The organism is Alphaproteobacteria bacterium (assembly GCA_017308135.1).
Lineage (GTDB): Bacteria > Pseudomonadota > Alphaproteobacteria > CACIAM-22H2 > CACIAM-22H2 > Tagaea.
In genome coordinates, this window is sequence record JAFKFM010000010.1 from 56,399 (window position 1) to 170,649 (window position 114,251).

Here is a 114,251-nt window from a genome sequence, read left to right on the forward strand (position 1 = left end):
CAATGTTGCGACGGCGGCGGTCTCGCTAACGATCCTGCCGCAACTCGTCGCGGTCTCGGCATTTCTCGTCGATGTCGTAACTTCGGCGAACGCGCCGGCAGCGACGCTGGCCGTGTTTCATACCGTCTTCAACGTTCTCGGCGTTGTCTTGATGCTGCCCGTAGGCGGCCTGCTCGTCCGCTGGCTCGCGCGGATGTTCGCGAGCGGCGATGAGGCCGTTGCACGGCCTAAATTCTTGGACGCCGGCCTCGAGGCCGTGCCGGCGCTCGCGGCGGGCGGTTTGATCCGCGAAAGCGAACGGCATTTGGCCGCTGCGGCTGCAGCCGTTCTTGCCACCGGCGATGCGCATCGACGCGAAAGCGAAGGCGGCAAGTTGAAGGGGCCCGCGGCGGTTCGAAGCCTTGGCGTCGCAATCCGGACGTTTCTGATTCGCCTCGGCAAGTCGCCGCTTCCCGCCGATATGGCCCGCGCGCTGCCGCATGTTTTACGCGCCAGTCAGCACACCGACGCGCTCGCCGGGATCGCGTTGCCAGCGATGCCGCCGTCGATCGCCGCCGGTTCTCCGCTCGCCGGCGGCGTCGAGCTTATCGAGAAGGCGACGCGCGGCTGCCTCGCTTTGACCGTCGAGAGCGGCGGCGATACGGCGCGGATACGGGCCGCGACCGGCGAGGTGGAGGGCGCTTACGAAGCGTTGAAAACGACGCTTCTGTCGGCGACGGCCGCCGGCGTTATGGATGTCCAAGAATTCGACCAGATGCTTGATCGCGCGCGGTCGTACCGGGAGGCGGCGCGGTTGGCGTGGAAGGCGCACAACCGGCTGGCCGCCGCTCGCGCGGCGATGGGCGTAGCCGGGGACAGGCGCGTGTAATTCCGTGCGCTTCCGGCGCCCATCGCCCGGCGACCGTTCAAGCGCGCACGACGATCGTATCCTGCGCGAGAAGCGCGGTCAGCGTTTCCGCGACGCTTCCGAACACGAGGCTATCGATACCGATCCGCCCATGCGTTCCAAGAACGACGAGATCCGGCGACATGCGTGGAAGCTCTTCAAGCAGAATCCCGGCTGCTCGACCTTGCGCGACACGGATGGAACGGAGCCCGTGCCCATAGGCCGCGGCCCGTCCGGTATCGGCAACGCATTCGGCGGTTAATTGCTCGAGCCGACGCCGGAGCGCCGCCTCATCGGCAGCATCTCCGCCTTCGTCGATATGGACGACTTCGATCGCCGCGTCGGGAAATGCCTTCAGCGCGAAGGTCAGCGCCTTGCGCGACGACCCTTCCAAATCGACGGCGGCCACGATCTTCGCGTAAGGGCGCCGCGCGCGCGCCTTGACGACGAGAATCGGGCAATTCGCTCTCCGGATAATGTTATCGATGACGGTACCGCGAATCATACCCATCAAAGTCATGTCGCGCGGGCTGCCGACGACGACAATCTCGGCGCCCATCGTGCCTGCGGCACGGACGACTGTGTCGTCGATCGCGCCCTGAAGAACTTCGCCCGTCACGACGATCCGTCCGGCCGGAGTATTTTCTATGATTTCGGTGGTCAGCCGCGTCATGGCCTCCCAGAGCCGGCCGATCGCGACCCCATCGGCGGGCGCCGAGGGTTCGGCAACATGTACGAAATGGACGGCGGCGCCTTGCGCGGCAAGCATTAGCGCTCGATCCGCAGCCCGATCCATGCAAACGCCGAGATCGACGGCGACGAGAATACGCTGGAGCCTGTACGGCTCTGCGCCGCGCTCGCCGATTTCCGTGTTCTTCATTCTTCAGTCTCCCGTTCCGGCGGCGGCAATACGAGGACGTCGATCGACGCCGAAGCGAGTACCCGTTCCGCGACGCTTCCCAGTACGGCCCGCGCCAATGTCGTGCGGCTTTGCGTGGATACGACAAGGAGATCGGCTCGACGCGCGACGGCTTCCTCTAGAATTTCCACGGCGGGCGCCGCCGCTTCGTGGCGGACGAGGCACTCGGCGCTGGCGGCGCCGATCTCAGTCGCGAAAACAACTAGATCGCGCCGTGCGTCGGCGCGCAGCCCATCAAGATAGTCTTCGCGGTCGCGTTCCGCGACGAACGACGACATCGCCAGCCGCAAGGCCGGTGCATCGAACACGTTCAGTATGGATCGCCGGCCACTGAAATAGTAATCCAGCCGGACGAGCCGTTTGAGTGCTTTGCGCGAGCCCTCGGAGAGATCGGTCGTCAGCATGACATGGCCGTAATCCCCGAAGGGCGGGCCGTTCGCCATCAGGACCGGGCACGTGGCCGCGCGTATCGTGCGTTCGGCCGTCGTGCCGGTGAACGCATCGCGTAGAATTTGACGCCGATGCGGACCGATGACGAGCATGTCGGGGGCCGGATCGTCCACCGACTTCAAAATCCCCGCGAACGGATCGGCGAGTTCGATGCGAATCGTCGAGGCGACGCCATCGACGCTTTTCAACGACCCGGCGAGTTCCGTCAGCAGCAGCCACGCCTCGTGCTTCTCTTGCTCGACAATGCGGCGGGGACGATCGTCGTCGATCACGTGGACTAGATCGATCACGGCGCCGCTACGCCGCGAGAGAAGTACGGCGCGCCGCAACGCTCGATCGGAGCGTTCCGAGAAATCCGTCGCTAGTGCCAGTCGCTTCATGCGTTGATCACCCGCTTCAGTGAAGTGCGTATTCGATCACAAGTTACAAGTGCCGTACTTGATGCAGGTCAATGAATGCGACGCTTGTTCGTCTACGTTGACGGTCAACGCCAATTCGCAGTGAGGTGGCGGTTAAAGAGTTTCCCGTCTTCGTGATGTAGAAAAATATCGATATGACAAGCTCAAATCGGTCATTTGACATCCGTATCGAAAGCCCTTGCAGCCAGAAAACAGGGCATTTTCGCCAACTAAACCTCGGGACGGCGTTTGCGGCGCAACTACGCAAACACCATCCGAGATATGGGTATGTCTCGGGTTTTCACGGATGATAAATTTCGCAGAAGTTGCATTGTTGCTGGCGGTGGCGGCTGCGGTCGGTTTGGCCGGCAGCATTTTGCGCCAGCCGTTGATCGTCGGATTCATCGCAGCCGGGCTGCTTGCCGGACCGTCGGCATTGAATATCGTCGCCGCAACGGGCTATATCGAGTTGATGTCCGAGCTTGGCATCGCCGTCCTGTTGTTTTTGGTGGGCATCAAGCTCGATGTGGCGCTGATCCGCTCTTTAGGTTACGTCGCCGTCGTCACGGGGCTCGGCCAAGTCGCTTTCACGTCTTTCTTCGGCTATCTCATCGGTCTTGGCCTCGGCCTTGATCATGTGACGAGCTTGTATGTCGCGGTCGCGCTGACATTCTCGTCAACGATCATCGTCGTCAAACTCCTCTCCGACAAGCGCGAGATCGATTCCCTTCACGGGCAAATCGCGCTGGGCTTCTTGATTGTTCAGGATCTGTGCGTAGTAGCGGCGATGGTCGCGTTGTCAGCGATCGGGATCGGCGCCAACGCCGAAGATGTTGCGGAGCCGGGATCTTGGTTCGCCATCTTGGCGGCGGGGACGGGCCTCGCCGCCGCTGTCTTCCTGTTCGTAAAGTTCTTCGCGACGCCGCTGACAATGTGGCTGGCGCGTTCGCCCGAGTTGTTGACGATCAGCGCAATAGCTATCGCGGCGATTTTTGCGGCGGCGGGCGAAGCGGCAATGCTCGGCAAGGAAATCGGGGGGCTGTTGGCGGGAATCGCTTTGGCCTCGACGCCGTACCGCGAAACAATCTCCGCGCGGTTGGCGCCGCTGCGCGACTTCCTTCTGTTGTTCTTTTTCGTCGCGTTGGGCGCGAAGCTCGATTTGTCGACACTTGGCGCGCACGCAACCGCCGCAGCGGTGTTTTCGGCTTTCGTACTGGTCGGCAATCCACTGATCGTCCTCGCGATACTCGGGGCTATGGGTTACGCGAAGCGGACGGGCTTTTTGGCCGGTCTGACGGTCGCGCAGATCAGCGAATTTTCGCTGATATTCACGGCGATGGGAGTATCGCTCGGGCATGTGGGCCCGGACGCTCTGGGGCTGGTTACGATGGTGGGGCTCGTTACGATCGCGGCATCGACCTATATGATCGTTCACTCCCATCGACTCTACGCGCTGTTCGAACCTGCGCTCGGCGTGTTCGAGCGCGGCGGCGCGCATCGCGAAGAGTCGTTCGCTGGGCGCCGCATGTCGGGCGAATTCACGGTAGTCGTTTTCGGGCTCGGACGCTTCGGTACGGCAATCGGGACACGGCTTCGGCAACGCGGAATTCGCGTGCTCGGGATCGACTTCAATCCGCAAGCAGTAAAGCGTTGGCGCGAGCTCGGGTTGGACGCCGAATTCGGCGATGCCTCGGACCCCGAATTCGTCTCCGAGATTCCGTTCGGCCGGGCCCAATGGATCTTGTCCACCGTGCCGATCCACCCGGCTGGCCTCAGCCATGAAGACGCGCGGCGCACATTGATTCAGTTGACGCGGTCGGCGGGGTATCGCGGTCGGATCGCGGCGGCGTCGCATGGAGACTACGATCGCCGCCTGTTGCAGGAAGCGGGGGTCGATCTGGTGCTGGAGCCTTTCCAAGACGCCGCCGATCGCGCGGTCGAGTTGCTGTGCGGCGCAGAACCCGTCGAACGTATCGATGTTTCGCCGATCGCCGCCGAAGGCGGCAAGGCCGGGTAACGATGAAGAATTCCCAGAGTGGAGGCGCGCTGATATGAAACTCACCGATCCCCATGCGCGCGACGTCGAAACCTGCTTCGCGGCGTTCGCATCCGGCCCCGGCGGTCTGACGGCGGATGAAGCGGCAAGGCGGTTGGCCGAACATGGCCCCAACCGGCTGCCGCCGGCATCTTCGCGCGGGCCTCTTCTGCGCTTTCTGATCCAGTTTCACAACGTTCTGATCTACGTGCTGCTGGCGGCGGCGGCGGTGACGGCTGCTATGCAGCACTGGATCGATACCGGCGTCATCCTTGCGGTGGTCTTGGCCAATGCGATGATCGGATTCATCCAAGAGGGTAAGGCCGAAGCGGCGATGGCCGCGATCCGGGACATGTTGGCGCCCCATGCGGCCGTGCTGCGCGATGGGCGGCGCATGACGATCGACGGTGCCGAACTCGTGCCGGGCGACATCGTCATTCTCGATGCCGGCGACAAGGTACCGGCGGATCTTCGCATCGTCGAGGCGCGCGGCTTGGCGGCGCAAGAGGCGGTTCTGACGGGCGAGTCCGTGCCCGTCGAAAAGTCTGTGGACGTCGCACGGCCGGATGCAGCGCTCGGCGATCGGCGATCGATGCTTTGGTCGGGCACACTGATCACGAGCGGTACGGCGCGCGGCTTGGCGGTGGCGACCGGGCGCGACACGGAAATCGGCCGTATCGGCGGTTTGTTGGAAGGCGTCGAACAATTGACCACGCCGCTCGTCGCGCAGATGGACCACTTCGCGCGATGGCTGTCGTTTTTGATCCTTCTCGCGGCTGCTCTGCTGCTGGTCTATGGGTACTTCGTCGGGCATCACGACTTCTCCGAGTTGTTCATGGCTGTCGTTGGCCTCTCGGTCGCGGCAATCCCGGAGGGGCTCCCGGCCGTGATGACCATCACGCTGGCGATCGGCGTGCAGGCGATGGCGCGCCGGCATGCCATCGTGAGACGGCTTCCCGCCATCGAGGCGATCGGCTCGGTCTCGGTCATCTGCACCGACAAGACCGGGACGCTGACCCGCAACGAGATGACCGTCGCCGCCGCCGAGACGGCGGATGGTTCATTCGCCGTAACGGGCGAGGGATACGCGCCGTCGGGAACGATCGCTCCGGCCGGCGATCTGACGCGGCTGGCGCGCGCCGCGGCGCTTTGCAACGACGCCGAGCTTCATAGCGACGGCGCGCACTGGACCGTCGAAGGCGATCCAATGGAAGGTGCGCTGCTGGCTTTCGCGGCGAAAGCGGGTGTCGTCCGCGACGGACGCCGATTGGACGCCGTTCCGTTCGATAGCCGTCACCGGTTCATGGCCGTTCTGACGGAGACCGCCGGCGAGCGTGTAACCTGTGTGAAGGGCGCTCCCGAGCGGGTCCTTGGAATGTGTGCTGGTATCGACGCTGGGCGATGGCAAGATCGGGCCGACGCGATGGCGCGTCGTGGATTGCGGGTCCTCGCTTTCGCCGAGCGTGCCGAGGCGGGCGCGAATATCGATCACCTCGCGCTGGAAGGCGGCTCGACGTTCATCGGGCTCGTCGGATTGATAGACCCGCCGCGCCCCGAGGCGATCGCTGCGGTCGCCGAATGCCGTGCCGCCGGCATCCGTGTCAAGATGATCACCGGCGATCATGCCGGTACGGCGGCGGCGATCGCCGCGCAGATCGGTTTGGAAAACCCGTCCCGCGTGTTAACGGGCGCCGATTTGGACAAGCTCGACGATGCGCAATTGGCGCTCGAGGTTGCGAGCGCGGACGTTTTCGCGCGCACCAGTCCCGAACATAAACTGCGCCTGGTGACGGCGTTGCAGGCGCGCGGCCTGTCGGTGGCGATGACGGGCGACGGCGTGAACGACGCTCCGGCGCTGAAACGGGCCGACGCGGGAATCGCGATGGGGCTCAAAGGATCGGAAGCCGCCAAGGAAGCCGCCGATCTAGTGCTCGCCGACGACAACTTCGCGTCCATCGCGGCGGCGGTGCGCGAAGGCCGCACGGTGTGGGACAATCTCAAAAAGGTGATCAGCTGGACGCTGCCGACCAACGCCGGCGAAGCCATGGTTATTGTGCTCGCCTTGTTGCTTGGCTTGGCCCTGCCCGTGACGGCGGTGCAGATCCTGTGGATCAACTTGATCACGGCGGTCACTCTCGGACTAGCGCTGGCGTTCGAGCCAACGGAACCCGGCACGATGGCGCGTCCGCCGCGCGCGCGGGATGCGCCGATTCTAAGCGGTGAGCTGGTCTGGCATGTCGTTCTGGTCGCGGGCCTGTTTCTGGCGGCGGTGTTCGGCGTGTTCAGATACGCGATCGATCGCGGTTATCCGATCGAACTCGCGCAGACGATGGCGATGAACACACTGGTCGTCCTCGAAATCTACCATCTCTTCTTCATCCGCAACATTCACGGCGCGTCGCTGACCTGGGCGGCGGCGAAGGGAACGAAGGTCGTTTGGACGGTCGTCGTCGCGATCACGGCGGCGCAGTTCGCGGTGACCTATCTGGCGCCGTTGCAGGCCGTGTTCGGCACGCGGGCGGTCCCCGCGGGAGACGGCATTCTGATCGTCGCGATCGGCGCCGCGTTCTTCGTGGCGGTGGAGATCGAGAAGCAGATCCGGCTTGGGCTCGGCGCGCGGTTCGTCGGCAGGATTCCATGATTGGCCGGAAGTGGCAGACGGGCTGGTTTTCCGGCGTGGTGGTGTGGTTTCCGCGACAATTCATCGCTCATGTTGGACTTGCTGTCGCTAGCGCAGTCGCCAAATTTAGAACGAACGATTCGGGGAGGATAGAATGACGATCGACAAAACGACCGCCAAGGACATCATGACGACGCGCGTTGCATCGATCGCGCCGGACATGTCGGTGCGATTGGCCGCCAAGCTCATGTTGAAACGCAAAGTCAGCGCGCTGCTGGTGCTCGATTCGAAGCGCCGGCCGATCGGGGTGCTGAGCGAGGGCGACCTCGTGCACCGGATCGAACTCGACACGCGAAAGAAGGGCTCCTGGTGGCTCAATCTTCTGACCCCCGATCGCGATCTCGCGCGCGACTATGCGCGCGCGCATGGGCGTAAGGTCGCGGATGCGATGAGCCGCCAGGTCGTGACCATCACGCCGGACACGAAGCTGCCGGCGATCGTCGCGTTGCTCGACAAGCATCGCATCAAGCGCGTGCCCGTCGTCGGGGAAAGCGGCCGCGTGGTCGGCGTCGTCAGCCGAGCGGACGTGCTGAGCGCCTTCGCCAAGGCCGCGCTGGCGGCGGAAGGCGGCGTGGCACTCGGCGATGCCGAATGTTCTGCCGAGATCCGCAAGCGCCTGCGCAAGGAAAGCTGGAGCGACAGCGCCTTGGTTAACATCTCGGTGGATTCCGGGGTCGCGCGCGTATGGGGGGTGGTCGCTTCGCGCGCGCAACACGATGCGGTGCGGGCCCTTTGCGAGGAAGTTCCCGGCGTTCGGCACGTCGATCTCGACGCGTTGCAGGTCGCCCGAAGCGCGATCGCGCTGAAGCACAGCTTGCGTATCCCGATCTGACGGGAGCTTAGATGGGCCGAATATCTCGCTTTGTGGATTCCAGATTAGGCGTATTTTCCACAATAGGCCTCAAAATGCTTCGATATCGTGGAAAACATTGTTGATATTTAATGATTTTACACGGTCTGGGGGACTGGGGGTCGTGGGTTCGAATCCCGCCGCTCCGACCATCACGTGAGAGACGAAGAAGCCCGCCCTGGGAAACCAGCGGCGGGCTTCGGCATTCTGCATCACAAGTCTTGCGCTGGCCGCTTGCCTGAAAGGGCGAGCCATGGGCGCCGAAGCACCTTTCCCAATATGCGGGTCAAGGAACCACCAAAGACAGCAATGGGGCGTATTGTTGCGCGCCGAAGATATCGCCGTCCCCTGGAGACCCCGACGGTCTTTCCCGCAACATTGTGAACTTAATCGCGAATGCCGGATCGAACGCGACGAAGTCGGTGATCCGGGCTTCGTCGATCCCAAACAGTGCCGCGACGCTTGGCCGGGTCAGCACGTTCGATTGGAGGACGCGCCGATAGTTATCGCGATCGGTGAAAATGATATCGAACGTGATCTTGTCCGTCCCCGCGTTCTTGGAGCGGATCGTCTTGGCGAGGCTGGAAAGGGTCGTGGACGACATTGTTGATCTCCGCTTTCAGGGGCCGACCGTCGCGATGTGACAGGGAAAAAGCTCCAGCGGATCGTCGACGGCAACCGTGTGGTTGAGAGTCCAGCGATAAGCGGCGCTGGCCCGCAACACCTCGTCGAGCGCGAAGGCCACGGAACCGGCGGTTCCCTTCACATCGGGCAGCCGGGCATAGAACATCTGGCGCGTGCCCGTCATGCAGACTTCCTCGGCCATCTCGGCCGTCGGCGCGATACCCTGGACCATGACGGCGAGCTCGTGGGCGGGCTTGTCGCGGTCCGGATCCATCGTGCCCATCACGCCGTCACGCCCATATACCGTGTAGTGCAGCTCATGGTTCGCATTGCCGAAGCGTTCGCGCGCTTGCTGGCGGGCCCATTCGATGACTTTGTCGACATTGGCGATCGTGTAAGGGTCGCGAATTCCGACGATCCCCACATATCGTTCGCCGATCTTCCCCGCGCCCTCGAGCTTGACGCGCACGCGCGCCGCCGGCTCGAACTGTGGCCCGGTTACGCGCGTCGTCTTGGGGCCAACCTGTTCGTAGTGGCAAGCACTCATGTCCAAACGGCCGCCCGCGACATACTCGTAGAACGGGTTGGATCGCTCGTACATCGCGTGCCCGGCGACCGATGCCACCGTGCAGCGCTGCTCCGGATGCATCGCGGTGACGCGTACCGCGTCGTCGGTGATCTCGCCCAGAACCGTTTCCTTGCCGCCATAGGGTTCGGCGCAGAACGAGGCGCATTCCAGCACTTTGCCGAGATAGTAGGATAGCGCCTCCGGATATCCGGCCCGGATCGCAGGCGCCGCGAAGATCGCGCAATCGCTCGAGCGTCCGCCGATGATCACATCGGCGCCCATGTCGAGCAGTTTGATGAACGGATGGACCCCGGCCATCGCCACCACGCGCTCCGTCGCGTCGAGTTCCGCTTCCGTCAGATTCTCGCGCGCATCCAGGCCGGTGACCGGATCGTCCGAGCGCATTTTTCCGCGCAGCCACTCCTTATCCACCTCGGAATAGAAGTATCCGAGTTTGAAAGGCGCGAGTTGGTGCTTGCGCGCCAGCTCCCGGATGATCCGGACATACATATCCACGCGGCTGTTCGTGCCCGTGTCGCCCGCCGATCCGATGATCATCGGGACGCCCTTGCGCCGCGCGGCGAGCAACATCAATTCGAGATCGTGGGTCTGCCAGGCGAGCGGGCTGGTCGAGGTGTCCGAACCGAGCGGTCCCGGCCCCACATCGTCGCTGCCCGAGTCGGCGGCGATGATATCCGGATCCGCTTCCACGCCGATCGCGAAGCTCGCGGTCTTCGAGGGTGCGAAACCGAGATGTCCATTCGGGCATATGACCTTCATCGAGCGTGACACGACTGCCTCCTCAAGCTTTATCGATGTTCCCGGCATCGGTGAGGCCGAGCCGCTTCATTTGGTGGCGTAGAGCGTGGCGGGTCAGGCGCAGCGAAGCCGCCGCCCGCGCGACATTGCCGCCCGCGTTCTCCAGCGCCTGCCGGACAAGTTCGCGCTGAAATTGCTGGCTGGCGGCGTGGAAATTGACGGGTGCGTCGGCGCGCAAACCGGGCATCGCGATGCCTTCGGCCTCCGGCGTCGAAAGCCCCGTCCGCGGCGTCCTGACGTCACGCAGAACGCGGGCTGGAATGTGGCTCAGTTCGATCCGATCGGCCTCTTCGAGGGCCACGATCCGCTCGAGAAGGTTCTCGAGTTCGCGCACATTGCCGGGCCACCGATAGGCGGTGAAAAGCGCCTCCACCTCAGCCGAGATCGCCATGGGTGAGCGCTCGTAACGGACACATAGTTCCGCAAGGAAGTGCCGGGCCAGATAGACGATGTCGGCCCCACGCTCGCGCAGCGGCGGCAGGTTGATCGCGATCACCTGCAGCCGGTAGTAGAGATCCTCGCGGAACCGCCCTTCGCGCACTTCGGCGAACAAGATCCGGTTCGTGGCGGCTATGAAGCGCACATCGACCGTGATGGGCGCGACCGACCCGATCCGGCGGAATCGCTGCGTATCCATCAAGGTAAGGAGTTTCGCCTGCAGGACCGGACTCAACTCGCGAATTTCGTCGAGGAACAGCGTGCCGCCATCGGCCGCCTCGACGAGCCCGATCTTCTTCGTCGTCGCACCTGTGAAGGCGCCGCGCTCGAAGCCGAACAGCTCGGACTCAACTAGTTCCGCAGGCATCGCGGCGCAATTGATGTCGACGAAGGGCGCACCCGCCCGATTCGACTCTTCGTGAATCGCCCGGGCGACCAGGCCTTTGCCCGTCCCCGTTTCGCCATAGATCAGAATGGTCCGGGCAGGGCTCCGAGCCGCCTTCCCGATGAGACGCCGCGCATCTTCGATGGCTGGATGCCGGCCGAGGATCTGTCGGAGCGCAGGAATACTCGGCTTCATACGCGTGCCTCGCGCGTCAACGTACGAAGATCCGCGACTTCTCTTGGCGATTGGCAGGGCGCGCCTCGGGAGAACAGAATTGCTAGGTCGATCGTCCGGTAAACGACGGTCGATACGGTATGGGATCCGTCTTCCCCGCCGTGACGGCAAAGTCCCTCACGCCGCTCGTCGCCATGATCGGCCATCGCGCGCATGATCGTTTCGGGCTCATCCGGGGCGCCCCCGGCGCCGAGCATCGCGCCCAGCGTTTCGCGCCGTCCAAGAGTCGATCTGAGCGCGGCGGGCGAAAGACGGGAGCGAACGGTGTCCGGATTCTCGCACCAGAAATGATTGCTGCGGAAGGCGGGCGCATGCCGCGAGATTCGCGCGCCGTCATGGAGCAGTTCGACCACCGCCACGTCGCCGCTTGCATCGGCTAGGATCAGACTGCCGCCGCCAGCATGGCGTAAGGCTGCGATCGTTGCGCAGACTTCCTCCACGTTACTGCAGGAATTCAAAAGCCGCGTCATGAGGAAATAGCGAAGCCAGCCGATGCCGTGCGTTGGCGCTTGGATCGACGTGTCGGCCAGCGCAAGTCCGGCCGCATTCATCCCGGATGAATAAGCGCCCGGCGCTCCCAGTGTTCCCACGCAGAAGAAGGGGCCTCCGGCAGACTTTGGATCGACATGGAGGAACGTTTCCTGCCCGTCGCGGTGCGGACCGGAGAGGTCCCGGTTCTTGGCCAGCACCGCGCCGCCGGCGGGGGACGGCCGCGCCCACGCCGAACACCCGTCGGTCTCGTGGATCCCCGAAAGGTTTGACAGGTGAAACAGCGCGAACACCTGGTCTTCGTCGATGCGGAAGCCTTCGCAAATGCCCCGCATCTCCGCAAGCTCTGGCGCGGCGTGCTCTTCGGCGAACGCCCGTTGTTGCGCGAGGTAGCGTCGCGCCGATACGGTCTCGAGCACCGAGCGGGCGGCGGAATGGCGTTGCGCCACGGTCGAAGCCACGGCCGCTGCATCGACACCGTGCAAGCGCGACTGGGCAAGCCCCCGCGTATAGGCATCGCCGGTCAAGACGCGTGGATGCAGAGGTTTCGTCATGGTGTCTGTCCGTGCAGATGGCAGGCGACGTTATGTCCGGGCCCCATGTTCGTGATCGACGGCGCCTGCGTCGCGCAGATCGGCATCGCGTTCGGACACCGCGTATGGAATCGGCAGCCGGACGGCGGGGAAAGCGGTGAGGGAAGGTCGCCCGTCAGCCGCAGCCGCTCGGTGGTATCGCCCCTCTTCAGACGGGGTGCGGCGGCGATCAATGCCCGCGTGTAGGGGTGTGCGGGCGATCCGAGGATGGCGTCGCGCGGACCGATTTCGACGATCTCGCCGAGATACATCACCGCGATCCTGTCGGCGAGGCGTCCCACAACCGCGAGGTCGTGACTGATGAACAGATAGGTGAGGCCGAACTCCTGCCGGAATCCGAGGAGAAGCTCGAGAATCTGCGCCTGGACCGACACGTCGAGCGCCGATACCGGCTCGTCGCACACGACGAATTCAGGCTTGAGGATCAACGCGCGGGCGATCCCGATGCGCTGCCGCTGACCGCCGGAGAATTGGTGCGGATAACGGCGCAGATGGTCGGGCGAGAGCCCGACCTTCGGCAGAAATGACGCTGCTCGTTGTTCCGCCTCGCGCGACTTCGCGCCCTCGTGCAGCCGGATGGGCAAGCCCACAATCTCGCCGACCGAGCGACGCGGGTTGAGCGAAGCGTAGGGGTCCTGGAAAATGATCTGCATGCGGCGCCGATACGGCCGGAATACCTCGTCCGGCATCCGCGAGATCGAAACGCCGTCAAACGTCACTTCTCCCGCGTCGGCCCTATGCAGGTTGAGTACGGTGCGCCCGAGCGTCGACTTGCCGCAACCGGACTCCCCGATCAAACCCAGAGTCTCGCCGCGTGCGATGGAGAAGCTGACTCCGCTCAAGGCACGAACCAATACCGGCGGACGGCGTGCGATCCGCTCCAGCAAGGGGGTGGCGAGCGGGAAGGCTTTCGTCACCGACGCCGCGGTCAACAGTGGGGCATTCGCGACCTCAGACATTGCCGATCTCCAATGCCCGCAGGCACCGCGACTGGCGGTCGTCGTTCGGCCGCGCGAGAGCGACGGGAACGCGACAGGTTTCCAGCGCCATGTCGCAGCGATCGAGGAATCGGCAATGTGCCGGCAGGCTCGTCGCTGCCGGAACCTGCCCCGGAATTGGACGGATGGGTTGGTCCAGCGTGTCGAGGCTGGGCATCGACCGCAGTAATCCTCGGGTGTACGGATGCATCGGCCGGTCGATCACCGCCGCCGTCCGTCCTTGTTCCACGACCTGTCCGGCATACATCACCATCACGCGGTCGGCCTGCTCGGCGACCACGCCGAGATCGTGGGTGATGAGGATGACGCTCATTCCCAGTTCGGCGCGAAGATCCCGGATCAGATCCAGCACCTGGGCCTGGATCGTCACGTCGAGCGCGGTTGTCGGCTCGTCGGCGATCAATAGGCGCGGACGGCAGGCGAGCGCCGTGGCGATCATGATGCGTTGGCGCATACCCCCAGAGAACTGGTGGGGGTAATCGTCGAGCCGCGCCGCGGCGGCCGGAATGCCGACAAGCCGCAGCATGTCGATCGCCTTGCTGCGCGCCTCATCCGTCGAGCGTGCGCGCCCGTGGGCGAGCATCACCTCTGTGATCTGCGTGGCGACGGTAAAGCCGGGATTCAGCGCGGTCAGCGCATCCTGCATCGTGATCGCGATGTCTCGTCCGCGGATCGCACGTCGCTGTCCTTCGTCGAGCGACAGAAGGTCGACGCCGTCGAACCGGAGCATTCGCGCCACGACGCGGCCCGGCGGCCGGACGAGACCAAGCACGCTGAGAAAGGTGACGCTCTTCCCCGATCCCGATTCGCCGACAACACCGAGGCATTCGCCGGCGTGGACCGTCAGCGACACGTCGTCGACTGCTTCGACGAGACCGGCGCGGGTCGGGAAGGTCGTCCGCAGACCCTCGACGACGAGCAGCGGGCTCCGGTCGGGCGTCCCGTTCATTCCTGGATCCTTGGATCGAAGGAGTCGCGCAGCGCTTGGCTGACCACATTGATCGCCATGACCAGCAGCAGGATCGCGATGCCGGGAAATGTCGATACCCACCACGCGTCGATCAGAAACTCGCGCCCGTCTGCCACCATCGATCCCCAGGAGGCCGTCGGCGGCTGCACGCCAAGTCCCAAAAAGGAAAGACTGGCTTCCAGAATGATCACGTGAGCGACGCGCACCGTGGCGACGACGACGACGGGCGACACGATGTTGGGCAGGATCTCACGCAGCATGATGTGCGCGCGCGACGCGCCGAGCGACTTCGCGGCTTCGACATATTCGATCTCGCGTGCCGCCAGCGTCTCGCCGCGAACGATGCGGCATGGAACGACCCATTCCTTGTAGACGAGCGCCAGCACGATGTTCTGCAAGCCCGGGCCCATCATCGCCATCAGGCCGATGGCGAAGATGAGATAGGGGAAGCCCAGCAGGATATTGACGACGCCCGAAATAAGGGTATCGACCCAGCCGCGCAGGTAGCCGGCGGCCAAACCGGCGACAATTCCGGTTATCGTCGCGATCAGTACCACGATCGCGCCGACGAGAATCGATACGCGTGCACCGTAGATCAACCGCGATAGGATATCCCGCCCCAGCGCGTCGCACCCCAGGGGAAATGCCCATTCTCCCCCCAGCCACGCCGGCGGCTGGAGACGACGAAACAAATCGGCTTCACCGGGATCATGCGGCGCGATCCACGGCGCGAACGCCGCGGCGAACACGAACAGCAGCGTGATGCCGGCGGCCCACAGCGCAAGATGATTCTCGCGGAAGCGGGCGACTCCGAGTTGCAGCGGAGATTCCGCGTCGCGGGCGAGGACGGCGCCAGCGCTCACAACCGGACCCTCGGGTTGAGCTTGGTGTAGAGCAGATCCGCGAGGAAGTTCAGCATCACATAGGTCACCGCATAGAGCAGCACGGCGGCCTGAACGAGCGGATAGTTGCGGCTGAAGATGGCCTCGACGACGAGCCGCCCCAAGCCGGGCCACCCGAAAACCGTTTCGACGATCATGTTGCCGCCGAGTAGCGATCCGGTCTCAAGCGCCGCGACCGTCACTGTCGGGATCAACGCGTTTTTCAGAGCGTGCCGGCCGATGACCCGCGCGCGGCTCAGTCCCTTCGCCTCGGCGAACAAGACGTAATCCGACCGGAGCACCTCGATCATCGAGGAGCGGGTCACGCGCATGAGCACGGCGGCCATCGGCAGCGCGAGCGTCACGGCGGGAAGCGCGATATGTCGTAGCGCCTGCCAAAAGCTATCGAATCGCCCCGCTAACAGCGCGTCGGGCAGAAGCATCCCGGTTATCGCGGGTACCTCGCTCGCGTAACCGATGCGGCCCGCCACGGGGAACCATCCCAGCTTCACCGAGAATAGAAGGATCAGCAGAATTCCGAACCAGAATCCCGGCATCGAGACACCGAAGAGCGAGGACACGGTCGCCAGCCGGTCGAGCCAGGAGTTCTTCCGGACCGCCGCAAGAACACCGAGCGGGATCGCGATGACGAGCGACAAGACGAGGGCCGCGAGGGTCAACTCGATCGTCGCCGGAAGCCTTTCTCCGATCACCTCAATCACCGGCCGGCGATGAAAGAACGACAGTCCGAACTCGCCGCGTGCCGCATTTCCGATGAACAGCACGAACCGCTCGTGGAGTGGACGGTCCAGTCCCATGTCGTGGCGCAGCGCGGCTTCCTGTTCGGGCGAGGAGCGCGAGTCACCAAGCATGATCTGCACCGGGTCGCCGGGCGTGAGCGTGATCATCAGGAAGACGATCACGCTCACACCGAGCAGAACCGGAACGAGGCCGATCAGTCGCTCGACCAGTCGCGCCATTCGCATCGAAGTGAACCCGCCTTTCGAAGCGCCGCGTTAGTCGACGCTCGCGTCATGCAGGTTGATGCGCGAATCGGCCGAAGGCGACCAGCCCTTCAGGCGCTTCGAAACGCCGTAGAGATCCTGCGGCAGCCACAGGAAAATCCACGGCGCCTGCGCGTTCACGATCACTTGCGCCTCCTTGTACATATCCGCCCGCTTGGCGGGGTCGGCTTCCGTTTCGGCCGCGTCGAGCAACGTATCCACCCTCGCGTTCGAGAAGCCGGCATAGTTTCCGCGCCCTTTGGTGCGCAGCGTCGGGACCATGATGTCCGAGGGGTCGAGCGCCCCGTTGCCCCACGAGGTCAGATAGGCGTCACGCTCCGCGCGTTTGTCGGCGGTAGCCCACATCGGCGAGATTACGGCGCCTTCCCACACCTGAACTTTGGCCCTGATATTCGAGCGGCCCATAAGTGCTGCGATCGCTTCGGCCGTCGATTTGAACGCGCCGGTCGTGTCGATGGTGAACTCGATGCCGTTCGGATAGCCCGCTTCGGCAAGCAGCTTCTTCGCCTGTTCGGGATCGTATTTGTACTCGGGCAACGCGCTGTTGAAAGCGAACGCGTCGGGGCTCATGACGCCGTTGAGCGCGGTCGCCTTGCCCTCGAGAATCCGGTCGATGATGAGCTTGCGGTCGACCGCGTGATTGAGCGCCTTGCGAACGCGCGGGTCGTCGAACGGCTTGCGCGCCATGTTCAGCGCCACAAAGAACGTGCGGGTGCCGTTCACGGCCATGACTTTTGCACGGTCGCTCGCCTCGACCTGCCGGATCGACGAAGCCGGCAACTCGTTGATGATGTCGACTTCGCCGGCCAGCAGCGCCGCGACGCGCGACGCGTTCTCCGGGATGATTTTGAAGATGACGCGATCCGGCTTCGCGGGGCCGACGGGCGGAATCGCCGACGAACCGCCATAGTAGTTCGGATCGCGCGCCATGATGATGGAATCACCGCGGCGCCATTCCACCAGCTTGTACGGGCCGGGGCAGTCGACGCTCGTCGCCAGCGCGGCATCGCCGACCTTCTTCGCGTGTGCCTCGGAGACCATCTCCTGGAACGGCAGCATGGCCGGCAGGATCGCCCACGGCGCCGACAGCTTCAGGCGCAGGGTCCGCGCATCGACGATTTCGGTATCCGACAATGGCCCAAGCAGGCTTTGGCGCGGGCTGGTCTGGCCGCCCATGGCGTTCGGCTTGGTGAGCCGATCCAGGTTGAACTTCACGTCCGATGCCGTGAAGGGCGCGCCGGAGTGGGATTTCACACCCTCGCGGATTTTGAACTCCCAAGTCTTTTCGTCGATCTGCCGGTAGGACTCGGCAATTTCTGGAACGACCTTCATCGCCGCGTCGCGGGTCAGCAGACCGTCGCACATATTGCGAATGATGGTCTCCGTTTCCCTGTTGCGATGATTGGCCGGATCCAGCGTCTGCGCGTCCTGGCTGAAACCGACGCGAATTTCTCCGCCGGCATGGGCTCCGCCAGCGGCCGCGATCGTTGCGATACCAATGCCGCCGAGGAGCATCATCATCGGCTTCAGCGCAGTGGCATGCTTTGTCTTGTGATGTGCGACAGCCATCTTTGTGCCTCCCTGTTTGACGAATGTGTTGCCGACCCTGTGTCTCGGCCTCGACAATCGCAAGCGCTGTGCCATCGCTGTGTTGGGGAATAAACGTTGAATTCCAAATAATTGATCAATCTTGATCGCAACATTCTTCTTCTTTTGCGTGATATTCACGCGGATTTGCGTGAGATTAGCGCAATAGATGAGAGCCGTCGCCCAGCTTATCGGACCTCGATGTTGCTATCCCACAGCGCGCAGTTGCCAGAGCCGCGTTGGGGCAGAACGATCGGCAATAGTGCCTTCTGTCAGCGCCAATAGGACAGTCTGAGTATTTTGCGAGATGGCAGGTTTTGGGCTCATCGTAGCCTTTGAAAGGAACGAGGATGAGACCCGTGAGGTGAACGCCGCCGAACGGCATGGCCGTGCGTTCCGCCGAAGTTCAAGATGGACTCGTCGGAAGAGAATATCCGAACAGAGATCTCGGTTTCGCGCGGCAAGCATCAAATTGCGAAGCTGCGCCGGCAGTCAAGCAATGCGCCGGAGAAGTTTCCCAGGCGACGAAAAAAAGGAATGCTGAGCTAGGCGTAAACTTCGCGAAGGTCTCGGAGGACAGAATCCGGCGGGCGCTAGTGTCGCCCGCCGGTTCCGAGTTTTATGCGCCGTCTTCAGCCGCCGAAACCGAAGCCGGGCGGCATGTCGGTCAGTTCGATGCCGAAGGGCTTCAGGCTGTCCAGGATCCAGGTCTGGTTGTTGCCGATGCGGCGATTGTATTCGGCCCAAGCCGACACGAAGCTTTTGAAAACTTCGTCGCCCTTATAGTTTACCGCGATCACCGAGGGCGTCGAAAGCTCGTCCGTGGTGACCTGCCTCGACGGCTACAAGCTCGCGCGCCAGGGCAGGGCGGGGGCTGCCTTGGCGATCGCGGCTCTTGCTTCGCTGTTTGCGGGAGTTGTCGCCACGCTGTTCATTGCCTTGTTCGCCCCGCCGCTTGCCCAACTCGCTTTGCTGTTCGGACCGGCGGAATATTTCTCGCTGATGGTATTGGGCCTCATCGCCGCGATCGTGTTGGCCCAAGGCTCGATCCCCAAGTCGCTGGCGATGATCGTGCTCGGCCTGCTGCTTTCGGCCGTCGGCACCGATCTCAATTCCGGCGTGCCACGCAGGACGTTCGGTCTCACGGAGCTGATCGACGGCATCAATTTCGTTCCGTTGGCGATGGGTATTTTCGCGGTTGGCGAAATCATCTGCAATCTCGAGAAGCCGGAACAGCGCAGCGTGTTCTCCAGCAGAATTTCCGGATTGTGGCTGACGCGCGAGGATTTCCGCCGCTGCTGGCCCGCGACCTTGCGCGGCACCGCGCTGGGCTCTGCCTTGGGCTTATTGCCGGGCGGCGGCACAATGCTTAGCTTCTTCGCCGCCTACGCGGTTGAAAAACGCCTGTCGCGCACGCCCGAGCAGTTCGGCGAAGGCGCCGTCGAAGGTGTGGCCGCACCCGAAGCGGCGAACAACGCCGGTGCGCAGACCTCGTTCATTCCGTTGCTGACGCTGGGCATTCCCTCGAATGCCGTCATCGCGCTCATGGCGGGTGCGATGATGATCCAGGGCATCCAGCCCGGTCCGCAGATCATGGCCAAGAACCCCGAACTGTTATGGGGCGTGGTCGCATCGATGCTGATCGGCAACGTGATGCTGGTCATCATCAATCTGCCGCTGATCCGCATCTGGGTGACACTGTTGCGTATTCCATACCACTATCTCTATCCCGCGATCCTGGTGTTCTGCTGCATCGGCGTCTACACGGTGAATCGCGCGGTCTTCGACGTGGTGTTGTTGCTGGTGTTCGGAGTGTTCGGCTATCTGTTTCAGAAGCTGAAGTTCGAACCTGCGCCGCTGTTGCTCGCTTTCGTGCTCGGGCCGCTGATGGAGGAAAGCCTGCGCCGCGCCATGGTGATCTCACGCGGCGATCCGACCGTTTTCGTCAGCCGCCCCATCAGCGCCAAGCTGTTGGCGGTCGCGGCGGTGCTCCTGGTTTTGGTGCTGCTGCCGCTTTCCGCCGCACGCGCGCGACCGCGTTTCAGGAGAACGTGTGAAAGGAAGGGGGTCGCGTTAAGGCTCGTTCCAACATTGCTGATCAACGGTTCCGATGAAATAGAGCCCCGGTTTTCAATCGGGCCTCTTTGTCGGGTAGGAAAGTTCGCATAGATTCGCTCGTGGCCGCCTATTTCCCGCGCATCGCGGCGAGTTGCGGACCTAGCCGCGGATAGACGCGCAGCGCGTTCTTGAAGAAGATCTTGTCCTGATCGTCCTTACTCAACGTCGTGATCTGGTCGAGATAGCGCTTGGTGTCGTCGAAATTATGGCCGGTTTCGGGATCGATGCCTTTGACCGCGCCCACCATCTCCGACGCGAACAGAATATTGTCGATCGGGATCACCTTGGTCAGCAATTCGATACCCGGCAGATGGTAGACGCAGGTATCGAAGAACACGTTCTTCAGCAGGTGTTCTGACAGCGGCGGGCGATTCAGATTCTGCGCTAGGCCGCGATAGCGTCCCCAATGATAGGGGGCGGCCCCACCGCCATGCGGGATGACGAATTTCAAGGTCGGAAAATCCTTGAACAGATCGCCCGTTAAAAACTGCATGAACGCGGTTGTGTTGCCGTTGATGTAGTGCACGCCGGTCGTATGGAAACACGGATTGCACGACGCGCTGACATGCACCATCGCGGGCACGTCGAGTTCGACCATCTTCTCGTAGAGCGGATACCACCAGCGATCGGTCAGCGGCAGCTCCTTCCAATAACCGCCGGAAGGGTCGGGATTGAGATTGAGCCCGACGAAGCCAAGCTCTTTCACGCACCGCTCGAGCTCGGGGATCAGCGTCTTGGGCGATACGCCGGAGACTTGCGGCAATTGCGCGACGCCGACGAAACTGCCGGGATAAAGCGTGCAGACGCGATGGATCAGGTCGTTGCAGAACCGCGCCCAGACGCTCGATACTTCGAAATCGCCGATATGGTGGCCCATGCCGAGCGCCCGCGGCGAGAATAGCGTTACGTCGGTGCCGCGTTCGCGCTGCTGCTTCAACTGCGCGCCTTCGATTCCGGGCCGGATCGCCGCGTCGGGAATATCGGGAACCGCCGGCGGCCGGTTGTTTTTGGGATCGGCGGCATAGGCGATCTGCAGATCGCGGAAAACCTGCAACGCCGTGGGCGCGGTCGTGTAGTGGCCGTGGCAATCGATAATCATGTCGTGCATCCTTGTTGCCCGGTGAAGCCGTTCAGAAGACCCCTTCGTAGGATCCGCCGTCGAGTTGGAAATTCTGGCCGGTCATGAAGCCGGTATAGGTGCTGCAAAGGAACGCGCAGGTGGCGCCGAATTCCTCGGTCCGGCCGAAGCGGCGCGCGGGCAGACTGTCGGCGATGCGCTGGCGCGCTTCTTCCATCGTGATGCCCTCGGCCTTCATGATGCGCTCGGCCATGAAACGCTGCCGATCGGTATCGATACGCTCGGGCAGCATGTTGTTGATCGTCACGTTGTCGACGATCGCTTCGCGCGATACGGCCTTGCACAATCCGGTCAACGCCGTACGCGCCGCGGTCGACAGGCCCATGTCGGGAAAGCGCGGCGATTTCACCATCGCCGACGTGATGTTGACGATGCGCCCGAACTTTCGCGCCCGCATGCCCGGCAGTACCGCGCGGATCATGAAGATCGGTGCCAGCATATTGGCTTCGAGTGCGCCCATCCATTCGGCGCGGCCCCAATCCTGGAACTTGCCCGGCGGCGGTCCGGCATTGTTGTTGATCAAAATGTCGGGTTCCGGGCACGCCGCGACCAGTGCCGCGCGCCCCTCGTCTGTCCGGATATCGGCGCGCACGGCGACGACCGCGCCGCCGCTCAGGGCGCGGATTTCGGCGGCGGTTCCTTCCAAACGGTCGGGGTCGAGGCCGTTGACGACGACGGCGCAGCCCTCCGCCGCCAATGCCGTCGCGCAGGCTTTGCCGAGACCGCGCGACGACGCGCAGACGATCGCGCGCCGGCCTTTGAGTCCGAGATCCATCAATTTTCTCCCATCGTGACGTTCGCCGCCGTGCCGCGCACGGTTCCTTCGGGGCAGTCGCCCGGCATTAGCGTGTAGTTGCCGCGCATGACCTGGACGGGGCGGCGCAAACCCTCCGCCGCCAAGCGCAAGCGCAGATCGCGCGCCGCTTCGCGCTTGTCTTGCGGCAGCCAGGATCGCTCGTGGCCCCATAGGCTGGGACCTTCGTGGCGTTCGCTCGCCGTCCATGTCGCGGGATCGATCAGCCGGCCGCCCCAGCCATGTTCGATCAGAAAGCCCGATGGCGTGCGCGTGTAGTACGAGGTCATGTAGTCGCCGCAATGGCGGCCCAGCGTGACCGCCAGACGATCCGGGTCGAGCAAGGCGAGATCGTAGCCTTGGCCCACATCGTCGAAACCGAAATGCTCCAGCATCAAGTGATGCACGCCGTTCGCGCCGTTGACGAAAGCGAGGCTGTGATGGCGCGCGTTGACGTGCAGGAAATAGGCGGGAAAGGGTTTGTTGTAGAAATCGCTTACCCCGAAGCCGAGCACGTCGCGATAGAAGGCGGCCATGCCGGCGGGATCGGTCGTCGTCATCACGACATGGCCAAGACCAAGGGCGCCGGTCCGGAAGCCCGATTGCGCGCGCCCCGGCGCGAAAGCCAGATCCGCCAGACGCGCGCCGTAGCCGATCTCCAGCCGGTTGCCCAGCGGATCCTTCAATACGATCATATCGGCGACGTCGCGCCTTGCGGCGAGGGCGCGATCGCCGCGTGCGACCGCGATGCCCGACGCTTCGGCGCGCGCGGCCAAGGCGTCGAGCGATGCGGCGTCGGCGACCTCCCAGCCGTAGACGGAGATTCCGTCGCCGCCGTCCGCTTCGACGAACAGGCGTTGGCGGCGCTCGTCCGCGCGGAACGACAACACGCCCCCGGCGCGGTCGCCGGCCTGTAGGCCGACCATACGCGTTCCGTAATCGGCCCAGTCGTCGAGGTTCTTCGCGCGAAGACCGAGATAGGAAAGTGCCGTAACGCGCATATGTGGTTCCCCCCGCTCAGGCCGTTCGCGCGGCGCGCGGTTGCGCCGCTTCGATCGCTTCGAAATGGTGGCAGGCGACTTGATGGCCGTCGCCCGCCAAGCGCAGCCCCGGGCGTTCGGCGGCGCATCGCGCATCGGCGAACCGGCACCGCGTGCGGAAATGGCAGCCGCTCGGCGGATTATGCGGATCGGGTAATTCGCCGCTGCCCAGGCGCTGGCTGCCGAAAGGTTCGCGCATCGACGCGACCGTCACGAGGCGTCGCGTATAGGGATGCAAAGGACGGCCGAGCACGGAATCGGCGGAGCCGATTTCGACCATGCGGCCGAAATACATGACGCCGACGGATGTGCTGATGTGATTCACGATCGCCAGATCGTGACCGATGAACAGATAGGTGAGGCCGAGCCGCGCCTGCATCTCGACCAGAAGATTGAGGATCTGCGCGCGGATCGACACGTCGAGCGCCGAAACGGGCTCGTCCAGCACCAGCAGGCGCGGATTGACCGAAATGGCGCGTGCGATGGCGACGCGTTGGCGCTGCCCGCCGCTGAATTGGTGCGGGTAACGCGCGCCCGCTTCGCGGGCGAGGCCGACGGATTCGAGCAGACGCGGCACGGCGGCATCGATCGCGGCTTGCGTCTCGCCTTGGGCGCGCATCGGCTCGCCCACGATGTCGCGCACGCGCAAGCGCGGGCTCAGCGCGCCGTAGGGGTCCTGCAAGACCGCTTGAACCATGCGGCGATTGGCGGCGCGTTCGCGCGCATCGTGCGCCGCGATATCGCGGCCGGCGATTTCGATGGTGCCGCCGCTGGGCTTCTCCAGCTTCAACATCATATTGGCGACGGTCGTCTTGCCGCTCCCGGATTCCCCGACCAGCCCGAATGTCGTGCCGGCGGGAATATCGAACGATACGTCGTCGACGGCGACGACCGGCCGCGTGGCGCCGAACAAGCCGAGGCCGCGCGCCTGGAACTGTTTGGTCAGGCCGCGCACGCGCACGAGCGGCATGGCGATTGTCGTCTCGCCGCTCATGGCCGTGGCACCAGATCCCAGCAAAACGCGCGGTGGTCGCCGGCGATCCGCGTTTCGCGCGGGATCTCGGTCCGGCAACGCGCCTGGACGCGGGCGCAGCGCGGCGCGAAGGCGCAGTTCTCGCCGGCGTCGGCGAGGCTCGGCACCTGTCCCGGAATCGTACGCAAGGCGCCGCGCTTGCCATCGATGCGTGGAATCGATTCCAGAAGCGCTCGCGTATAGGGATGTCGCGGCGATTCGAAGATGGTTTCGACCGGCCCTTCTTCGACGATGCGCCCCAGATACATGATGACGATCCGGTCGCAGAGGCGGCGGATGACGCCCAGATCGTGCGTGACGACCACGATCGCCGTGCCGTGGCGGTCGCGGATCTCGTTGAACAGGACCAGGATCTCCTCTTGGATCGTCGCGTCGAGCGCGGTCGTGGGCTCGTCGGCCAGCAGCAGTTTCGGCGCGGCGGCGCTCGCCATACCGATCAGCACGCGCTGGCGCATGCCGCCGCTGAGCTCGTGCGGGTATTGATGGACGCGCCGTTCGGGGGCCGTCAGGTGAACAGCACGCAGAACATCGACCACGCGCCGGCCGCGCTCCGCCGCCGATACGCCCGCACGGGTGGTCAGCACCTCGCCGAGCTGATCGCCGATCGTGAACAGCGGATCGAGCGAGGTCATCGGATTTTGCAGAATCATCGAGATTTCGCGGCCGCGCAGGCGGCGCAGCTCGGCCGCACCCATCGCGTTCAACGAGCGACCGGCGAACACGATGTCGCCCGCGACCCGCGCTTCGTCGGGCAAGGCGCGGATCATCGCCGAGCACAGCGTGCTTTTCCCGCTGCCTGACTCACCGGCGATCCCGATGATCTCGCCGGGGCGGATGGCGAGGTCGACATGCGCCACCGCCGGCAGCGGCCGTTCCGGCGTGCCGTAGGAAACGCAAAGGTCGCGCAGTTCGAGAAGATCGCTCGTCGTCATAATTGTCCGCGCGGATCGAGACGGCGCTTGGCCCAACGGCCCAGCGTGTTGAAGGCGAGAACCGTCACCACGATGGCGAGACCGGGCAGGGTCGTGAGCCACCAGGCGAAGCCTAGGAAAGTGCGGCCGTCGGCGAGCATCAAACCCCACGAGACGTCGGGCGGCTGGATGCCGACACCCAGGAACGACAGCGACGATTCGAGGATGATCGCGCGGCCGACATCGAGGATCGCGAGTACGGCGACGGAATTGAGCGCGTTGGGCAGTACGTGGCGCAACATGATGATCGGCGGCGACACGCCCGCGATGCGCGCCAGGGTGACGTAGTCGCTTTGCTTGATGCCGATCACTTCGCTGCGCACCAGCCGGGCGTAGCGTGGCCAGTTGGTGATGATGATGACCAGGACGATATTCGCGAAGCCCGAACCCAGTGCGGCCACGACGGCCAGCGCCATCAGCACGAAAGGCACGGCCAGGAAGGCGTCGACCAAACGCATCGCGATCGATTCGACGATCCCGCCGACGTAGCCCGCGATCAGCCCGACCATGACGCCGATCGCGCCGCCGATCAGCGTCGCGGCGGCGGCGGTGAATAGGGACACGCGCGCGCCCGCGATCAAGCGGCTCAGCGTGTCGCGCCCCAATTGATCGGTGCCGAACAGATGGCCGAGACTGCCGCCATTCTGCCACGCGGGCGGCAAAAGACTGTCGGCCAGCGACACGGCATCCTTCGCGTAGGGCGCGAAATATTCGCCGACCGTCGCGGCGGCAATCATGAACGCGCAAATCGCGAGGGCGATCGGCGGAACGCCGCCCGCGCGCCGGGCTTTGGCCGTCCAGCCGAAGAATCCGGTCGGGGTACTCGCGCTCATTTGCGCAGCCTCGGATCGAGGATGAGATAGACGAGATCGACGAGCAGATTGATCATCATGAACAGGAATGCGGTCAGGACGACGATGGCCTGCACGACCGGATAGTCGCGATTCAGAATCGCTTCGACCACGCGCTGGCCGATACCGGGCCACGCGAAAATGCGTTCGGTGACGATGGCGCCGCTCAAGATCAGCCCGAACTGCAGGCCCAAATAGGTGACGATCGGCAGCGACGCGTTGCGCAAAGCGTGTTTGAGCACGATACGCGGTGCCGAAAGCCCCAACACGCGCTCCATGCGGATGAAGTCGCTTTTCAAAGCTTCCTCCACGTTCGCCAGCGTCAATCCGGCGATCGCCGCACCGGTCGGGATCGACAAGGTCAGGGCCGGCAGCACGTAATGCCGCGGCGCGCCGTAGCCCGAGGTCGGCAGCAAGCCGAATTCCAGCGCCAGCAGCGACACCAGCATCAGCCCGACCCAGAAGGCGGGCATCGCTTGGCCGAGACTCGCCAACCCGTTGACGAACTCCTTCACCGTTTCGTTTCGGCTGGCGGCCGCCGCGAGGCCCAGCGGCAAGCCGACGGCGATCGACAGCGCCATCGCGACGGCGGTGAGTTTGAGCGTCGGCCCCACCGCTTGCAGCGCGATATCGATGGCGGGCTCCTTGAAACGGAAGGATTCGCCGAACTGACCGTTCGCGACATCGGCGATGAAGATCGCGTATTGCTCGAAAACGCTGCGGTCGAGCGCATAGTACTCGCGGAAAGCCTGACGCATCTCCTCGGTCGCTTCGGGCGCGAGCAGCAGCGGGGTCGGGTCGCCGGTCAGCCGTGCCAGACAAAAGACGATCATGGTGACGAGCAGCAGCGTCACCAGCGTCTCCCCCAATCGTCGAACAACGAAATAAAGCATTTCGGACTTTCCGATTCTCCGCTGTCAGCCCGGAGCCGCTTCGCGCGCGCGCGCGGACATGTACCGGCGCGTGACGTCGAAGGCGTGTTGCGCCCAGACTTCCGGGACGACGGGAGCGTCCTGCGGGGGCATGAGTTCGACGCTGAGCGGCAACCCGGCGGGCAAGGCGTCGAGTATCGCGGCGAGCGGCAGATTGCCTTCGCCCGGTAAAGCGCGCGTACCGGGTCCCATTTCCGCGCGGCCGATCTTCGCGGGATCGGCTTCGCCCGGCGCCACGATTCCGTCGGTCCATTGGGCGTAAGGCAGAAGCTTGCGATCGACCTTGGCGAGGGCGGCGGGAGTCCCGCCTGAGCGGGTCAAATGCAACGGATCGATACAGATGATCGCGTTGGATCGGCCGCTTTCCTCGATCAGCCGCAACGCCAGTTCCAGAGTCGACAGGGTGCGCGCGGGCATGAATTCCAGCGCCGCAACCATGCCATTGTCGGCCGCGCGATCGCAGAACGCCATGAAATTGCGCCGCATGCGCGTCCAGTCGGGATCGTTGCCTTGGACGATCGCATAACGCGCACCGAACGTGGCGCCGACCGCCAAGGCTTTGCCCATATCGGCGAGGTCAGTCGTGGGCAGCATGTAGAAGCTGAGAAGATCGAGCACGCGCATCTTCGAACGCGCCAGGATCGCCTTCATCGCGTCGATCAGCGCGTCGTCGTCGACGACCGGGAAATAGGGCAGATTTGGCGAGCGATAGAGGCGCAAGCCGACGCCGTCATAGCCCGCCTTTTCGGCCGCCATCAGGAACTCCAGCGGCGGCGTGTGCATCAATGTCGTGGGCGCGAGATAGAGCTCGTTCATTCGCGCGCCTTCGCCGCGTAGTAGCCGGACAGGAAGCCGCGCACATTTGCGACGGTCACGCGCGCCCAATCGCCTGGCGCGTAGACGCGATCGGTCTGGTTCGGCAATTCAATGCTGAGCGGAATGCCGGCGGGCAGCGCATCGAGAATCTCCGTCATCGGAATGACACCTTCGCCGATCAAGCGGCGCTGATTCGGCCCCATGTGGCCCAGCAAGGCGGGGTCCGGCTCGCCGGGCCCGAGCAGTCCGTCGGAGACCTGCGCGTAAGGCAGAAGTTTGGGATCGATGGCGCGCAGATCGTCCGGCTTTTCGCCCGCGCGGATGAAGTTCAACGGATCGACGCAGACCGCGACATTGTCGCGTCCCGATTGCCGGGCCAGCTGAACGCTCTGCTTGATGCTCGCCAAAGGCCGGTGGACGGCCGGTTCTAGCGTGGCGACCAAACGATAGCGCGCGGCGAGGTCGCAGAACTTCGCGAAATTATCGACCAAGCGCGGCCAATTGGCGTCGGCGCCCATCGTCAAAACGTGACTCGCGCCCAGTTCGGCGCCAAGCGCCAAATAGGGTTCGAAATCCTCGACCTTCGTGTCGGGCTGCAGATAGCAGCTCAGCATGTCGACGACTTGCAGACCCGATCCGGCAAGACGGCGCTTCATCTCCGCGATCAGCGGCGCATCGCCGAGGACGGGATGGAACGGAAGGCCGGGCGATTTGACCAGCCGCAAACCCACGGCGTCGTAGCCGCCCGCGATCGCGGCATCGATATAGTCGAGCGGCTTGGTATCGGGCAGGGTCGTCGGCGCCAGGGCTATCTTGTTCATTGCGGTCATGCGGTGCACCTGTCCAGCGCGTCCAATTCGTCCTGCGTCAGCTTGATGCGCGCGGCGGCGACGTTCGCCGCGACTTGCTCGACCTTGCTCGCACCCGCGATGACGCAGGCGACGACGGGCCGCGACAGCAGCCAACCGATCGCCAATTCCAGCAAGCGCCGTCCACTTTGATGCGCGAGCGCGCGCAACGCTTCGATGCGGAATTCGCTGGCGGGGCGCATGAACTTGAACTTCATGCGCAGCGTTTGCGCGACGGCAAGACGCGTATCGGGCGGCGGCGGCATGCCGGCATCGAAGCGACCAGTCAACAAACCGCCGGCGAGCGGCATATAGGGCAGCAAGCCCATATCGGCCGCGCGGATCGCGGGGATCAGATCGGCTTCGGCATCGCGCGCCAGAAGCGAATACTCGTCCTGGCAGGCGACGAAGCCGGGCAGATCCGCCGTGCGCGCGGCACCGGCCGCTTCGGCGATTTGCGCCGCGGGCAGATTGGAGCATCCCGCGAAACGTATCTTGCCTTGGCGGGTGAGATCGTCGAGCGCGCGCAAAGTCTCGTCGAGCGGCACGTCGGGATCGGGATGGTGGAGCTGATAGAGATCGATCCAGTCGGTGTTGAGACGTTTGAGACTCGCCTCGACCGCCGCCATCACGTAGGCGCGCGAAGCGCCTTTCAGCTTTCCCGCATCGTCCATCTGCGAGCCGAACTTGGTCGCCAGGACGACATGTTTGCGCCTTGCGCCCAACGCGGTGCCGAGCACCTGTTCGGCCCGGCGCGCGCCGTAATTGTCGGCAACGTCGAACAAAGTGACGCCCAAATCGACGGCACCATGGACCAGCCGTTCGGCGTCGGCGCCGTCGACCCGGGTGCCGAAATTGCTGCAACCCAGGCCGACCGCCGATACCGAAGGTCCGCGACGCCCGATCGGGCGCATCGCGGAGCCGTCAGCCATTCTCGATGTCGCGCAAGATCGTGAACGGATAATAGGGCGGCACCGAGAAACGCACCGACTTTTTGGTCGCGTAGAGCGTGTCGTTCGACCAAAGCGGCAGCACGAAGGCTTCGTCGTGCTGGCGGCGCAGAATCGAATTCATGAAGTCGTCGCGCGCCTTCATGTCGGTGAAACCGTCGATCTTGGCCAGCATCGCGTCGTTTTCGTCGTCCTTGACCCATGACGGAATGGCGCCGCCCTTCGTGTTCACCTGCAGCTTGTAGGCGACGTCGCGCGACGGATCGGGCGAGGTGGCGAAGATCATGCCGACATTGGGATCCTTGGGATGGCGCGCGTTGAGGATCGCGTTCCACGCGCCGAATTCCAGGATCTGCAGATCGACCTGCACGCCGATGCGCTTGAGATATTCGGCGATCGCTTCGCAAGTCTCCTTGCTCGCGGCCACGCGGCCGGGGGCTTGTCCGACGAAGCGGAACGGTTTGCTGAAATCGAACTTCGCTTCCTCCAACAATTTCCGCGCGCGCGCGGGATCGTATTTGTAGGAAGTCACGCCGGCCATCGAGCAGGCGGGCTGCGCGTCGGTGCACCACAATTCCTGGCCGCCGGCATAGCCCATCATGATCGATTTCAGCATCGCTTCCTTGTCGATGGCATGGCTGATCGCCTGCCGAACGAGGCGCTTGGACGCTTCCGGGTGGTTGTAGTTGAACTTGATCACGACGTTGAGGAAGGCCGGTACGCGCGCGACGTTGATCGGCCCGTTGCCCATACGCGCGGCGATGACCGGCGAGACGGGCGTGGCGACGTCGGCCTCGCCGGCCATGACTTGGGCGAGGCGGCCTTGTTCCTCGGGCACGACGCGCACCACGATTTCCTGCGATTTGGGTTTGCGGCCCCAGTAATCGGCGAAAGCGCGGATGCGGAAGAACTCGCCCGGCTTGCGTTCGACGAACTGGAAGGGGCCGGTGCCGACCGGGTTGCGCGCGAAGGCCTCGTCGCCGACGGATTCGATGTACTTCTTCGGCTTCACGTGCCAGTAGAGGCCGAGCTTTTGCAGCGTCTGGGAATCGACGCGCTTCAGCTTCACGACGAAGCTGCGTTGGTCGATCGGTTCGATGCCGTCGAGATTTTCGCCCAGCAGCATCGCGCGTTGCGCGCGCGTCGCCGGATCCAGCGTGCGCTTCAGGCTGAAGACGATATCGTCGGTCGTAACCGGGTCGCCGTTATGGAATTTGACGCCCGCGCGCAGCGTAAAGCGATAAGACAGGCCGTCCGCGCTCGGCTCGATCTTTTCGGCCAAACCCGGCTCCAGATCGCCCTTGTCGCCGGGAACCAGCAGGCCTTCGAACATGTTGCCGTAGGCCCAGTAGTCGTTCCAGCTCGCGTACTTGTCGGGGTCCATCGACACGATATCGGTGCCGATCGCGACCACCAGCGGTTTGCCGTCGGCGGCGTTGGCGTGGCGCAAATCCCAAAAATTCGGCGTCGCCGCGAGGATCGGGGCTGCACCGGCGGCCTGCAGAAGGCGGCGGCGCGAAACGACGTTTTGAACGATCTTGGGCATCGGGTCCCTCCCATGTCGGGGCGATCGAGGGCAAAAATCGCCGTCGCCGCGCCCGTTTTTGCGGTTTTCCCGTTTCGGGTAGCGGAATTACATCATCCGATCCCACCGGAGTCAACAAAATGATCGATTATTTTGTTTAAAACATAAAATGCTCGATTATTTTGATGCTGTCCGGCACGGCCCTGTACTAATGTATAGAAGGCGGAGAAGAGGCCTTTGATGCGCAACGAACCTCAAACGAACGGGCCGAGCGCCGATCCGGAAGCCCGCGAAACGATGGCGTCGGTGATCGCCGACCGGTTGCGGCGTGAGATCATCGCCTGCGCCTTCGCGCCCGAAGAGCGGTTGCGCGTGCGCCAATTGGCGGAGCGTTTCGGCGTGGCGCTGAGCCCGGTGCGCGAGGCGCTGAACCGTCTGTCGAGCGAAGGTCTGGTGCGGCAAAGCGATCTGCGCGGCTTCTCGGTGATGCCGGTCAGCGAACAGGATCTGGACGAGTTGTCGCGCACGCGCTGCTGGCTGAACGAGCGCGCGCTGCGCGAGTCGATCGCGCATGGCGACGCCGCGTGGGAGGAAGGCGTGTTGATCGCCTATCACCGTTTGTCGCGCATCGATCGCGGCCCGTCGGAGCAAATCAACGAGCCGTGGGAAGCCGCGCATCGGGCCTTCCATCGCAGCCTGATCGAAGCGTGCGGATCGCGCTGGATGATCGCGTTCTGCGAACAGCTCTTCGATCAGGCCGATCGCTATCGCCGGATCGGGCGTGGCGCGCGCGACGCGCAGGAGCGCGTCCATCCCGACGAACACCGCGCGATCATGGAAGCGGCGGTGGCGCGCGACGCCGAACGTGCGGTGCGCTTGGGCAACGAGCACATCATGCGCACGACCGAATTGTGCCGCAGCGAATTGCCGCGGCTGGTGCCCGTCCGGCGCCGCCGCGCGGCGGGCTAGTCGCGAAGTGACGGTGCCGGCCGTTGGATTTTTTCCGCCGCACCCGAAATCTCCCTTGGGGTTCAATCGGGATATGAGGTCCCGAGACGCCAAACTTTGGGAAAATTAACGTCATTTGACGGTTCTTCGTCAGCGGAACTGGCGTCGAGACGCTATTGAGAAGCTGAGGGAGTGAGACTCCCGCAGACCGATAACGTGCCTAGTCGCTCGTGCCTTGCGAATATGAGAGTGGTGTCCGGCTATTTATCGCCAGCTATAGAGAATCAGATGGTTTTGTTTTCCACAAAAAGCCTCAAAATGCATCGATATTATGGAAAATATAATTGATATAAAAAGATTTTTCACGGTCTGGGGGACTGGGGGTCGTGGGTTCGAATCCCGCCGCTCCGACCATTACTCGAGAGAGACGAAGAAGCCCGCCCTGGGAAACCAGCGGCGGGCTTCGGCGTTTGAAGGGCTTGTATCGTGCCTTGAAGAGACGCAGAGCGCTTTAGTTCCGTTCTTGCGGCACTGCCGCTGCGGCCTTGTCGAGGGTCGCGTCGATGCCGCTGTCGTAAAGCGAAACGAGCCATCGTTGCGTCGCCGCGTTCAAGGCGGCATTGCGCCCAAGATCGCCGAACAGCGGCTCGATCGAAAGCAGCGGTCGCGGATCGGCGCCGCCCTCGATTGCTTTTTTGCGCAGCAGGGCAGCATGGGGATGCGTGACGGTCAGTGGGTTTCCGCGTCCGTCGATGCCGCGCACGCGGCGTAGCCATGCCGCAAGCGCCAGCGACAGGAAGGTGATGTCGCCGCCGGACCGCAAGCGGTCGCGGATCGGGTCGAGCAAATAGTTGATCGGCGCGTCGGTGTTGACGCGTTGAACCGTGTCGCGGATCGCGGGATTGGCGAAACGCGCGATCAGCCGCGCCTTATATGTGCCGAGGTCGACGCCCGGAACCGCCGGCAAAGTTGGGCCGGTCTCGTGGTCCATGAGGGCGGTCATCACGGCGCGGATGCGTGGATCGGCGAGCGATTCGTCGATCGTGATATAGCCCGCGAGCTGACCGAGCCCGGAGACTGCCAGATGACTGGCGTTCAGCAGGCGCAGTTTCATGAACTCGTAGGGTGTGACATCGACAACGAACTGCGCGCCAACATCATCCCAAGCGGGCCGACCTTGCGGGAAGCGATCCTCGATCACCCACTGACTGAAATTCTCGGATACGACGGGCCAACGATCGGCGATGCCGTGGCGTGCGGCCAGCGCGTCGATATCCGCTTGCGACGTGACGGGCGTGATCCGATCGACCATCGTCGACGGGAAGGCGACTTCGCGCTCGATCCAGGCGGCGAGCGCATTGTCCCGCAACGCCGCCAAGGCGAGGACGGCCGCGCGTAGGACTTCGCCGTTATGCTGGATATTGTCGCAGCTCAACAGCGTTGGCGGCGCCATACCGGTGATTTTGCGCCGGCGGAGCATTTCGACGATCGCGCCGATGGCGCTGCGCGGCGTCTCGGGCGCTTCGAGATCGGCGCGGATCAGCGGATGTCCGGGATCGAGACGCTTGGTCGCGGCGTTCAGGCAATAGCCATGCTCTGTGATCGTCAGACTGACGATACGGATCGCCGGATCGTCGAGCCGCGCCAGAAGCGGCCCACTCATTTCCGTCGCATCGATGAGGCCTGCGAGCGCGGCGATGATGCGCACGTGTTCGTCGCTGCCTTCGCGCTCGATCAGCGTATAGAGATTGTCCTGCGGTACCAGGCTGTCGCGCATGCGTCGATCGCCCGGCATCAGCAGGCAGCCGAGGATCCCCCAGTCGAGCGCCGCCGGGTCGCGTTCCATCAACTCGTGCGTGTAGCGCGCCATATGCGCGCGATGAAATCCGCCGAGCCCGAAATGCGCGATGCCGGCCACGACGCTGGCGGGCGCGAAGCGCGGGATTTCGATGGCGGCGCCGAGCGATGCCAGGGTGCCGCGATTCAGCGCGATCGGTTTCATGGTGTGAACGCCCTAAGTTCCGCCGATCTTGGCGGATCGGCGCCGAGACGCGAGCAGGTTATCGCGGATGCGGCTACGGCGAAGGCCAAAGCGTCGAACAAAAGTGCATCGTCGAGTGTCGCGACCGCGCGGCGCGACATCGCATCGAAGCGATCCAGACATGCGATCAACGCGGCGTGGAAACTATCGCCGGCGCCGACAGTATCGACCAGTTCGACGTTGCGCCCGTCGACGATCATCGGGTCCCGGCCCGGGCGCCAAGCGACCGCACCCTTGGGGCCGTGGGTGACGACGCATAGAGTGACGCCGGCCGCGAACCAAGCGGCCGTAAGATCTCGATGCGCGATGCCTGGGAAGGCGCAGTCGAGATCCTCGTCGCTGGCCTTGACGATTCCCGCACATGGCACGAACGCCGCAAATTGACGCCGCCATCGGTCGATATCGCGCGTTACCGTCTGCCGCAGATTGGGATCGATCGAGATCAAGCGCTGGCCCACCTCGCGCTGCGCGAGGGCAAGATGTGCTGCGGCGACGGGCTCGACCGCTAGGGTATAGGAGCCCATGACGATGGCGCGAGTATCGTTGTGCAGTGTGGCGGGAAGATCGGCGATCCCGACGCTACGATCGGCTTTTCCTTCGCCGTGAAATGCGTAGGCGGGGCGGCCCGCCGCATCCGTGCCGACGACGCTGATCGTGGTCAGGCGATCGGTGGCGACGGCGTGACGTATGTCGACCTCCTCGGCAAGAAGCCGCGCGCGGATCGCCGCGCCGAATGAATCGGAAGACAGACCGCCAAAGAACGACGTCGGCACGTCGAGCCGCGCAAGGCCGATCGCGACGTTGAAGGGCGAGCCGCCGAGTACCGGCTTTGCGCGCATTTCGCCTTCCGCGACATCGACGAACAGATCGACGATTGCTTCGCCGCAGACGAGGACGCTCATCCTTTGACCGCACCCGCCGTCAAGCCGGCGACCAGGAAACGCTGCAAGGCCAAGACCACGATCAGGATGGGCACGAGCTGGACGGTCGCGGCGGCGAACAAGATGCCGTAATTGGTGCCGGTGACCGAGTCCATCAGCTCGCTGAGAATGAGCGGGGTCGTCTTCGCGTTCTGGATCGTGAAGATGAACGCATAGACATATTCGTTCCAGGCGAAGACGAACACGAACACCGCGCAGGCGACCATCCCTTGCTTGGCAAGCGGTGCCACGACATAGCGCAAAATCTGACCTTCGCTGGCGCCGTCGACCGTGGCGGACTCGTCCAGTTCCTTGGGAATTTGATCGATGAATTCCTTCATGATCAGCACGTTCAGCGGGACCCAAAATGTCGCGTAGAGCAGGATCAGGATCAAATGGCTGTCGGCGAGGCCGAGCTGATTGACCCAAGGGAATAGCGGGATCGTGATGACGAGGGGCGGTAGCAAGCGAACCGCGACGAGATAAAACGCCGACGCCGACAGGGCCGTGGAACGAAAGCGCGAATAGACATAACCCGCGCATGCGGCCGCAAAGACCGACAGCAAGGTCGCAAGAACCGCGATGAACAAGCTGTTGGCGACGAAGCCGAAGAAATCGGGGTACTTGCTCAGCAGATCGGCATAGTTGCGCAAAGTCGGCGTGAAGAACGCGCTGGGCGGGAAGGCGAAGATGTCGCGCTGGAACTTGAAGGAATTCAGCACGACATAGGCGACCGGAAAGATCGACCAAACGACGATTAGGCAAATCAGGATCGCCTTGCCGCCGATTTTGAGGAACTTAGTCATTGGCGAACGAAGCCCGGTACATGGTCCGCAGATAGAACGACGCCAGCACCAGCGAGGCGATGACCATCAGCCAGCCGGTCGCCGCGGCGGCGCCGAAATCCGAAAATCGGAATCCGACGCGATAGAGGTAGGTGCCCAGCACTTCGGTCATCCGGACGGGACCACCTGCGGTCACGAGCCACACTTCGCTGAACATGCGGAAGGCAAAGACGTAGCGGAATAGGATCGCCAGCACCGCCGCCGGCATGATCAAGGGCAGGGTGACCTTCCAGAACGATTGCAAGGCGGTGGCGCCATCGATGCGCGCGGCTTCGTAAAGCTCGCGCGGCACCGAAATCACCGCCGCGTAGAGGATGACGAAGGTGAACGGTAGATGGTGCCAGATGCTGATCGCGCAGATTAGCATCAAGGCGTCGGATACGTTGCGCGACCAGTTGAAACTGCCGCCGAAGGCGCGAAAGACGTTGGCGAGCAGGCCGATATTGGGATCGGCCAGGAAGCGCCAAGACAGCACGCCAACGACCTCGCTGATGCCGTAGGGCACGAGGATCACGGCGAAAAGGATCATCCGCCACCGGCCAAGGCTTGCGACCAGCAAGGCCATACCGAGTGCTAGGACGAGTTCGACATAGACGACGATATTGACGATCAGAAACGTGTTCTTGGTCGCCGTCCAAAAATGGCGATCCGTCAGGACGTTCTCGTAATTCGCGAAGCCGACGAATTGGGGATCGAGGCCGTAATTGGAGGTCGTGAAGCTGAGCCACAGGACGTAGACCGCCGGGCTAGCGAGCATCAGCGTCGTCAGCGATTGCGCGGGAGTCAGCAGCAGAAAATGGAAGAAGGATAAGCGGCGCATGGCTCTGCCGATCGGTCGCGTCGTTCGACGCCGGGAAGGAGAGGGCCCGGCGGTGTTTCGCCGGACCCCGGTAGATTACTGCTTTTTGGGCAGCAACGGTTCGATACGGCGCTGAATATTGGCCGCCGCCTTTTCCGCCGTCTGCTGGCCGAGCAGGAACGAGTCGGCCTCTTCGCTCAAAATCGCTTGGGCGCGCGTGGTCTCGTCGAATCCCGGCAGCGCGAGGCTCGCCGACGCGACCGAGCGGGCCTGCTCGGCGGCGGAGGGAAGAACCGCTTGCACGCGCGGGTCCTGATAGGCCGCGGGCCGCGTGGCGCCGTTGCCGTTGAGGGTTTCGCGGATCGTCGCTTCGGGCGCCGAGAGCGTGCGGATGAGGTCCCACGCGCGGTCCTTCTGCTTCGAGTTCTTCGGGATCACGAGATACCAGACCTCGGTCTGGGTACGCAGAACGCCGTTCGCGCCCATCGGCACCGACGTCACCTTGAAGGAGCCCGGATAGCGCGACAGCTTCGCGTCGTTCAGCCCGATTTCGCGGTTGAAGGGGCTCAAGCTCATCACCGCGCGGCCGTTCTGCATGTCGGAGATCAGCGAGTCCAGCGGCGTGCTGAGGTAATTGTCGATCAGACCGCCGTTATCGTAGAGGTCCTTGAGCGTCTTCAGCGCCGTGATGAATTCGGGCGTGTTGGCGTTGAGCTTGTAGTCGAGATCGAGCAATTGTTTGCCGCTCGCCAGCATCAAGCTCAGCAGGAATTCCGGGGAATCGCCGACCTGCGACAAGCCATAGACCTTCTGGCCGTTCTTGTCGGTGCGATGAAGCTTCTTCGCCATATCGACGAGTTCGGCATAGGTCTTTGGCGGACCGTTGAAGCCCGCTTCTTTGAGCAGCGTCTCGTTGTAGACCAGCGCCGTCGTGCTGTGGCGGAAGGGAATGCCGTAGAGCTTGCCGTTATAGGTCATGCCTTCCAGCATACCCTTGCTCAGCCCGGCGAAGTCCTGGATCGGCTTGGCGGCTTGGAAGGCGTCGAGCGGCTCAAGCTGCTCGAAGACCTTGGGCGAAGCGTAGCGGTTGAGGAAGAAGGCCGCGTCGATATTGCCCGATGGCAGCGTCATTTCGCGGCGGATGCGATCATGCAGCGGCGTCACGTCGGCCGTGATCCAGTTGATGGTGCCGTTGGCGGCCTGCCATTCGGCGGTGATGTCGCCGCCGGTCGTGCCGGGCGTGGCGCCGGTCGATACGATCTGATGGACCCTGTGCCCCAGCACGTTGATCGGCGTGTTCTGTGCGATGCCGGGCGCCGAGACGGCGATTACGGCTGCGGCCGTGACGGCAGCGATGACGAATTTCATTCCTCTTCCTCCCTTGGATTTTGCCTTTGGTGATCGGTTCGTGTCCGGGCCTACAGTCGAACCGGTTCGCGTCCCGCCGGATAGACATTGAACAATATCGCTAATGTATTTCTGCATGACCTGTTTTGGGCGTCAACATGCATTTATTTATTTATTGATTTTATTTACTTTATTGAAATTATTTTACCGTTGTTAGGCTGATAGCGGATGCAAAATAAGCCGATTTATAGATAACGATAATGTATCGTCGGAATGCGGTTGCGCGTTGTGTTGGTCGGGCGTGTGGCCGCCGTTAGATTCGGAATTGCGCTACCAGTCGAGGAGTCGGGAAGATGACGAATGCAGCGACCGGCCGTCGGCCGACCACACTTCAGGATGTCGCTGACGTCGTCGGGCTTACGCCGAACACCGTCTCGCGCGCGCTCAACGATCGGCCGGGCGTCAATCCGGCGACGCGGGCGTTGATCAAGGCCGAAGCGGAGCGGCTCGGCTACGTCCCCAATGTCCATGCGCGCTCGCTCGTGCTTGGCTCGCGCAAGACGATCGGTGTCATCGTCTCGAACATCTCGAATCCGTTTTTCTCCGATCTCATCAGCGAGGTCGAGCTGCGTGCGCGCGAGGCGGGTTACACGGTCGCGCTGCTCTTGTCCTACGAATCCGCGGAACGGGAGCGCGAGGCGATCGATCGCGCACTCCAAGCCGGGTTGGACGGATTGATCGCCGCCCCTGTGCAGGAACGTTCGAACGCCTGGGCGCCGGTCATCAAGGCGGGCATCCCGCTGGTGCTGGTAAGCCGCGAGTTGCCGGAACTGGGCGTCGATTTCTATTCGACCGACAACGAAGCGGGTATTCGTCTGACGACCGACGCCGTCTTGTCGCTGGGTGCCAAGGATGTCGTCCTGATCGACGAGGACATGCCGTTCTCCACCATTCGGCTGCGCTTGGATGGGTTCCGGAAGTCCCTCGAGCGCCATGGCCTGCCATTCGATCCAAGGCAGAATTTGGCGCTCGTGCCGCCGCCGCGATCGTTTCGCGTTTCCCAATCGTGGCACGCGGACGACGCCTATCGCGTGGCGAGCGATTTCCTCGATCGCGGCCGCCGGCCCGACGCGTTCGTCGTCGGCGACGATTATTACGCGCTCGGCCTTTATCGCGCGCTGCGCGATCGCGGCATTCGCGTGCCCGACGACGTGCTGGTGATGGGGTGGGGCAATCACCCGTTCACGCGCTTCATGGAGCCGCCGCTTTCCACGTTGCTGCTTCCGTTCCAGGAAGTCGCGAGCCGCGCGACGCGCCGGCTGCTCGACCGAATCCAAGGGCTGGCCGAGGGCCCGGTCGTCACCGAGCGTATCGTTCCCGAACTCGTCATCCGCGCATCGACGACGCGTTGATCGCTGGCGTGCTGCTCCTTCGCTGAAAGTAATGAAAGATCATTATCGTTATTTTTAATGTCTTGTGCTCGAGCTGTGATCATGTGGGCAAATTTTGAATATAATCCAATAAAATCAGCAAAATATAAACGTAATTGACGCCTCATGTTGTGACATGACACGATACATTATCGTTATTGTAATGAGGCCGTGAAAAGCATGACTTCTGAATATTCGGCGACAATCCGAGAGCCTGCCAAGTATTTGCGCGTGGCCGGCTATTACGACGTCGTTGTTTGCGGCGGCGGCCCCGCTGGCCTCATCGCGGCCGTCGCGGCGGCGCGCAACGGCGCCAAGACATTGTTGATCGAGCGCTACGGATTCGTCGGCGGCATGTCGACGAGCGCTTTGGTCACGCCGATCAGCGAATTCCGCCATTTCGGCAAACAGCATATCGGCGGAATTCCATTCGAACTGCTGAAGAAGGCGGCCGATCTCGACGGCGCCAACGTGGCGTTGGAAAGCGGCAACTTCCCGGTGAACGACGAGATCCTCAAACTCGCCGCGCAGCGCCTGCTGCTCGAAAGCGGCGTGACGCTGCTCTATCACTCCTGGTTCTCGGATTGCGTGATGGCGGATGGCCGCGTCACGCATGTCGTCGTGCAAAACAAATCCGGCCGCGTGGCCTATGCCGCGCGCGTATTCGTCGACTGCACCGGCGACGCCGATCTCGTGCGCGCGGCCGGCTTCCCGACCGTGAAGGGCGATGTGCTGCAGCCGGCGACGTTGTGGTTCCAACTCGGCGGTGTGGATACCGACGCACTCGACTATTTGTTCCGCGACGCGGTCGACGGAATGCTTCCCGTTTCGGCGATCATCCGCAACCGGCTGCTCGAGCTCAACGCGCGCAAAGAAATCCCGATCTTCGGCGGCCCTTGGATCAACAAGTTCTTCCGCAACGGCATGGTGAGCATCAACTTGCTCCGCGAGGCTACGGACGCCAGCGATCCGGAATGGTTCACGCGGACCGAATGCAGTCTGCGCGAAAACCTCCATCTGATGATCGACGTATTGCGCCGTGAATTTCCGGAATTCCGGAATTGCTGGCTGGCGAAATCGGGAATTCAGACCGGCGTGCGGGAGTCCTATCACATCGTCGGTCTCTACCAGCTTCAGAAGGACGACATTCTCGTCCCCAAGGCGTTCCCTGACACGATCGCGAAGGGGGCCCATGTTATCGACATCCATTCCAGCAGCAGCAACGAACAAGATGGTCTCGTCGTGCCGCGTCAGGAATACAACGTGCCGCTCCGCTGCTTGGTGCCGCAAGGCAGCATCAATCTCGTGACGGCGGGCCGCTGCCTCAGCGCCGACGGGCCCGGCTTTGGTTCGGTCCGCGTGATGGCGACCTGCATGGCGATGGGACAGGGCGCGGGAACGGCGGCGGCGCTCGCGGTCAGTCACGGCTACAGCATGTCGGCGATGAACTTCCAGCATCTGCGCGACACGCTGATCGCGCAAGGCGCCGTCGTCGATTTCGACAACGTCGTCAATCCGCAAGCGCCGATCGAGATTGTCGACTATCCGGCGGTCGGGAAAGCGCAGGCGGCCGCATTGGAAACCACGTAACGGGCCGAGGCGCCCCGACTTGTTTCGCGTGGTCCAGATTTCCGATACCCATATCGGGCGCGACCGTGCGCGTTTCGCACGTAATTGGGCGTCGTTGCGCGAGTGGATCGATGCGCAACAGCCGGATGCGGTTCATCATTGTGGCGACCTCACGTTGGACGGTGCGGACAATGAGGCCGATTTCGAGCTTTGCGCGCAGCTTGCCGGTACGTTGACGGCGCCGTTTCGGGCCGTTCCCGGCAATCACGATATCGGCATGCCGTGCAACGCTCGACAGATCGTCGACGATGTGCGGCTCGCGCGTTGGCGCCGTTATCTCGGCGCCGATCGATGGTTTCTCGACGCCGAGGACTGGCGTCTGATGGGCTTGAATACGATGCTTCTGGGCAGCGGTCGGGCCGAGGAAGAAGATCAGTATTCCTGGCTCGAAGCACGCATGGCGGAGGCGGGGCCGCGCAGGATCGCCTGGTTCTGCCACCAGCCGCTTTTCATCCATGGCTTCGACGATGGCGACAACGGCTATTGGTCGGTGGTCCCGGAACCCCGTTCCCGCCTTGAGGCTTTGTCGAAGCGCTTCGATATCGGCTTGGTTTGTAGCGGGCATTTGCATCGTGAACGCCATGCGACGATCGGCGACACGCAATATGTTTGGTGCCCGTCGACGTCGTTCACGGTCGGGGACGCGCAGTCGCATTTACCGGGGACGGCGGTTCTCGGCGCCGCCATCCTCGAATTCGATGGGCGCGCATTGCGGGTCCAGCAGGTCCGGCTGCCGAAGTTGCCGCATGTCTGGATCGAAGACGTGGCGGCCGAAATCTATCCGCGCTGATCAGATGCCATCCGAAAGGATTTGATCGGCGATCTTCTCGCCGATCATAATCGTCGACACGTTCGTGTTGGCGCGCGGCACGGTCGGCATGATGGAGGCGTCGGCGACGCGCAAGTTCGCGATTCCGCGCACGCGGCCGGCGGGATCGACGACCGCCAGGCGGTCGTCGGCGGCACCCATGCGGCACGTACCGCAGGCGTGCCAGTTGCCGAGCACCGTTCGCGCGATCCAATCGTCGAGCATCGCGTCGTCCGTCGCCATCGCGTGGATGTCGTCGCCTTGCGGAAACGCGAGGCGCATGAGCGAACGGCGCGCGATCGCGCTGGCGTCGAGCGCGCCGGCGCCAAGCGTCAGGATCGCGTCGCCGATCGGTCCGGCGGATCGCAATGTGCGCAGGAAATCGGTATAGGCGCCGGCGAAGACCTGATGGCTGACGCGCCGGACGTGATCGCTCGTCAGCATCCGGTGGACGAAGCGCACGCCGTCGCGCATACGCTGCCGATCGCGCCCGTCGCCGAGCAGATTGAACGCGACGAACGGTTCGTCTTGCGCATCGGCGCTGCGCAGTTTCACGTAGCCTCGCGAGAAGGCCTTGTCGGGCCCGACGCGTACGACCGCGAACTGATCGCCGATGGCGCTGGGATCGAAGCGGTTCGCAACCGAGAGCTTCATGTCTTGTGCCGGGCAGTCGGCAAGATGCGAACTGAAGCGCGCATAGATCAAAAACGGATTTCGATGCCGCGGATTCATCCGGCCTTCGGGCTTCAAGTGAATGCCGATCCCGACAAGCGGATGATCCTGCAGATTGCCGCCGACACCCGGCAGATCGGCCACGGGCGCGATGCCAAGCGCTTTGAGTTCCTCGGCCGAGCCAACGCCGGAGCGCAGCAGCAGGGCGGGGGAATGGATGGCGCCGGCGGAAACGATGATCTCCCGCGCTTCGATCCGGCGCGGCGCGCCAGCGATTTGCGCGTGAACGGCGACGGCGCGGTGCCCGTCGAATTCGATGCGTGCCACGGCCGCATCGGCGACGACGGTCAAATTGGGCCGCAAGCGCGCGGCGTTGTCGAGATACGCGACCGCCGTCGTCACGCGCCGCCCATAGATGTTGTTGCGCGGGAACGGAAAGCAACCGTCGCCGGGCTCCGCATTGGCGTCGTCGTGATAGGCGACGCCGGCATCGGCTAGCGCGTCGCGGAATGCCAAGGCGAAGCCGCCCCAATCCTTTGGAAAGGTTCTGCGGATCGGAAACGGCCCTTCGCTGCCATGCAGCGGGCCGGTGAAATCCATGTCGCGTTCGAGCTTGCGGAAATAGGGAAGGCATTCGCGCCAGTTCCAACCATCGGCCCCCATCTGCGCCCATTCGTCGTAATCCGCAGGAATGCCACGCAACGCGATCTGACCGTTGACGCTCGATCCGCCGCCCATGACGCGCGCTTGCTCGTAACGCATCGGCTGCATCTCGGCGGCGATCTCGGCCATGGAGCGATTGCCGATCGGGCCTCGGAATACGGTGAGATCGGTCCAATACCGGCTCGGATCGAAGTAATCGGGGAGGTACTGCGCGCTGGAGATTGTTTCCGGCACCGATTCGGGCGGCGTATCGGGGCCGGCCTCGAGCAGGCAGACGCGATATCGCCCGTTTGCGGAAAGTCGATTGGCGACGACGCATCCGGCCGATCCGCCGCCAACGACCAGAAAATCGTATCGATCAGAGTTGTTCACCGGCCTATCCCGCTAACGCATTGATTTTCCGTCGAACGATTTATATCTCCAAATAAAAAATTACAACGTTGACATTTTGTGCGGGCGCGATAATTTAAGCCTCGGTTCCAAGCCATCGCGGAGCGCGCGCATGACGAACACGCTGGACGATCTTCCGCCGGACGATGCGGCGCTTTCCGGCCGATTGGCGAGCGCCGTCTACGAGCAGATCGAGCGTCTGATCCGCCGCGGCGAGTTTCCCAAAGACGTGAAGCTGCCGCCAGAATCGGAACTCGCGCGCCGCTTCGGCGTTTCGCGGCCCGTGGTGCGCGAAGCGTTGGCGCGTTTGCGCGACGAAGGAATTATCCGCTCGCAGAAGGGGGCGGGGTCCTTTGTCATCCGGGGCATGACGCCGAGCGCCACGGCGCTGCCCACGATCCGCACCGTCGCGGATCTGCTGCGCTATTACGAATATCGCATCGATGTGGAGGCGGCGACCGCGGGTTTGGCGGCGGAGCGACGTGGCGCGGACGACGTGGCGGAGATGGCGAAGGTTCTGGCGGGCGCGGAGGAGATGCTCCGCCAAGGCCAGTATCTGCTGCTGTCGGACGCGAACTTCGCGTTCCATCGCTCTGTCGCGCAGCTGACGCGCAATCCGTTCTATGTCCGCACGCTGGAGATCATGCCGAATTTCATCGGCCGGAATCCCTTCGATCTCGTGACGTCGGACCGGAGCAATAACGAAGCCCATCTTTGGCGTATCCATCGCGAGCATGTCGCGATCTTCACCGCGATCGAGGCGGGTGATCCCGCGCGCGCGCGGGTCGAAATGCAGCGGCACATTCTTGCCGCGCGCGACGAGGTTCTAAATCGTCAGGCGCTCATGCAGAAGCTGCAGATCGATCTGCCGAAGATGTGACGGCGCCGGCCACGTCGGGCCGATCGACGAAAACAAAACGCAAAAACGGGAGGATAGAATGCTGACGAGGCGTAACGCTCTTATCGGGGCGGCGGGGGCTGCGAGCATCGCAAGTTTTCGCGTCAAAGCGACGGAAAAAATCTCGATCGTATCGCACGCCGTCCATCGAAACGCTGCGACGACCGGGCTTGGCGGCGACGTGACCGCGCCGTGGTGCGCCGCGAACAACGCGACGCTGGAATGGCTGACATTCGGCGTCGAAGCGACCAACGAACGCGCGTTGCGCGAGGCGAGTCTCGGCGAGAGCAGCATCAGCCTTGCCTTCGTGCTCAACGGTCTCATCTCGCCGCAATCCGCGCGGTTGTTCGAGGATCTGGGCGAATGGCAGGCGCGTGATCCGATCGCCGCATTCGACGAGATTCCCAAAGCGTTGCTCGCGACCCATCTCTATGACGGCGTGTTGCGCGCAATGCCGTTCCGGCACGCGACGCACGGGCTGCATTACAACGCCGATATCTTCGCCGAACGCGGAATTGCCGGGCCGCCCAAGACGATAGAGGAAGCGATCTCGAGCGCCGAAAAGCTGAGCTTCGAGCGCGGCGATGGCACGCGGGTCAACGGCCTTGCCCTCATCATGGAGGATATCGGCTGTCTGATGGATTGGATTCGCGGCTTCGGCGGTGACTTCATCACCGCGGACATGAAGGTCGTGATCGACCAGCCCGCCGCGGTGCGCGCCGTGACGTTGCTGCGCGATTTCATGCGCAAGAACGTGCTGCCGCGCAACACGATGAACTTCAAGAACGAGGACGTTATCAGCGCCATGCAGCAGGGGCGAGCCGCGATGACGAACGGGCCGTTCGGGCGTTTTCAGACCTTCAACGATCCGAAGGCGAGTAAGTATCCGGGCCGTATTCTGCCCGTATCATTGCCGAAGGGCTTCGACGGCAATCCGATGCCGGCGAAAACGTCGATGTGGGCGATGGCGATCCCGCGCAACGCCAAGAACAAGGCGCTCGCCTGGAGCTTGCTCAAGCATCTCAGCGCGCCGGAAAGCACGATCCTCGCGACGTTGAACGGCAACGGTCCGGTCCGGCCGTCGGCCTATGACGACGCGCGCGTACAGAAGCTGCTGCCCTACGCGTCGGCCGAACGCGAAGCGCTGGCGTCGGCACGCTTGATCACGCCGAGCTTCCCCAACGCGCAACGCGCGATGGACGCGTTGATGGAGGAAGTCGGCCTTGCTCTGCTCGGCCGCAAGGAGCCTCAAGCGGCATTGACCGACACGAAGAACCGCGTCGTTCCGCTGCTGGCGGGATGACGCGTAAAGCGGCGGGCGCCGTGTGCGTCCGCCGCCTTTTCGCCTTAAGTGAGGTTCGTCAATTTCGCGGCGATGCTCGCGAAACAGGCGGCGGTCAACGCCTCGAATCCTTCAATCGATGCGCCGCCGATATGGGGCGTGGCCAGTACGCCCGGTTGATGGGCGATCGCCGCTTCGGGTAGCGGTTCCACCGTGAAGTTGTCGAAACTCGCAGCCGCAAGACGACCGTCGCGTACCGCGTCGCGCGCGGCACGCTCATCCACCACATCCGCGCGCGCGATCGACACGAGGACGGCGCCGCGTTTCATGCGGGCGATCTGTGCCGCATCGACGGCACCGCGCGTCCTGGCATTGGACGGGAGCGACACGCAAACGATATCCGCGCTTGCCATGACATCGTCGATCGACAGAGGGCCGCGTATCGCGTCGGAAACGCCGTCGGGTCTGCGCAGATCGTGGAAGGTGACTCGGACGTCGAACGGGGCCAGCAAGTTCGTGAGGTCGCGGCCGATTGCACCGAACCCGAGCAGCCCGATGGTCTTGCCCGTCAATCGGCGATGCGGCAATCCCGGACGCGCCGTCAACCAGGTGCCGCGTGACCAGGCGACGGCGATATCCGGCAGATGGCGCAGCGCCGAAAGTATGGCAAGTAAAAGGAATTCGGAGACGCTACGCGTATTGGCGCCGGGCAACTCCGCGGTCGCGACGCCGCGCCGCTCGACGGCGACAACATCGATATTGTCGCGCCCCGTTCCCCAACGTTGGATCAGGCGCAGGCGAGGGGCCGCGTCGAGCAGCGCCTCGGGCACCGGCTGCGTGCCGACGACGAGTGCTTCGAGCGCGCCAAGACGTTCGGGCGTCTTAAAATCCGGATCCAAGAATTCGATTTCGAGATCGGACGGGCAGGCGGCGGCAATATGCCGCCGCCCTTCCGCCGGCAGATCGAGGGCGAACCCGATCCTGTGCTTCACGCGTGAAGGCTCCAGCGCGCGCGTCAGATCTTCGCGCCTTGCGCGGTCAACGCGGCTTGCAGATCGCCGATCGGCACTTTGCGCGCCTGAATCTTGCGGTCCGCAGCAATCGCGGCGGCGACGCCCGCCGCTTGCCCGGTGACGATGCACCCGGCCTGCTGGCGCACGGAGCCGCACGCCACGCGATCAGCGGAGACACAACGGCCGGCGACAAGGAGCCCGTCGACCGATTCCGGCACCAAGATGCGGTAGGGGATTTGGTAGAGACGCCCGCCCCGGATCGCCGACATGCGGGTCGTGTTGCTGCCGTCGATGCTATGTACGTCGACGGTGGCGCCGCAATAGCCGATGCTATCGGCGAAGCTGCGCGCGTCCAGCACGTCCTCGCCCGTTAGCATGTATTCGCCGACGATGCGCCGCGTTTCGCGCACGCCGACATTATCGGCGATCTGCAGCACGAAGGAGTTTTCGTAGCCGGGCACGTATTTCTTGTAGAACTCACCGATCTTCAGCGTGAAGTCGCGCATCGATCCGATCGCTTCGCTCAGCGTTTTGTTGTCGGTCGCGTCAACCTTGTAGGCCATGTCGACGTTATGCATGGTCGTGTCGCTGACGACTCGGCCATTGCGGAAGATCGGGCGCAGGATATTGTTATGCGCACGGGGATTGAGCGTGGTTGATCCGAAGGCGGTCGGATAGTCGCCCGCCTGCGCCGCGGCTTCGCGCAAGCGCGGAAAGCCCGGAATCGTCAGCGGTTTGCCTTCGGCGAACAGCATTTTCAGTTTGCGCATATAGCCTTCGGAGAATTCCTCTCGGCCGCTGCAGGCGTAGTCGACGGTTTTGGCAAGGTCCACGCCGCCCATCAGGAAGTAGAGCGTGATCGGCTGCACGTAGGTCGGGTCGCCGTTCTCGCCTTGCTCGTAGCGTGCACCCGCCAGCCAAGCGACATGACCGTCGCCGGTCGCGTCGATGACGACGTCGGCCGCGATCTCGTTGCCGTAATTCGCCTTGATGCCGGTCACGCGATTGCCGTCGCGCATGATGGCCGTCACCTTTGTGTGGTACTCGATCGACACGCCCGCCTCGCGGCACATCTTGTCGATGACGACCTTCATGATCTCCGGGTCGAACGCGACGCGGATCGTGGCTTTACCTTTTTCGCCATAGGCGCCGCCGGCGGCGACGAGACGATCAATCATCTCCTGCGCGATGCCTTGCACGACCTGATCGCCGGAGTAGGAAGTCTCCATCTCGACCAGGGTCTCCTGATCGCGCCAGGGCTGATGGCGCAGCGAAACGATCCCGGGAACGAGTCCGCCCGTCATGGTGCCACCCAGATAGCTCGATTGTTCGAGCAAGGTCGCATGCGCACCCGCGCGTGCGGCCGCGATCGCGGCGGCAAATCCGCTGGTTCCCCCGCCGACCACCACAACTTCAGACATCGTCTCGATCTCCCATGAAAGCAAATGGCCGGTCGAATGCCGGCCGCATGAACTTACAAGGCTATAATTCAAAATTACAACGTTGACAACATAGATTCGAAGATTTACACAAGCGCATCTGCCGCGCACGCAGAGGGGAGCGACGTGAGACGAACAAATCAAAGATGCCGTTTTCCGCCAAGCGTGTCGTTTCAATGATCGCCGCGACGGATCGAAAGGCGAGTTATCGCTCGGATAATCGGCACGGCGCCTATGTGCTGTTGCTGTTGCCCGCCGTGCTGCTGTTGCTCGGCTTTCTTGCCGTGCCGGCAGTCTATATTTTTTGGCTGAGTTTCCAGAAATCGACCTTCGGCGTCGATCCGGAATTCGTGGGCTTGGCGAATTATTGGGGACTGATCGCGGATCGCGCGTTCTGGCGCGCGTCGTGGAACACGATCGTCGTCGTTAATGCCATCGTCTATGCCGAGCTTGCGCTGGGGCTGGGCGTCGCTGTGCTCGTGCGCGGTATCCGCAGCGGACGCAAGATCGTGATCGCCGCGATCCTGTTGCCTTACATCATCACCGAGAGCAGCGGGATCGTGATGTGGCGATTCATGATGGAGCCGGAGTTCGGCTTGCTCACACGGCTTATCGATCGCTCCGGATTGCCGCCGCTGCCCTGGGATTTCGAGCCGTGGGCCGCGCTCACATTGTCGGGCACCATTGCGATCTGGCACCACATGCCGTTCACGTTTCTGATTCTCTATGCGGCGCTGCTGGCTGTGCCGAAAGATACGCTGGAGGCCGCGTCGATCGACGGTGCCGGGCGCTGGCAGAGCTTCTGGCGCGTCGAGGTGCCGATCATCATGCCGGCGATCCTCGTCGCAATCCTGTTTCGGTACATATTCGCCATCCGCTTGTTCGGCGAGGTTTGGCTGCTGACGCGCGGCGGTCCGGCGCGATTGACCGAAGTGCTCGCGATCTATCTGTATCGCGAGACGTTCCAGTATCGGAATTTCGGCTCCGCATCGGCCGCCGGCGTATGCATGTTGCTGTTGTCGCTGGCGGTCGCCACCCCCTATCTGATCCGCATGGCGCGCGAGGTGCGGCGCGATGCATAAGCACAGTTGTATTTCGGCGTTGGCGCGTTTTGTGGCGCTGGTTGCCGTGCTCGCATGGAGCGTCGGGCCAATCGCCGTCGTGGCGCTGTCGTCGTTCAAGGAACCGAAGGATATCTTCGAGATTCCCTTCCGGCTGTTCTTCGTACCGACCTTCGACAATTACCGGATGCTCGCTCGATTCAATCCGGAGTTCTTCACCGGATTGGTGAACAGCCTTATCGTCACTGTGTTCGCCGTGCTGGCGACGTTGCTCGCATCGTTTGGCGCGGGCTACGTTTTCGCGCGGGCGAAGGCGGCGGGCTACAAAGCCTCGGCTTTATTCATGATTGTCGTGCGCATGCTGCCGCCGATCGTCGTCACCGTGCCGCTTTTCCCGGTCTTCAACCGTCTAGCGCTCAACGATACGCATCTGGTTCTGGTGCTTCTCTACGCGGCGTTTTATGTCAGCCTCGGTGCCTGGATGATGCGCTCGTTCGTCGCGCAGATCCCCATCGAGCTCGAGGAGGCGGCGGCGATCGACGGCGCAACATTGTGGCAGACGCTGCGCATCGTGATCCTGCCGCTGTGCGCCCAAGGCCTGGTGGCGCTGACGCTTTTCGTCGTCGTCTTCGCGTGGAACGAATATGTCTTCGCGATGATCTTCACGACGACAGAGGCACGCACGGCACCGGTTGTGATCGGTGAGATGCTGAGCACAGCCGAAGGTGTCAAGTGGGGCGCCGTCTTCGCGGCGGCGACGATCCAGCTGGTGCCCGTCGTCGTCGTCGTCCTGGCACTTCAGCGCTTCCTGATCGCCGGCCTTACTGCCGGGAGCGTCAAAAGCTGAAAGTATCGACCAGTCCAAAAACTGATCCGCTACTTGCGGAGTATTCCAAAATGTCGGCATGCGATACTCGACGTTTACTATGTCGCTATTTTCCACAAAAGGCCTCAAAATGCCCCGACAATTCGGAAATTAATATTGAAATAACTAAGTTTTATACGGTCTGGGGGACTGGGGGTCGTGGGTTCGAATCCCGCCGCTCCGACCATCACACGAGAGACGAAGAAGCCCGCCCTGGGAAACCAGCGGCGGGCTTCGGCGTTGTGCTCGTCACGGACCTAGCATAATGACGCACGATAGCTAACCTAGCCTACGCGACGAAGACGAGTATTGTTGGACGCGACGCGTTTCTCGATGATTCTGAATGTAGACACATTCGAATCAGCAGGATGGCATCAGGCGGCCTTGCACGCGCGCGCGACCTGTTCGTGCGTGGCGAACCAGCAGCCGCCTTTCGCCTTCATATGGGCGATCAGTTCCTCAAGGATGAAGATCCGCGACCGGTAGCCGATCACATGCGGATGCATGGTCAGCAGGAACAATCCGCCTTCTTCCCAGGCGCGGTCGAATTCGCGCCGGAAAATATCGAGCACGGCGGGCGGCGGCGTATAGGGCCGCAAGGCCGCGAAACGGTTCATATTGAAATAAGGCGCATCGTCGCGGATCCATTCGACCGGCAGCTCGACGATGCCGGTCGGATCGCCATCTTCGATCAACTCGTAGGGATCGTCGTCGGCCATCAGCGAGGAATCGTAGAGCAAGCCCATCTCGCGCTGGATTTTCAGCGTCGCGGGCGAAAAATCCCAAGACGGCGTGCGCATGCCGACGGCGCGCTTGCCGAGCAGCTTTTCCAGCGTATCGGCCGACCGCAAATGCAGATCGCGTTCGACCGCTTCGGGCAGGTTGGAATTGAGCTCGTGAATCCAGCCATGCAGACCGATCTCGTGGCCTTCGCCGATCACGCGCTGCTGTTCCTCGGGATGCAGCAGGGCGGCGACGGCGGGCACGAAGAAGGTCGCGGGCACGCTCGACTTCGCGAGTGTCGCAAGAATACGGGGCACGCCTTGGCGCACGCCGTATTCGCCCCACGACATGCGCCCGATCGACACGCCGCCGTCGCGCAGCTCGTTCGTTTCGTGGTCGCTATCGAAGGAGAGTGCGACGGCGCAGCGCGCCCCGCCGGGCCAAGTCTTGGGCATCAGGCGGCGTCCGGCGCGGACTTTCGCCACGCGCTTGCGCCATTCGGCTTCTTCCCATTGCCACGGTTCGGTCATGACGGAACTTCCTTCAGCGGGTGATGGCAGGCGACGCCGCCCTCCAAGACGGGCGCGATGCTGCGGCATGTCGCGTCCGCATAAGGGCAGCGCGCATGGAAATGGCAGCCCGGCGGCGGATCCATGGGCGAGGGCAATTCGCCCCGGATCGGCTTGAACCCGGCGGCGTCTTCGCCATCGAGCCGTAAGGCCGGCGCGCTGTCGAGCAGCGCGCGCGTATAGGGATGGCGCGGCGCGGCGAAAATCTCGCGCGAACTTCCGATTTCGACGATGCGGCCCAAATACATGATCGCGACGCGATCGCTGACATGCCGGACCAGCGACAGATCGTGGCTGATGAAGATCATCGTCAGCCCCAATTCGCGGCGCAATTTCAGGAACAGATTGACGATCTGCGCTTGGATCGACACGTCGAGCGAGGCGACGGGTTCGTCGCAGATGATCGCGTCGGGGCGCATCGCCAATGCCCGCGCGATCGCGATGCGCTGGCGTTGCCCGCCGGAGAATTGGTGCGGATAGCGCTGGGCCGCCGATGGATCGAGCCCGACCATCGCAAGCCAGCGCGCCACGTCGGCCGCCGCCTCGCTTTGCTTGATCAGGCCGTTGGCGACCGGTCCTTCGGCGATGATGTCGCCGATGCGCATGCGCGGGTCGAGCGAAGCGAAGGGGTCCTGGAACACCATCTGCACGCGCGTGGTGGTCTTCACGGGGCGCGCGCCGCCGCTCATCGCGGGGACGCCGTCGATCAATGCCGCTCCTTCGCTGGGCGGCAGAATACCCGCGATCATCCGGCCGAGCGTGGATTTGCCGCAGCCGGATTCGCCGACGAGGCCCAGCACTTCGCCTTTGGCGACCGACAGCGAAATGCCGTCGACCGCATGCACCGCGCGATCGTCGCCACCGGCCCCGACCAGACGCGCGATCCGCTCGCCCAAGCTTGGCGCTTCGCGGAAGCGTTTGGCGACGGCGCGGGTTTCGATCAGCGCGTTCATGCCGGCACCGCGACCAACGGATGATGGCAGCGCCAGCCGCGTTCGCCGTCGCGCTGCGTGGGCGGCGCGACCGTGCAAGCCGAATCGGCATACGCGCAGCGCGGGGCGAAGGCGCAGCCCGGCGGCAGATTGGCGAGCGAAGGCATGCTGCCCGGAATCTGGCGCAGTTCTTGGCCGGGGGCGGCCATCGACGGCAGAGAGTCGAGCAGCCCGCGCGTATAGGGATGGCGGGGGACCCGCAGGATCGCGCCGATCGGGCCGTCTTCGACGATGCGCCCCGCATACATCACGATCAAACGGCTGGCGAGGACGGATACGGTCGCAAGATCGTGGCTAATCCAGATCAGCGCCGTGCCGAAATCGCGCGCCAGATCGCGCATCTCCGCCAGGATCTGCGCTTGGATCGACACGTCGAGCGCCGTCGTCGGCTCATCGCACACGATCAGCGACGGGCGATTGAGCAATGCGATCGCGATCGCCACGCGCTGGCGCATGCCGCCCGAAAGCTGATGCGGAAAGGCGTCGAGCCGCTTCGCGGGCTCGGGAATGCCGACGCGCGCCAACAAATCGCGCGCGCGCGCGTCGGCCGCGGCGCGGCTCACGCTTTCATGCGCGGCCAAGGCCATACGCATCTGCTCGCCGATCGACAGAACGGGATTGAGCGCGGTCGACGGATCCTGGAACACCATGGCGATGCGCTTGCCGCGCAGCTTGCGCAACTCGCTTTGCGGCAAGCCGACGAGCTCGCGCCCTTCGAGCTTGATCGAGCCCGCGACGATGCGCCCGGGCGCATCGATCAGGCCGAGGATCGAGAATCCCGTGATCGTCTTGCCGGAGCCGGACTCGCCGACCAAGCCGACGATCTCGCCCGCATGGACGTCGAACGACACGCCGTCCACGGCCTTGACGGCGCCGGTGGCGGCCGCGAAATGCGTCGCGAGATCGCGGATTTCCAGCAACGCGCTCATCGCCGCAGCCTCGGGTTCAACTGGTCGCGCACTTGATCCCCGACCAGATTGATCGCGACGATCAACACGATCAGCGCGACGCCGGGGTAGATCGAGATCCAATAGCGGCCCGAGAGCAGCACTTGGAAGCCGTTGGCGATCAGCATGCCCAGCGACGGCTCCGTCACCGGCAGGCCAAGGCCGAGGAAGGAGAGCGTGGCTTCCAGCGCGATCGAGTTCGCGACCTGCACCGTCGCGACGACGATCAGCGGCGGCAGGCAGTTGGGCAGGATGTGGCGGAACACGACGCGTGCCGACGACAATGGTGTGGACAATGCTGCAGCCACGTAATCCTTGGCGCGCTCGGCCGTTGCCGCGCCATGCGCCGTGCGCGCGAAATACGCGTATTGCGCGGTGACGAGGGCCGCGATCAATTGCCATTGGCCTTGACCCAGCAGCGCCACGAGAACGAGGGCCAGCAGGATCGCCGGGAAGGAAAGCTGCAGATCGACGATCCGCATGATCAGGATTTCGATCTTGCCGCCCATGAAGGCGGCGAGGGCGCCCAGCGTCGCGCCCAACACGAAGGCGACGGCCCCCGCGGCGAGCCCGACCTTGAGCGAGACGCGCAACCCGTAAAGGATCGCGGAGAGCAGGTCGCGCCCTTGCGCGTCGGTGCCCAGCCAATGGGTGAAGCCCTTCGACCCGACATAGCCGGGCGGCCGACGCGCATCCATCAACACGAGATTGGCGAGGTCGTACGGGTTTTGCGGCGCATAGAGCGGGGCGAACACGGCAAGCAGCACGATCGCGGCGACGACGGCGAGGGCCGCGACCGCGATGCGGTTGGCGCGAAACTCCGCCCAAAAGCGGGCGATGGGCGATGTTTCGCTCATCGTTTCGCCCCCATGCGCAAACGCGGATCGAGCGCCGCGTAGGCGATATCGACCAGGAAATTGATCATGATGAACAGGAACGCGACCAGCATCAGATAGGCCACCATTACCGGTCGGTCGAGCAACGAAATGCTGTCGATGATGAGCTTGCCCACGCCCGGCCAGGAAAAGATCGTCTCCGTCACCACGGCGAAGGCGAGGGTGGAGCCGAACTCGAGCCCGAACACGGTAACGATCGGGATCGCGATCAAGCGCAGCACATGGCGGCGCAGAATCGTCAATTCGCTTTCGCCCGCCGCGCGCGCGAAGCGTACGACATCGCCCAAAATCGCTTCGCGCGTGCCCGCGCGCGCCAGGCGCACCATCATCGCGAACTTGAACAGCGATAGGTTCAGCGCCGGCAGCAGCAAATGCGTCAAGCCCTCGCGCGTCAGAAAGCTCCATTCGACGCCGAACAGCATCGCCGTGGCGCCGCGCCCGCCCGCCGGCAGCCAGCCGAGTTGGACGGCGAACGCGAAGATGAGAACGAGACCGATCCAGAAGGTCGGTACCGAAAAGCCGAGGACCGACACGGTCATCACGATCCGCGCGAAGGCGGAATCGGGCTTGTAGCCGGCATACATGCCGAGCGGCACGCCCAACAGCGTGGCGCCTATCACGGCGGCGAGGGTGAGTTCGAGCGTCGCCGGCAGTCGCGAGAAGATCAGCTCCAGCACCGGCATGTTGAAGATGAACGAGCGGCCGAAATCGCCGCTGAGCAGACGCAGCAGGAAATCGCGATATTGAACCCACAGCGGCTGATCGAGGCCGTAGGCGCGGATCGCCGCTTCGCGGATTTGCTGCGTCGCGTCCGGCGAAATGATGACGTCGATCGGATTGCCGATGCCGTAAACGCCGACGAAGACCAGCGCGGAGATGACGAGCATCACCGCGACGGCTTGCAGAAAGCGTTGGATGACGAAACCGAGCATTTCCGTCTTTCGCGCCGTCCCTCAACCCCAGCCGCCGAGAATGGCTTCGCGCGTTTCGTCCACGCCCGTTTCCCAAAGGGCGAGCATGTCCGTGTCCTCGCGCTGATAATAGCCGCCGAAATTGCCGTCGCCGAGCAGGCGCTTCTTCTCGCCCGGATCGAATTGGGGCAGGCGGGCGAGATCGACCATCGGCTTTTGCGTCGAGGGCATCGCGACATTGCCGATGCGCGTCCAGGGGAAGTTCTCCATCCAGGATGCGTGCGAGGCGACGGGATCGATCGCTTTTACCTTCGCCCAAGTTTTCGGCGCGTTCCACCAATTATGCCACTTAACTTGGCAGCCGCGATGGCGGTCGAGCCACTCCAGGACCGCGCCCTTGGCGGGGTCGTTGCCGCCATGCCCGTTGACGATCACGATGCGCTTGAAGCCGGCGCGCGCGATCCCTTCCAGTACGTCCTGGACCAGGGCGATCAGCGTCGTCAGGCGCAGCGTGACCGTGCCGGGATAATCGACGAAATTCGGGGTCAATCCGTAGCTTAGCACCGGGTAGACCGGCGTGCCGACGGGGGCGGCCGCCTCGATCGCCATGCGCTCGGCCAGGATCGCGTCCACGCCCAGGCTCAAATAAGCGTGCTGTTCGATCGACCCGATCGGCAGCACGGCGCGATCGTCGGCCTTCGCCCGCGCTTCGAGCTGCATCCAGTTCATGTCGACGACGCGCATTTTCTAAACGCTCCCCAAAAGAAAAATTGGTTCCGGCTGGAACCAGTATCTTGACGGCGCCTGTTGCGGTGCGTCAAGCTAAGTTCGTTCCTGAGCGAGGTTCCATGACCGCGAAGCCGGCGCGAACGGCGAAAAACAAGGGGACGGGGAAGGCGAAGCAGGCGTCGGGACTTCATCCGATGCTCGCCGCGAAGCTGTGGGAAAATCCCTGCTGGCTGTCCTTCCGCGTCAATTTCGTCGCCCATCATTTCAACCAGCCGGTCTACGACTGGGTCGAGGCGGTGCATGGGCTGACCGCGCCCGAACATGTGGTGCTGTACGCGCTGGCACTGAAGGACGGTATCACCGCCGACGATATCGTCGCATCGACGGCGCGGCCCAAGAACACGTTGAGCCGGGGCGTGGCCGGGCTGATGCAACGCAAGATGATCACGCGCCGCGCCGATCCCAAGGATCGCCGGCGTTTGATCCTGACGCTGACGCCGCGCGGCCGGCAGATGGCGGAGATCACCATTCCGGCCCTCGTCGCCCACGAAGCGGCGATGGCGTCGTCGTTGAGTCCGGCCGAACGCCGCACGCTCAAGAAGCTGCTCGACAAGGTCATCCTCAATCAAAGCAACTGGCCCACGATCATCGCATGAAACCCCATCGCCTTAAAAAGGAGTCCACCATGTCCAACCTTGCCAAATGGGCCCGTCTCGCGGCCCTGGGTATGGCGCTCGCCGCGGGCAACGCGGCGGCGCAGACGCTCACCATCGGTGTTCGCGGCGGTCCGGATTCGATCGATCCGCATTTCACCGCGACCGGCTCGCACGCCGAAGCGCTGAAGCACGTGTTTGACACGCTGACCTGGTCGGGCAGCGGGCTGGAGGTGCAGCCGCGCCTCGCCGAAAGCTGGCGCGTGGTCGATCCGACGACGTGGGAATTCAAGCTGCGTCGCGGCGTCAAATTCCACGACGGTTCGGATTTCACGGCCGAGGACGTGAAGTTCTCGATCGAACGCATCCCGGTCGTCGCGGGCCCGAACCCGACGACGATCTATGTGCGCCGCGTGAAGGAAGTGAAGATCGTCGATCCGCATACGGTGCATATCATCACCGACGGCCCGGCGCCGATCCTGCCCAACGACTTCATCCGCCTGTTCATCGTGTCGCATCGCGCGGCGGCGGGCCTGACGAAGGAAACGGCGAACGAAGCGTTCAACACCGGCAAGGCCGCGATCGGCACGGGCCCCTATAAATACGTGTCGTGGAGCCCGCGCGGCGATCTGGTGCTCGACCGCAACGACGCTTACTGGGGCCCGAAGGAGCCCTGGGCGCGCCATGTCCGCCGCGAGATCCCGAACGATGCCGCGCGCGTGGCGCAGCTTCGCGCGGGCCAGCTCGACCTGATCACGCGCGTTCCGGCGACCGATCTCGCGACGTTGCGCCGCGACACGCGGCTCGAAGTGACGACGGTCGACACGGTCTACGTGTTCAACGCCGAACTCGACATGCGCGAGACGCCGCCCGCCGGGCAGCTTTCCGCCAAGGACGGTTCGCCGCTGCCCGCCAACCCGCTGCGCGACTTGCGCGTGCGCCAAGCGATCGATTTGGCGATCGACCGCAAGGCGCTGGCCGAGATCGCGATGGAAGGGCTTGGCAAGCCGGTCAACCAGCTGGTGACGCCGTCGATCTTCGGCTTCAACACCACGCTGCCCGAGCGCGTCTACGATCCGGCCGCGGCACGCCGCCTGCTGGCCGAAGCGGGATTCCCGAACGGGTTCCGCATGCGCTTCGCGTTCACGAACGACCGCCTGCCGGGCGACAGCGCCGTCGGCACGTCGATCGCGCAGATGCTCGCAGCCGTGGGCATCGACGCGACCGCCGCCGCCACGCCGGCCGCTGCGTTCTTCCCGGCGCGCACGCGCGGCGAATTCTCGGCCTCGATGTCGGGCTGGGGCACGCTGACGGGCGAGGCGCATTACACGCTGTCGTCGCTGATCCATTCGAACGACGCGTCGGTGCGCATGGGGGCCTTCAACGTGCTCGGTTACAAGAACCCGCGCGCCGACAAGCTGCTGCAGGACGCGGCGGTGGAACTGGATGAAGCGAAGCGCCGCGCGCAACTCGCCGAAGTCAACGCGATCGTGTTGGAGGATCGTCAGCGTCTGCCGATCGTCGCGGTCGGTTCGGCCTGGGCGATGCAGAAGGCCAAGGTGAAGATCGCCCCGCGCGTAGACGAAGACACGCTGGCGATGGACATCAAGCCCGCTAACTAAGCCACTACGACCGGGCCCGTTTCGCATTTGTTGGGCGGGACGGGCCCGGCTTTTATTGTATGGAGTGAAACGGTATGGCCGGTCCGATCGGCATTTGCATCCATGGCGGCTGCGGCACGCTGGATAAGTCGCTGCTGACGCCGGCCGAATGGGCCGAAACGCGCGCGCACCTGGCCGCGTCGGTGCGCGCCGCCTGGGCCGTGTTGTCGAAAGGCGGGAAGGCGCTCGACGCGGTCGAGGCGGCCGTCGTGGTGATGGAGGACAGTCCCCATTTCAACGCCGGGCATGGCGCCGCGTTGACGGCGGATTCGACGCACGAGCTCGACGCGTCGATCATGGATGGCGCCACGAAGGGCGCGGGGGCGGTTTGCACCGTCAAACGCATCCGCAATCCGATCAAGGCCGCGCGCGCGGTGATGGAGCGCAGCGACTGCGTTCTTATCGCGGGCGATGCCGCCGACGAATTCGCCAAGCGTCAAGGTTTGGCGATCGTCGAGAATTCCTATTTCACGACCCAGCGCCGCTTGGACGCGCTCGCCTCGCTCAAACGCCGCGCGGCGTCGGGCACGCTGAAGGCGGCCAGCGAAGCCGAGCGTCACGGCACGGTGGGGGCTGTAGCGCTGGATCGCGCAGGCAATCTCGCCGCCGCGACCTCGACCGGCGGCTTCAACAACAAGCCGGTCGGCCGCGTCGGCGATACCCCCATCGTCGGGGCGGGCACTTATGCGCGCAACGGTGTGGTCGCCGTCTCGGGCACGGGGCAGGGCGAGTTCTTCATCCGCAACGCGGCGGCCTACGACATCGCCGCACGTATGGATTACGGCAAGCATGCGTTCAAAGAATCCGTCGACGCATTGGTGTTCGACGTGCTGAAAAGTCACGGCATCGGGGCGGGCTTCGCGGCCATCGACGCGAAGGGCCATGTTTACGCGCCCTACAACACGCTGGGTATGGCGCGCGGCTGGATCGCGGATGACGGCCGCTTGGTTGTCGCCACGCACGCCGAAGAATTCGCGGAGACGGCATGAAAAGCGATCCGATCCTGATTTGGGGGGCGGGCGCCATCGGCAGCACGCTCGGCGCCTATTGGAAGCGCGCGGGGCACGACGTGCTGCTCGTCGATATCGAAAAGGCGCATGTCGAAACCTGCCGCACGCGCGGGCTTCATATCTTCGGGCCGATCGAGGATTTCACGATCGTCGTGCCCGCCGCCACGCCCGACGAATTGAAGGGCACTTATTCGCGCATCGTGCTGGCGGTGAAGGCGCAAGCGACCGAGGCGGCGCTCGACAAGCTGCTGCCGCATCTCGCGGCGGACGGCTACATCCTGTCGGCGCAAAACGGCCTCAACGAAATCGCCATCGCCAAGCGCGCGGGCGCATCGCGCACGATGGGTTGCTTCGTCAATTTCGGCGCCGATTGGCATGGGCCGGGCGAAATCCTGTTCGGTAACCGGGCGGCCGTCGTGGTCGGCGAAATCGACGGCAAGAACGCCCCGCGCACGCAAGCGATGTTCGAATTGCTGAAAGGCTTCGAGCCCGACGCCGTGCTGACCGACAATATTTGGGGCTATCTGTGGGGCAAGCTCGCCTACGGCGCCATGTTGTTCGCGACGGCGCTGACCATGGACAGCATGACCGCGAATTTCGAAGATCCGCGTCGCACGCCGGTCTTCGTCGCATTGGGGCGTGAAGTCATGGCCGCCGCTCGCGCGCGCAAGATCGCGCCCGTCGGGTTCAACGGCTTCGATCCCGCCGATTTCATGCCGGAAGCGGCCCTTGATCGCGCTCAAGCGACGATCGCGCGATTGGCCGAGCATAATCGCTACACGGCCAAGACTCACTCGGGCATCTATCGCGATCTGGCGGTGCGCAAACGCAAGACCGAGATCGATCCGCAGATCGGCATCATCGTCGAATTGGCGCGCGAGGTGGGCGTGGATACCCCCGTCCTCGCCAAGCTGGTCGAGCTGATCCACGCGATCGAGGACGGCAAGAAGCCGATGGCTTACGAAACCTTCGCGGAGTTGCTCGCCCTATGCTGATCCGGTTCGACGGCAAGACCGCCTTGGTGACGGGGGCGGCGCAGGGGATTGGCCGTGCCATCGCCGAAACGCTGCACGCGGCGGGGGCCAAGCTCCATCTTGCCGATATCGCCGCGATCGATTGGGCCGATCCGGTTGCCTATACGGCGCATCGCGCCGATCTCGGCGGCCGGGCGGCCTGCCACGATCTCGTCGCCAAGATCGGTCAGGTCGATATTCTGGTCGGGGCCGCCGGCGGCGTGCGCGGCCAGGTCGGCGGGCCGATCGATAAGGTCGACGAGGCCGGCTGGCGTGCGATCTTCGAAGCGAATGTCGATGCGCAGTTTTGGCTCGCGCAGGCCGCATCCGTACCGATGCGCGCGAAGGGTTGGGGGCGGATCGTTACGATCTCCTCCGGCGCGGGCTTGCGCCCGAGCCTAACCGGTATCCAAGCCTATACGGCGGCCAAGCACGCGCTGGTTGGCCTAACCAAACAATTGAGCCAAGACCTTGGGCCGTTCGGCATCACGGCCAACTCCGTGGCGCCGGGCTTCGTGCGCTCGAACCCGGCGACCGAGCGGCAATGGGAAGCCTATGGCGCCGAAGGCCAGGCGCGGCTGGTGCAAAGCATCCATACGCGTCGCCTGGGCGTCGCGCAGGATATCGCGAACGCCGTGACGTTCCTGGCGAGCGAACAGGCCGCGTGGGTTACCGGTCAGATTTTGTCGGTCGACGGCGGCCGATCCTGATCGTACCGTATACGCGCGCTTAATTGACACTCGGTTTACGCGTCGAGAATTCGGTCGTCGCCCAGCCGCTGAAAAAGAGGCGATCTCATTTTCTACAAAAGGCCCTAAAACGCCTCGCAATTGTGGAAAGCGATTTTGAAATAATTGGATTTTACACGGTCTGGGGGACTGGGCTCGCGGCGATGCCGCACGGGATTCGAATCCCGCCGCTCCGACTAAAAAATGAAGCCTATTAAAGCTACGACTTATCGAGTTTCGTCTTTCAAGGCCTTGTTCTCATTTTTTCTACAAAACGACTCAAAGCGTCCAGATTGTGCTGATGACGGGCATGCCTAAGCCAATGATGAAACGAAATTGGCAAAACGAGTAGCTACGGAGCTCCGTTGCCCGCGTTTCCCTTGATGCGGTACGCGTAGTTCTTATCAAGCCGTTCCATCACGTATTCGCCGAAGTGGACGGCGGACCAACGTGGGGCCGTGTCAGCGTTGAGGCCCGGCATGCGTTCGACGACGCTGTCCATCGACGGATCATAGAAATACGGCAGCGAGTACCGATCTTTTCCCGAAAGATTGCGCACGCGGTGCGGCGTCGAGCGCAGGATGCCGTCGGTCCAGCGCATCAGGATATCGGCGACGTTGACGACGAACGTGCCGGGAATGGGCGGTGCCGGAATCCAAGCGCCGTCGTTGCCGCGCACTTCCAGACCGCCGGTCGAGTCCTGCGCGAGAAACGTCAGAAACCCGTAATCGGTGTGCGGCGCCGAGCCGAACTGCGCGTCGTCGTCGGGCGGCTGCGGCGGGTAATGCAGCAGCCGCAGCCAAGTCGTCGGCTTGTGGAAATGGGGTGCGAACCAATCCTCCGGCTGATCGAAGGCGAGCGCGATGGCGCCGGTGAAACGGCGTGCTAAGGCTTCAAGCGCCGCCATATAGGCGAGCATCTCGCCGCGGAACTCGGGCAGCTCGGGCGGCCATTGATTGGGCCCCTGCAAGGGCTTGCCCGCCAGCACGTCGGGATCGTCCGGCGCGAGTTCGTGGAGCAGCATCAGCGACTCGCTGAGATTGGGCCGCGTGACCTTGGCGACAGATGAGGTGACGATCGTCGACGTCGCCATGCCCATATAGCCGCGATGCGCCGCGTTGATCTTCAGCGCCATCTTCGATTCGAGCGGCAGCGCGTGGAATCGCCGGCTGGCCGCGAAGGCGCCGTCGATCATCGCCTGCGGCACGCCGTGGCCGGCGATGTAGAGAAATCCGAGATCCTCGTAGATCCGACGAATTTCCTTGCCGGTGCGGCGGCGGACTTCGACGTCCGGCGACGCGAGACCCGAGACGTCGACGACGGGGACGGAGGCGGCTGCGGTCGTCATCGCGCGTCCCCGCTCAGCGTGCGAACAGCGGCGCTGCGCGGTCCCAGACCGATTGGGCGACCGCGCGCGCTTCGCCGATCAGCTTGCGTTCGTCGATATCCTTCATTTGGCCGTCGGCGACGACGTGCTTGCCGTTCACATAGACCTCGCGCACGTCGGTCGAGTTGCCGTTGAATACGAGATTGGCCGCAAGATCCTCGTCGCGGAAGGGATGGAACCAGGCCGCGCGCATGTCGATCGCGATGATATCGGCCTTCTTGCCGGCTTCCAGCGAGCCGATCTCGTCCGCCATGCCCAGCGCCTGGGCGCCGCCGATCGTGGCCATACGCAGCACGTCCTTGCCCGAACGGATGCCGACATTGTTGCTGAGGATGCGCGGGATCAGCGCCGCAAAGCGCATCACCTTCCACATGTCGTTGGACAGCCAATCGGAACCCAGGGCGACCGATACGCCCGCCTTGTAGATTTTCTCCATCGGCGGGTAGTAGCCGCGCTTGGCGACCAGATAAGCGGTGTGCGCCATATGCATGCCGGTTTCGCGCATCACTTCGATCTCGCTGTCGTCGACGAATGCGCAATGCGCGCCGACATAGCCGGGCCCGAGCAGGCCCAGATCGTTGAGGAAGTGGATCGTGCGCTTGCCGTAATTGTGGAGCATGAACTCCGCTTCGCCGGGGATCGAGGCGGTATGCGCGTGCAAGCCGACGCCGTATTTGTCGCCAAGTTCCTTCAGCTCCACCAGCAGTTTGGGCGTGCAGCGATCGGGGCCGTCCGGCGCCACGCGGCAGGTGATGCGCCCGTCGGCCTTGCCGTGCCAGTTCTCAATGAGATCGATCGCCTCCTCGATCCCTTCGTCGGCCATGCGCCGGTTCCAGTTGCGCTCCATATTGCCGAAGCCGGCTTCGGAGGAATCCATCTCCCGGATCTCGGCCGCGACCACGCCGCGAATGCCGGCGTCGCGGATCACCTTCGCGGATTCCGGCTGGTGCCACCAGCATTCGTTGATCGTCGTGGTGCCCGTGCGCAGCATCTCGACCGCGTGCAGCAGGCCGGGAAGATAGACGTCCTCTTGGCGCACGTAGTGCTCGTGCAGCGGTAACGCCACTTTGAAGGCGCCGCCATAGCCGGACACGTCTTCCGTCATCGCCTTGGTGATCGCGCCCGCGACATGGGTATGCGTGTTGACGAGGCCCGGCATCACCGCATAGCCGGTCAGGTCGCGCACGGTTGTGGCCGTCTCCTTGTGCCGGGCGAGATCCTTGGCCTTGCCGACCGCGACGATCTTGTCGTTCTCGAAAACGATCGCGCCATCGGCGATCGCGAATTCGTCGCCCGCCATCGGCAGGATCCAATCGGCGGAAATATAGGTCTTGGTCATCTCTCGGGGCTCCTCGTGCGGACGCTTTTGTTATTCGCGGAACCGGTCGTCGGACACGGCCCAGGGGAAGAAGGCGCGTTCGATCGCGACCACGGCCTGGAACAGCGCGATGCCGATGATCGCCAGGATCACGATCGCGCCGAAGGCGAGCGGCGTCTTGAAAAAGGCGGTGGAGGATTGGATCAGATAGCCGAGCCCTTTTTCGGATGCGACGAACTCCCCGACCACCGCGCCGACCACGGCGAGCGTGATCGCGACCTTCAGGCCGCTGAAGATGAACGGTACGGCGTAGGGCAGGCGCACGCGCCACAGCTCGCGCGCGCGCGACGCGCGGCAGGCGCGGCACAGTTCCACGTATTCGCTGGGCACCGCCAGCAACCCGGCCGCGATGGAAATCACCAGCGGAAAGAAGCAGACGAGGAACGTGATCGCGATACGCGGCAATTCGTTCGCCCCCAAGGCGACGACCAGCACGGGCGCCAGCGCCACTTTGGGGATCGAATGGACGATCACCAGCAGCGGATAGACCGCCGACGCGATCGCGGGCGAGGCGGTCACGAGTACCGCCAAGGGCAAGCTGATGACCGCCGCCAAAACGAAGCCATAAAGAATGGTCTCGAGCGTCGCGAGCGTGTGCGCGGCGACCGAGGCTTTCAGCGCCCAGGTCTGCGACCAGATTTCCAGCGGCGCCGGCAACAGATAGTCGGGAATGCGGAAAGCACGAACGGCGACTTCCCACAGCACGAATAACCCCACGACCGCCAGCCATGGTGTGGCCGCGCGCAACGCGCGCTTGGCCGCCGTGGGGCCCGGCGGCAATTCGGGTTCGCCACGATCGTCGTCAGGGCGCATCGGCGGCCACTTTGCGGTTCGCGTAGATCAGTTCGCGCACGGCATGGGAGACGCGCTGAAATTCTGGATCGCCTTGCTGGTCGAAGCTGCGCGGGCGGGGCACGTTCACGTCGATCACCCGGTCGATCCGGCCCGGCCGGGCGGACATCACCACCACCTGGTCGGCGAGCAGCACCGCTTCGCTGATCGAATGGGTGACGAAGACGATCGTCTTGCGCCGCTCCGTCCAGATGCGCAGCAATTCGAGCGACATTTCCTCGCGCGTCAGCGCGTCAAGCGCGCCGAACGGCTCGTCCATCAGCAGGATCGGCGGATCGTGGATCAACGCCCGGCAGATCGCGGCGCGCTGCTGCATGCCGCCGGACAATTCGCCGGGCAGTTTATGCTCGAAACCGGCGAGGCCGGCCATGTCGAGGAGCTCCATCGCGCGGTCGCGCGGGCCTTCGGTCGGGCGCCCCATCAGCTTCAAGGGCATCAGCACGTTGTCGAGAACGCTGGCCCAAGGCAGAAGCGTGGGTTTCTGGAACACGAAACCCACTTCTTCGCGCGGGCCGTCCACGCGCCGGCCGGACACCGCGATCGTTCCACGCGTGCACGGGATCAAACCGGCGATCAGCCGCAGCAACGTGGACTTGCCGCAGCCCGACGGTCCGACGATGCAGACGAAACTGTTCGCCTCGACGCGCAGCGAAACGTCGCGCAACGCGACGACGCCGGCGCCGTCGCGGGCGCGGAAGACCTGGTCGACCCGGTCGATTTCGATCAAGCGCGCCCGCCTATCGCGTCAGGAGCCGGACGCGGGGGCCAGGCCCGTCGCCACGAAACTACCCGGGTCGATATTCGCGTCGAGTTGCTGCGTGCGTGCGACCAGATCATAGGTCAGCCGCAGGCGTTCGGCCGAAAACTGGCCCAGGCGATCGCGCGTCGTGACGTCGTTGAACACGAAGGTGAGGCCCGTGCGCAGCGACCCCAGCGCGTCGTCGACGTCGATTTGGGGATGGTGCTTGTTGTGGATAACCGCGGCGGCTTGCTGGTTGTCGCGCGCCCAGACGAACGACTTTTGCAGCGCGGCGAGGAAGCGCTTGATGAGATCGGGGTTGCGCTCGATCATCGTATCCGACGCGATGATGGTGGACGCATAAGCATCCAGCCCGAAATTGGCGTAGGGAATAGCCTCGATCTCGCGATTGAAGCGCTGCGCCTGCTTGTTCTGGAAATACTGGTGCGTCTGGAAGAACGGTGCGGCGTCGAGCTGACCGTTGATCAGCATGGCGCCCATGGCGCCCGGATCGGTCGTCACCCAATTGATCTTGTTGGGGTCGAAATTATTCGCGGCGGCGAGCAGCGGCAGATAGATCTGATGGCTGTTGCCGGGCGTCGTGCCCACGCGTTTGCCTTCCAGACCCTTGAAATTGGTGATCCCCGATCCCTTGACGACGAACAAGGAATGCGGCGGCTTGGTGTAGACCGGCATTACGGCCTTCACGCGGCTGTCCGCGCTGCGCTGACGCGCGGTCATCACGGTCGCAATGTCGGCGACGCCGAACTCGGCCGTGCCGGCAGCCACGCGACGGATCGTGTCGCCGGAACCCTGGCCGCGATTGATCGTCACTTCCAGGCGCTGCTCGCGGAAAAAGCCGTTGTCGATCGCGTTGTAATAGATCGCGTATTCGCCCGTCGGGATCCAATCCAACTGGAGCGTGACGCGATCCTGGGCCTGCACGGGCGCGGCGAGCGCCGCGGCCGTCAGGAATACGGCGGCGCCGAAGCTGCGGCGGCCGAACGGCACGGTCGGGAACATGCGCGGGGACTCCTTTTGTATGACGGCCCCGTTGCGGCAAGCGGGGCGGGGGCGATCGAGCGACGCCAGCCGCGAGCGATATCGACCAGCAGGACGATGCAAGAAACATGACACAGGAATCGCGACGGTCAACTATCAAAGTCACTGTCATTGAATGACAGTCGTCGTCTTCAGGCGCGTTTGCGCATGGCCTCGGCATGGCGCCGCAACGTCGCGAGAAGTTCCTTACGCGCGCTCGAAGCGAAATGCGGCGTCAGACCGGCGATCGCGAGCGCGCCGCGCAGCTTGCCCTTCCGATCGAGTACGGGCACCGCGAGGCCCGCGACGCCCAGGACCACGTCGTCGACGGCATGCGCGTAACCTTGGCGCCGGATCGCGACGAGTTCGCGGCGCAATCGCGCGGGCGATTTCTCGCTGCGCGGCGTCAATCCGATCATCGGGCCGGCCAGCACGCGATCGATCTCGCTCTGCGATTGATGCGCCAGCAGCGTGCGCGGTGCCGCACCGCAGTTCAGCGGCATGCGCCCGCCGAGCGTCCACCAGCGTAGCAATACGATCGCGGCGCCTTCGGCGCGCGCAAAGCACAAGGCTTCGCCGTCGCGATAGACGCCGAAGAACGATGTGGCGCCGGTTTCCCGCGCGACGGCATCGACGGCCGCTTGCGCTTGGGCGCGCAGGTCATCGTATTCGACGACGCCACCCGCAAGCTCGAGCAGACCCAGATCGAGGCGATAGAGTTTCGTATGCGGATCGCGCGCGATCATGCCTTCGGCGGCGAGCGCTGCGAGCATGCGCCGCGTTGTGCCGAGATCGAGATGCGCACGTTCGGCGATCTCGGTGAGGCTGAGTTGGGGCGTACGCGGACCAAGGGCCCGGAGGATCGCGAGGATTCGGCTGACGGCGCGCATCGGTCGAGTATAGCGGTGTTGTCGTGACCGACAACCGAGGCGCCGACTTTATGATTTCGATCGTATCCGGAGCTACAGGAGCGACCTGTCAAGAAGGCCACGGCCGTCGTAGGGCTCGCGGACTTCAGAAAGTTTGATCAGCACCTTTACGGGCCTAAATCCGGAGGACTGAGCGTCCTTCGAAGTGAATTTTCGGTCAAAGCGCTAGCAGTACTGCCCTCGCCGAAGAACACGCTTTAACTTTTGGGACTAGCACCAGCGACCCGCTGTCTCTCAATCAGTGAGTCGTCGCCAAGGCAAGGGCAATCGATCCGTAAGCGTGAGACTCCGATGGACGGATAGCGTTCTTGTTAGTTTGTGCTTTGCGCATACAAGACAAACGCCTGAATGCCAATTGCCGACGAAAGTGAAATGGACGTTCCCATTTTTCTCAAGAAGGCTCAAAACGCCCTGATAATGTGGAAAACAACATTGATATAGAATGTTTTTATGCGGTCTGGGGGCGTGGGTTCGAATCCCGCCGCTCCGACCGCTATTCGAGAGAGACGAAGAAGCCCGCCCTGGGAAACCAGCGGCAGGCTTCGACGTTTTGGATCGCAAATCCGCGCGGCGAAACCGGCTTTCGCTGAAACGATGCCCGTTCAGCCGAGAGATTCAAGTACGCGTCGTGCCGCGATGCGTTGATCGCTGCTTGCACCTTCGGTGAACCGCGCGTCGATCGGCGCGAGAAGGGCGCGCGCGTCGTCGCGCCGATTTTGGCGCCGCCATAAATCCGCAAGCGACGTCGCGGCGCGCAGCTCCCAGCACGGCGCGCGCATTTCGCGTGCGCATCGTAGCGCCGTTTGATATGCCTTCTCCGCGAGAGCGACCGACGTTTCGCCGGGCGCAAGCAGTAATGTCTCTCCGCGCATGCGATGCAGCTCGGGCACGGCCAGGCCCTCGCCGGTCCGCGCGCAACGTTCGAGCGCCGCGTCGAGAATGCTCAAAGCCTCCATCGGCCTGCCGCTTTGGCCGAGGCCCAAGGCCTGCGCGAGGACCATATCGGTTTCGAAGAGCACGAAATTGGCCCGCCGTAACCGTTGGAGCGCGGATTCCAGCAGGGTCAACCCCGGCACGACACGGCCGCGCCGAATCATCGACTCGCCGGCGAACCAGTCGGCGTACGTGTTCCAAACGTCGAGCGAATGCGTTCGCGTCACCCGTTTCAACTTGTCGATATACTGCTCGACGCGTTCGAAATCGCCGTTCAACAGGGCGATAGCGCAAGCCGCGTCCGCCAAAATATACGCCAAGGTAAGGTCATGACGGGCTTCGGCGATCTGGGCGATGTTCGCCTCGACTTCGCGCATCGCCTGATCGACATGGCCTTGCATCCAAAGCACGCGCGCGAATGTGATGCGTGCGGCGGCGCGCTGATCGTATTGGTAGCGCACGGTGTGGGAACGATTCACCGGCGCGACGTAATGCGCCAGCATGCGCGAAATATTGGCGTGGGCCGTGTCGATTTGCCCCAGAAACAACTGCGCCCGCGCGCGCATTCGATCGGCGATGCCGATCTCGGCGGCATCGCCGTGTCGGGTCGCAAGCGCGCCGAATCGCTCGGCGAATTCGAGCGCCGCACGCGGTTCGCCGGCGTTCGCACGATCGGCCCATAGCGCCAACAACGCCCGGGCTTGATAATCCGTGTCGCCGAGCCGCTCCGCGAGGTCCAATGTCCGGCGCCAAGCGAGCGCGCCGGAGGGCTGACCGGCGATCGCGCGCATTTGCGGCCAGCCGAGGGCGCCAAATAGCTTCATCCGTCGACGTTCGTCGGCGCCCGGATGCGCGTCGAGATGGGTCAACGCGCGTTGGACGCGCGCGTGGCATTCGTCCAGTTGCACCTGCGCGAACCAGAATGGGATCGCCGCCACGGTGATGGCGACGCCCAATCCGGCGTCGCCTTCCGGCGAGAACGCCCAGTCGAGGGCCGCGCGAAGATTGTCGACATGTCCGGCATAGGCCGCGAGCCAATCGGGCGTTGGCATCGTCTCCCATTCCGATTCTGCGCGTTCGAAGACGGCTCGATATTGCTCGGCATGGCGCCGGCGCAATTCGCCCGCTTCGCCGGACTCGATCAATTTCTCCTGCGCGTAGACCCGCGTGGTTTCGAGCAGCCTGTAGCGCGCTTCTGTCTCTCCCAACTCCACCGAAAGCAGGGATTTCGCGACGAGATCCGCCAAGGCGTCGCTCAAAGCGCCTTCGCCGCCGGGGTGCCGCAGCACGGCGCAGGCGACGGGCACGGTAAACGCGCCGTTGAACACCGCCAGCCGGCGCAGCAAGTTTCGCGCGGAATCGCCGAGTATGCGGAAGCTCCAATCGAGCGTGGCGCGCAAGGTTTGGTGTCGCGGCAAGGCAGTTCGCCGGCCGCGCGCGAGGACGCGAAAGCAATCGTCGAGCGACGCCGCCAAGCGATTGATCCCGATCGTGTCGAGCTGTCCGGCGGCGAGCTCGATCGCCAGTGCGATTCCGTCGAGACGCCGGCAGATTTCCGCGACCGAAGGCGCGTCGCCATCCTCCAGCGAATAGCCGCCGAGACAGGCCGACGCGCGCTCGACGAATAGTTCGACGGACGCGTAGGCCATGGCGTCTTGCGCGCGCACGACGTCCGGTGGCGGCACGTCGAGTGGGCGCAATCGACGCACCCATTCGCCCGACGCGCGCAGCGGTTCGCGGCTCGTCGCCAAAATGACGAGCGATGGCACGCGCGCGAGCAACACTTCGGCGAGCCGCGCCGCGCCGTCGATGACATGTTCGCAGTTGTCGAGAACGAGAATCATATCGCGGCCGCGCAGACGCGCGACGAGATTCTCGGCGAGATTCTCCACACGGTCGGTGAGACCTAGCAAAGTCGCCAGCGCGCCGGGCACGGCGGCGGAGTCCGCGACGGCGGAGAGATCGACGAAGACGACGCCATCGGGCCGCGCGGCGCGTTCGGCCACCGCGACCGCAACCGTCGTCTTGCCGATGCCGCCGGGGCCGACGATCGTAATCAGGCGCTGGCGCGCCAGTTGGCCGCCGATCGCCGCGACGACGTCCTCCCGCCCGAAAACACGCGCGATCGGGACCGGCAGATTGCCGGCGACCGGCGCCGGCTCGGCGACCGTCGCCGTCCCGCCATCGTCGATCTGCGCGACGAAGCAATAGCCGCGACCGGGCACGTTGGCGATAAAACGGCTGCTGGCCTGATCGTCGCCAAGCGCCTTGCGCAATGCGCCGACATGCACGCGAAGATTGCCCTCGTCGACATGCAATCCCGGCCACGTCCGCGCGATCAGTTCGTCTTTCGCGACGACTTCGCCAGGCCGGGTAACCAGGGCGACCAGAAGGTCGAGCGCACGGCTTCCAAGCCTTACCGGGCGGCCGTCGCGCAACAGCAGGCGCCGCTCCGGCAAGAGCTGAAAATCTCCGAACGACAAGCTTTGCGACAACGTCCGTCCCCACGCAGACCGATAACCCAGGGTGCGGGCCGCAGATTAACAAGTTTAGGTAATGTTCCGGAGAGTTTTCGACACGCTACGCCGATTTACACCCCTTAACGAGCGTTCGGCGCGGTCCGCGCGCATTCTTTCCTCCGACGAAACCACATTTCCGGAGGACCAAAAAATGGGCAATCGCAGCGCGGATTTCATCGAACAGCCTCAGGTTTCGTCCGATGGCGCCGTCTCTCGTCGCGACGTTCTCGCGGGGGGTGTCGCCCTCTCGGCCCTCGGTCTTTCGGTCGCCCTGACCCCCATCTTGCCGGCCTCGGCCGGTGCAGCCACGCAAGGAGAGCAGATCATGAGCACCGTCACCGTCGCCGAAGGCGTCGAGATTTTCTACAAGGATTGGGGTCCGCGCGACGCCCAAGCCATCGTGTTCCATCACGGCTGGCCGCTGTCGGCCGACGATTGGGACAACCAGATGATGTACTTCCTGGGGCAAGGGTTCCGGGTGATCGCGCATGATCGCCGCGGCCATGGCCGGTCGACCCAGACCTGGACGGGCAACGAGATGGAAACCTACGCCGCCGATGTCGCGGCGATGACCGATAAGCTGGATCTGCGCGGTGCCATTCACGTCGGCCATTCGACCGGCGGCGGCGAAGTCGTGCGCTACGTCGCCCGCGCCAAACCCGGCCGCGTGTCAAAGGCGGTCATCATCGGCGCCGTGCCGCCGGTGATGGTCAAGTCGGCCAAGCTGCCGACCGGCATTCCGCTGGAGGTTTTCGACGGCTTCCGCGCCGCCTTGATCGCGAACCGCGCGCAGTTCTACTACGACGTGCCCGCCGGTCCGTTCTACGGCTACAACCGGCCCGGCGCCAAGATCTCGCAAGGCGTGATCGACAATTGGTGGCGGCAGGGAATGATGGGCGGCGCCAAGGCGCATTACGACTGCATCAAGGCCTTCTCGGAGACCGATTTCACGGAGGACCTGAAGGCGATCGACGTGCCGGTTCTGGTCATGCACGGCGACGACGACCAGATCGTGCCTTACCAGAACTCGGCGCCGCTGTCGGCCAAGCTGCTCAAGAAGGGCACGCTTAAGACCTACAAGGGCTTCGATCACGGGATGTGCGCGACGCATCCCGACGTGATCAACGCCGATCTGCTCGCGTTCTTCCGCGGCTGACGACGCAAGCGCCGGGTCCGGCAAGCGACCCGGCGCTTCTTTCTTCTCGCAATTTTCGAAAGACGGGAGTCCGCCATGAACGGATCAGACTTCGCGAAAGGAACCGCCGTCGTCACCGGCGCATCGTCCGGTATCGGCGCGATCTACGCCGATCGGCTGGCGCGTCGCGGCTACGATGTCGTGCTCGTCGCCCGCGACAAGGCGCGCCTCGAGGCGCTCGCCGAGCGATTGCAACGCGCACATGCCATCGCCGCGACGCCGTGGCGTGCGGACCTGGACGCGCCAGATGAAATCGACGCGCTCGCCGAAAGGCTACGCACCGATCGCGACATCGCAATGCTGGTGAATTGCGCCGGGCTCGGACCGTCCGGCAAAGTTCTCGACGTGGATCCTCGCGCGCTCGACCGTCTCGTCCGGCTCAACGTCGACGCCTTGCATACGCTGTCCGTCGTGGCCGCCGGATCCTTCGCGTCGCGTCGGCGCGGCGCCATCGTCAACATCGCGTCGGTCGTGGCGTTGATGCAGGAACGGTTCAACGCGAGCTATGTCGGCGCCAAGGCGTTCGTGCTCGGGTTTTCGCAAGCTCTGGCGGCCGAAGTCGAGCCGCAGGGCGTGCGTGTCCAAGCCGTTCTGCCGGGTTTCACCCGCACCGAGCTTTTCGGCCGTGCGGGCGTCGATATCGGCGTCATCCCGGTCTCGATGATGATGGACGCCGGCGAGATGGTCGACGCAGCACTCGCCGGGTTCGATCTCGGCGAGACGGTGACGATCCCGTCGCTCGACGCGCGCAATCTCTGGGACGAGCTCGAGCGCGCGCGTCAGGCTCTGACCCCGCATCTTTCCAAAGATCGCGCCGCCGCGCGCTACGGCGCGCATGCCCTCGAACGGGAGATCGCCCGATGAGAAAGCCGCCTTTGACCCACGCGGCCGGTGCGCCGGTCGCCGACAATCTGAATATCCGGACCTCGGGCAAGCGTGGCCCCGCCTTGCTCGAAGATGTCTGGCTGATCGAGAAGCTGGCGCATTTCGATCGCGAGGTCATTCCCGAAAGGCGGATGCATGCGAAGGGATCCGGCGCCTACGGAACGTTCACGGTAACGAACGACATCACGCGCTACACGCGCGCGAAAATTTTCGCGGCCGTGGGCAAGAAAACGCCGGTCTTCGTGCGCTTTTCCACCGTGGCGGGCGAGCGCGGGGCCGCCGACGCCGAGCGCGACATCCGCGGCTTCGCGGTGAAGTTCTATACCGAGGAAGGCAACTGGGACATCGTCGGCAACAACACGCCGGTGTTCTTCTTCCGCGATCCGCTGCGTTTCCCCGATCTGAACCACGCGGTTAAACGCGACCCGCGCACCGGAATGCGCAGCGCGCGCAATAACTGGGATTTCTGGACGCTGCTGCCCGAGGCGCTGCACCAAGTCACAATCGTTATGTCCGATCGCGGCATCCCGCGCAGCTATCGGCATATGCACGGCTTCGGCAGCCACACCTTCAGCATGGTGAACGAAGCCGGCGCTCGCGTCTGGGTCAAATTCCATTTCCGCAGCAAGCAAGGGATCGAGAATCTGACCGACGCCCAATCCGCCGCGGCGATCGGCAGCGACAGGGAGACGCATCAGCGCGATTTGTTCGAAAGCATCGAGGCGTGCGATTTTCCGCGCTGGACGCTGGCGATCCAGGTGATGAGCGAGGCCCAAGCGCGATCGCATCGTCACGATCCCTTCGATCTGACGAAGGTATGGCCGCACGCCGAGTTTCCGCTGATCGAAGTCGGCGAACTCGAGCTGAACCGGAATCCCGAGAACGTGTTCGCCGAGGTGGAACAGGCGGCTTTCTCGCCCGCGAATATCGTGCCGGGGATCGGTTTCTCGCCCGATCGGATGTTGCAAGCGCGGCTGTTTTCCTACGGCGACGCGCAGCGCTATCGCCTGGGGGTGAACTTCAACCAGATCCCGGTCAATGCGCCGAAATGCCCGTTCCATTCGTTCCATCGCGACGGGGCGATGCGCGTCGACGGCAATCTCGGCGCCACGACGCCGTATTTCCCGAACAGCAGCGACGAATGGTGCGACACGCCATCGGCCAAGGAACCCAAGCTCGCCCTCGACGGCTATGCCGATCATTACGATCATCGCGTCGCCGATGATCATTGGGAGCAGCCGGGAAATCTGTTCCGGTCGATGACGCCAACGCAGCGCCAGGCGCTTTTCGACAACACCGCGCGCTCGCTCGGCGGGGCAAGCAAGGATATCCAGCGCCGCCACATTGCGAACTGCACCGAGGCCGACCCCGAATACGGTGCAGGCGTCGCTAAGGCGTTGGGTATCGACGGATAACGCGACACCGCCGTTGTGTTGTGCCGTTTCGCGCCGAACACGCAATCAACTTCGTCAAACCCTCCTGAAAGAAAGGCATCACCATGTTGAAGAAGTTCCTCGTCCTCGCTGCCGCAGTCGCCGCGATCGCCATGCCCTTGAAAGCGGCGGACGCTCAAGGGCCCGCACGGCCGTCGCAATCCAGCGTTTTGCCGTCGGGCGGCGGTGCTGCATTGTTGGATCCGTCGGATGCCGTCTTCCTGCTGCTCGATCATCAGACGGGGCTGTTTCAAACCGTCAAGGACATCGGCATCGCCGAGTTGCGCGCGAACACGGCTTTGCTCGCCCGTATCGCGACATTGTTGAAGATCCCCGTCATCACGACGGCGTCGGAGCCCAATGGACCGAACGGTCCCTTGATGCCGGAGATTCATCAATTGGCGCCGCACGCCGTGTACGTCCCCCGAAAGGGCGAGGTCAACGCATGGGACAATGACGACTTCGTGAATGCCGTGCGCGCAACCGGCCGAAAGACGTTGATCATGGCCGGCGTTTGGACGAGCGTTTGCGTCATGTTCCCGGCGCTCGACGCGAAAGCGGCGGGCTTCAAAGTCTATACGGTGATGGACGCATCGGGCGATCCCAGCGAAATGGCATCGCGCATCACCCTCGCGCGGATCGCGCAAGCGGGCGTGATTCCGGTATCGGCGAACGCCGTCCTCTCGGAAATGCATCGCACCTGGAATCGTCCGGAAGCCGCCGAACTGGCGAAGCTTTACGGCTTGGCGGCGCCGAACTATGCCGCCGTCGCCGAAAGCTACGCCACCGCGCGCGAGGTCGAGAAGCGGTCGCGGTAGACCGACGTCTGTTGTGGCTTGCGGTGCTCCGCACTGAATTGACGCCGCTTGCCGCTACGGTCGCCGCCGATTGTCACAGGATGATCCACTATTCGGATCGACGACGTTCGGCGGCGATCCAATGCGAATAATCCAACAACGCATCACGCCTTTCGATATGGGCGAACTCATTTTCACAAAAGGCATACAAAATGCCTCGATCATTTGGAAACTAACATTGATATAGAATGATTTTATGCGGTCAGGGGGACTGGGTTCGCGGCGATGCCCCTCAGGATTCGAATCCCGCCGCGCCGACCATCACGATGAGAGACGAAGAAGCCCGCCCTGGGAGACCAGCGGCGGGCTTCGACGCTTTAGTAAGTCGCGCGGCCGCCCGATAGGTCGAACACGGCGCCGGTGGTGAAGCTGTTCTGCTTCGTGACGAGCCACACGATCATCTCGGCGGATTCGTCGATTTCCAGGAAGCGCCCGCGCGGGATCTTCGACAGCATGTAGTCGATATGCGTCTGCTGCATCTGGTCGAAAATGCGCGTACGCGCGGCGGCGGGCGTCACGCAGTTGACCGCGATATCCAGCCCGGCGAGTTCCTTGCCGAGCGACTTCGTCAGGCCGATCACGCCCGCTTTCGACGCCGAATAGGCCGAGGCGTTGGGATTGCCTTCCTTGCCCGCGATCGACGCGATATTGACGATGCGGCCGTATTTGCGCGCCTGCATGCCCGGCACGACCGCCTTGTTGACGTAGAACGTGCCGAGTAGATTGATCTGCACGATCTTGGCGAATTCCTCGACCGGATAATCGGCGACGGTGGCGTTCATGCCGGCGATGCCGGCCGAGTTGACGAGGATGTCAACGCCACCGAGCTGCTTCTCGGTCTCGGCAAGGGCCGCTTGGACCGAGCCCCAATCCGAAATATCGGCCTTCACCGCGATGGCACCGCCGCCGATCGCGGCGGCGTGTTCGCCGGCGAGCTTCGTATCGAGGTCCCACAGCGCGACTTTGGCGCCGTTCGCGGCGAGCAGCTTCGCCACGGCCCCGCCGATCCCCTGCGCGCCGCCCGTGACGATCGCAACCTTGCCGCCGACGTCATACTTGTTCATTCGTCATTTCCCCCGAATTTATAAGTTCAGCGCGCCTGAAGAAGGCGCTCCATTGCCGGTCCCAAAATGATGTCGATCGACGCGTCGAGCAGGCCGCAATGGCGGCGCACCATGTCGAGCGTCTGTTTGTAAGTCATGTGCCGGCGCGACACCGGCCAATCCGAGCCCCAGAGCAGGCGCCACGCGCCGAAATGCTCGTGCAGCACGCGCACGATGCCGGTGAGCCCTTGATAGGGATAATCCATATCGGGCGAAGCGACATTGCCGAAGCCCGAGATCTTGATATGTACGTTCGGGAACTGCGCCGTCGCGAGCACGAGTGCCATCGCGTTCTGCGTCGCCGCGCTGCGCGGCCCCAGATGGGCGAGGTGATGGCACAGAATATCGAGCTTCGGGAACGCTTCGGCCAACGCGGCGACGGCCGGCATTTGGGCGGGCATCACCGACAGGCTGGCGATTAGCTTGCGTGCCTGGGCTTCCGCGAAGAAACGCCGTCCCTCGGCCGAGGCGAGAAAAGTCCCGTCGTCGTCCTCGGCCGGATAATAGGTGAAGCCTTTCAGCGCGTGCTTCTCCGCCGCCGCCGCGAGGCGGTCGGCGGCGCCGGCGGTTCGATACTGCTTCGTCCAGCGGGAATCGATATCGAAGAACGGGACGAAGCGGCCGGGATGCGCGGACGCGACGCGCGCGACATAGCCGTTGGAATCCGGATTGTCGCCGATGGCCGCCGCGATCAGCACGGCTTTCGACACGCCGTTCTGATCCATCTCGAACAGCAATTGCTCGGCGCGCGCGCGGGTTTCGGAATCGGGCACCGGCGGTTGATAGGGCCAGCGTTCCCAAACATGGCAATGCGCGTCGACGATCATGCGCGCACCAGCGGCCGGATGCAGCGCACGAGGCGCCCGTCGTCGAGAGCCGCGAGCGGCGGCTCGGCCTTCGTGCATTCGGCCGTCGCATGCGGGCAACGCGGCGCGAAGGCGCAACCGGTCGCGGGAAAGCCCGTGCCCCGTTCTTCGGTATCGACGTCGTCGAGATTCCACGGCACGTCGGGATCGGGCGAGGGGATGGCGTCGATCAATGCGCGCGTATAGGGATGGCGCGGCGCACCGATCACGCTTTGCGTGTCGCCGCTTTCGACGATCGAACCCGCATAAAGCACGACGACCCGGTCGGCGACCTGATAGGCGGTCGTCAGATCGTGGGTGACGTAAACGAGGGAAATGCCGGCCTCATCCTTCAGCCGCAGTAACGTTTGCAGGATGGTCGAGCGCAACGAAGCGTCGACCATCGATACGGGCTCGTCCGCCAGAATGATATGCGGGTCGAGCAGCAAAGCGCGCGCGATCATGATGCGCTGACGCTGGCCGCCGGAAAGTTGATGCGGGTATTTTCCCAGCGTTTCGCCGGGGCGTAAGCCCACCGTTTCCAGCGCCTTCTCGATCTTCGCGCGCGCTTGGGCCGCGTCGCTCACGATGCCGAACACCGATAGCGGGGTGAACAGCGCGTGATCGATCTTGTAGAAGGGATTGAACGCTTCGAACGGATCCTGGAAAACGGCCTGGACTTCGCGCCGGAACGTTTTGCGCTGCTCGGCGTTCATATGCGCGACGTCGACGCCGCGATAGGAAACGCTGCCGGCGGTGGGCGAACGGAAGCCGAGCAGAAGATGCGTCAGCGTCGTCTTGCCGCTGCCGCTTTCGCCCACGACCGCGACGATGCCGGGCTTGTCGCCGCCGATGGCGAGCGACGCGTCCTTCAGCGCCGTTTTCGAATTGCGGCCGCCGAAGCCCGAATGGAACACGACGCTCGCGGCATTCGCTTCCAGGCGGCCGTCTTTACGCTGCGCGTTCATGCGGCCTCCGTGAAGTGGCAGGCGGCTTCGTGCGCGGCGCCGACTTCGCGCAAGGCGGGCGCTTCGATACGGCAGCGTTCTTGCGCCGCCGGGCAGCGCGTTTGGAACGGGCAGCCCGGCGGCCGGTCGGTCAAGGATGGCGGCACGCCGGGAATGCCCTGGAAAGCGCGCTTCTCGGTCAGCGACGGCAAGGCGCCGATCAGCATTTTCGTATAGGGATGTTTGGGGGCCGCGAAGACCGACCGGACCGGTCCGGTCTCGACCAAGCGACCCGCATACATCACGCCGATCCGATCGACGAAATGCGCCATCAGCGCCATATCGTGGCCGATCAGAATGATCGCCGCGCCGATTTCCTGCTGCACGCGGCCCAACGTCGCCAGAACCTGCTTCTGTACGACGACGTCGAGCGCGGAGGTCGGCTCGTCCGCCAGGATCACGGCGGGGGTCAGCGCGATCGCCAGCGCGATGCACACGCGCTGCTTCATCCCGCCCGACAATTCGTGGGGGAAGCGGTTGGCGACATGGGCCGGCAAGCCCACGCGCGCCAGCAGCTTGGCGATGCGCGCGGCGTCGGATTTCTGCGCGTGCGCCGCGAACAGATCGGCGAATTGCGCGCCGATGGTTAGCACGGGGTTGAGCGAGCTCATCGCCCCTTGCGGCACCAGCGACATGCGCGCGAAGCGCGTGCGGCGCAGCTCCTCGGTCGACAGCGCCAGTATGTCGCGTCCGTCGAGGCGCATGTGTTGCGCGGTGATCTCGCCCGGCGGGCGGATCATACGCATCAAGGCAAGCACGGTCGTCGATTTTCCCGAGCCGCTTTCGCCGACCAGACCGAAGCGTTCGCGCGGCATCAGATTGAAGCCGATGCTGTCCACCGCAAAGGCGGGGCCTTTGGGCGTGCGATAGCGGACCGAGAGATTCTCGATCTCGAGGATCGGCGCGCTCATAGCCCACCCAATCGCTTGTTGGCGACCCGGTCCATGCCGGCGGAGGTCAGCAGCAAGCCGACGAAGATCAACGCCAGCGCGAAGATCGGCGGGCCCCACCACCACCACATGCCGCGAATGATGGCGCCGTAGAACTGCGCCCAGAAGATCGTCATGCCGAGCGTGAGTTCGGTCTGGGGCCCGAGACCCAACGCTTCCAGCCCGATTGTCGCCAGCATCGCCTGGCCGACGGCGATCACGAAGCTCGCCGCGATATAGGGCAGAAGGTTGGGCAGAACTTCGATGAAGACGAGGCGCAAGCCGCCGAGCCCGCTGAGCCGCGCCACCTGCACATAGCCGCGTTCGCGTACCGACATCGTTTGCGCGCGGATCGCGCGTGCCGCCACCATCCACGACAGGCCTGCGACGATCACCGCCATCAGATCGACGGTCATCGAGCGCACATTGGCCGCGACGAGGACGAGGATCGCAACGCTGGGAATCGTCATCATCACGTCCGAAGCGGTGCGGATCGCCGCGTCGATCCAGCCGCCCATGAAGCCCGCGATCAGTCCCAGCGTCACGCCGACGGTGAGGCTGATGAGGCCGGCGACCAGACCGATCTTCAGCGTTTGCGGCGTGGCGAGCGCCATCACGGTGAAAACGTCGCGGCCTTGCGCGTCGGTGCCGAACCAATGCATCGCGGAAGGCGGGCGGCGCGGGGCGACCGCGCCGACTTGGGCGAGGGTTTGATCGACAAGCATCGGCATCAGCAACGCGGCCAGCGCCAGCAATCCCAGGATCGCGAGCCCGGCGGCGAGCGGCACGTTGCCGCGGAACAACTTGGCGAAGTCCGGCCCCATCGTCAGCTCCGCTTATTGGTGATCCGCGGATCGATCAGCGGATAGATAAGGTCGAGGATGAACATCGTCAGCGCGATCGACATCGACAGGATCAGCACGATCCCTTGGATCACGAAGAAATCTTTGCTCTGGATCGCCTGATAGAGCCGGTAGCCCATGCCCGGATAGGAGAAGATCACCTCGACCAGAATGGCGCCCGAGACGAGATGGCCGAGCGTGAGGGCGAGCTTGGTGAGTTGCGGCAGCAGCGCGTTGCGCACCGCGTACCAAAGGAAGATGCGCCGCTGGGAAAGACCCTTGGCTTCGGCGAGCATGATGTAATCCTCGCCCAGCACGGACACGATCATGCCGCGCATGCCGATCGCCCAGGCGCCGATCTGGGCGAGGATGATCGACAAGGCGGGCAATGTCGCGTGCCAAGCGATACCCAGGATCGTGGCGCCGTCGAAACCCGGCGTCATGTCGAACGGGAAACCGCCGCCGGCGGGGAAGATGCGATAGACGATCGCGCAGACGAACAACAGCACGACGCCGATCAAAAAGTACGGGATCGCCGACAGGACAAGGAACGGGGCGGCAAACCAGCCGATCCAACGCGGGGCGCGTGGCCAAGCGAGCATCCCGCCCATCAACGTGCCGACGGCGAAGCTGAGCAGCGTCGCCATGCCGAGCAAGCCCAGCGTCCAGGGCATCGCGGCGGCGATACTCTCGCCCACGCGCTCGGGATAGTTGGCCAGCGAGAAGCCCAAATCGAGGCGCAGTACCATGCCCCAATAGTCGAGGTATTGCCGCCACACCGGCTGATCCAGCCCGAACCGCGCGCGATAGCTTTCGACGATCGCCTTCACGTCGCCGATCGACCCGCTGGACGTCGAAATCAACTGGTTGAGCTGCTGCTCGACAGGATCGCCGGGGGTCAACCGGGGCAGGGCGAAATTGATCGACACCGCCAGCACGAAGACCAGCAGCGTGATCGAAAAACGCCGGATCACGTAGTCGAGATACATGAATCGAGCCTTGGCGGATGTTCGTCGGGGGTCAGACGCGCAGGCGGTCGAGCACGGCGTCGGTCAATTCCAGACCGAAACCGGGGGCGTCGTTGGGCACCAGCCAGCCGTTCTCGGGGACGCGCATGCCGGGGAACACGATCGTCTCGATCAGCGGAACGCCGGGGCCGCCGCCGACGAAATACTCGCCCCATTGGACGTTGGGCATCGCGAAGGAGAAATGCTGTCCGTAGGGCGTATTCATGCCCGCGTGCAGGATCACAGGAATGCCGGCGGCTTCGGCCAGATGCGCGATGCGCATGCAGCCGGTGAAGCCGCAAGCCCAAGCGATGTCGGGCTGGAAAATATCGGCGACACGTTTGGCGGCGGCGTAGGCGAAAGTCTGCGGCACGTACCAATGCTCGCCGGTCGCCAGCGTCTGCCAGGGCAGGCGCGCGCGCAACGCTTCATGGGACAGCAGATCTTCCGGCGTCAGGCAATCTTCGATCCATTTGAGGCCGTAGGGCCGCAGCCTTTCGGCCATGCGCACGCCGAATTCGACGTCGTAGGCCATCCAGCAATCGAGCATCAACTCGACGTCGCGGCCGATCTGCTCGCGCGTCTTGGCGACGAGGTCCTCGTTACGGTTGATCGCGTCCAGACCGTCGGCCACGCCATAAGGGCAGGCGAGTTTGGTCGCCTTGAATCCGAGTTCCATATGCCAATCGGTATCGTTACCGGTGGCGTAGCAGAATTGCCGCTCGCGCGCCGGACCGCCGGCGAGTTCGTAGACGGGCACGTCGAGGATCTTGCCTTTGAGATCCCACAAGGCGAGATCGACAGCGCTGATCGCATAGGAAGCGATACCGGCGGCGCTGTAGGGCGAGGCCGCGCGCATCATCATGTCCCACAGCCGGTCGATGGCGAAGGCGTTCTCGCCGATCAGCAGCGGGGCGAGGTGATCGTTGATGATATCGATGACCGGCTGACCGTAGCGCGACACGCCGAAGCCCCAGCTGCCGTCGGATGCGCGCACGATGCACGCGACGGACGGAAAATTCGGGCGCCACAGCGTGCGCATGCGCTTGAAGCGCGGATAGCGGGACATCGGCCCGGCGACTTCCTGGTCCTTGGTCCAGGGCGCGCGGCGCGCTTTGGTCGGCGTGCGGTTGAAGCTCTCCATATAGGTCGCGCCCACCATCTCGTTCTTGATGGTGAAGGCTTTAATTTCGACGATCGTCGGATGCTTGGGCATGGGGCTGACCGGGGAGAGCGGGAAAGGGAGAGGGAGGGAAGCGGGGATGCCGTCGCCGGCACCCCCGCTCCGTTACGCAACGCGCAGGGTCGTCAGCGCGTCGGGCGCAGGCGATGGATTACCAGCGCGAAGCCTTCCCATGGCGGGAATGGCGCCACGTACGGCTCCTTCGCGTTGGGCCAGCCGGTCCAGTAGGTGTAGTTGAACGCCAGCGTATGGAACTCCTCGGCCAGCGTGATTTCCGGAATGTCGCGCATATAGATCGCCGTCGCTTGGCGCACCAGCTCGACATAGGCCGGATCGTTGGACGACGGCTTCATCGCCTCCAGCTTGTCGATGATCGCGTCGTATTCCGGGTTCTCGTAGCGCGTGGGCGCGCGCTGATCGCGGACCTTCTCGCCCGGCTTGGCGGAATACTTCGTGTGGAAGTGTTCCAGCGTCTGCCAGGGATCGTAAAGGCTGCCGCAATGCGTGCCGTGCGACAGGTCGAAATTGCCGACCGTCGTGGCTTCCGACAAAGCGGTGCGCTGCTGGGCGTTGTTGACGACATCGAACCCGGCGTTGCGCAGCTGCTGGGTCAGCACCGGGCCTTGCGGATCGCCCTGCACGGTCGACAGCGCGATCTGCCAAGCCGAACCGTCGGGCTTGGCCCAGAAGCCGTTGGCGCCCTTCTTGTAGCCGCGCGAGGTCATCAGCTTGGCGACTTCGGCGAGATCGAGGCGATCGATGCGGTCGGCGTCGAGCATGTCCTTGAGCTTGGGCAAATAAGACGTGAGCCCCTGGAACGACGACATCGGCAGCGACGCGGGCAGGACCGAGCCTTCCAGCGCCAGATCGATCAACTGCTTGCGGTCGATCGAGAAGTTCAACGCGCGGCGGATCGCCACGTCGTTGAAAGGCGCCTTCTGCGTATTGATACGGATGGCGAAAGTGCAACCGTCCGCACCGCCCCAGATCGGCCCGTTCTCGTTCCAAGCGCGCAATCCGCGGTTCTGGTTGCGGATCGCCTCGAACGTGCCGGGTTGGATCGAACGGCCCATATCGACCTGACCGCTGGCATAAAGCTGCGGCATCGCCTGTTCGGTCGCGGGGATATAGATGACGCGCTGAACCTGCGGCATCTCCTTCGCCACGCCGCGCTGTACGGCCCACCAGCTGTCGCGGCGGTCGTAGAACAGGGAGTTCGCGTCGCTCTTCACCAGCTTGTAGGGCCCCGTGCCGACCGGCCAACCTTTGGGGAGGTCGAAATTGGCGAAGGTCTTCGGATCCTGGCCTTCCCAAATATGCTTGGGCACCACGACGAAGCGGCCGGCTTGGCCGGTGGCGAGATAATCCTGCGCCCAGCGCGGACCGGGCTTGTTAAGCTTCACGACGACCGTCAGCGGATCGGTGGCCGCCGCCGACGCGACCCATTCCTTGATCGCCGAGGATTGGACCAGATCGGGCGCCGACGCGATCAGCATGTTGAAGGTGAAGACGACGTCGTCGGCGGTGAACGGCTTCCCGTCGCTCCACGTGGCGCCTTCGCGCAGCTTAATCGTCACTTCGCGGTTGTCGGCACTTTGCGTCCAGCCGGTCGCGAGCCAGGGCACGATCTCGTTGGCGACGTGGTTGGTGTAGAACAGCTGTTCGTACACCGTGTAATGCAGGCTGTTGCGCTGATGCAGCAGCACGCCGGCATAGGGGTTGAAGTTCGTTGTCGCCGGAACCTGGTTGTAGAAATCCCAGCCTTGCGTGATGAGCGTGCGGTTGCGCGGTACGTCGGGCACGCTCTGCGCCGCGGCGGTTCCCGCCGCCAGCGCCAGAACGGCGGCGGCGGTCATCCGCCAGCGCGCGCGCGTCTTTCTTAGGTCGAGCATCGGTCTCCTCCCGGGAGAGCGGACCGGGCGTTATCACGGCACCATTGCCATGACCGCCGGCCGGTTATAGAATGGTTCATATCTGTGAACCATAGTTCAGAAAGAATATGGCAATGCCGCCCAAGGGTCAAGGTGCCGCCGCATCCGACAAGCCGGTCAAATCGGCCGATCGCGTTTTCGATTTGATCGAAGCGATCGGGGGCACGCGCGACGGAATGACATTTCCCGATCTGCAAACGGCGTTGGGCATTCCGAAAAGCAGTTTGTTCGCGTTGCTCGAATCGGCCGCGTCGCGCGGCTATCTCGAACTCGACGATGCCAGCCGGCGCTGGCGCCTGGGCATGCGGGTGTGGGAGGCGGGGCAGGCCTATGCGCGCCAGCACGAATTGCTGCGCCACGCCGAATCGGTGATGCGCGACGTGGTGGCGGGGATCAACGAAACGATCCAGCTCGCGCGTCTCGACGGCAACGAGAACGTCTATATCGCCAAGGTCGACAGCACGCATCCGTTGCGCCTGCAATCCGATGTCGGCGGGCGGCTCATGGCGCACGCGACCGGACTGGGCAAAACGCTGCTCGCCGAATTGCCGGACGCGGAGGTGAAAGCGTTGTTCGCCGAATCCGGTCTGCCGCGCATGACCGAAAATACGCTGACCAGTTTCAAGGCGCTGCTGGGCGAACTGGCCGCCACGCGCGCGCGCGGCTTCGGCATCGACAACGCGGAATATACGCATGGCGTGTTCTGCGTCGCCGGGCCCATTCGCACGGGTGCCGGGCCCGCGCAATTGGCGCTCAGTATTTCCGTGCCGACCTTGCGTGCTTCGGTCGATGGTTTGGCGGCGGCGTTGGCCGCACTCGCCAAAGCCTGCGTCGAGATCGGCACGCGGGCGGGCGGGCCGGCTCCCGATCCCAAGCTCGCGCGCTTGACGAATCCGGCGGCGGCGCGGGCGGCGATCGAAGATCTGCATCATTGCAAGCGCTACAAACTTCCCTTCGCGTTGGCCTGAGCCACCAGCCGGAATTGCCGCGACAAGGTTTCGCGATAGGGGAAGTCGCCTTCCATCTCCAGCACGTCGGCCATGTGGACGCGCCAGCGTGCCATCACCGCTTCGCCTTCGGGCGTGGGGCCTTGGCCGCGCTTGCGGATCTGATGCGCGAACAACAACCGCGTGGGCGCGTGCAACCAAATCTCGTAATGCAGAATGCCCGCCGCCAGCAGGGCGGTTTTCATTTCCGGCCAAAGCGCGTCGTGGCGGCGCAGATATTCGGCTTCCTTGCCTTCGCGTACGCGCAGGGCGAAGCCGAAGGTCTCGAGTTCCGAATCGTCGGCGGCGATCAGCGCGGTCATCGCGGCGCCTCCGCCCGGCCGATCGACTTGGGTTTGCCGCCATCGGCCGCCGAAGCGAGCAACGAAGCGATCACGCCGGTCGCCGTCGCGCCGGTTTCGCCGGGCGAACGGTTGAGCGACGCGTCGCCGCCCAAAGCCAGATCGACCAAAGCCTCGACGGGCCCGCGCCCGTGATAGATCCATTCGCCGTCGGCGATGGAAAGCTTGCGCACCGTGCCGTCGTCGCGGCGGATCTCGCACCAATCGCGATCGAACTCGGCGGTCAGCATGCCTTCGCGCCCCGCCAGGAAGATGCGCATCAAGCCGCGATTGCCTTGCGGCATCGCGGCGGCCCCCGACAGACTGCCGACCGCACCACCCTTGAACTTCACGCTGCCCGATACGGCGAGATCAACCACTTCGCGCCCGAAAGCGTGGGCGGAGACTTCTTCCGGCACCAAGCCGGTCAGCCACAGCAACAGCGGCACGGCGTGCGACATCTGCCCCCAGGCGAAGCCGCCGCCCTTGGCGGGGTCCTGCCAAGTCGCGCGCTCGGGCCGGAAGAAGGTCGTCTGCCAGCTGTTCAAACCGCGATCGCCGTGGAACACGTCGCGCGTCGCGGAGATGAAACTCACCATCGCGTGTTCGATCGGGCCGATCATGCCGTCGGCGATCATTTTGCGCAGCTCGGGCAGATGCGGCAGATATTGATAGCCGTTGACGATCAGCAGTTGCACGCCGCGTTTGCGCGCGCGATCGACCAGATCCCAGGCTTGCGCGGGATCGAGGGTCATCGGCTTTTCGCACAGCACATGCGCGCCGATCTCGATCGCCGCACTGGCGTGCTCGTAATGCAGATGATGCGGCGAGGAAACGACAACGATCTCCGGCGTGCGCGCCAGCACGTCGCGATAATCCTCCGATGCGAAGGCGAAGCCGAAATGATCGCGCACGCGCGCGAGTTCTTCGGCGCCCAGCCGCGATACGCCGTCAAGGATGACTTCCGGCCGCGCTTTGAGCGTGGGGATATGGTTCTGCGCCCCGTACCAGCCGGCGCCGATGACCGAGGCGCGGATTTTCTTCGTCGTCATGCGTGTTTCTTTCGTTTCAGGATTTCGCGATGCGCGGCGGCAGGAATTCCGGCGACTCCGCCGTTGAGAAGACGGGGATGAAATCGGGTTCCAGCGACCGCGCCACGAAGCTCGTGAGTTGCGATTCGAGATCCGCGCGAACCGCTGCGTGGGCGGGATCTGCGGCGAGGTTGCGCCGCTCGTGCGGATCGGCGCGCCAATCGGCGAGGAAGATATCCTTCTCGCCCGGCGGAACCGTGCCACCGTCGATGCGGATATTCATGTCGAGGCGCCAGCGATCGGTGCGGATGCAGCCGCGGCGCGGCCAGCCGGCACCGCTGCGCCATATACCTTTGTTCGACGCGGCCGAGGCGCGCGAGGTTTTCGCGCCGCTGCCGACACTCGCGAAAATCGCCTCGGGCGCGGGATCGCTGAACAAGGCGCGGCCGCGAAAGCCGTCGAACGGCGTTACGCCGGCGAGATGGCAGAGCGTGCGCGCGAGATCCATGCTCTGCGCAATGTCGTCGCGCACGGCCCCTTCGGGCACGTGGCCGGGCCACGATACGATCCGCGGTACACGTTGCGATTGGGGGGCGAAGACGATCTTGCTGAGCAAGCCGTTCTCGCCCAACGACGCGCCGTGATCGGCATCGAGCACGACGATCGTGTTCTCGCGCAACCCCATCATATCGAGCTTGGCGAGGACCATCCCGATCTGCACGTCGAGCCAGGCGACGAGCGCGTGGTAATCGGCCTGGGCGCGGCGCATTTGTTCGTGCGTCAGTTCGCGGCCGCCGACCATCGCGGCGAAAGCGTCGTCGAACGCGCTTTGATCGGCGCGCGGAATGTCATGGCCGGGATAATCCTCGGCGCGAAACATCTTGCGGAAGCGCGCGGGCGGCAGGACGGGCGTGTGCGGCTGCAGATATGAGACGCGCAGCAGGAATGGCTGATCGCCCGCCGCGTCGAGCCAGTCGATCGCGTTGATCGTCACGGCTTCGGGCGGGAAGAACGCGCGATCCGGGAACACGCCGCCGACGGGCGAGGGAATCCCTTGAGGGACAATCGGCGCGCGCCCGGCGGGATCGGTGTCGAGCCCGAAGCCGTGCATGCTCGCACCGTCGTGGTTTTCGGCCTGCCAGGGCTTGTAGTCCTTCGGCACATGGCTTTTGCCCAGCGTGGCCGTGCGCCAGCCATGGCGCGCGAAGAATTCGGGAAACGTGTCGAGCCGCACGGGGAGGGGGAAGGACGCCCAAGCGCCCTCGTTGCCGTGCACGCCGTTTTCCTGCGGCGGCGTGGCGGTCAGAATCGATGTGCGCGACGAAACGCAAACGGTCGAGTTGCAGAAATGATTTCGGAACAGCGTGCCCGCGGCGGCGAGGCGGTCGATATTCGGCGTATGCGTGGGGCCAAGTCCGCCGCCATAGCAGCCCAGCGCGTCGGCGCGCAGTTCGTCGGCGAAGATCCACAGAATATTGGGCCGATCGCCAAGGCGCCGCGCCATCGTTTCTCCCGCCATAGTTCGTATATATGAACCGAAGTTCGGATCGTGGCGAGGCGGCGATGTTCTGTCAAGATGCGGGCCGATCTTGACACGCGTCCGATCGCCACGCTACGGTTGCGGAACTGAAGTTCATATATATGAACCAAAAACGGTAGGCGCCGGATGCCGGCGCCGCCACGATCCGGGGGTAGCGCGCGATGACATCGATCCGCAGCATTGTTTCCGTTTTCGCCGTCGCGATGGCGCTTGCCGCGCCCGCGAATGCGCAGAATTTTCCGGCCAAGCCGATCCAGGTCGTCGTGCCGGCGGGGCCGGGCTCGGCGACCGATACGGTCGCGCGCTTGGTGCTGAAGAAGATCGAGGAGCAGGGCGCGTTCTCGCGGCCCTTCGTCGTCATCAACAATTCGGCCGGACCGGTCGCGGCGACGCGCGTCAAGGAAGCCGCCCCCGACGGACATGAGTTGCTCGTCTATCACCTGGGTCTGCCGGGCTTGAAGGCCGTCGGCCGTTTGCCGTTCGGCGTCGAGGCGTTCGAGGCACTGGGCCAGACCGGCAGCACGCGCTTCCTGGTCGTCGCGGCGACGGAAGGCCCCTACAAGGATCTGCGCTCGTTGATCGCGGCGGCGAAAGCCAAGCCCGGCGAGATCACCGAAGCCAATTCGATCGGCGGCGCGGTGCATATCGCGGCGCTGTCGCTCGCCAACGACGCCGGGTTCAAGGCGCGCGTGGTCAATGTCGGCGACGGTCCCAAGCGTCTCGCCTCCGTCCTCGGCGGTCATACGGGCTACACCTTCGTCAGCCCGCAGGAATATCTCGGCTTCCAGGGGACCGGCGTGAAGGCGATCGCCGTTGTTGGCGCCGATCGCAGCCGTCTGTGGCCCGACGTGCCGACGACCAAGGAACTCGGCCTCGCGACCGATATCTCGGTCGATACATGGTGGTTCGCGCCCAAGGGCACGCCCGCCGACATCGTCAAGCGCTTCTCCGACGCGATCGGCAAGGCGATGACCGACGACGCGCTGAAGGAAGCGCTCGCCAAGCAAGGCGTCGATGCCGTGCATCTCGATGCCGGTCGCGCCAAGGCGCGCGTCGAACAGATCGACCGGATCGTTCAGCCGCTCGGACCCGCTTTGGGCGGCTGACGCGGGAAGAATTCGATGCACGATGCGCGCAAGGCGCGCCACGCCGATCTCGCGTTCGCGGTGGTGACGATCGCCATCGGCGCGCTGTTCTTCGTCGAAGCGCGAAAACTGCCCGCGTCACGCTTCGATCCGTTGGGGGCGGGCTCGTTCCCGATGGCGATCGCGGGCTTGCTGGCGATCTTGGGCGTCGTGGCGCTGGTCATGACGCTCGTCGGCAAACGCATCGGGGCGGCGGAAACGTCGCTGATCGTCGGCGTCAATCAAGCCGATCAAACGGCACCGCCACGCCCGTGGTTGGCTGTGTTCAGCTTCCTTGCCGTGACGGCGTACACGGCGATGCTGCAAATCTGGCCCGGCAATTATATGTGGGCGACGGCGGCACTGCTGGCCGCGTTGGGCATCGCCATGTCGCCGCGCGATCCGCGTTCGGCCGGGATCGCTTTGGCGATCGCGATCGTCGGCGCGGCGTTCCTCGACTACGTCTTCGGCACCTTGTTGCGATTGCCCATGCCATGATCGACGCGTTTCTTCATCTGCTGCAACCCTCGCTGCTGTTGTTGATGTGCGGGGGCGTGTTCCTGGGCATCGTCATCGGCGTGCTGCCCGGCATCAATGCGGGCACGTTGCTGGTGCTGATCCTGCCCTTCACCTTCACGATGGCGAGCATCGATGCGGTGGTGCTACTGATCGCGGCTTTCGTCGGCGCGGTCAGCGGCGGGCTTATAACTGCGACGTTGATGCGCATTCCGGGTGAGCCCAATGCGATCATGACCACGATGGACGGGTTCCCGTTGGCGAAGGCCGGGCATCCGGGCCGCGCGCTGGGCTTGGGCAATGCCGCGTCGATCGTCGGCGGCGCCTTGTCGTGGGTGGCGCTGGTGATGTTGGCCCCGCCGCTGGCGCGCGTCGCGGTCGTATTCGGGCCGTGGGAATATTTCGCCATCGTCTGCCTGGCGCTGACTTTGATCGCGTCGCTGAGCCGCGGCTCGCTGATCAAGGGCATCATCTCGGCGCTGTTCGGCATGCTCGTCGCGATGCCGGGGCTCGATTCATCGTCGGGTGCCCAGCGTTTCACCTTCGGCTGGGTCGAGATGTCCTCCGGCTTCGAATTGCTGCCGGTGATCCTCGGCATTTTCGCGATCAGCCAATTACTGTCGGATACGGTCAATATCGACGAGCAGGCGGGTGAGCGCGTGCGCGCCAATATGCGCGGCATTCTTATTTCGACGCGCGACTACGTGCGCCACGGCTTCAACATGGTCCGTTCCTCGCTGATCGGCATCGCGATGGGCATTCTGCCCGGCGTGGGCGCCACGATTGCGTCGATCGTCGCCTATACGACCGCGCGCGCCGCGTCGAAGGAGCCCGAGAAGTTCGGCAAGGGCAGCGAAGAAGCGATCGTCGCCGCCGAAAGCGCCAACAACGCGACGACGGGCGGCACACTCATTCCGCTGCTGGCGCTAGGCATTCCCGGTGGGCTGGCGGATTCCGTGCTGCTCGGCGCGCTGATGGTGCACAATCTCGCGCCGGGACCGATGCTCTATACGCATAATCCGGAGATCGTGAACGCGATCGTCGGCGCGCATCTGCTCAGCCATGTTCTGATGTTCGCCTTCATGACCGGCGGCGTCATGCTTTTCGCCTGGCTGATGGTGCTGGAACGCGCCTGGATCTTCCCGATGGTATTCGCGATCTGCGTGCTCGGTGCGTTCACCGGCGGCTCGCGCGTCTTCGACGTTTGGGTGATGCTCGGCTTCGGCCTGATCGGCTACGCGATGGAGTATGCGCGCGTGCCCATCGCGCCCTTCGTGGTGGGCATGGTGCTCGCACCGCTGGCCGAAGAACAGCTGCGCACCGGCTTGATGGCGTCGGGCGGCACGTTCTGGGCGATCCTCGACCGGCCGATCGCGCTCGCCTTCGTCGCCATTGCGATCGCGATGCTGCTCTGGCCGTTGTTCCGGATGCGCGCGGCGCGGCCCTAAAATAGCCCGCTGCCACAAGTACCATTGCCGTGCGTAATGTCGAATTTCGGAAACCCGTGGCCGGAGGTTCCAGATTTCGCTACGCAGTGACCTTATTTTTTCTCAGGCCAATGACGGTACCCATCGTACCGGTCCCAAAATCAACGATGCCGTTGCGCTGAATATTTTCCACAAATGGCCTCAGAATGCTTCGTAAATGCGGAAACCAATATTGAAATAGCGGAATTCCACACGGTCTGAGGGGCTTGGCGCGACGCGATGCGTCACGGGATTTGAATCCCGCCGCTCCGATCAAGAAAGATGTCCGTCGCGTTTTTAACGCGGCGGGCTTCGGTGTATTGCGGTCGATGCGTATGAAGTCACGCGCGTGAGATGACACCCTCAGCACTCGATGAGAATTTTCGTCGTCGCGTCGCGATGCTCGAGCCAATAAGGAAACGCCTCAGCCGCGTTGTCGATCGAGAAACGTTTGGTGATAAGCTTGTCGGCCTTGGCGCCGAGTTTTTCGAGATAGGGGATCGTCGCGGCGAAATCCTCGGGTAGCGCGTTGCGCGAGCCGAGGATGTCGAGCTCCTTCAAATTGAACAGCTGCGTCTTGTAGGCGACCGGCTCCTTCGCATAGCCGACATAGACGACGCGCCCGCTGAAACAAACGAGGTCGATCGCCTGGGTGAACGTCTCCGGCGTGCCGACCGCTTCGATCACCAAGTCGGCCCCATGGCCGCCGGTCAGATCGGCGACGGCTTGCGTCACATCGGCGCTGGCGATGGCGTGCGCGGCGCCGAGGGCGTGGGCGGCCTCGGCTTTCTCCGCCGTCACGTCGACAGCGATGACTGTGGCGCCGCGTGCGGCCGCACCCGCGACGACGCCAAGCCCGATCATGCCGGTCCCCAGCACGACGACGATATCTTTCTCGGTCACGCGGCCGCGCCGTGCCGCATGAAAGCCGACCGAAAGAGGCTCGACGAGAGCGAGATGCGCCGCCGGGAGCGTGTCGTTCAGGATCAGCTTTGCGTGCGGAAGGACGATATAGTCGGCCAAGCCGCCTTCCTGTTGAACGCCGAGCGTGCGGTTGTCGCGGCACGCGTTAACGCGGCCCTGGCGGCACGAACTGCATTTGCCGCAGCTCGTATAGGGTACGACGATCGCGCGCTTGCCGCAGGTATAGGCGCTGGGCACGTTCGTACCGATGGCGGCGATCTCCCCGCCGATCTCATGGCCGGGAATACGCGGATAGCTCGCCAGCGGATTGAGGCCGCGATAATTGGCGAGGTCGCTGCCGCACAGGCCGACATGCCGGACCTTCAGCAGTACGTCGCCATCGCGCGGCTCGGGTCGGGGAATATCGACCAGGCACACCTGGTCCTTGGTTTCGATGCGGATGGCTTTCATGTCGTCCTCCCGAAAAATCGCAAAGCGTTGTCGGCGAACAAGGCAGGTTCTTCGAGACCCGTCGCGCGGGCGAAGGACCGCAAACGCACGAAGGCGGCCCCATAGGGATCGCCGTCCACGCCGGCGACCGGCCAATTCGATCCGGCGATCAGTCGCCTATTCCCAAAATGCCGCGCGACATGACCGACGATCTCGACCGCCACGTCGTCGGCGGGAGGTGCGGCACCGCCGTTGCGCAGATCGCCGAATTTGCAGATCGCGTCCGTGTCACGTGCGATCAGCGCGATCTTCTCGCGCCAGGCGTCGAAATCGGGCCCGCGTCTCGCCGGCGGATTGGCGGCGTGATCGATGATCGCAGCGAGATTCGGCCGCGCGGTCAGTACGCGGTGGACTGCGTCGAGATGCTGGGCCTCCACCAGGATCTCGGCGATCAATCCGGCATCGTTCAGTGCATCGAGCGCCTTCAGCACCGGCGGCGTTTCGATCCAGGCGGGATCGTCGAATACGACTAAGGGCAGGCGCAGACCCCTGAAGACTGGGCGTCGCCGCCATGCGGCCAAGCGCGTCGCGAAATCCGATGCGAACGGATCGAGGAAGCCGATCACCGCCAGGACCGTAATGGGGTTCGCATCCGCCAGCGCGAACAATGCCTCGGTCTCGTCGGGCGATTGCGCGGCGCTGACCAGCACGGCCTTATCGACGCCCGCCTGTGCGAAGCCGGCGGGCGGGAAGGGAAAGTCGGCGTTAAGGGCAGCGACGCGCGTGCGGATGCGCACGGGGAATCCGTCGCCGCGTCGCCAGCTATGGCAATGGGTATCGACGATCATCGACCCACGCCCGCATTTTCAAGATCGCGCCACACCCCCTCGGGCAAGCGCGTTTCGAGAAGATCGAGCGTTTCGTCGAGTTCGGCGGCCGTGCGCGCGCCGATCAACGTCATCGATACGCCCCCGTGACGCGCGGGGTAGTGGAACGCGGCGGCTTTCAGGCTGGTGCCGTGATCGGCGCAGATTTCGGCGAGTAGAGCAGTCCGCGCCAGCGTTTCGGGCGGCGGCGGCCCGTAATGGAACTTCGCATGGCCGCCGAGAATGCCGGAATTGAGCACGCCCGCCGCGATGATCGCGACGTTCATCGCACGGCAAGCGGGCAGCAACTCGAACGCGGCGCTCCAATCCAAAAGCGTCAAACGACCGGCGATCAGTACGGCGTCGAGGGGGATGCGCGCCAGCAGCGCCAAGGCGGTCTCCGCGCGATTGACGCCCACGCCGATGGCGCCGATGACGCCTTGATCCTTCAGGCGCTGCAAGGCGGGGAACGCTTGATCGACCGCCGCATCGAGATGCTTGTCCGGGTCATGCAGCAGGACGAGATCGATGCGCGTGCGGCCCAGGCGCTTCAAACTTGCGGCGACGCTGGCGTCGATCGCGCTTGTGCCGAAATCCTGTCGGCGCGCCTCGCCCGGCGCATTTGTGCCCCAGGGGGCGGTCAGCACGTAACCGGCTTTGGTCGAGAGGCGCACGGGTGATTCGCTCAGAGCACGGCCCAGCAGGTCTTCGGATCGGCCCGAACCATAGAGCGGGGACGTATCGAACCATTCGATACCGCGCGCGTGGGCGCGTTTCACCAAAGCCACGACCGCGTCGTCCGGCGTGTCGGGCCCGAGCGTGGCGGGTGCCGCCATCCCCAACCCCAAGCGCGGCAGCGCGAGCATCGATCAGCCTTTGAGCGCGCCGGCGGACAGGCCGTTGACGATCCAGCGCTGGAACAGCAGCGCCAACAGGAACGGCGGCAAGGCGGTGATGACGCCCGCGGTCATCACATAGTCGAACTGGATCGAGGCGGTATCGACGAAGCTCGCCGCCACGACCGGCAGCGTTTTGCTCGCGGCGGTTTTGGAGAACACGACTGCGAACAGGAATTCGCTCCACGACGCCATGAAGGCGAGGATGGCCGCACAAGTGCAGCCGGGGACCGCCAGTGGCAGCAGCACATGGCGCACGATCTGCCAGCGCGTGGCGCCGTCGATGAAGGCGGAATCCTCCAGCTCGGCCGGGATCGTCTTGAAATAGGCCTGGAGCAGCCACACGGTGAAGGGCAGCGTGAACACGCAATAGGCCATCACCAGCGCGAAGGGCGTGTCGATCAGTCCCAGATTGCGCATGATCAGGAACATCGGCACGACCAGCATGATCGGCGGCAACATGCGCGTGGCGAGATAGATGGTCAGCACCGGTAAAGCGCGGCGATAGGTGATGCGCGCGAAAGCGTAAGCCGCCGGAATGCCGACCAGTAGATTGATGATCGCCACGACGATGGCGACGATCAGGCTGTTTTTCAGCGCCGGAAAAATGTCGAACACGGCGGGCGCGCGGTTCCGGGCGAAGGCAAGGAATTCCGGATCGCCGATGCCCAGCACGGTTTGATAGTTCCGCAGCGTCGGCTCGCTGGGGAAGAAATGGGGCGGGATCGCCAGCATTTCCTTTTCCGTCATAAAGCTCGTCGCCGTCATCCAGTAGATCGGCGCGAAGATGAAGGTGAAGAAGGCGAGGGCGCTGAGCATCAAGAAGGCTTGGCGCAGCACGCGTTGGCGGGCGGTGATCATCGCGCCAACTCCCCGCGCTTCCACAACACGCGGATATAGACGATCGACAGCGCCAACGTCGTCAGCGCCAGGATATAGGCGTAGGCGCTGCCCCGTCCGAAATCGAGGAAGTTGAACGTGGTGACGTAGGTGAGCCAGGCGAGCACGGTCGTGCTTTTGCCGGGGCCGCCGCCGGTCAGGACGTAAATGATATCGAAGGTGCGCAAGGCCACCATCGTCTGCGTGATCAGCACCAGCAGCAGCGCGTGGCTCAGCCACGGAAAGGTGATGTGGCGGAAGCGTTGGAACACATTCGCCCCATCGATGCGCGCGGCTTCGTGAAGTTCCTCAGGGACCGTCTGGAGGGCCGCAAGCACGACGATGGCGACGAAAGGCACATGGTTCCACACCTGCGCCACGATCAGCACGGGCAGGGCGGTTGTGTAGTCGCTGAGCCAAGCATGCGGTGTGTCGAAAATCCCAAGCGACACCAGCACGCCGTTGGCAAGGCCATAACGGCCCTCCAGAATCCATTGCCAGATCAGGCCGTTGACGACCGGCGGAATGGCCCAGGGAATTAGCATCACGGCGCGCAGGATCGAACGGCCGGGGAATTTCTCGTTCAGCAGCAGGGCGAGCAGCGTGCCGAGCGTCAATGTCAGCGCGATGGAGCCGACGCTGAACAGCACGGTCACCTGCGCTGCGGTCCAGAACTGCTCGCTGCCCAGGATATTCGTGTAGTTGTCGAGACCGACGAATCGGAAACGGCCAGGCTGGCGCAGATTGTAGCTGTGCAAGGACAGATACAGCGAATAGACGATCGGATAGAGGACGAGGCCGAGCAGGATCAGCGCCGCCGGCGTGTTCATCAGGAAGAACAGAAACGGCTGTTCCTCGCGCGGGGCGCGCCAGTTGCGCTTGGGTTGCGGCGTCGCGGCGGCGGTCGCCATGATCGTCCTCAGCCGCGCAACGACAGATACATGATGACTTTGACCGATCCGTTGCGGACCGTGCCGCTCAAGCGCTGCCAGGGCCCGGGCAGATCGACGGCGATGCTCGCCATGCCCTTGCCCTTGATCGTGGCTTTGCGGCTTTCGTGATCGCACCAGGTCAGGCTTTCGGGCGAGACTTGCGCGCCGAATTCGATCTCGGCACCTGGCGTGGCGTCCAACACATGGACGAACCAGCGCGCGTCGCCGGCCCAGGCTGTTTCGTAGGGTTCGGTCGTGAACGCGCCGTCGAAAGTGGCGTTGCGTTCGATGACGGCGGTGAAGGCGCGGGGCAGCATGGATTTCACCAATCGACGGAGACGAGACAGGTGTTGAGGAACAGGAAATTGCGCACCGGGCGATGCGTGCGCACGTCGATGGAGAAGTTCAGCAACCGCTCCAAGCCCCAATAACCGTGCGGGAAGCGCGGTACGGGCACGTCGCGCAGATCCATGATCTTGTCGTTGACCTGAAGCTCGACGTTGCGCCCGGCTTCGGTGTCGAACTGGTAGCGCAGATAGTGCCAATTGATCTTCGTCGGCACCTCGTTGTAGCAGAGGTTATGTTCGCCGTTCGGCACCGGCGCCCAATCGTTCGGGTGCGCCACGTGATAGTCGCTGACCGCCGGGCTGCCCGAGACTTCCATCTTCGTCGTCGTCTGCACCGAGGTTTTGTAGAACCAGCGGCGCTGCAGATTGCCGTCCGCGTCAGCGTTCACATAGCGCAGGGCGCAGTGATAGCGCCGGCCGAATTCGCGGTCGCACACGTCGTTGCCGATGCAGAACTCGCCGAAATCCGAAACGCTCGGGTCGATATTGCCGTCGTGCTTGCCTTCGCGCGCCCCGATCCACGCCTCGGATTTGATCGTGAAATAGGTTTCGAGCTGGACGAGGCCCGGCTTCTGGAACGTCGCGCGCTTGATGGCGAGCGCCATATGGCCGGGCTTGGCGCGCGTGGCGAGTTTCAGCGCGTAATTGCCGCTGAGCGGGCCATGCGTGCCGATGTCGAAGAAGCTGCAGGTGGAGATCTGCGGCGGGCGCGTGTCGGACAGAACCGGGCGGACGGTGTCGAGATCGCCGTTATGGTTCCCGATCAACTCGCACCAGCCCTGCACGCCGTAGTCGAAATCGTCGTGGAACAGGATGCGCGGCAGCGGATTGAAGCGGCTCAGCTTGGGATCGGCCGCGCGGATACCTTCGCGCACCGCCGAAGCGAGATCGTTCGCCGTGTAGAGCCGCGTGTCGGCGCCCCGCGATTGCGGGGCGCCCATCGTACCGGTGTCGTTCATCGTGTCGTTTCCGTTCGTGTCAGGCTTTGCGCAGGCGGCGCGCTTCGTCGGCCGTGCGGCGGATCGCCGTGCGGACGTCTTGGCGTTTGGTCAGCACTTCCTGGATCTGCGTCATCCAGAAATCCTCCCATTCGGGGAACCACACCGCCTTGATGCCCTGCTTTTGCTTGGCGGTACTGGACAGTTTCAGGAACTCGTCCATGTCGCCGCCGGTCATCTTGCGCACGAGGTCCTGCACCGCCGGGTCTTGATAGAGCGCGGGGAAGGGGCTGCGGCCGCCTTCGGCAATCAGGCGTTCGCGCGGCAGCGAGAACACGCCCGACGCATCGGGGCCGGCGTAGAAGCGCAGCGCATCCCACGCGGCCGGTTTGTTCTTCGATGCGGCGGCGATGCCCACGCTATGCGCGTAGCTGACCGCGTTGCGGTTATTGGCGTCGAGCCCCGGGACCAGCGCCATGCGGATGCGGCCCGCGACCTTCGAATCCGGCCATACGTTGAATTCGGCCAGCGCGTATTGCGCCATGTAGCCGCATTTGACGATGCCGGTGCGAATGCCGGTGCGCGAAGCGCCCCAATCGCGTTGCAGATCCTCCGGGCCGACGATTTTCCAATCGTTGATCGCGGCGACGTACCATTCGAGGATCGCCTGCAACGGATGACCGGGCTTGTCGAACACGGGTTCGTTGTCGGGCGCGAACAGATCGCCGCCCGAAGCATAAAGCGTGGCCCACAGGCTCCAGAAATTTCCGGGCTGCTTCTTCATCGCAAGGCTGAGCGGGAAATCGTCGAGGCCGGCTTTCTTGATCGCCTCCATCTGGGTGCGCAACTCGTCCAGGCTGCGCGCGGGGCGCGCGAAGCCCGCCTTGTTCAGCGTTTCGACGTCGTAGGCGAAGCCGAAGGAGTCGCTGAGATAGGGCAACGCGTAGGTCTTGCCGTCCACGCCCTTGGTCGCTTCGACCGAGGCGGGCGTGGCCGCCTGCATGATCTGGGCGAGGCCCTGCATGCCGTCGAGCGGGGCGAGCCAGCCGCTATCCGACCACGCGGCGAGTTCGGTTTCCGGGATCTGGACGATATCGAGCGGCGTGCTGGCGATGAATTCGGCGACCATGCGATCGCGATAACGTGCGAAGGGCGCGCTGACCCATTCGACCGATGTGCCGGCCTTGCCGTCGAGATAGCGGTTGAGGCCGGGAATATCGGCGGCGGGATAACGCTCCCACGCGCGCAGTTGCAGCGTGGTGCCGCCGCCGCGCTTCAGGCTTTCGGGCGCGTTGCGATCTTGCGCGAAGGCGGGCAGGGATCCCGCCGCGAGCATCGCCGCACCGCCCAGGATGATCTGACGGCGCGAGGGACCGTTCGCCGCGATGCCCGTCGCGGCGTTTCCAAGAAACTTCGACATGGACGTTACTCCCGATTAAGTGCCGCCCGGTTTTCCGGCGGCGTTGTTGGATAGGTTGCGGCGGCGCGGCGTCACTTCCGCGTCGACGATTTGGGTCAGCGGCTTTTCGGCCTCGAACAATTCGGGGCGCGCGGCTTTCAACAATTCGACGCGCGGCAGGACCTTTGCGATGTGCTCGTGCATGCCGCCGCTGGCGGCGGCGACATCGCCGCGCACGATCGCGTCGGTGATCGCGGCATGTTCGGCGACGACCGTCTCGAAGCGATAATCGGGACCGAGATCGAGGTGGGCGCGGCGCATCCGGTCGAGATGGAATTTCGAATCCTGAACGACCTGCCACACGCTGGGCACGCCGGCATGGCGCAGGATGATTTGGTGGAAGCGGTTGTTCTCGTCCCAGAACCGGCCTTCGTCCCAATCCGCGAGGATGACGCGCTGGCGCGCGAGACTGTCTTCGAGCTCGTCCTGTGCCGCCTTGCCCGAGATACGCGCGGCTTCGGCGGCGGCGCAGGATTCCAGCGACGCGCGCACGAAATAGGCGGCGCGGAAGGTTTCGAAGTCGAGCGGCGCCACGATCGTGCCGCGCTGGGGCAGGACGAAGATCAGGCCTTCGCGCGCCAAACGCTGCAACGCTTCGCGGATCGGCGTGCGGCTGGTGCCCAGCTGTGCGGCGAGCGCGTTTTCGGAAAGAGCGGCGCCGGGCTCGAAACCCAGATCGAGGATCGCCTGACGAATCACCCGGTAGGCGGATTCGCCCGCCGGCAATGTCGTCGTGTCGCTGGCCAATCGCAGTTGCGCCATGTGGCGTTCGCCTCCCGAACGAGGCGAGTCATAGCTAAATGCGTACTTGTATGCAAGATGATTCGGGAAGATGAGGATATCCACCTAATCATATGAAAATACAAAGTTATTTTTAGACTTCATAAATCGCCGGGCGATTTTTCTGCAGGCGATGGCCTTTCCACGCGCAAAGAAAAGCCCGCCTCCGGAGAACCGAGCGGCGGGCTTCGGCGCTTTGGCCACGTGTTTAATCTCAACCAGCGGCGCGGTGTGTCGCTGTTTTGAAGGCTTCGGTCTGGGCCCGGATGGCGCGTTCGGTCGGCAGGCGTTCCATCGAACTCGCGCCATAGAAGCCGTGGCAGAGCTTGGCGCGCGACAACACGTATCGCGCATCGTCCGGCTCGGCGACCGGTCCGCCGTGGCACAACACGATCGTGTCCTTGCGCACGCGCATCGCGGCTTCCGCCCAGAGATCGAGTTCGCGCACGCAATCGTCGAGCGTTCGGGCGGTTTCGGCGCCGATGCTGCCGCCGGTCGTCAAGCCGAAATGGCAAACGATGATATCGGCACCCGCTTTGGCCATCGCCGCCGCGTCGTCCGCCGAAAACACATAGGGCGTCGTCAGCAGATCGAACTTATGGGCGCGCGCGATCATGTCGATCTCCAAGCCGAACCCCATGCCGGTTTCCTCGAGATTGGTGCGGAACGTCCCGTCGATCAGCCCGACGGTCGGAAAGTTCTGCACGCCCGAAAAGCCGATGCGCTTCAGTTCCGCGAGGAACACGTCCATATCGACGAAGGGATCGGTTCCGTTGACGCCGGCGAGAACCGGCGTATCGCGCACGACGGGAAGAACTTCGCGCGCCATGTCGACGACGATGTCGTTCGCGTTGCCATAGGCGAGCAAGCCCGCCAACGAGCCGCGCCCCGCCATGCGATAGCGGCCGGAATTGTAGATCACGATCAGGTCGATGCCGCCGGCCTCCTCGCATTTGGCGGAGAGACCCGTGCCGGCGCCGCCGCCGATGATGGGCTTGCCTTCGGCGATGCGGGTGCGCAGACGTTCGAGAATAACGCGGCGTTCGATACGGGGCATGGCGGTTTCCTGTTCGGTGTCGTTCAGCGTTTGGCGATGTCGCGATAATTCGTGACCAAGGCGGCCGCGAAGGCCGGGTCGTTGATGTGCAGCGGCAGCTTGACCAGTTTGCGATTGGGCGTTTGGACAAGCGTGGACTCGATCGCGGCGAACAGCGCTTCGTCGGCGGCGGGATCGTGGAAGGGTTGGCCGAGCGCGTCGATCATCGACACGCCGCCCAGCGGCAGCACGAAGCGGACCGGCCCGTCGCATTTGTTGAGGCGCGATGCGATCCAGGCGCCGATCTGCCGGTTCTCCTCCGGCGTCGTGCGCATCAGCGTGACGCTCGCGTTGTGGACGTGCAGCTTTCGATCCGCGAAGCGGACGGGCACCGTATCGCGCGCCCCCCAATTCACCATGTCGACCGCGCCGACCGATCCGACATAGGGCAAGCGCGTGCGCGCGACCGCGCCGAAGCGATCGGCGGTGCAGGGGAACACGCCGCCGAACAGGAAGTCGGGAACCTCGGTCGTCGTCGCGTCGATCAAGCCTTCGACCAGGCCGGAATCGGCGAGCTTTTCCATCGATTGGCCGCCGGTGCCCGTCGCGTGAAAGACGTAGCATTCGTAATCGCCGCCGATCAGCTTGCGGATCTCGGTCACGCACGGCGTCGTCACGCCGAACATCGTCATGCCGATGCCGGGTTTGGCGGCGCGCGCAAGCGGGCCCGCGAATTTGACCATGCCCGCGACGGCGCGCGCGGCGTTGGCGATGACGCGCTCGCTGATCGGGTTCAGCCCCGCGATATCGACCACCGAATACATCATCGCCATATCGGTGGGGCCGACATAGGGCGCCGTATTGCCTGAGGCGACGGTCGAGACCATCAGCTTCGGCACGCCGATCGGCAATTCGCGCATCGCGCCGGTCACCAAGGTCGTATTGCCGGTGCCGCCGAGGCCGAGGACGGCGCCGATGTCGTTCCGCGATTTCAGAAAGGCGGCGAGGGCCAAACCCATCGCGGCGACGGCGACCCCACGATCGTTCTTGCCCAAAACGGCGCCGGGACCGTCCGGGTGAAAGGCCGCGACTTGGGCGGCGGGGAAGTCCGCCGCCTTCGCTTCCGCTTTCGTGCCGACATCAACAAGTACGGCGGGAACGCCGGCCGCTTGGATGATGGATTTGGCGAAAACGAGCTCCTGTTCCTTCGTATCGCAGGTCCCGACGACATAAACCTTCATTGGGCGCCTCCCATTCGGTCTCTTTGGTTCAAAATATATTGCATACTCCTTTCAAATAGTATATTGCATATTTATACAGAGGGACGAGAGACCTTCTGACGGAGCCATTCGCCGATGAACGACGGACGCCATTTGACCCTGCGCGAGCGCACTTATGAGGAGATCGTCCGATTGATCATGTCGGGCGAACTCGAGCCGGGGGCCGCCCTCGACGAGAAGCTGCTGATCGCGCGTCTGGCGTCGAGCCGCACGCCGTTCCGCGAGGCGATCGGCGCGCTCGCCAAGGACGGTCTGATCGAGGTGCGGCCGTATCGCGGCTTCTTCGTCCGCCGCTTGACCTATGCCGAGGTCAAAGATCTTTACGATCTGCGCCAGGAGCTGGAGGGGTTCGCGGTGCGCTTGGCGGTGCCGCGCCTGACCGCCGGCGACATCGATTGGTTCGTCCGGGTTTTGGATCAAAGTGTGGCGGCAATGGCGGCGGGCGACATGGCCGCCTACGCGACGCACGATCGCGCGTTCCATGAACGCATCGCCGAATTGTCGGGCAATCACGCGCTCGTCGACTCGCTCGCGCGACTCAAACTGCAGATCCAGCTTTGCCGCGTGATCGCCAATCGCGACCCCGCCTTCGTCGAGCGCGCGGCGTGGGAACGCGACCAGATTCTCGCATCCTTCCGGGCGGGCGATGCCGCGCGCGCGGAAGCGCTGATGCGCGAGCATATCGCCGACGTCCGCGACGCCGTTCTGACGGCGCTCGCGGCCGCACCGGGCCCCGAGCCCGTCGGCGCCGAAACCTGATTACCGAACGAGGAGCTTTCGAATGTCCAATGCCGTCCGTCACACGAACCGCGTTTCGCGCGATCAGGCCGCCATCCATGACTGGGGATCGATCCAGTGGCTGGTCAATCGCGAAACATTTCCGACCACGGGAATCACGTTCGGTTATGTCGAGATCGAGCCGGGGCAGAAGAACCCCAAGCATCACCATCCGAACAGCGACGAAATTCTCTATCTGATCGAGGGCGAACTCGAGCACTCGATCGGCGCGGAGTCCGTCGTCCTCAAGCCGGGCGACGTCCTCCATATCTCCAGCAACGTGCCGCACGACGCCCGCAACACCGGCAAGGTCACGGCTCGCATGGTCGTGGGCTATCCGACCGGCGACCGGCGCATCGTGATGCACGAAGCGGGAGTCGACTGAACGGCCGCAGTCGATCGCCAAGCGACGAAACAAAAACCTGGGAGGGAACGATGTTCAAGACCGGCAAGGCGGTGCGACGCACCGCCGGATGGATCGCGGCTGCCTTGATGGCGGCCGGGATCGCGGGCGCGGCGCACGCGCAGACTTTGCGCATGTGGGGCCCCGAACAGCTCAACGATCCCGAGATCGCGAAGCTGTGGAACGAGATCAAGGCGGATTTCGAGAAGCGCAATCCGGGCGTGACGGTGCAATACATGCAACCGACCGGCACGATCACCAACGGCGCCGTGCAGGCCGCGATCCAGTCGGACGCCGGACCGGACGTGATCTTGACGAATTCCGGCATCGGCCGTGTGGGCGTGGTGGCCGAGGCGAAGCTCGTCGTGCCGTTGACCGCCTATTACGAACAGCGCGGCTGGAAATCGCGGCTCCACGGCTGGCTTTACGACGAGTTGAAGACCCATTTCGCGGGCGAGATCTACGAATTCCCCGACGGGCTCGACGTCATCGGGCTTTGGTATCACAAGGACGTGTTCGCCCAGCGCGGCTGGCAAGCGCCGAAGACCTACGCCGAATTGCTGGCGCTGTTCGACGAGGCGAAGAAGGCGGGGCTCCAACCGCTGGTCGTCGGCCCGCGCAACAACGCGAGCGGCGGCCATTTGTTCGGCAATCTGATGCAGGTGACCGCCGGGCAAAAGACGGTGGGCGAAGTTCTCGCCGGCCGCCGGCCCTGGACCGATCGGGCGATCGTAGGATCGGCGCAGCGTCTGATCGATCTCGTCGATCGCGGCGCGCTCGCCAAGGATATGGTGGCACTTGACCTGGACGGTGCCGCACGTCTGTTCTTCACGAAACGCGCGGCGTTCATGTTCGCCGGTCCCTGGTTCACCTCGAACGCGCGGCGGGCCGGCTACAATCTCGACAATGCCGGCTTCATGACGGTGCCGGTCGACGCGGGGCAGGGCGAGTCCCTCCCGACCGGCGGCGTGGGCTGGAGCTGGATGATCTCCGCCAACTCCAAGCAGAAGGATCTGGCGCTGCGCTGGCTCGACTATATCGTCTCGCAAGAGGTGATGGTGAAGCGCGCGTCGCATGCCAGCAACTGGATGGTCTTCCCGCAGGCGCTGCCGGGGCTGTCGCCCTCGACGCCGGTGCTGAAGACGATCTTCGACACGGCGAACAAGGGCGTGGGCTACAACCCCAGCGTCTATATTCCCGGCAACGTCGTGGAGGCGTATCTTCAGGCGATCACCGGGCTGGTCGGCGGCCAGGTCAACGCACGCGACGCGATGGCCGGCATCCAGGCCCAAGCCGAACGCGCGCCGCGCCGGTGAGCGCGTCGGCGGATATGACGGCGGGCGGCGTCCGTTTCGCGACGGACGCCGCCGGTCCGGCGGGGAGCGGAAACGGTAAACGGATGGTCCGTAAACGTCCTGCGCGCGACGGCGTCTTGGCGCCGTTTCTGTTCATCGGGCCGGCGCTGCTGATCTACGGCGCTTTCTCGCTTTATCCGACGATCGATACGTTGCGCCTTGCCTTGACCGACGCGAAGGGCCTCAACAGCGCCGCGAATTTCGTCGGGGTCGAGAACTTCGTTTCACTGGCTTCGGACGCGACCATTCTGCGCGTATTGCTCCAAACCGCGCAGTGGCTGGTTTTGCACGTGTTGCTGGCGGGCGGCGCCGGGCTGGCCTTGGCGGTCGCGATCGCGCGGTTGACGCGCACCCATGTTTTCTATCGGACCGCCTATTTCCTGCCGCATGTCGTGTCGCTGGCCGTGGTCGGCGTGATTTGGGCGAAGATCTACGACCCCTATTTCGGCCTTTTGAACGCGGCACTCGATGCGGTGGGGTTGGGCTGGTTCAAACTCGGCTGGCTGTCGGACCCCGCCTTGGTGATCTTCTCGGTCAATATCGCCAGCTCGTGGCAGGGCTTCGGCATATATATGCTGCTGTTCATCGCCGGGCTGCAGAACATCGATACGGCGCTCTACGAAGCGGCGGAGATCGACGGCGCCGGACCGTGGCAGAAATTCGTGCATGTCACGCTGCCGGGCTTGCGCGAAGTGATGACGTTCGTCGTGTCGCTCGCGCTCATCAACGGGCTCAAAGGTTTCGCGACGATCTGGGTCATGACCCAAGGCGGGCCGTTCTACCGCAGCGAAATACTCACGACCTACATCGTCAAACTCGCCTTCCAGTTCCAGGAGCACGGCCGCGCGGCGGCGTTGTGCGTCGTGCTCAGTCTGATCGCGATGAGCATCACCATCGCGTTCAATCGCTGGCGGGAGAAGCTGCGATGAAACGCCGCGAATGGCCCGTGGCGCTCGGCCTTGCCGTGCCTTTGTTGTTCGTGCTGGCGCCGTTCTTGTGGCTGGTGCTGTCCAGCTTCAAAAGCGAGATGGAGATCGCGATGTCCGGTCCCTTCGCGCTGCCGGACGCGCTGCTCTACCAGAACTACGCCGATGCGTGGAACATCGGCGGTTTCGGCAAGCTGGTGATCAACAGCGCCGCCAACGTCGTCATGGTCGTGCTGCTCACCCTATTGGTTTGCGCGCCGGCGGGCTACGCCTTCGCGAAGATGCGCGTGCCCGGCGGCGATTTCGTGTTCTACCTCATCCTGCTCGGTCTGACCGTGCCCGTGCAGGCGATCGTCGTGCCGCTTTACAAGGTTCTCGCCGGGCTTGGTCTGCTCAATACCTTGGCGGGCATCAGCCTCGCCCAGGTGGGCAACGGCATTCCGTTCGGCATTTTCCTGATGCGGAGTTTCTTCCGCGGGATCCCCAACGAGCTGATCGAGGCGGCGAAGATCGACGGCGCGACGCATTTCGCGATCCTGACGCGTATCCTTCTGCCCGTCGCACGGCCCGCGATCCTCGCTTTGGTCGTCATCAGCGCGTTGTCGACCTGGAACGATTTCTTTTTGCCGCTGGTCGTTCTGATTTCGCCCGAATCGCAGACGCTGCCGCTCGGCCTCGTGCGCTTCGCCAGTACGTACTCGACCGAGCATCGGCTCGTCTTCGCGGGCACGGTGATTTCCTTCCTGCCCGTCGTCCTTCTGTACATCCTCACCCAGCGGCGTTTCGCCGAAGGGCTTACCCAAGGCGCGCTCAAAGGCTGATCATGAACGACCGCACGCATCACATCCGTCAGATCAAGTACCAGTTCGAGTATGAGCGCCGCTTGAAGGCGTGCTTCGTCGGCGCCGGCGGTCATTCGTTCCGTAACGTCTATCCCGCCTTACGCTACGCGCCCGTCGATTTGGCGGCGGTGTCGGATATCGCGCTCGATCGCGCGCAAGCCTACGCCAAACTGTTCGGCGGCGAACGCGCCTATGCCGACCATCGCGAGATGTTCGCGCGCGAAAAGCCGGAGATCGTGTTCGTCGTCACCGCCTATCACAAGGATGGGCGCGTCCAGGCGACCGATATCGCCAAGGACGCGTTGGCGGCGGGCGCCCATGTGTGGATGGAGAAGCCGACGGCCGCGAGCCTCGACGAGGTGCGCGACCTTGCCGCGCGCGCGAAGGCCGCCGATCGGCAGGTGATGACGGGCATCAAGAAGGTCTTCTTTCCCGCGATCGAGAAATTGGGCGAGATCGTCGCGTCGCCGGCATTCGGCCGATTGTCGTCGCTCTATTTGCGCTATCCGCAGGCCTTGCCGCCGCCCGACAAGCGCGGCGATCTGGTCGCGATGCAAAGCTTCCTCGACCACATCTATCATCCCGCCGCGATCCTCAATTTCCTCGGCGGGAAGATCGCGCGCGCGAGCTACGAGTGGGAGCCGCATAACGGCGGCAGCGTTCTGACCTTCCGCTACGCCAGCGGTGCGGTCGGCACGGCGCATTTCGCGGCCGGATCTTCGGGGGCGAGTCCGTTCGAACGTGTCGAAGCGGTGGGCGAGGGCGCCAATGCCGTCGTCGACAACGGCACGAAGCTGACCTACTACCGGCGCGCGGCGCTGCCGACTTATGGCCGTGCGGCGAGCTTCATCCAGCCCGACGAATGCGCGCCGTTGCATTGGGAGCCGGAAAACTCGCTGGGCCAGCTCTACAACAACAACATGTTCTTCCTCGGCTATGTGCCCGAGATCTTGCATCTTTGCGATGCGGTTCTCGACGGCCGCAAGATCGCCAAAGGCTCGCTCGACGACGTCGCCGAGATCATGAAGCTGTTCGAATTCTTTCGCCGCACGCCGGCCGGGACTTGGGCTGACTTGTAGAAACGGCCGCTCAAGATCAGTCACTTGTTTTCCGCAAATCGCCTCGACATGGCGGAAGCCAACATCGAAAAGGGCGAATTCGATGCGTTCCGAGAGGCTGGGCGCGCGAGCTATGCTCGCGCGGGGGGTCGAATCCCGCCGCGCCGACCATCACGATGAGAGACGAAGAATCCCGCCCTGGGAAACCAGCTTTGACTTCGGCGTTTACAGATTTGCCGTACGACAACCCAGCTAACACTCAATCAGCTTGTCGTCGGTTTCAGCCTTGTGGCGCCCTCTATCCGGACCGTCCGGCCGTCTGTCGGGAATCATGGTCGACACCGATCGGTCCCGATCGGCGTCATCGATTTCCAGATTCGCCGCCGGTCATGTCGCCTTGGGTAACCGCACCGACACGAGCAAGCCGCCGGTCGCGGCGGCGTCGAGCCGGATATCGCCGCGATGCGCCAGGACGACGTCGCGCGCGATGGTCAAGCCGAGCCCGGTGCCGCCAGTCTCGCGGTTGCGCGACGTTTCGAGCCGGGTAAAGGGGCGAAACGCGGCTTCGCGCTTGTCGGCCGGAATGCCCGGCCCGTCGTCGGCGACTTCCACGACGATCGTATCGGCGTCGTCACGCAGCGAGACTTGAACCGTGTCCGCGAACTTGCAGCCGTTGTCGATCAGATTGGCGAAGGCCCGTCGGATCGCCACCGGCCGCCCGACGAGGCTTGCATGATCGGGCCCGTCATAGACGACACGGCATCCCGCATCCGCGGCGGTGTCGCACAGACTGATCAACATGGCGGCCAGATCGATGGCACCGCGCGCTTCGTCCTGCAACTCGTTGCCGGCGAAAGTCAGCGTCGCGCGCATCATCGCTTCCATATCGTCGATATCCGACAGGACCTGGCGGCGCTGTTCCTGGTCGCCGAGATATTCGGCGAAGAGCCGCAGTCGCGTGAGCGGCGTGCGCAGATCGTGGCTGATTGCCGCGATCATTTGCAGACGATCGTCGAGGAATTGCTTCAAGCGGAACTGCATCGCGTTGAAAGTCTCGCCGATCGCTTGCAGCTCGGGGGCGTTGAACTTGCCGACCAGGCTGAGTTCGCGGTCGCGGCCGAGCTTCTCGGCCGCCGCCGCGAGATCGTCGAGCGGGCGGGCGACGCCGCGCGCAATCCAGATCGACAGCAGGGCGATGATCAGCAGCACGAGCAGCGGCAGCGCAACGTTGCGCGCCATTCGCATGTCTTCGTTCCCGTCGCTTCGCGGCGTCACGAGAATCCATTGTGCGGCATCGATGCGCAAGGCGATCCGCAAATCGCTGCTGAGCGTATGGGTGCGGAACGCGCTTGGAACGTCGTGTATGACTGCCGGCAGCTCGGGGAGAACGACGGCGATCGGGTGGACGGATCGCGCGGGATTGAGGACCTTGTCCGCCGAAATCACGACATCGCCCGGCGCCAGGCCGAGTGCCGTTGCGATCTGCCGATGAAGCTGCGTGAGTTCGCCGCCCTCGCGCAGATCGGCCGATTCCGGCGCCGAATCATGGATCGTCGCGTCCAGCCATTTGGTCGATGGTAGATTCCGCAGGATCGCCGCGCGCGCGTCGTTCGGCGTCGCAACGATGTCGTCGCGGATGTCGCGCAGCGAATCGACCAGCCAATCCCGTTGGAAAAAGATCACCTCGGGCGGCGTGACGAAGAAATTCATCGCCTTGTCGGAAAACATGGCGACGATGAGGCTGCCGACGACCACCAGCGCGATCCGCAGCGCCAGACGCATTTTCGACCAGAGCGGGATTCTCATCGGGCGCTCACGCGGCATTCTCCTGACTCAGCGAAACCGGCGCCGTGAAGAAATACCCTTCGTTGCGGATCGTCTTGATGAAGACCGGATCCTGCGGGTCGACCTCGATCTTGCGCCGAAGGCGGCTGACCTGGACGTCGATGCTGCGGTCGTAGGATTGGTTGATGCGGCCGTGGGCGAGGTCCAGCAATTGATCGCGGTTCAGGGCGCGTTGCGGATGCTCGACGAAGGCCAGCAACAGATCGAACTCGCCGCTCGTGAGGTCGGTCAATTCCCCGGCCGGCGAGGTCAGCGTGCGCCGGCTGGCGTTGAGTTGCCAGCCTGCGAATTCGTAGACCGGGGCGACGGGACGTTGTGCGTCGATGCTGGCGGCGTTGAGCCGTCGCGTCACGGCGCGGATCCGCGCCAGCAACTCGCGCGGATTGAACGGCTTCACGACGTAGTCGTCGGCGCCGATCTCGAGTCCGATGATCCGGTCAGTATCGCCGCTCATCGCCGTCAGCAGTATAATCGGCACCGCGCTTCGCGCGCGCATGCGCCGGCACAATGATAGGCCGTCCTCGCCGGGCATCATGATGTCGAGCACGATCACGTCGATGCGCGACGACTCGCAAATTTCGAGCATCTGCTTTCCGTCGCCGGCCTGACTGACTTTGAGGCCGTGATCGGTCAAAAAGCGTGCGAGCATGGCGCGGATGCGCTGGTCGTCGTCGACGATCAGCACGTTGATGGTGGTGAACTTCGTCAAGTTTCGGGCCCTCGTAATTTCCCTTAACTATAACAGTCCTGGGCCGCCGCGAACCGGCGCTGCAAACTTCTGAAACATATCGAAATCGGGCCGACACAGCCCGCCGATGGCGGTCGGGTACGGTGCGTCGTATCGAGGTTTCCCGACAACCAGAATGCGAGCACCCCTCCGATGAAATCGATCGTTGCCTATCGTGCCCTGCTAACCGCTTTTCTCCTGACCGGCGCGCCCCTCGTCGTTTCTGCCCAGCAGCCGGCCGCGCCGCGCTCGGCGCCGCCGGTCGCCGCCGATTCCAGAAAGGACTGGGACATCCGTATCGGCGCCGGCGCGCTCTACCAGCCGGAATTCGAGGGCAGCAGCAAATACACGGTCACGCCGTTGCCGCTCTTGTCGGTCAATTACCGCGACCTGGTGTTTTTGCAGGGGCCGATGCTGGGGGTCAACGCCTTCACATGGCGCGATGCGACCGGCGGCTCCAAATTTCAAGTCGGTCCCTTGGTCCGCTATCAGCTCGGCCGTGACGAGGACGACAGCGACGATCTGCGCGGGATGGGCGATATCGACGGTAGCGTCGAGATCGGCGGCTTCATGAATTACGCGGTCGGCGCCTGGTCGGCGGGATTGAGCGTGTTCCGCGACGTCGGCGACAGCCATGACGGACTCACGGCCAAAGTTTCGGCGGGGCATCGTCTCGCATTGACCCCGCGGATCAGTCTGCGCAGCGAGATCTTCACGACTTGGGCGGACGACAACTACGTCCAGACGTTCTTCGGCGTGACCGGGGCGCAATCGGCGCGCAGCGGATTGCGCGAGTATCGCCCCGAAGGCGGCTTCAAGGACGCCGGCCTGACGCTCGATCTTGATTACAAGCTGACGGAGAATTGGAGCCTTGTCGGCCGCGCCGGCTACAAGCGCCTGCTGGGTGACGCGGCCGACAGTCCGCTGGTCAAGGATCGCGGCGACGCGAATCAATTCTCGACGGGGCTCATGATCGGCTACCGGTTTTGAACGCAACGGCGGCGCGGCCGGAAATTACCGGCCGCGCCGCCATCACCAGTCGCGCCAAGCGTCGCGTAACGCGCTGAAGGCAAGCTTCTTCGTCGCCTTATCTTCTGCGATCAGGCCTTTGCGGTTCCAGCCGCGCTGAAAGCGCGTCTGCCGCCGTTCGGAACGAAAATCGTAAAGCAGCCACGCGGCGAGGCCTTGGATGTAGTCGCAGCGGCGAAGCGTGGCGATCTGATCGGCGTAGAATCGGGCTTGCTTGCCCTCCGTGAACAAGCGGCCGTCATTGGCGCGCAAGCCCGCGACCGCATCGGCGCCCGTCTCGCTGACGATCACGGGTTTGCCGGGCGCGGAGTTCGCCAGAAGCCGCGCAAGATCGCGGATATCCGGCTCGTACCAGCCGAAATACTCGTTGAGGCCGATGACGTCGAGCGCATCCGCGAGGCGATCCTCGATGCGAAACTCCCGGCGATTGACGAGGCAGGCCGCGGAGACGAGGCGCGTAGGGTCTTCGCGCTTGGCCGTCGCCGCAAGCCGCGACATGAATGACAGCCGCGAATCGGTGTCGGCATTCTCGTTGCCCACGCCCCACAGGATCACGCTCGCGCGATTGAAGTCGCGGGCGATCAGCTCGCGCAGCTGGTTCTCGGCGTCGGCATAAGTCTCGGGGTTGGTGAAGTCGATCGCCCAATAGACCGGAATCTCGGCCCACAGCAGCACGCCGGCTTCGTCGGCCATGCGCGCCACGCGCGGATCGTGCGGGTAGTGCGACAAGCGCAGAAAATTGCCGCCGAGTTCCTTGATATGCGCGAGGCGCCGCGCGATATCCGCGTCGTCGCTGCATCGGCCCGAGACTATGTCGTCCTCATGGACGCAAGCGCCCTTCAGGCGGATCGGCGCGCCGTTCAGCAAGATACGCGTGCCATCGACGCGGATCTCGCGAAAGCCGACGCGCTCGCGGCAGGTATCGTCGCCCAGCGAAAGTTCGACATCGTAGAGCTTCGGCCGTTCGGGCGACCACAATTCGGGCGTCGCCGCGACTGCGCCGCGGCCGTCCTTGAGAATGGCGTCGATGCCGAGTTCGGGGATCCGCAGGCGCGGCGATTCGCCGCCGCAATCGGCCTCCACGCGGATCACGCCATCGCGCCAAGCGATCTGGAAGCGCCGGATATGCCGCTCGGGCAGATCGAACAGCGCCACGCCGCGATGCAGGCCGCCATAGTTGAACCAGTCGAAATGCGACATCGGCACGCGATCGTCGCGGCGGCGGTTCTCGACATGGACCATCACGCGGTTGGCGCCGGGGCGCAGCGCGTTGGTCGCATCGAGCGAGAAGGGCGTCGACCCGCCGCGATGCGCGCCGAGGAATTGTCCGTTCAGGAACACGCGCGCGGCATAGTTCGCCGCCCCGAAATGCAGAATGGACCGTCGTCCGGGGTTGGCGCCCGCATGATCGAAATCGCGCGCGTACCAGACCGCACCCTCGTAGTATTTCCACTCTGGCTTCAGCAGATTCCAGCAGGACGGGACGGGCAAGCGATCGCCACCGCCGATATCGTAATCGCGCGGGACGGTCCAGCGCTCGGGCGGCGTGTCGTCCAACGCGAACCAGCGCTGGCGCAAGCCTTCGTCGAACGGATCGAGCGTCATCGTCCACGTGCCGTCGAGCCTGGTTCCGCCACGGCCGGCGGGGTCGAACAGCGTGTCCGCCCCCGTCCAGTCGCGCGAAAACGCGTTCGCGTAATCCTCGTCGTGCAAATGGGCGAAAGGATCGTCGGCGGTCATGGCGGCGGTGCGCGATAACCGATCCCGATCGACCGGCGAAAACGCCAGCGTCGAAGATCGGGCAACAGAATCTCCGCCGCCATCGCGATCGCGATCCAGCGGAACCACGTCGCGAACGTGTTCGACAGGCCTTGCGGCTCGGCATAGCCGCGCACCCAGCCGTCCTGATGGCGCGTGCCGGTGCGGATATCGGCGAAGCCCCCATCGGGATTTTGGTCGTCGAGGATCGCCTCGACGATTTGAAGCAGCCATTCGCGGGTCCGCGCGGCCGGCGCCACGCCCGCGCGAAGCCCGTGGATCAGCACATCGACGATATCGACATCGATGCAAGCGCTATCGACGCGCGCCGGCAAACCCAGGCAATAGGCGACGGCCTTGTCGAAATACGGCAAGCTGCGGCCGCGCGCGTACCAAAGATGATAATTGTGCATCGAGCCCGCCATGGCGTGGAGCAGCCGCAGCGACGATTCGTGTTGTCCGATGCCCCAGAACCCGGTCGTCGGCTCCTGCAAGCGGTCGTGCCAGTCGAACAGAATATCGAGCGCCGCGGCGACCGAGGCGCGATCGGCCGCGTCGCCGTGACGCTCGATCGCGAGCAGGAACCCGGCGAGATTGACGATGTTGTTCCCTTCTTGCCAGGGATCGCGCAGATCGCGATCCGCGAGCCAGGCTTTCAGCCGCAGCGGATCGAGATAGGGGCGGACGAAATCGAGGACCGGTTTGCGGTTGGGATCGAGAACTTCGATCGCGCCTAGCGCGTAGTTGCTGACATGGAAGTCGATATAGCGCCATGTCTCGTCGCGATCGGGCTTTTTGAAAACGTCCGCATCGCGCATTTCGGGAATGCGGAACACGCCGTCCGGCCGGCGGAACGATTCGAGCCACGCGACGAGCGCCGTGCGCGCATCCGCGGTCCCGATTCCGATCGACGGCAACGCATCGATCAGATCGGCGCACATCACGCCGTTATAGGTGCCCGGCAACAGCACGCCCGGCCAAGCGCTTTCGTCGTGCGCGGCGGAGATGCGCAACACGCCCGCCGAATGGCCGGGCGCGCGCATCGCGGACAGCCACGCCATCGTCTTCGCGCGCGCGTCTTCGATCCGCGCGCGTAACGCCGTAAGACGCATATCGGTTCCGCTTTCGTCGTTCATCCCTTGACCGCCCCCGCCGCCATCCCCTCCATCACGCGCCGTTGCGCCAGCACGAATGCGATCGCCACGGGCAGCGTGGTCACGAAGGCCAGCGCCATGATCGCCCGGAAACTGGCGCCGAGCTCGCCGTTCATCGACAGCAATGCGACCGGCAGCGTGAACGTGTCGGGCGAGCGCGAAATCACCAAAATCGGAAACCATTGCGACCAGTTGATCAGGAAGGTGATCAACGCGACGGTCGCCAGAACGGGTTTGGCCATCGGCAGAATGATGCGGAACAGGATCTGCGCTTCCGATGCGCCGTCGCAAATGCCGGCCTCGATCACTTCGCGCGGCAGCGTGCGGAAGAAGCGGTCGAACAGGAAGAACTGGATCGGGCCCAGCGCCAGGAACAGCACGATACCGGCGTAGGAGCCGAGCAAGCCCAGTTTGAATACGACGATATAGACCGGGATCACCAGCAACATATAGGGATACATGATCGTCAGCATGAAGCCGAAGCGCAGCCAGCGAAAGCCCGGCAGATCGGGGCGCCGGCACAGCGCGTAGGCGCCCATCGCGGTCACGGCGACGCCCAGTATCGTCGACGCCATCGTGATCGCGAAGGAATTGAAAACATAGACCCACAGATCGACGCCGCCGATCCGCGCGATCTCGGCGAACACCGACATGTCGAATTGCTCGGGCCAGAGCCGCAACGGATCGCCCAGCACCTGCCGGGCGTTGCGGAACATGCCGAGACACATCCACCAATAGGGATAGAGGAACGCAAGGCTGACCGGAATCGCGATCGCGTAGAGGGCGGCGGTCGTGACGCCCGAGCGCAAATGATGGTTCATCGCGGCGCCTCCCGGTCGACGAGACGGAAGGCGCCCAGCGACAGGGCGATCACGCAGGCGAACAA

103 protein-coding genes and 2 pseudogenes (2 of these 105 running past the window's edge) are annotated in these 114,251 nt (G+C 63.9%); 33 read left to right on the forward strand and 72 right to left on the reverse strand.

Annotated elements, in window-relative coordinates; translation table 11 throughout:
• Positions 1-868 carry the 3' portion of a Na/Pi cotransporter family protein gene (locus tag J0H39_17165; protein MBN9498485.1) on the forward strand. 761 nt of this gene lie to the left of the window's left edge, so the window shows 868 of its 1,629 coding nt (coding positions 762-1,629); its start codon lies beyond the left edge, outside the window; it ends in the stop codon at positions 866-868.
• A gap of 37 nt (positions 869-905) precedes the next feature.
• Here J0H39_17165 and J0H39_17170 read toward each other — a convergent pair whose 3' ends face one another.
• Entirely contained in the window at positions 906-1,766 is an 861-nt protein-coding gene (locus tag J0H39_17170; GenBank protein MBN9498486.1) for a universal stress protein, read from the reverse strand.
• The gene (locus J0H39_17175; protein ID MBN9498487.1) at positions 1,763-2,635 is read right to left on the reverse strand and encodes a universal stress protein; all 873 of its coding nucleotides are present in this window, start codon (positions 2,633-2,635) and stop codon (positions 1,763-1,765) included. The genes J0H39_17170 and J0H39_17175 overlap by 4 nt, the downstream gene beginning before the upstream one ends.
• A 325-nt stretch (positions 2,636-2,960) precedes the next feature.
• On the opposite strand from J0H39_17175, the gene J0H39_17180 reads away from it, so the two are divergent.
• The 3 genes from J0H39_17180 to J0H39_17190 all read left to right on the forward strand — a co-directional run bounded on the left by J0H39_17180 (position 2,961) and on the right by J0H39_17190 (position 8,200).
• A complete protein-coding gene (locus J0H39_17180) occupies positions 2,961-4,670 on the forward strand; it encodes a cation:proton antiporter (protein ID MBN9498488.1) in 1,710 nt (569 codons plus the stop codon).
• Positions 4,671-4,704: 34 nt separating this feature from the next.
• Complete coding sequence (locus tag J0H39_17185) at positions 4,705-7,329, forward strand: HAD-IC family P-type ATPase (protein ID MBN9498489.1); 2,625 nt, start codon at positions 4,705-4,707, stop codon at positions 7,327-7,329.
• A gap of 133 nt (positions 7,330-7,462) precedes the next feature.
• Positions 7,463-8,200 carry a CBS domain-containing protein gene (locus tag J0H39_17190; GenBank protein ID MBN9498490.1) on the forward strand — a complete coding sequence of 246 codons (738 nt, stop codon included), beginning with the start codon at positions 7,463-7,465 and terminating at the stop codon, positions 8,198-8,200.
• A gap of 304 nt (positions 8,201-8,504) precedes the next feature.
• On the opposite strand, the gene J0H39_17195 is transcribed toward J0H39_17190, so the two are convergent.
• From J0H39_17195 to J0H39_17240, 10 genes and pseudogenes are all read right to left on the reverse strand, one after another.
• On the reverse strand, positions 8,505-8,822 hold the full coding sequence (locus J0H39_17195; GenBank protein MBN9498491.1) for a DUF4387 domain-containing protein: 318 nt from the start codon (positions 8,820-8,822) through the stop codon (positions 8,505-8,507).
• 15 nt (positions 8,823-8,837) lie between these two features.
• Positions 8,838-10,190: an acyclic terpene utilization AtuA family protein gene (locus J0H39_17200; GenBank protein ID MBN9498492.1), complete on the reverse strand. Its 1,353-nt coding sequence runs from the start codon at positions 10,188-10,190 to the stop codon at positions 8,838-8,840.
• A gap of 22 nt (positions 10,191-10,212) precedes the next feature.
• Positions 10,213-11,247: a sigma-54-dependent Fis family transcriptional regulator gene (locus J0H39_17205; GenBank protein MBN9498493.1), complete on the reverse strand. Its 1,035-nt coding sequence runs from the start codon at positions 11,245-11,247 to the stop codon at positions 10,213-10,215.
• Positions 11,244-12,329 carry a hypothetical protein gene (locus J0H39_17210; GenBank protein MBN9498494.1) on the reverse strand — a complete coding sequence of 362 codons (1,086 nt, stop codon included), beginning with the start codon at positions 12,327-12,329 and terminating at the stop codon, positions 11,244-11,246. Before J0H39_17210 ends, J0H39_17205 begins: the two co-directional genes overlap by 4 nt.
• Positions 12,326-13,327: an ATP-binding cassette domain-containing protein gene (locus J0H39_17215; protein MBN9498495.1), complete on the reverse strand. Its 1,002-nt coding sequence runs from the start codon at positions 13,325-13,327 to the stop codon at positions 12,326-12,328. The genes J0H39_17210 and J0H39_17215 overlap by 4 nt, the downstream gene beginning before the upstream one ends.
• Positions 13,320-14,315, reverse strand: a complete 996-nt coding sequence (locus J0H39_17220) for an ABC transporter ATP-binding protein (GenBank protein ID MBN9498496.1) — start codon at positions 14,313-14,315, stop codon at positions 13,320-13,322. The genes J0H39_17215 and J0H39_17220 overlap by 8 nt, the downstream gene beginning before the upstream one ends.
• Positions 14,312-15,199 carry an ABC transporter permease gene (locus J0H39_17225; protein ID MBN9498497.1) on the reverse strand — a complete coding sequence of 296 codons (888 nt, stop codon included), beginning with the start codon at positions 15,197-15,199 and terminating at the stop codon, positions 14,312-14,314. The genes J0H39_17220 and J0H39_17225 overlap by 4 nt, the downstream gene beginning before the upstream one ends.
• Positions 15,196-16,203, reverse strand: a complete 1,008-nt coding sequence (locus J0H39_17230) for an ABC transporter permease (protein ID MBN9498498.1) — start codon at positions 16,201-16,203, stop codon at positions 15,196-15,198. Before J0H39_17230 ends, J0H39_17225 begins: the two co-directional genes overlap by 4 nt.
• A 30-nt stretch (positions 16,204-16,233) precedes the next feature.
• The gene (locus J0H39_17235) at positions 16,234-17,760 is read right to left on the reverse strand and encodes an ABC transporter substrate-binding protein (protein ID MBN9498499.1); all 1,527 of its coding nucleotides are present in this window, start codon (positions 17,758-17,760) and stop codon (positions 16,234-16,236) included.
• Positions 17,761-18,461: 701 nt separating this feature from the next.
• Positions 18,462-18,644, reverse strand: a pseudogene (locus J0H39_17240) (ABC transporter substrate-binding protein).
• Here J0H39_17240 and J0H39_17245 point away from each other — a divergent pair.
• A pseudogene (locus J0H39_17245) lies at positions 18,625-19,886 on the forward strand (tripartite tricarboxylate transporter permease). The pseudogenes J0H39_17240 and J0H39_17245 sit on opposite strands and share 20 nt — an antisense overlap.
• Before the next feature lie 128 nt (positions 19,887-20,014).
• Here J0H39_17245 and J0H39_17250 read toward each other — a convergent pair.
• Genes J0H39_17250 through J0H39_17300 form a run of 11 tightly spaced genes read right to left on the reverse strand, consistent with a single transcriptional unit; the run spans position 20,015 to position 30,865 of the window.
• Positions 20,015-21,046: an amidohydrolase gene (locus tag J0H39_17250; protein MBN9498500.1), complete on the reverse strand. Its 1,032-nt coding sequence runs from the start codon at positions 21,044-21,046 to the stop codon at positions 20,015-20,017.
• 31 nt (positions 21,047-21,077) lie between these two features.
• Entirely contained in the window at positions 21,078-21,860 is a 783-nt protein-coding gene (locus J0H39_17255) for an SDR family oxidoreductase (GenBank protein MBN9498501.1), read from the reverse strand.
• Entirely contained in the window at positions 21,860-22,879 is a 1,020-nt protein-coding gene (locus tag J0H39_17260) for a VOC family protein (protein MBN9498502.1), read from the reverse strand. Before J0H39_17260 ends, J0H39_17255 begins: the two co-directional genes overlap by 1 nt.
• Before the next feature lie 16 nt (positions 22,880-22,895).
• Positions 22,896-23,912, reverse strand: coding sequence for an ATP-binding cassette domain-containing protein (locus J0H39_17265; GenBank protein ID MBN9498503.1), 1,017 nt, complete (start codon positions 23,910-23,912; stop codon positions 22,896-22,898).
• Positions 23,909-24,883 (reverse strand): ABC transporter ATP-binding protein, encoded by a 975-nt coding sequence (locus J0H39_17270; protein ID MBN9498504.1) that lies wholly within the window; start codon positions 24,881-24,883, stop codon positions 23,909-23,911. Before J0H39_17270 ends, J0H39_17265 begins: the two co-directional genes overlap by 4 nt.
• Positions 24,880-25,755: an ABC transporter permease gene (locus tag J0H39_17275; protein ID MBN9498505.1), complete on the reverse strand. Its 876-nt coding sequence runs from the start codon at positions 25,753-25,755 to the stop codon at positions 24,880-24,882. The genes J0H39_17270 and J0H39_17275 overlap by 4 nt, the downstream gene beginning before the upstream one ends.
• Positions 25,752-26,666 carry an ABC transporter permease gene (locus tag J0H39_17280; protein MBN9498506.1) on the reverse strand — a complete coding sequence of 305 codons (915 nt, stop codon included), beginning with the start codon at positions 26,664-26,666 and terminating at the stop codon, positions 25,752-25,754. The genes J0H39_17275 and J0H39_17280 overlap by 4 nt, the downstream gene beginning before the upstream one ends.
• 24 nt (positions 26,667-26,690) lie before the next feature.
• The gene (locus J0H39_17285; protein MBN9498507.1) at positions 26,691-27,521 is read right to left on the reverse strand and encodes a sugar phosphate isomerase/epimerase; all 831 of its coding nucleotides are present in this window, start codon (positions 27,519-27,521) and stop codon (positions 26,691-26,693) included.
• Positions 27,518-28,342, reverse strand: a complete 825-nt coding sequence (locus J0H39_17290; protein ID MBN9498508.1) for a sugar phosphate isomerase/epimerase — start codon at positions 28,340-28,342, stop codon at positions 27,518-27,520. Before J0H39_17290 ends, J0H39_17285 begins: the two co-directional genes overlap by 4 nt.
• 5 nt (positions 28,343-28,347) lie before the next feature.
• On the reverse strand, positions 28,348-29,283 hold the full coding sequence (locus J0H39_17295) for an aldo/keto reductase (GenBank protein MBN9498509.1): 936 nt from the start codon (positions 29,281-29,283) through the stop codon (positions 28,348-28,350).
• A gap of 10 nt (positions 29,284-29,293) precedes the next feature.
• Positions 29,294-30,865 (reverse strand): ABC transporter substrate-binding protein, encoded by a 1,572-nt coding sequence (locus J0H39_17300; GenBank protein ID MBN9498510.1) that lies wholly within the window; start codon positions 30,863-30,865, stop codon positions 29,294-29,296.
• 219 nt (positions 30,866-31,084) lie between these two features.
• Here J0H39_17300 and J0H39_17305 point away from each other — a divergent pair, with 219 nt between their 5' ends.
• The gene (locus J0H39_17305; GenBank protein MBN9498511.1) at positions 31,085-31,813 is read left to right on the forward strand and encodes an FCD domain-containing protein; all 729 of its coding nucleotides are present in this window, start codon (positions 31,085-31,087) and stop codon (positions 31,811-31,813) included.
• A 490-nt stretch (positions 31,814-32,303) separates the two neighbouring features.
• Here J0H39_17305 and J0H39_17310 read toward each other — a convergent pair whose 3' ends face one another.
• The 5 genes from J0H39_17310 to J0H39_17330 form a co-directional block, all read right to left on the reverse strand.
• Positions 32,304-33,794, reverse strand: coding sequence for a mannitol dehydrogenase family protein (locus tag J0H39_17310; GenBank protein MBN9498512.1), 1,491 nt, complete (start codon positions 33,792-33,794; stop codon positions 32,304-32,306).
• On the reverse strand, positions 33,791-34,735 hold the full coding sequence (locus tag J0H39_17315; GenBank protein ID MBN9498513.1) for a carbohydrate kinase: 945 nt from the start codon (positions 34,733-34,735) through the stop codon (positions 33,791-33,793). Before J0H39_17315 ends, J0H39_17310 begins: the two co-directional genes overlap by 4 nt.
• A complete protein-coding gene (locus J0H39_17320; protein MBN9498514.1) occupies positions 34,732-35,559 on the reverse strand; it encodes a carbohydrate ABC transporter permease in 828 nt (275 codons plus the stop codon). Before J0H39_17320 ends, J0H39_17315 begins: the two co-directional genes overlap by 4 nt.
• Positions 35,552-36,418: a sugar ABC transporter permease gene (locus J0H39_17325; protein MBN9498515.1), complete on the reverse strand. Its 867-nt coding sequence runs from the start codon at positions 36,416-36,418 to the stop codon at positions 35,552-35,554. The genes J0H39_17320 and J0H39_17325 overlap by 8 nt, the downstream gene beginning before the upstream one ends.
• 75 nt (positions 36,419-36,493) lie before the next feature.
• Complete coding sequence (locus tag J0H39_17330) at positions 36,494-37,765, reverse strand: extracellular solute-binding protein (GenBank protein ID MBN9498516.1); 1,272 nt, start codon at positions 37,763-37,765, stop codon at positions 36,494-36,496.
• 332 nt (positions 37,766-38,097) lie between these two features.
• Here J0H39_17330 and J0H39_17335 point away from each other — a divergent pair, with 332 nt between their 5' ends.
• The 3 genes from J0H39_17335 (at position 38,098) to J0H39_17345 (ending at position 41,593) form a co-directional block, all read left to right on the forward strand.
• On the forward strand, positions 38,098-39,156 hold the full coding sequence (locus J0H39_17335; protein MBN9498517.1) for a LacI family DNA-binding transcriptional regulator: 1,059 nt from the start codon (positions 38,098-38,100) through the stop codon (positions 39,154-39,156).
• Positions 39,157-39,354: 198 nt separating this feature from the next.
• The gene (locus tag J0H39_17340; GenBank protein MBN9498518.1) at positions 39,355-40,764 is read left to right on the forward strand and encodes an FAD-dependent oxidoreductase; all 1,410 of its coding nucleotides are present in this window, start codon (positions 39,355-39,357) and stop codon (positions 40,762-40,764) included.
• Complete coding sequence (locus J0H39_17345) at positions 40,709-41,593, forward strand: metallophosphoesterase (protein MBN9498519.1); 885 nt, start codon at positions 40,709-40,711, stop codon at positions 41,591-41,593. Before J0H39_17340 ends, J0H39_17345 begins: the two co-directional genes overlap by 56 nt.
• Here J0H39_17345 and J0H39_17350 read toward each other — a convergent pair whose 3' ends face one another.
• Entirely contained in the window at positions 41,594-43,318 is a 1,725-nt protein-coding gene (locus tag J0H39_17350) for a GMC family oxidoreductase N-terminal domain-containing protein (protein ID MBN9498520.1), read from the reverse strand.
• A 130-nt stretch (positions 43,319-43,448) separates the two neighbouring features.
• Between J0H39_17350 and J0H39_17355 the strand changes: the two genes are divergently transcribed.
• Together J0H39_17355 and J0H39_17360 are read left to right on the forward strand one after the other, a co-directional pair.
• Positions 43,449-44,216 carry a FadR family transcriptional regulator gene (locus J0H39_17355; GenBank protein ID MBN9498521.1) on the forward strand — a complete coding sequence of 256 codons (768 nt, stop codon included), beginning with the start codon at positions 43,449-43,451 and terminating at the stop codon, positions 44,214-44,216.
• A 58-nt stretch (positions 44,217-44,274) separates the two neighbouring features.
• Entirely contained in the window at positions 44,275-45,537 is a 1,263-nt protein-coding gene (locus tag J0H39_17360) for an extracellular solute-binding protein (protein ID MBN9498522.1), read from the forward strand.
• Positions 45,538-45,581: 44 nt separating this feature from the next.
• On the opposite strand, the gene J0H39_17365 is transcribed toward J0H39_17360, so the two are convergent.
• Complete coding sequence (locus tag J0H39_17365; protein ID MBN9498523.1) at positions 45,582-46,508, reverse strand: hypothetical protein; 927 nt, start codon at positions 46,506-46,508, stop codon at positions 45,582-45,584.
• Positions 46,509-46,531: 23 nt separating this feature from the next.
• On the reverse strand, positions 46,532-47,950 hold the full coding sequence (locus J0H39_17370) for an FAD-dependent oxidoreductase (GenBank protein MBN9498524.1): 1,419 nt from the start codon (positions 47,948-47,950) through the stop codon (positions 46,532-46,534).
• Between the two features lie 194 nt (positions 47,951-48,144).
• Between J0H39_17370 and J0H39_17375 the strand changes: the two genes are divergently transcribed.
• Entirely contained in the window at positions 48,145-49,050 is a 906-nt protein-coding gene (locus tag J0H39_17375) for a sugar ABC transporter permease (GenBank protein MBN9498525.1), read from the forward strand.
• Positions 49,043-49,876, forward strand: coding sequence for a carbohydrate ABC transporter permease (locus J0H39_17380; protein ID MBN9498526.1), 834 nt, complete (start codon positions 49,043-49,045; stop codon positions 49,874-49,876). Before J0H39_17375 ends, J0H39_17380 begins: the two co-directional genes overlap by 8 nt.
• Before the next feature lie 392 nt (positions 49,877-50,268).
• Here the strand turns inward: J0H39_17380 and J0H39_17385 are convergent, their stop codons facing one another.
• The 6 genes from J0H39_17385 to J0H39_17410 are packed head-to-tail and all read right to left on the reverse strand — an operon-like array spanning position 50,269 to position 55,676.
• Positions 50,269-51,147 carry a polysaccharide deacetylase gene (locus J0H39_17385; protein ID MBN9498527.1) on the reverse strand — a complete coding sequence of 293 codons (879 nt, stop codon included), beginning with the start codon at positions 51,145-51,147 and terminating at the stop codon, positions 50,269-50,271.
• On the reverse strand, positions 51,144-52,139 hold the full coding sequence (locus J0H39_17390) for an ATP-binding cassette domain-containing protein (protein MBN9498528.1): 996 nt from the start codon (positions 52,137-52,139) through the stop codon (positions 51,144-51,146). The genes J0H39_17385 and J0H39_17390 overlap by 4 nt, the downstream gene beginning before the upstream one ends.
• Complete coding sequence (locus J0H39_17395; GenBank protein MBN9498529.1) at positions 52,136-53,107, reverse strand: ABC transporter ATP-binding protein; 972 nt, start codon at positions 53,105-53,107, stop codon at positions 52,136-52,138. The genes J0H39_17390 and J0H39_17395 overlap by 4 nt, the downstream gene beginning before the upstream one ends.
• Positions 53,104-53,982, reverse strand: a complete 879-nt coding sequence (locus tag J0H39_17400; protein MBN9498530.1) for an ABC transporter permease — start codon at positions 53,980-53,982, stop codon at positions 53,104-53,106. Before J0H39_17400 ends, J0H39_17395 begins: the two co-directional genes overlap by 4 nt.
• Positions 53,979-54,953, reverse strand: coding sequence for an ABC transporter permease (locus J0H39_17405; GenBank protein ID MBN9498531.1), 975 nt, complete (start codon positions 54,951-54,953; stop codon positions 53,979-53,981). The genes J0H39_17400 and J0H39_17405 overlap by 4 nt, the downstream gene beginning before the upstream one ends.
• A gap of 21 nt (positions 54,954-54,974) precedes the next feature.
• Positions 54,975-55,676 (reverse strand): creatininase family protein, encoded by a 702-nt coding sequence (locus tag J0H39_17410; protein MBN9498532.1) that lies wholly within the window; start codon positions 55,674-55,676, stop codon positions 54,975-54,977.
• A 104-nt stretch (positions 55,677-55,780) separates the two neighbouring features.
• Between J0H39_17410 and J0H39_17415 the strand changes: the two genes are divergently transcribed.
• The 5 genes from J0H39_17415 (at position 55,781) to J0H39_17435 (ending at position 60,708) form a co-directional block, all read left to right on the forward strand.
• Entirely contained in the window at positions 55,781-56,317 is a 537-nt protein-coding gene (locus tag J0H39_17415; GenBank protein ID MBN9498533.1) for a winged helix-turn-helix transcriptional regulator, read from the forward strand.
• Positions 56,318-56,346: 29 nt separating this feature from the next.
• Positions 56,347-57,936 (forward strand): ABC transporter substrate-binding protein, encoded by a 1,590-nt coding sequence (locus J0H39_17420; protein ID MBN9498534.1) that lies wholly within the window; start codon positions 56,347-56,349, stop codon positions 57,934-57,936.
• 74 nt (positions 57,937-58,010) lie between these two features.
• On the forward strand, positions 58,011-58,964 hold the full coding sequence (locus J0H39_17425; GenBank protein MBN9498535.1) for an isoaspartyl peptidase/L-asparaginase: 954 nt from the start codon (positions 58,011-58,013) through the stop codon (positions 58,962-58,964).
• Complete coding sequence (locus J0H39_17430) at positions 58,961-59,980, forward strand: ketopantoate reductase family protein (GenBank protein MBN9498536.1); 1,020 nt, start codon at positions 58,961-58,963, stop codon at positions 59,978-59,980. Before J0H39_17425 ends, J0H39_17430 begins: the two co-directional genes overlap by 4 nt.
• Positions 59,974-60,708, forward strand: a complete 735-nt coding sequence (locus J0H39_17435) for an SDR family oxidoreductase (GenBank protein MBN9498537.1) — start codon at positions 59,974-59,976, stop codon at positions 60,706-60,708. Before J0H39_17430 ends, J0H39_17435 begins: the two co-directional genes overlap by 7 nt.
• A gap of 370 nt (positions 60,709-61,078) precedes the next feature.
• On the opposite strand, the gene J0H39_17440 is transcribed toward J0H39_17435, so the two are convergent.
• The 7 genes from J0H39_17440 to J0H39_17470 form a co-directional block, all read right to left on the reverse strand.
• The gene (locus tag J0H39_17440) at positions 61,079-62,074 is read right to left on the reverse strand and encodes an isopenicillin N synthase family oxygenase (GenBank protein MBN9498538.1); all 996 of its coding nucleotides are present in this window, start codon (positions 62,072-62,074) and stop codon (positions 61,079-61,081) included.
• Positions 62,075-62,087: 13 nt separating this feature from the next.
• Positions 62,088-63,452: an amidohydrolase family protein gene (locus J0H39_17445; GenBank protein MBN9498539.1), complete on the reverse strand. Its 1,365-nt coding sequence runs from the start codon at positions 63,450-63,452 to the stop codon at positions 62,088-62,090.
• A gap of 30 nt (positions 63,453-63,482) precedes the next feature.
• Complete coding sequence (locus J0H39_17450) at positions 63,483-64,304, reverse strand: ABC transporter permease (protein ID MBN9498540.1); 822 nt, start codon at positions 64,302-64,304, stop codon at positions 63,483-63,485.
• Positions 64,294-65,070 (reverse strand): ABC transporter ATP-binding protein, encoded by a 777-nt coding sequence (locus J0H39_17455; protein MBN9498541.1) that lies wholly within the window; start codon positions 65,068-65,070, stop codon positions 64,294-64,296. The genes J0H39_17450 and J0H39_17455 overlap by 11 nt, the downstream gene beginning before the upstream one ends.
• Before the next feature lie 18 nt (positions 65,071-65,088).
• Positions 65,089-66,105, reverse strand: a complete 1,017-nt coding sequence (locus tag J0H39_17460; protein MBN9498542.1) for an ABC transporter substrate-binding protein — start codon at positions 66,103-66,105, stop codon at positions 65,089-65,091.
• A gap of 170 nt (positions 66,106-66,275) precedes the next feature.
• Complete coding sequence (locus J0H39_17465; protein ID MBN9498543.1) at positions 66,276-67,013, reverse strand: IclR family transcriptional regulator; 738 nt, start codon at positions 67,011-67,013, stop codon at positions 66,276-66,278.
• Positions 67,014-67,654: 641 nt separating this feature from the next.
• Complete coding sequence (locus tag J0H39_17470) at positions 67,655-70,444, reverse strand: winged helix-turn-helix domain-containing protein (protein ID MBN9498544.1); 2,790 nt, start codon at positions 70,442-70,444, stop codon at positions 67,655-67,657.
• A 385-nt stretch (positions 70,445-70,829) separates the two neighbouring features.
• On the opposite strand from J0H39_17470, the gene J0H39_17475 reads away from it, so the two are divergent.
• The 4 genes from J0H39_17475 to J0H39_17490 all read left to right on the forward strand — a co-directional run bounded on the left by J0H39_17475 (position 70,830) and on the right by J0H39_17490 (position 74,835).
• Complete coding sequence (locus tag J0H39_17475) at positions 70,830-71,660, forward strand: alpha/beta hydrolase (protein ID MBN9498545.1); 831 nt, start codon at positions 70,830-70,832, stop codon at positions 71,658-71,660.
• Positions 71,661-71,735: 75 nt separating this feature from the next.
• Positions 71,736-72,563 (forward strand): SDR family oxidoreductase, encoded by an 828-nt coding sequence (locus J0H39_17480; GenBank protein MBN9498546.1) that lies wholly within the window; start codon positions 71,736-71,738, stop codon positions 72,561-72,563.
• Entirely contained in the window at positions 72,560-73,999 is a 1,440-nt protein-coding gene (locus tag J0H39_17485; GenBank protein ID MBN9498547.1) for a catalase, read from the forward strand. The genes J0H39_17480 and J0H39_17485 overlap by 4 nt, the downstream gene beginning before the upstream one ends.
• A 131-nt stretch (positions 74,000-74,130) precedes the next feature.
• Positions 74,131-74,835, forward strand: a complete 705-nt coding sequence (locus J0H39_17490; GenBank protein MBN9498548.1) for an isochorismatase family protein — start codon at positions 74,131-74,133, stop codon at positions 74,833-74,835.
• A gap of 356 nt (positions 74,836-75,191) precedes the next feature.
• Here the strand turns inward: J0H39_17490 and J0H39_17495 are convergent, their stop codons facing one another.
• The 8 genes from J0H39_17495 to J0H39_17530 all read right to left on the reverse strand — a co-directional run bounded on the left by J0H39_17495 (position 75,192) and on the right by J0H39_17530 (position 83,682).
• Positions 75,192-75,938: an SDR family oxidoreductase gene (locus J0H39_17495; GenBank protein MBN9498549.1), complete on the reverse strand. Its 747-nt coding sequence runs from the start codon at positions 75,936-75,938 to the stop codon at positions 75,192-75,194.
• A gap of 26 nt (positions 75,939-75,964) precedes the next feature.
• Positions 75,965-76,804, reverse strand: coding sequence for an amidohydrolase family protein (locus tag J0H39_17500; protein ID MBN9498550.1), 840 nt, complete (start codon positions 76,802-76,804; stop codon positions 75,965-75,967).
• Positions 76,801-77,790, reverse strand: coding sequence for an ABC transporter ATP-binding protein (locus J0H39_17505; protein MBN9498551.1), 990 nt, complete (start codon positions 77,788-77,790; stop codon positions 76,801-76,803). Before J0H39_17505 ends, J0H39_17500 begins: the two co-directional genes overlap by 4 nt.
• Positions 77,787-78,740 (reverse strand): ABC transporter ATP-binding protein, encoded by a 954-nt coding sequence (locus tag J0H39_17510; protein ID MBN9498552.1) that lies wholly within the window; start codon positions 78,738-78,740, stop codon positions 77,787-77,789. The genes J0H39_17505 and J0H39_17510 overlap by 4 nt, the downstream gene beginning before the upstream one ends.
• Positions 78,737-79,582, reverse strand: a complete 846-nt coding sequence (locus J0H39_17515) for an ABC transporter permease (protein ID MBN9498553.1) — start codon at positions 79,580-79,582, stop codon at positions 78,737-78,739. Before J0H39_17515 ends, J0H39_17510 begins: the two co-directional genes overlap by 4 nt.
• Before the next feature lie 2 nt (positions 79,583-79,584).
• Positions 79,585-80,589, reverse strand: coding sequence for an ABC transporter permease (locus J0H39_17520; protein ID MBN9498554.1), 1,005 nt, complete (start codon positions 80,587-80,589; stop codon positions 79,585-79,587).
• Positions 80,590-80,620: 31 nt separating this feature from the next.
• A complete protein-coding gene (locus J0H39_17525) occupies positions 80,621-81,823 on the reverse strand; it encodes a hypothetical protein (GenBank protein ID MBN9498555.1) in 1,203 nt (400 codons plus the stop codon).
• A gap of 92 nt (positions 81,824-81,915) precedes the next feature.
• Positions 81,916-83,682: an ABC transporter substrate-binding protein gene (locus tag J0H39_17530; protein MBN9498556.1), complete on the reverse strand. Its 1,767-nt coding sequence runs from the start codon at positions 83,680-83,682 to the stop codon at positions 81,916-81,918.
• A gap of 113 nt (positions 83,683-83,795) precedes the next feature.
• Here J0H39_17530 and J0H39_17535 point away from each other — a divergent pair, with 113 nt between their 5' ends.
• The gene (locus J0H39_17535; protein MBN9498557.1) at positions 83,796-84,689 is read left to right on the forward strand and encodes an IclR family transcriptional regulator; all 894 of its coding nucleotides are present in this window, start codon (positions 83,796-83,798) and stop codon (positions 84,687-84,689) included.
• On the opposite strand, the gene J0H39_17540 is transcribed toward J0H39_17535, so the two are convergent.
• The 3 genes from J0H39_17540 to J0H39_17550 are packed head-to-tail and all read right to left on the reverse strand — an operon-like array spanning position 84,662 to position 87,583.
• Positions 84,662-85,030: an L-rhamnose mutarotase gene (locus tag J0H39_17540; GenBank protein ID MBN9498558.1), complete on the reverse strand. Its 369-nt coding sequence runs from the start codon at positions 85,028-85,030 to the stop codon at positions 84,662-84,664. The two genes, J0H39_17535 and J0H39_17540, sit on opposite strands and share 28 nt — an antisense overlap.
• A complete protein-coding gene (locus J0H39_17545) occupies positions 85,027-86,100 on the reverse strand; it encodes a Gfo/Idh/MocA family oxidoreductase (GenBank protein MBN9498559.1) in 1,074 nt (357 codons plus the stop codon). The genes J0H39_17540 and J0H39_17545 overlap by 4 nt, the downstream gene beginning before the upstream one ends.
• 16 nt (positions 86,101-86,116) lie before the next feature.
• On the reverse strand, positions 86,117-87,583 hold the full coding sequence (locus J0H39_17550) for a sulfatase-like hydrolase/transferase (protein ID MBN9498560.1): 1,467 nt from the start codon (positions 87,581-87,583) through the stop codon (positions 86,117-86,119).
• A 197-nt stretch (positions 87,584-87,780) separates the two neighbouring features.
• On the opposite strand from J0H39_17550, the gene J0H39_17555 reads away from it, so the two are divergent.
• From J0H39_17555 to J0H39_17565, 3 genes are read left to right on the forward strand one after another with little or no spacing between them, the layout of a single operon-like run.
• The gene (locus J0H39_17555; protein ID MBN9498561.1) at positions 87,781-88,725 is read left to right on the forward strand and encodes a tripartite tricarboxylate transporter substrate binding protein; all 945 of its coding nucleotides are present in this window, start codon (positions 87,781-87,783) and stop codon (positions 88,723-88,725) included.
• Positions 88,726-88,740: 15 nt separating this feature from the next.
• A complete protein-coding gene (locus J0H39_17560) occupies positions 88,741-89,241 on the forward strand; it encodes a tripartite tricarboxylate transporter TctB family protein (GenBank protein ID MBN9498562.1) in 501 nt (166 codons plus the stop codon).
• Positions 89,238-90,707, forward strand: a complete 1,470-nt coding sequence (locus J0H39_17565; GenBank protein MBN9498563.1) for a tripartite tricarboxylate transporter permease — start codon at positions 89,238-89,240, stop codon at positions 90,705-90,707. The genes J0H39_17560 and J0H39_17565 overlap by 4 nt, the downstream gene beginning before the upstream one ends.
• Positions 90,708-91,088: 381 nt before the next feature.
• Here the strand turns inward: J0H39_17565 and J0H39_17570 are convergent, their stop codons facing one another.
• From J0H39_17570 to J0H39_17620, 11 genes are all read right to left on the reverse strand, one after another.
• On the reverse strand, positions 91,089-92,099 hold the full coding sequence (locus J0H39_17570; GenBank protein ID MBN9498564.1) for a zinc-binding alcohol dehydrogenase family protein: 1,011 nt from the start codon (positions 92,097-92,099) through the stop codon (positions 91,089-91,091).
• A complete protein-coding gene (locus J0H39_17575) occupies positions 92,096-92,926 on the reverse strand; it encodes an amidohydrolase family protein (protein MBN9498565.1) in 831 nt (276 codons plus the stop codon). Before J0H39_17575 ends, J0H39_17570 begins: the two co-directional genes overlap by 4 nt.
• Complete coding sequence (locus tag J0H39_17580; GenBank protein MBN9498566.1) at positions 92,923-93,810, reverse strand: aldo/keto reductase; 888 nt, start codon at positions 93,808-93,810, stop codon at positions 92,923-92,925. Before J0H39_17580 ends, J0H39_17575 begins: the two co-directional genes overlap by 4 nt.
• Before the next feature lie 3 nt (positions 93,811-93,813).
• Positions 93,814-94,701: a carbohydrate ABC transporter permease gene (locus J0H39_17585; GenBank protein MBN9498567.1), complete on the reverse strand. Its 888-nt coding sequence runs from the start codon at positions 94,699-94,701 to the stop codon at positions 93,814-93,816.
• On the reverse strand, positions 94,698-95,630 hold the full coding sequence (locus J0H39_17590; protein MBN9498568.1) for a sugar ABC transporter permease: 933 nt from the start codon (positions 95,628-95,630) through the stop codon (positions 94,698-94,700). The genes J0H39_17585 and J0H39_17590 overlap by 4 nt, the downstream gene beginning before the upstream one ends.
• A gap of 8 nt (positions 95,631-95,638) precedes the next feature.
• The gene (locus J0H39_17595) at positions 95,639-95,968 is read right to left on the reverse strand and encodes a hypothetical protein (GenBank protein MBN9498569.1); all 330 of its coding nucleotides are present in this window, start codon (positions 95,966-95,968) and stop codon (positions 95,639-95,641) included.
• A 5-nt stretch (positions 95,969-95,973) separates the two neighbouring features.
• Positions 95,974-96,861 carry a hypothetical protein gene (locus tag J0H39_17600; GenBank protein ID MBN9498570.1) on the reverse strand — a complete coding sequence of 296 codons (888 nt, stop codon included), beginning with the start codon at positions 96,859-96,861 and terminating at the stop codon, positions 95,974-95,976.
• 115 nt (positions 96,862-96,976) lie between these two features.
• The gene (locus tag J0H39_17605) at positions 96,977-98,356 is read right to left on the reverse strand and encodes an extracellular solute-binding protein (GenBank protein ID MBN9498571.1); all 1,380 of its coding nucleotides are present in this window, start codon (positions 98,354-98,356) and stop codon (positions 96,977-96,979) included.
• A gap of 15 nt (positions 98,357-98,371) precedes the next feature.
• Entirely contained in the window at positions 98,372-99,157 is a 786-nt protein-coding gene (locus J0H39_17610; GenBank protein ID MBN9498572.1) for a GntR family transcriptional regulator, read from the reverse strand.
• 232 nt (positions 99,158-99,389) lie between these two features.
• Positions 99,390-100,232 (reverse strand): phosphoenolpyruvate hydrolase family protein, encoded by an 843-nt coding sequence (locus J0H39_17615; protein ID MBN9498573.1) that lies wholly within the window; start codon positions 100,230-100,232, stop codon positions 99,390-99,392.
• A gap of 23 nt (positions 100,233-100,255) precedes the next feature.
• Positions 100,256-101,452 carry a Tm-1-like ATP-binding domain-containing protein gene (locus J0H39_17620; GenBank protein MBN9498574.1) on the reverse strand — a complete coding sequence of 399 codons (1,197 nt, stop codon included), beginning with the start codon at positions 101,450-101,452 and terminating at the stop codon, positions 100,256-100,258.
• Positions 101,453-101,566: 114 nt separating this feature from the next.
• Here J0H39_17620 and J0H39_17625 point away from each other — a divergent pair, with 114 nt between their 5' ends.
• The 6 genes from J0H39_17625 to J0H39_17650 all read left to right on the forward strand — a co-directional run bounded on the left by J0H39_17625 (position 101,567) and on the right by J0H39_17650 (position 106,873).
• Positions 101,567-102,250: a GntR family transcriptional regulator gene (locus J0H39_17625; protein ID MBN9498575.1), complete on the forward strand. Its 684-nt coding sequence runs from the start codon at positions 101,567-101,569 to the stop codon at positions 102,248-102,250.
• A gap of 22 nt (positions 102,251-102,272) precedes the next feature.
• Positions 102,273-102,653 carry a cupin domain-containing protein gene (locus J0H39_17630; GenBank protein ID MBN9498576.1) on the forward strand — a complete coding sequence of 127 codons (381 nt, stop codon included), beginning with the start codon at positions 102,273-102,275 and terminating at the stop codon, positions 102,651-102,653.
• A gap of 50 nt (positions 102,654-102,703) precedes the next feature.
• On the forward strand, positions 102,704-103,987 hold the full coding sequence (locus J0H39_17635; GenBank protein MBN9498577.1) for an extracellular solute-binding protein: 1,284 nt from the start codon (positions 102,704-102,706) through the stop codon (positions 103,985-103,987).
• An 83-nt stretch (positions 103,988-104,070) separates the two neighbouring features.
• On the forward strand, positions 104,071-104,955 hold the full coding sequence (locus tag J0H39_17640) for a sugar ABC transporter permease (protein MBN9498578.1): 885 nt from the start codon (positions 104,071-104,073) through the stop codon (positions 104,953-104,955).
• Positions 104,952-105,773 carry a carbohydrate ABC transporter permease gene (locus tag J0H39_17645; protein ID MBN9498579.1) on the forward strand — a complete coding sequence of 274 codons (822 nt, stop codon included), beginning with the start codon at positions 104,952-104,954 and terminating at the stop codon, positions 105,771-105,773. The genes J0H39_17640 and J0H39_17645 overlap by 4 nt, the downstream gene beginning before the upstream one ends.
• A 2-nt stretch (positions 105,774-105,775) precedes the next feature.
• Positions 105,776-106,873, forward strand: a complete 1,098-nt coding sequence (locus J0H39_17650; GenBank protein MBN9498580.1) for a Gfo/Idh/MocA family oxidoreductase — start codon at positions 105,776-105,778, stop codon at positions 106,871-106,873.
• A 366-nt stretch (positions 106,874-107,239) separates the two neighbouring features.
• On the opposite strand, the gene J0H39_17655 is transcribed toward J0H39_17650, so the two are convergent.
• Together J0H39_17655 and J0H39_17660 are read right to left on the reverse strand one after the other, a co-directional pair.
• Positions 107,240-108,658 (reverse strand): HAMP domain-containing protein, encoded by a 1,419-nt coding sequence (locus J0H39_17655; GenBank protein ID MBN9498581.1) that lies wholly within the window; start codon positions 108,656-108,658, stop codon positions 107,240-107,242.
• 7 nt (positions 108,659-108,665) lie between these two features.
• Positions 108,666-109,346, reverse strand: a complete 681-nt coding sequence (locus J0H39_17660) for a response regulator (protein MBN9498582.1) — start codon at positions 109,344-109,346, stop codon at positions 108,666-108,668.
• Between the two features lie 231 nt (positions 109,347-109,577).
• On the opposite strand from J0H39_17660, the gene J0H39_17665 reads away from it, so the two are divergent.
• Positions 109,578-110,414: a MipA/OmpV family protein gene (locus J0H39_17665; protein MBN9498583.1), complete on the forward strand. Its 837-nt coding sequence runs from the start codon at positions 109,578-109,580 to the stop codon at positions 110,412-110,414.
• Between the two features lie 42 nt (positions 110,415-110,456).
• On the opposite strand, the gene J0H39_17670 is transcribed toward J0H39_17665, so the two are convergent.
• The 4 genes in view from J0H39_17670 to J0H39_17685 are tightly spaced (each overlapping or abutting the next) and all read right to left on the reverse strand, a layout consistent with a single transcriptional unit that may run on beyond the window.
• On the reverse strand, positions 110,457-112,193 hold the full coding sequence (locus J0H39_17670; protein MBN9498584.1) for a glycoside hydrolase family 2: 1,737 nt from the start codon (positions 112,191-112,193) through the stop codon (positions 110,457-110,459).
• Complete coding sequence (locus tag J0H39_17675) at positions 112,190-113,347, reverse strand: hypothetical protein (GenBank protein MBN9498585.1); 1,158 nt, start codon at positions 113,345-113,347, stop codon at positions 112,190-112,192. The genes J0H39_17670 and J0H39_17675 overlap by 4 nt, the downstream gene beginning before the upstream one ends.
• Positions 113,344-114,186: a carbohydrate ABC transporter permease gene (locus tag J0H39_17680; protein MBN9498586.1), complete on the reverse strand. Its 843-nt coding sequence runs from the start codon at positions 114,184-114,186 to the stop codon at positions 113,344-113,346. Before J0H39_17680 ends, J0H39_17675 begins: the two co-directional genes overlap by 4 nt.
• Positions 114,183-114,251 carry the end of a sugar ABC transporter permease gene (locus J0H39_17685; GenBank protein MBN9498587.1) on the reverse strand. It continues 828 nt past the right edge of the window, so only the last 69 of its 897 coding nucleotides appear in the window; the start codon falls outside the window, past its right edge — the gene reads right to left on this strand; its stop codon occupies positions 114,183-114,185. The genes J0H39_17680 and J0H39_17685 overlap by 4 nt, the downstream gene beginning before the upstream one ends.

Excerpts from the sequence above, each read along its gene's own strand:
- J0H39_17220 (MBN9498496.1), bottom strand. The coding sequence starts at position 14,315 with ATGAACGGGACGCCCGACCGGAGCCCGCTGCTCGTCGTCGAGGGTCTG.
- J0H39_17580 (MBN9498566.1), bottom strand. The coding sequence starts at position 93,810 with ATGCTCGCGCTGCCGCGCTTGGGGTTGGGGATGGCGGCACCCGCCACG.
- J0H39_17395 (MBN9498529.1), bottom strand. The coding sequence starts at position 53,107 with ATGAGCGCGTTGCTGGAAATCCGCGATCTCGCGACGCATTTCGCGGCC.
- J0H39_17335 (MBN9498517.1), top strand. The coding sequence starts at position 38,098 with ATGACGAATGCAGCGACCGGCCGTCGGCCGACCACACTTCAGGATGTC.
- J0H39_17275 (MBN9498505.1), bottom strand. The coding sequence starts at position 25,755 with ATGAGCGCGAGTACCCCGACCGGATTCTTCGGCTGGACGGCCAAAGCC.
- J0H39_17605 (MBN9498571.1), bottom strand. The coding sequence starts at position 98,356 with ATGTCGAAGTTTCTTGGAAACGCCGCGACGGGCATCGCGGCGAACGGT.
- J0H39_17270 (MBN9498504.1), bottom strand. The coding sequence starts at position 24,883 with ATGACGACGAGCGATCTTCTCGAACTGCGCGACCTTTGCGTTTCCTAC.
- J0H39_17380 (MBN9498526.1), top strand. The coding sequence starts at position 49,043 with ATGCATAAGCACAGTTGTATTTCGGCGTTGGCGCGTTTTGTGGCGCTG.
- J0H39_17485 (MBN9498547.1), top strand. The coding sequence starts at position 72,560 with ATGAGAAAGCCGCCTTTGACCCACGCGGCCGGTGCGCCGGTCGCCGAC.
- J0H39_17230 (MBN9498498.1), bottom strand. The coding sequence starts at position 16,203 with ATGCGAATGGCGCGACTGGTCGAGCGACTGATCGGCCTCGTTCCGGTT.
- J0H39_17250 (MBN9498500.1), bottom strand. The coding sequence starts at position 21,046 with ATGATTATCGATTGCCACGGCCACTACACGACCGCGCCCACGGCGTTG.
- J0H39_17265 (MBN9498503.1), bottom strand. The coding sequence starts at position 23,912 with ATGAGCGGCGAGACGACAATCGCCATGCCGCTCGTGCGCGTGCGCGGC.
- J0H39_17195 (MBN9498491.1), bottom strand. The coding sequence starts at position 8,822 with ATGTCGTCCACGACCCTTTCCAGCCTCGCCAAGACGATCCGCTCCAAG.
- J0H39_17610 (MBN9498572.1), bottom strand. The coding sequence starts at position 99,157 with ATGGCGCAACTGCGATTGGCCAGCGACACGACGACATTGCCGGCGGGC.
- J0H39_17520 (MBN9498554.1), bottom strand. The coding sequence starts at position 80,589 with ATGTATCTCGACTACGTGATCCGGCGTTTTTCGATCACGCTGCTGGTC.
- J0H39_17205 (MBN9498493.1), bottom strand. The coding sequence starts at position 11,247 with ATGAAGCCGAGTATTCCTGCGCTCCGACAGATCCTCGGCCGGCATCCA.
- J0H39_17630 (MBN9498576.1), top strand. The coding sequence starts at position 102,273 with ATGTCCAATGCCGTCCGTCACACGAACCGCGTTTCGCGCGATCAGGCC.
- J0H39_17620 (MBN9498574.1), bottom strand. The coding sequence starts at position 101,452 with ATGAAGGTTTATGTCGTCGGGACCTGCGATACGAAGGAACAGGAGCTC.
- J0H39_17635 (MBN9498577.1), top strand. The coding sequence starts at position 102,704 with ATGTTCAAGACCGGCAAGGCGGTGCGACGCACCGCCGGATGGATCGCG.
- J0H39_17320 (MBN9498514.1), bottom strand. The coding sequence starts at position 35,559 with ATGACTAAGTTCCTCAAAATCGGCGGCAAGGCGATCCTGATTTGCCTA.
- J0H39_17535 (MBN9498557.1), top strand. The coding sequence starts at position 83,796 with ATGCCGCCCAAGGGTCAAGGTGCCGCCGCATCCGACAAGCCGGTCAAA.
- J0H39_17510 (MBN9498552.1), bottom strand. The coding sequence starts at position 78,740 with ATGAGCGCGCCGATCCTCGAGATCGAGAATCTCTCGGTCCGCTATCGC.
- J0H39_17375 (MBN9498525.1), top strand. The coding sequence starts at position 48,145 with ATGATCGCCGCGACGGATCGAAAGGCGAGTTATCGCTCGGATAATCGG.
- J0H39_17315 (MBN9498513.1), bottom strand. The coding sequence starts at position 34,735 with ATGAGCGTCCTCGTCTGCGGCGAAGCAATCGTCGATCTGTTCGTCGAT.
- J0H39_17500 (MBN9498550.1), bottom strand. The coding sequence starts at position 76,804 with ATGATCGTCGACGCGCATTGCCATGTTTGGGAACGCTGGCCCTATCAA.
- J0H39_17540 (MBN9498558.1), bottom strand. The coding sequence starts at position 85,030 with ATGACCGCGCTGATCGCCGCCGACGATTCGGAACTCGAGACCTTCGGC.
- J0H39_17325 (MBN9498515.1), bottom strand. The coding sequence starts at position 36,418 with ATGCGCCGCTTATCCTTCTTCCATTTTCTGCTGCTGACTCCCGCGCAA.
- J0H39_17650 (MBN9498580.1), top strand. The coding sequence starts at position 105,776 with ATGAACGACCGCACGCATCACATCCGTCAGATCAAGTACCAGTTCGAG.
- J0H39_17525 (MBN9498555.1), bottom strand. The coding sequence starts at position 81,823 with ATGCCCAAGCATCCGACGATCGTCGAAATTAAAGCCTTCACCATCAAG.
- J0H39_17420 (MBN9498534.1), top strand. The coding sequence starts at position 56,347 with ATGTCCAACCTTGCCAAATGGGCCCGTCTCGCGGCCCTGGGTATGGCG.
- J0H39_17575 (MBN9498565.1), bottom strand. The coding sequence starts at position 92,926 with ATGATCGTCGATACCCATTGCCATAGCTGGCGACGCGGCGACGGATTC.
- J0H39_17590 (MBN9498568.1), bottom strand. The coding sequence starts at position 95,630 with ATGGCGACCGCCGCCGCGACGCCGCAACCCAAGCGCAACTGGCGCGCC.
- J0H39_17290 (MBN9498508.1), bottom strand. The coding sequence starts at position 28,342 with ATGAACAAGATAGCCCTGGCGCCGACGACCCTGCCCGATACCAAGCCG.
- J0H39_17340 (MBN9498518.1), top strand. The coding sequence starts at position 39,355 with ATGACTTCTGAATATTCGGCGACAATCCGAGAGCCTGCCAAGTATTTG.
- J0H39_17550 (MBN9498560.1), bottom strand. The coding sequence starts at position 87,583 with ATGGCGCGGCGCCTTGGCGATCGGCCCAATATTCTGTGGATCTTCGCC.
- J0H39_17655 (MBN9498581.1), bottom strand. The coding sequence starts at position 108,658 with ATGAGAATCCCGCTCTGGTCGAAAATGCGTCTGGCGCTGCGGATCGCG.
- J0H39_17450 (MBN9498540.1), bottom strand. The coding sequence starts at position 64,304 with ATGCGCCCTGACGACGATCGTGGCGAACCCGAATTGCCGCCGGGCCCC.
- J0H39_17300 (MBN9498510.1), bottom strand. The coding sequence starts at position 30,865 with ATGCCCAAGATCGTTCAAAACGTCGTTTCGCGCCGCCGCCTTCTGCAG.
- J0H39_17665 (MBN9498583.1), top strand. The coding sequence starts at position 109,578 with ATGAAATCGATCGTTGCCTATCGTGCCCTGCTAACCGCTTTTCTCCTG.
- J0H39_17530 (MBN9498556.1), bottom strand. The coding sequence starts at position 83,682 with ATGCTCGACCTAAGAAAGACGCGCGCGCGCTGGCGGATGACCGCCGCC.
- J0H39_17400 (MBN9498530.1), bottom strand. The coding sequence starts at position 53,982 with ATGAGCGAAACATCGCCCATCGCCCGCTTTTGGGCGGAGTTTCGCGCC.
- J0H39_17180 (MBN9498488.1), top strand. The coding sequence starts at position 2,961 with ATGATAAATTTCGCAGAAGTTGCATTGTTGCTGGCGGTGGCGGCTGCG.
- J0H39_17415 (MBN9498533.1), top strand. The coding sequence starts at position 55,781 with ATGACCGCGAAGCCGGCGCGAACGGCGAAAAACAAGGGGACGGGGAAG.
- J0H39_17570 (MBN9498564.1), bottom strand. The coding sequence starts at position 92,099 with ATGAAAGCCATCCGCATCGAAACCAAGGACCAGGTGTGCCTGGTCGAT.
- J0H39_17555 (MBN9498561.1), top strand. The coding sequence starts at position 87,781 with ATGACATCGATCCGCAGCATTGTTTCCGTTTTCGCCGTCGCGATGGCG.
- J0H39_17280 (MBN9498506.1), bottom strand. The coding sequence starts at position 26,666 with ATGCTTTATTTCGTTGTTCGACGATTGGGGGAGACGCTGGTGACGCTG.
- J0H39_17560 (MBN9498562.1), top strand. The coding sequence starts at position 88,741 with ATGCACGATGCGCGCAAGGCGCGCCACGCCGATCTCGCGTTCGCGGTG.
- J0H39_17385 (MBN9498527.1), bottom strand. The coding sequence starts at position 51,147 with ATGACCGAACCGTGGCAATGGGAAGAAGCCGAATGGCGCAAGCGCGTG.
- J0H39_17190 (MBN9498490.1), top strand. The coding sequence starts at position 7,463 with ATGACGATCGACAAAACGACCGCCAAGGACATCATGACGACGCGCGTT.
- J0H39_17435 (MBN9498537.1), top strand. The coding sequence starts at position 59,974 with ATGCTGATCCGGTTCGACGGCAAGACCGCCTTGGTGACGGGGGCGGCG.
- J0H39_17595 (MBN9498569.1), bottom strand. The coding sequence starts at position 95,968 with ATGCTGCCCCGCGCCTTCACCGCCGTCATCGAACGCAACGCCACTTTC.
- J0H39_17405 (MBN9498531.1), bottom strand. The coding sequence starts at position 54,953 with ATGCTCGGTTTCGTCATCCAACGCTTTCTGCAAGCCGTCGCGGTGATG.
- J0H39_17355 (MBN9498521.1), top strand. The coding sequence starts at position 43,449 with ATGACGAACACGCTGGACGATCTTCCGCCGGACGATGCGGCGCTTTCC.
- J0H39_17360 (MBN9498522.1), top strand. The coding sequence starts at position 44,275 with ATGCTGACGAGGCGTAACGCTCTTATCGGGGCGGCGGGGGCTGCGAGC.
- J0H39_17645 (MBN9498579.1), top strand. The coding sequence starts at position 104,952 with ATGAAACGCCGCGAATGGCCCGTGGCGCTCGGCCTTGCCGTGCCTTTG.
- J0H39_17185 (MBN9498489.1), top strand. The coding sequence starts at position 4,705 with ATGAAACTCACCGATCCCCATGCGCGCGACGTCGAAACCTGCTTCGCG.
- J0H39_17585 (MBN9498567.1), bottom strand. The coding sequence starts at position 94,701 with ATGATCACCGCCCGCCAACGCGTGCTGCGCCAAGCCTTCTTGATGCTC.
- J0H39_17545 (MBN9498559.1), bottom strand. The coding sequence starts at position 86,100 with ATGACGACGAAGAAAATCCGCGCCTCGGTCATCGGCGCCGGCTGGTAC.
- J0H39_17170 (MBN9498486.1), bottom strand. The coding sequence starts at position 1,766 with ATGAAGAACACGGAAATCGGCGAGCGCGGCGCAGAGCCGTACAGGCTC.
- J0H39_17670 (MBN9498584.1), bottom strand. The coding sequence starts at position 112,193 with ATGACCGCCGACGATCCTTTCGCCCATTTGCACGACGAGGATTACGCG.
- J0H39_17460 (MBN9498542.1), bottom strand. The coding sequence starts at position 66,105 with ATGTTCCCGACCGTGCCGTTCGGCCGCCGCAGCTTCGGCGCCGCCGTA.
- J0H39_17425 (MBN9498535.1), top strand. The coding sequence starts at position 58,011 with ATGGCCGGTCCGATCGGCATTTGCATCCATGGCGGCTGCGGCACGCTG.
- J0H39_17390 (MBN9498528.1), bottom strand. The coding sequence starts at position 52,139 with ATGAACGCGCTGATCGAAACCCGCGCCGTCGCCAAACGCTTCCGCGAA.
- J0H39_17295 (MBN9498509.1), bottom strand. The coding sequence starts at position 29,283 with ATGCGCCCGATCGGGCGTCGCGGACCTTCGGTATCGGCGGTCGGCCTG.
- J0H39_17260 (MBN9498502.1), bottom strand. The coding sequence starts at position 22,879 with ATGCGCGTTACGGCACTTTCCTATCTCGGTCTTCGCGCGAAGAACCTC.
- J0H39_17515 (MBN9498553.1), bottom strand. The coding sequence starts at position 79,582 with ATGGGGCCGGACTTCGCCAAGTTGTTCCGCGGCAACGTGCCGCTCGCC.
- J0H39_17330 (MBN9498516.1), bottom strand. The coding sequence starts at position 37,765 with ATGAAATTCGTCATCGCTGCCGTCACGGCCGCAGCCGTAATCGCCGTC.
- J0H39_17675 (MBN9498585.1), bottom strand. The coding sequence starts at position 113,347 with ATGAACGACGAAAGCGGAACCGATATGCGTCTTACGGCGTTACGCGCG.
- J0H39_17445 (MBN9498539.1), bottom strand. The coding sequence starts at position 63,452 with ATGACCAAGACCTATATTTCCGCCGATTGGATCCTGCCGATGGCGGGC.
- J0H39_17440 (MBN9498538.1), bottom strand. The coding sequence starts at position 62,074 with ATGACGACCGCAGCCGCCTCCGTCCCCGTCGTCGACGTCTCGGGTCTC.
- J0H39_17495 (MBN9498549.1), bottom strand. The coding sequence starts at position 75,938 with ATGAACAAGTATGACGTCGGCGGCAAGGTTGCGATCGTCACGGGCGGC.
- J0H39_17305 (MBN9498511.1), top strand. The coding sequence starts at position 31,085 with ATGCGCAACGAACCTCAAACGAACGGGCCGAGCGCCGATCCGGAAGCC.
- J0H39_17410 (MBN9498532.1), bottom strand. The coding sequence starts at position 55,676 with ATGCGCGTCGTCGACATGAACTGGATGCAGCTCGAAGCGCGGGCGAAG.
- J0H39_17680 (MBN9498586.1), bottom strand. The coding sequence starts at position 114,186 with ATGAACCATCATTTGCGCTCGGGCGTCACGACCGCCGCCCTCTACGCG.
- J0H39_17285 (MBN9498507.1), bottom strand. The coding sequence starts at position 27,521 with ATGAACGAGCTCTATCTCGCGCCCACGACATTGATGCACACGCCGCCG.
- J0H39_17565 (MBN9498563.1), top strand. The coding sequence starts at position 89,238 with ATGATCGACGCGTTTCTTCATCTGCTGCAACCCTCGCTGCTGTTGTTG.
- J0H39_17640 (MBN9498578.1), top strand. The coding sequence starts at position 104,071 with ATGGTCCGTAAACGTCCTGCGCGCGACGGCGTCTTGGCGCCGTTTCTG.
- J0H39_17255 (MBN9498501.1), bottom strand. The coding sequence starts at position 21,860 with ATGGATCTCGGACTCAAAGGCCGGCGCGCGATCGTCTGCGCGTCGTCG.
- J0H39_17615 (MBN9498573.1), bottom strand. The coding sequence starts at position 100,232 with ATGCCCCGTATCGAACGCCGCGTTATTCTCGAACGTCTGCGCACCCGC.
- J0H39_17215 (MBN9498495.1), bottom strand. The coding sequence starts at position 13,327 with ATGTCTGAGGTCGCGAATGCCCCACTGTTGACCGCGGCGTCGGTGACG.
- J0H39_17480 (MBN9498546.1), top strand. The coding sequence starts at position 71,736 with ATGAACGGATCAGACTTCGCGAAAGGAACCGCCGTCGTCACCGGCGCA.
- J0H39_17235 (MBN9498499.1), bottom strand. The coding sequence starts at position 17,760 with ATGATGCTCCTCGGCGGCATTGGTATCGCAACGATCGCGGCCGCTGGC.
- J0H39_17210 (MBN9498494.1), bottom strand. The coding sequence starts at position 12,329 with ATGACGAAACCTCTGCATCCACGCGTCTTGACCGGCGATGCCTATACG.
- J0H39_17490 (MBN9498548.1), top strand. The coding sequence starts at position 74,131 with ATGCCCTTGAAAGCGGCGGACGCTCAAGGGCCCGCACGGCCGTCGCAA.
- J0H39_17625 (MBN9498575.1), top strand. The coding sequence starts at position 101,567 with ATGAACGACGGACGCCATTTGACCCTGCGCGAGCGCACTTATGAGGAG.
- J0H39_17660 (MBN9498582.1), bottom strand. The coding sequence starts at position 109,346 with ATGCTCGCACGCTTTTTGACCGATCACGGCCTCAAAGTCAGTCAGGCC.
- J0H39_17505 (MBN9498551.1), bottom strand. The coding sequence starts at position 77,790 with ATGAACGCGCAGCGTAAAGACGGCCGCCTGGAAGCGAATGCCGCGAGC.
- J0H39_17430 (MBN9498536.1), top strand. The coding sequence starts at position 58,961 with ATGAAAAGCGATCCGATCCTGATTTGGGGGGCGGGCGCCATCGGCAGC.
- J0H39_17475 (MBN9498545.1), top strand. The coding sequence starts at position 70,830 with ATGAGCACCGTCACCGTCGCCGAAGGCGTCGAGATTTTCTACAAGGAT.
- J0H39_17370 (MBN9498524.1), bottom strand. The coding sequence starts at position 47,950 with ATGTCTGAAGTTGTGGTGGTCGGCGGGGGAACCAGCGGATTTGCCGCC.
- J0H39_17310 (MBN9498512.1), bottom strand. The coding sequence starts at position 33,794 with ATGAAACCGATCGCGCTGAATCGCGGCACCCTGGCATCGCTCGGCGCC.
- J0H39_17175 (MBN9498487.1), bottom strand. The coding sequence starts at position 2,635 with ATGAAGCGACTGGCACTAGCGACGGATTTCTCGGAACGCTCCGATCGA.
- J0H39_17200 (MBN9498492.1), bottom strand. The coding sequence starts at position 10,190 with ATGAAGGTCATATGCCCGAATGGACATCTCGGTTTCGCACCCTCGAAG.
- J0H39_17465 (MBN9498543.1), bottom strand. The coding sequence starts at position 67,013 with ATGCGCGCCGTCAGCCGAATCCTCGCGATCCTCCGGGCCCTTGGTCCG.